Annotated in this window: 88 protein-coding genes and 3 tRNA genes (1 of these 91 running past the window's edge); 45 read left to right on the forward strand and 46 right to left on the reverse strand. The window is 38.6% G+C overall.

The window, feature by feature from the left end:
- Window positions 1–174: 174 nt before the first annotated feature.
- Window positions 175–246, reverse strand: a tRNA-Gln gene (locus IV512_RS14580).
- Between the two features lie 303 nt (window positions 247–549).
- On the opposite strand from IV512_RS14580, the gene IV512_RS14585 reads away from it, so the two are divergent.
- Window positions 550–3,927 (forward strand): DUF2723 domain-containing protein, encoded by a 3,378-nt coding sequence (locus IV512_RS14585; protein WP_209404637.1) that lies wholly within the window; start codon window positions 550–552, stop codon window positions 3,925–3,927.
- Window positions 3,928–4,102: 175 nt separating this feature from the next.
- Here the strand turns inward: IV512_RS14585 and IV512_RS14590 are convergent, their stop codons facing one another.
- The 3 genes from IV512_RS14590 to IV512_RS14600 all read right to left on the reverse strand — a co-directional run bounded on the left by IV512_RS14590 (window position 4,103) and on the right by IV512_RS14600 (window position 6,492).
- Window positions 4,103–4,399, reverse strand: coding sequence for a co-chaperone YbbN (locus tag IV512_RS14590; RefSeq protein ID WP_209404639.1), 297 nt, complete (start codon window positions 4,397–4,399; stop codon window positions 4,103–4,105).
- 92 nt (window positions 4,400–4,491) lie between these two features.
- Entirely contained in the window at window positions 4,492–5,721 is a 1,230-nt protein-coding gene (locus IV512_RS14595) for a metallophosphoesterase (RefSeq protein WP_209404641.1), read from the reverse strand.
- 48 nt (window positions 5,722–5,769) lie between these two features.
- Window positions 5,770–6,492: a copper homeostasis protein CutC gene (locus tag IV512_RS14600; protein WP_209404643.1), complete on the reverse strand. Its 723-nt coding sequence runs from the start codon at window positions 6,490–6,492 to the stop codon at window positions 5,770–5,772.
- Between the two features lie 37 nt (window positions 6,493–6,529).
- Between IV512_RS14600 and IV512_RS14605 the strand changes: the two genes are divergently transcribed.
- The 7 genes from IV512_RS14605 to tsf all read left to right on the forward strand — a co-directional run bounded on the left by IV512_RS14605 (window position 6,530) and on the right by tsf (window position 14,296).
- On the forward strand, window positions 6,530–7,519 hold the full coding sequence (locus tag IV512_RS14605) for an isoaspartyl peptidase/L-asparaginase family protein (RefSeq protein WP_209404645.1): 990 nt from the start codon (window positions 6,530–6,532) through the stop codon (window positions 7,517–7,519).
- 117 nt (window positions 7,520–7,636) lie between these two features.
- Window positions 7,637–10,471, forward strand: a complete 2,835-nt coding sequence (gene polA / locus IV512_RS14610) for a DNA polymerase I (protein WP_209404647.1) — start codon at window positions 7,637–7,639, stop codon at window positions 10,469–10,471.
- Between the two features lie 100 nt (window positions 10,472–10,571).
- Window positions 10,572–10,919 (forward strand): T9SS type A sorting domain-containing protein, encoded by a 348-nt coding sequence (locus IV512_RS14615; RefSeq protein ID WP_209404648.1) that lies wholly within the window; start codon window positions 10,572–10,574, stop codon window positions 10,917–10,919.
- Between the two features lie 212 nt (window positions 10,920–11,131).
- Window positions 11,132–11,587 carry a 50S ribosomal protein L13 gene (gene rplM, locus IV512_RS14620; RefSeq protein WP_100869706.1) on the forward strand — a complete coding sequence of 152 codons (456 nt, stop codon included), beginning with the start codon at window positions 11,132–11,134 and terminating at the stop codon, window positions 11,585–11,587.
- A complete protein-coding gene (gene rpsI, locus IV512_RS14625; RefSeq protein ID WP_209404650.1) occupies window positions 11,587–11,973 on the forward strand; it encodes a 30S ribosomal protein S9 in 387 nt (128 codons plus the stop codon). Before rplM ends, rpsI begins: the two co-directional genes overlap by 1 nt.
- Window positions 11,974–12,237: 264 nt before the next feature.
- Window positions 12,238–13,371: a 30S ribosomal protein S2 gene (gene rpsB / locus IV512_RS14630; RefSeq protein WP_209404652.1), complete on the forward strand. Its 1,134-nt coding sequence runs from the start codon at window positions 12,238–12,240 to the stop codon at window positions 13,369–13,371.
- A gap of 100 nt (window positions 13,372–13,471) precedes the next feature.
- Window positions 13,472–14,296 (forward strand): translation elongation factor Ts, encoded by an 825-nt coding sequence (gene tsf, locus IV512_RS14635; protein ID WP_100869709.1) that lies wholly within the window; start codon window positions 13,472–13,474, stop codon window positions 14,294–14,296.
- A gap of 110 nt (window positions 14,297–14,406) precedes the next feature.
- Here the strand turns inward: tsf and IV512_RS14640 are convergent, their stop codons facing one another.
- On the reverse strand, window positions 14,407–16,272 hold the full coding sequence (locus tag IV512_RS14640; protein WP_209404654.1) for a peptidase M61: 1,866 nt from the start codon (window positions 16,270–16,272) through the stop codon (window positions 14,407–14,409).
- Window positions 16,273–16,445: 173 nt separating this feature from the next.
- On the opposite strand from IV512_RS14640, the gene pyrH reads away from it, so the two are divergent.
- The 6 genes from pyrH to IV512_RS14670 all read left to right on the forward strand — a co-directional run bounded on the left by pyrH (window position 16,446) and on the right by IV512_RS14670 (window position 23,935).
- The gene (pyrH, locus tag IV512_RS14645) at window positions 16,446–17,153 is read left to right on the forward strand and encodes a UMP kinase (RefSeq protein ID WP_100869711.1); all 708 of its coding nucleotides are present in this window, start codon (window positions 16,446–16,448) and stop codon (window positions 17,151–17,153) included.
- 44 nt (window positions 17,154–17,197) lie between these two features.
- Window positions 17,198–17,752 (forward strand): ribosome recycling factor, encoded by a 555-nt coding sequence (gene frr, locus IV512_RS14650; RefSeq protein ID WP_209404656.1) that lies wholly within the window; start codon window positions 17,198–17,200, stop codon window positions 17,750–17,752.
- Between the two features lie 160 nt (window positions 17,753–17,912).
- The gene (locus IV512_RS14655) at window positions 17,913–20,300 is read left to right on the forward strand and encodes an RND family transporter (protein ID WP_209404658.1); all 2,388 of its coding nucleotides are present in this window, start codon (window positions 17,913–17,915) and stop codon (window positions 20,298–20,300) included.
- Window positions 20,301–20,390: 90 nt separating this feature from the next.
- On the forward strand, window positions 20,391–21,824 hold the full coding sequence (gene asnS / locus IV512_RS14660) for an asparagine--tRNA ligase (protein ID WP_209404660.1): 1,434 nt from the start codon (window positions 20,391–20,393) through the stop codon (window positions 21,822–21,824).
- Window positions 21,825–21,869: 45 nt separating this feature from the next.
- Window positions 21,870–23,330 carry an RNA polymerase factor sigma-54 gene (rpoN, locus tag IV512_RS14665; RefSeq protein WP_209404662.1) on the forward strand — a complete coding sequence of 487 codons (1,461 nt, stop codon included), beginning with the start codon at window positions 21,870–21,872 and terminating at the stop codon, window positions 23,328–23,330.
- Window positions 23,330–23,935 carry a hypothetical protein gene (locus tag IV512_RS14670; protein WP_209404664.1) on the forward strand — a complete coding sequence of 202 codons (606 nt, stop codon included), beginning with the start codon at window positions 23,330–23,332 and terminating at the stop codon, window positions 23,933–23,935. The genes rpoN and IV512_RS14670 overlap by 1 nt, the downstream gene beginning before the upstream one ends.
- Here the strand turns inward: IV512_RS14670 and IV512_RS14675 are convergent.
- From IV512_RS14675 to IV512_RS14710, 8 genes are all read right to left on the reverse strand, one after another.
- Complete coding sequence (locus IV512_RS14675; RefSeq protein WP_245224845.1) at window positions 23,930–24,589, reverse strand: porin family protein; 660 nt, start codon at window positions 24,587–24,589, stop codon at window positions 23,930–23,932. The genes IV512_RS14670 and IV512_RS14675 overlap by 6 nt on opposite strands.
- A 113-nt stretch (window positions 24,590–24,702) precedes the next feature.
- Complete coding sequence (locus IV512_RS14680; protein WP_209404668.1) at window positions 24,703–25,185, reverse strand: biopolymer transporter ExbD; 483 nt, start codon at window positions 25,183–25,185, stop codon at window positions 24,703–24,705.
- Between the two features lie 24 nt (window positions 25,186–25,209).
- Window positions 25,210–25,818, reverse strand: coding sequence for a biopolymer transporter ExbD (locus tag IV512_RS14685; RefSeq protein WP_100869719.1), 609 nt, complete (start codon window positions 25,816–25,818; stop codon window positions 25,210–25,212).
- A gap of 15 nt (window positions 25,819–25,833) precedes the next feature.
- Complete coding sequence (locus IV512_RS14690) at window positions 25,834–26,274, reverse strand: hypothetical protein (RefSeq protein ID WP_209404670.1); 441 nt, start codon at window positions 26,272–26,274, stop codon at window positions 25,834–25,836.
- 29 nt (window positions 26,275–26,303) lie between these two features.
- Window positions 26,304–27,050, reverse strand: a complete 747-nt coding sequence (locus IV512_RS14695; RefSeq protein ID WP_100869720.1) for a MotA/TolQ/ExbB proton channel family protein — start codon at window positions 27,048–27,050, stop codon at window positions 26,304–26,306.
- A 245-nt stretch (window positions 27,051–27,295) separates the two neighbouring features.
- Window positions 27,296–27,383 (reverse strand) — tRNA-Ser (locus tag IV512_RS14700).
- Window positions 27,384–27,495: 112 nt separating this feature from the next.
- Window positions 27,496–28,524 carry an asparaginase gene (locus IV512_RS14705; RefSeq protein WP_209404672.1) on the reverse strand — a complete coding sequence of 343 codons (1,029 nt, stop codon included), beginning with the start codon at window positions 28,522–28,524 and terminating at the stop codon, window positions 27,496–27,498.
- A gap of 15 nt (window positions 28,525–28,539) precedes the next feature.
- The gene (locus IV512_RS14710) at window positions 28,540–29,307 is read right to left on the reverse strand and encodes a TatD family hydrolase (RefSeq protein ID WP_209404674.1); all 768 of its coding nucleotides are present in this window, start codon (window positions 29,305–29,307) and stop codon (window positions 28,540–28,542) included.
- 159 nt (window positions 29,308–29,466) lie between these two features.
- Here IV512_RS14710 and IV512_RS14715 point away from each other — a divergent pair, with 159 nt between their 5' ends.
- Window positions 29,467–29,907, forward strand: coding sequence for a TIGR02281 family clan AA aspartic protease (locus IV512_RS14715; protein ID WP_209404676.1), 441 nt, complete (start codon window positions 29,467–29,469; stop codon window positions 29,905–29,907).
- A gap of 90 nt (window positions 29,908–29,997) precedes the next feature.
- On the opposite strand, the gene odhB is transcribed toward IV512_RS14715, so the two are convergent.
- The 5 genes from odhB to IV512_RS14740 all read right to left on the reverse strand — a co-directional run bounded on the left by odhB (window position 29,998) and on the right by IV512_RS14740 (window position 37,152).
- Window positions 29,998–31,272: a 2-oxoglutarate dehydrogenase complex dihydrolipoyllysine-residue succinyltransferase gene (gene odhB, locus IV512_RS14720; RefSeq protein ID WP_209404678.1), complete on the reverse strand. Its 1,275-nt coding sequence runs from the start codon at window positions 31,270–31,272 to the stop codon at window positions 29,998–30,000.
- A gap of 41 nt (window positions 31,273–31,313) precedes the next feature.
- Window positions 31,314–34,139: a 2-oxoglutarate dehydrogenase E1 component gene (locus IV512_RS14725; RefSeq protein WP_209404680.1), complete on the reverse strand. Its 2,826-nt coding sequence runs from the start codon at window positions 34,137–34,139 to the stop codon at window positions 31,314–31,316.
- Window positions 34,140–34,479: 340 nt separating this feature from the next.
- Window positions 34,480–34,830 carry a hypothetical protein gene (locus IV512_RS14730; RefSeq protein WP_371743302.1) on the reverse strand — a complete coding sequence of 117 codons (351 nt, stop codon included), beginning with the start codon at window positions 34,828–34,830 and terminating at the stop codon, window positions 34,480–34,482.
- Window positions 34,831–34,917: 87 nt separating this feature from the next.
- Entirely contained in the window at window positions 34,918–35,940 is a 1,023-nt protein-coding gene (galE, locus tag IV512_RS14735; protein ID WP_209404684.1) for a UDP-glucose 4-epimerase GalE, read from the reverse strand.
- Between the two features lie 60 nt (window positions 35,941–36,000).
- Window positions 36,001–37,152: a DegT/DnrJ/EryC1/StrS aminotransferase family protein gene (locus tag IV512_RS14740; protein WP_209404686.1), complete on the reverse strand. Its 1,152-nt coding sequence runs from the start codon at window positions 37,150–37,152 to the stop codon at window positions 36,001–36,003.
- Between the two features lie 91 nt (window positions 37,153–37,243).
- Between IV512_RS14740 and IV512_RS14745 the strand changes: the two genes are divergently transcribed.
- From IV512_RS14745 to IV512_RS14775, 8 genes are all read left to right on the forward strand, one after another.
- Window positions 37,244–38,482, forward strand: a complete 1,239-nt coding sequence (locus IV512_RS14745; protein ID WP_209404688.1) for a glycosyltransferase N-terminal domain-containing protein — start codon at window positions 37,244–37,246, stop codon at window positions 38,480–38,482.
- A gap of 82 nt (window positions 38,483–38,564) precedes the next feature.
- Complete coding sequence (locus IV512_RS14750; RefSeq protein ID WP_209404690.1) at window positions 38,565–39,908, forward strand: sugar porter family MFS transporter; 1,344 nt, start codon at window positions 38,565–38,567, stop codon at window positions 39,906–39,908.
- Between the two features lie 97 nt (window positions 39,909–40,005).
- Window positions 40,006–40,137 (forward strand): hypothetical protein, encoded by a 132-nt coding sequence (locus IV512_RS19980; protein ID WP_256439323.1) that lies wholly within the window; start codon window positions 40,006–40,008, stop codon window positions 40,135–40,137.
- Between the two features lie 197 nt (window positions 40,138–40,334).
- On the forward strand, window positions 40,335–41,387 hold the full coding sequence (locus tag IV512_RS14755; RefSeq protein WP_209404692.1) for a peptidoglycan bridge formation glycyltransferase FemA/FemB family protein: 1,053 nt from the start codon (window positions 40,335–40,337) through the stop codon (window positions 41,385–41,387).
- A gap of 4 nt (window positions 41,388–41,391) precedes the next feature.
- Window positions 41,392–42,630 carry a GNAT family N-acetyltransferase gene (locus IV512_RS14760; RefSeq protein WP_209404694.1) on the forward strand — a complete coding sequence of 413 codons (1,239 nt, stop codon included), beginning with the start codon at window positions 41,392–41,394 and terminating at the stop codon, window positions 42,628–42,630.
- A gap of 123 nt (window positions 42,631–42,753) precedes the next feature.
- Window positions 42,754–44,109, forward strand: a complete 1,356-nt coding sequence (locus IV512_RS14765) for an MBOAT family protein (RefSeq protein WP_371743303.1) — start codon at window positions 42,754–42,756, stop codon at window positions 44,107–44,109.
- 2 nt (window positions 44,110–44,111) lie between these two features.
- Window positions 44,112–45,077, forward strand: a complete 966-nt coding sequence (locus IV512_RS14770; protein WP_209404698.1) for a hypothetical protein — start codon at window positions 44,112–44,114, stop codon at window positions 45,075–45,077.
- Window positions 45,067–46,032: a GNAT family N-acetyltransferase gene (locus IV512_RS14775; protein WP_209404700.1), complete on the forward strand. Its 966-nt coding sequence runs from the start codon at window positions 45,067–45,069 to the stop codon at window positions 46,030–46,032. The genes IV512_RS14770 and IV512_RS14775 overlap by 11 nt, the downstream gene beginning before the upstream one ends.
- Before the next feature lie 71 nt (window positions 46,033–46,103).
- Here the strand turns inward: IV512_RS14775 and IV512_RS14780 are convergent, their stop codons facing one another.
- From IV512_RS14780 to IV512_RS14800, 5 genes are all read right to left on the reverse strand, one after another.
- Window positions 46,104–47,447 (reverse strand): Gfo/Idh/MocA family protein, encoded by a 1,344-nt coding sequence (locus IV512_RS14780; protein WP_209404702.1) that lies wholly within the window; start codon window positions 47,445–47,447, stop codon window positions 46,104–46,106.
- 103 nt (window positions 47,448–47,550) lie between these two features.
- The gene (locus IV512_RS14785) at window positions 47,551–48,948 is read right to left on the reverse strand and encodes a DUF1080 domain-containing protein (RefSeq protein WP_209404704.1); all 1,398 of its coding nucleotides are present in this window, start codon (window positions 48,946–48,948) and stop codon (window positions 47,551–47,553) included.
- 159 nt (window positions 48,949–49,107) lie between these two features.
- Entirely contained in the window at window positions 49,108–50,778 is a 1,671-nt protein-coding gene (locus tag IV512_RS14790) for a RagB/SusD family nutrient uptake outer membrane protein (RefSeq protein WP_209404706.1), read from the reverse strand.
- 35 nt (window positions 50,779–50,813) lie between these two features.
- Window positions 50,814–53,978, reverse strand: coding sequence for a TonB-dependent receptor (locus IV512_RS14795; RefSeq protein WP_209404708.1), 3,165 nt, complete (start codon window positions 53,976–53,978; stop codon window positions 50,814–50,816).
- A gap of 587 nt (window positions 53,979–54,565) precedes the next feature.
- Complete coding sequence (locus IV512_RS14800) at window positions 54,566–55,144, reverse strand: bifunctional precorrin-2 dehydrogenase/sirohydrochlorin ferrochelatase (RefSeq protein WP_209404710.1); 579 nt, start codon at window positions 55,142–55,144, stop codon at window positions 54,566–54,568.
- A 164-nt stretch (window positions 55,145–55,308) separates the two neighbouring features.
- On the opposite strand from IV512_RS14800, the gene IV512_RS14805 reads away from it, so the two are divergent.
- A complete protein-coding gene (locus IV512_RS14805; protein WP_209404712.1) occupies window positions 55,309–56,922 on the forward strand; it encodes a carboxylesterase/lipase family protein in 1,614 nt (537 codons plus the stop codon).
- 76 nt (window positions 56,923–56,998) lie between these two features.
- Here the strand turns inward: IV512_RS14805 and IV512_RS14810 are convergent, their stop codons facing one another.
- Complete coding sequence (locus tag IV512_RS14810) at window positions 56,999–57,541, reverse strand: RNA polymerase sigma-70 factor (protein ID WP_209404714.1); 543 nt, start codon at window positions 57,539–57,541, stop codon at window positions 56,999–57,001.
- 181 nt (window positions 57,542–57,722) lie between these two features.
- On the opposite strand from IV512_RS14810, the gene IV512_RS14815 reads away from it, so the two are divergent.
- From IV512_RS14815 to IV512_RS14865, 11 genes are all read left to right on the forward strand, one after another.
- Entirely contained in the window at window positions 57,723–58,862 is a 1,140-nt protein-coding gene (locus IV512_RS14815; RefSeq protein WP_209404716.1) for a FecR family protein, read from the forward strand.
- Between the two features lie 107 nt (window positions 58,863–58,969).
- Complete coding sequence (locus IV512_RS14820) at window positions 58,970–62,368, forward strand: TonB-dependent receptor (RefSeq protein ID WP_209404718.1); 3,399 nt, start codon at window positions 58,970–58,972, stop codon at window positions 62,366–62,368.
- A gap of 17 nt (window positions 62,369–62,385) precedes the next feature.
- Window positions 62,386–63,957 carry a RagB/SusD family nutrient uptake outer membrane protein gene (locus tag IV512_RS14825; RefSeq protein ID WP_209404720.1) on the forward strand — a complete coding sequence of 524 codons (1,572 nt, stop codon included), beginning with the start codon at window positions 62,386–62,388 and terminating at the stop codon, window positions 63,955–63,957.
- A 7-nt stretch (window positions 63,958–63,964) separates the two neighbouring features.
- On the forward strand, window positions 63,965–65,269 hold the full coding sequence (locus IV512_RS14830; protein WP_209404721.1) for a Gfo/Idh/MocA family protein: 1,305 nt from the start codon (window positions 63,965–63,967) through the stop codon (window positions 65,267–65,269).
- A gap of 153 nt (window positions 65,270–65,422) precedes the next feature.
- A complete protein-coding gene (locus IV512_RS14835; protein WP_209404723.1) occupies window positions 65,423–66,187 on the forward strand; it encodes a DUF1080 domain-containing protein in 765 nt (254 codons plus the stop codon).
- Between the two features lie 101 nt (window positions 66,188–66,288).
- Window positions 66,289–67,299: an SUMF1/EgtB/PvdO family nonheme iron enzyme gene (locus tag IV512_RS14840; protein ID WP_209404725.1), complete on the forward strand. Its 1,011-nt coding sequence runs from the start codon at window positions 66,289–66,291 to the stop codon at window positions 67,297–67,299.
- 32 nt (window positions 67,300–67,331) lie between these two features.
- Window positions 67,332–67,946, forward strand: a complete 615-nt coding sequence (locus IV512_RS14845) for a DUF1080 domain-containing protein (protein ID WP_209404727.1) — start codon at window positions 67,332–67,334, stop codon at window positions 67,944–67,946.
- A gap of 46 nt (window positions 67,947–67,992) precedes the next feature.
- On the forward strand, window positions 67,993–69,549 hold the full coding sequence (locus IV512_RS14850) for a M81 family metallopeptidase (protein ID WP_209404729.1): 1,557 nt from the start codon (window positions 67,993–67,995) through the stop codon (window positions 69,547–69,549).
- Window positions 69,550–69,597: 48 nt separating this feature from the next.
- Entirely contained in the window at window positions 69,598–70,797 is a 1,200-nt protein-coding gene (locus IV512_RS14855) for a nucleoside permease (protein WP_209404730.1), read from the forward strand.
- 54 nt (window positions 70,798–70,851) lie between these two features.
- Window positions 70,852–71,934, forward strand: coding sequence for a Gfo/Idh/MocA family protein (locus tag IV512_RS14860; RefSeq protein WP_209404732.1), 1,083 nt, complete (start codon window positions 70,852–70,854; stop codon window positions 71,932–71,934).
- A 307-nt stretch (window positions 71,935–72,241) separates the two neighbouring features.
- Complete coding sequence (locus tag IV512_RS14865) at window positions 72,242–73,465, forward strand: site-specific integrase (RefSeq protein WP_209404734.1); 1,224 nt, start codon at window positions 72,242–72,244, stop codon at window positions 73,463–73,465.
- 329 nt (window positions 73,466–73,794) lie between these two features.
- Here IV512_RS14865 and IV512_RS14870 read toward each other — a convergent pair whose 3' ends face one another.
- Window positions 73,795–76,086: a relaxase/mobilization nuclease domain-containing protein gene (locus tag IV512_RS14870; protein ID WP_209404736.1), complete on the reverse strand. Its 2,292-nt coding sequence runs from the start codon at window positions 76,084–76,086 to the stop codon at window positions 73,795–73,797.
- The gene (locus tag IV512_RS14875; RefSeq protein WP_209404738.1) at window positions 76,083–76,472 is read right to left on the reverse strand and encodes a plasmid mobilization relaxosome protein MobC; all 390 of its coding nucleotides are present in this window, start codon (window positions 76,470–76,472) and stop codon (window positions 76,083–76,085) included. The genes IV512_RS14870 and IV512_RS14875 overlap by 4 nt, the downstream gene beginning before the upstream one ends.
- Before the next feature lie 676 nt (window positions 76,473–77,148).
- Between IV512_RS14875 and IV512_RS14880 the strand changes: the two genes are divergently transcribed.
- The gene (locus IV512_RS14880) at window positions 77,149–82,038 is read left to right on the forward strand and encodes an FG-GAP-like repeat-containing protein (protein ID WP_209404740.1); all 4,890 of its coding nucleotides are present in this window, start codon (window positions 77,149–77,151) and stop codon (window positions 82,036–82,038) included.
- Between the two features lie 20 nt (window positions 82,039–82,058).
- On the opposite strand, the gene IV512_RS14885 is transcribed toward IV512_RS14880, so the two are convergent.
- Window positions 82,059–82,277: a hypothetical protein gene (locus IV512_RS14885; RefSeq protein WP_209404742.1), complete on the reverse strand. Its 219-nt coding sequence runs from the start codon at window positions 82,275–82,277 to the stop codon at window positions 82,059–82,061.
- A gap of 458 nt (window positions 82,278–82,735) precedes the next feature.
- Between IV512_RS14885 and IV512_RS14890 the strand changes: the two genes are divergently transcribed.
- Genes IV512_RS14890 through IV512_RS14905 form a run of 4 tightly spaced genes read left to right on the forward strand, consistent with a single transcriptional unit; the run spans window position 82,736 to window position 91,649 of the window.
- Window positions 82,736–83,734: a type IV toxin-antitoxin system AbiEi family antitoxin gene (locus IV512_RS14890; protein WP_209404744.1), complete on the forward strand. Its 999-nt coding sequence runs from the start codon at window positions 82,736–82,738 to the stop codon at window positions 83,732–83,734.
- Window positions 83,709–84,554: a nucleotidyl transferase AbiEii/AbiGii toxin family protein gene (locus IV512_RS14895; protein WP_209404745.1), complete on the forward strand. Its 846-nt coding sequence runs from the start codon at window positions 83,709–83,711 to the stop codon at window positions 84,552–84,554. Before IV512_RS14890 ends, IV512_RS14895 begins: the two co-directional genes overlap by 26 nt.
- Window positions 84,554–91,033 (forward strand): ATP-binding protein, encoded by a 6,480-nt coding sequence (locus tag IV512_RS14900; protein ID WP_209404747.1) that lies wholly within the window; start codon window positions 84,554–84,556, stop codon window positions 91,031–91,033. The genes IV512_RS14895 and IV512_RS14900 overlap by 1 nt, the downstream gene beginning before the upstream one ends.
- Window positions 90,960–91,649, forward strand: a complete 690-nt coding sequence (locus tag IV512_RS14905) for a hypothetical protein (protein WP_209404750.1) — start codon at window positions 90,960–90,962, stop codon at window positions 91,647–91,649. The genes IV512_RS14900 and IV512_RS14905 overlap by 74 nt, the downstream gene beginning before the upstream one ends.
- Here the strand turns inward: IV512_RS14905 and IV512_RS14910 are convergent.
- The 3 genes from IV512_RS14910 to IV512_RS14920 form a co-directional block, all read right to left on the reverse strand.
- Window positions 91,646–92,821 (reverse strand): hypothetical protein, encoded by a 1,176-nt coding sequence (locus IV512_RS14910; RefSeq protein ID WP_209404753.1) that lies wholly within the window; start codon window positions 92,819–92,821, stop codon window positions 91,646–91,648. The genes IV512_RS14905 and IV512_RS14910 overlap by 4 nt on opposite strands.
- A 20-nt stretch (window positions 92,822–92,841) precedes the next feature.
- Window positions 92,842–94,527 (reverse strand): hypothetical protein, encoded by a 1,686-nt coding sequence (locus IV512_RS14915; RefSeq protein WP_209404755.1) that lies wholly within the window; start codon window positions 94,525–94,527, stop codon window positions 92,842–92,844.
- Window positions 94,528–94,692: 165 nt separating this feature from the next.
- Window positions 94,693–94,774, reverse strand: a tRNA-Leu gene (locus tag IV512_RS14920).
- Window positions 94,775–94,888: 114 nt separating this feature from the next.
- On the opposite strand from IV512_RS14920, the gene IV512_RS14925 reads away from it, so the two are divergent.
- On the forward strand, window positions 94,889–96,274 hold the full coding sequence (locus tag IV512_RS14925; RefSeq protein ID WP_209404759.1) for a dipeptidase: 1,386 nt from the start codon (window positions 94,889–94,891) through the stop codon (window positions 96,272–96,274).
- Window positions 96,275–96,740: 466 nt separating this feature from the next.
- Here the strand turns inward: IV512_RS14925 and IV512_RS14930 are convergent, their stop codons facing one another.
- Window positions 96,741–97,319 (reverse strand): alkylphosphonate utilization protein, encoded by a 579-nt coding sequence (locus tag IV512_RS14930; RefSeq protein WP_209404940.1) that lies wholly within the window; start codon window positions 97,317–97,319, stop codon window positions 96,741–96,743.
- Window positions 97,320–97,454: 135 nt separating this feature from the next.
- Between IV512_RS14930 and IV512_RS14935 the strand changes: the two genes are divergently transcribed.
- The 4 genes from IV512_RS14935 to IV512_RS14950 all read left to right on the forward strand — a co-directional run bounded on the left by IV512_RS14935 (window position 97,455) and on the right by IV512_RS14950 (window position 101,978).
- On the forward strand, window positions 97,455–97,745 hold the full coding sequence (locus IV512_RS14935) for a hypothetical protein (protein ID WP_209404761.1): 291 nt from the start codon (window positions 97,455–97,457) through the stop codon (window positions 97,743–97,745).
- An 81-nt stretch (window positions 97,746–97,826) separates the two neighbouring features.
- On the forward strand, window positions 97,827–98,192 hold the full coding sequence (locus tag IV512_RS14940) for a BlaI/MecI/CopY family transcriptional regulator (RefSeq protein WP_209404763.1): 366 nt from the start codon (window positions 97,827–97,829) through the stop codon (window positions 98,190–98,192).
- Window positions 98,193–98,194: 2 nt separating this feature from the next.
- Window positions 98,195–100,711, forward strand: coding sequence for a M56 family metallopeptidase (locus tag IV512_RS14945; RefSeq protein ID WP_209404765.1), 2,517 nt, complete (start codon window positions 98,195–98,197; stop codon window positions 100,709–100,711).
- Window positions 100,712–100,877: 166 nt separating this feature from the next.
- Complete coding sequence (locus tag IV512_RS14950; protein WP_209404767.1) at window positions 100,878–101,978, forward strand: DUF4407 domain-containing protein; 1,101 nt, start codon at window positions 100,878–100,880, stop codon at window positions 101,976–101,978.
- Between the two features lie 6 nt (window positions 101,979–101,984).
- Here IV512_RS14950 and IV512_RS14955 read toward each other — a convergent pair whose 3' ends face one another.
- The 15 genes from IV512_RS14955 to IV512_RS15025 form a co-directional block, all read right to left on the reverse strand.
- Window positions 101,985–102,329: a histidine kinase gene (locus IV512_RS14955; protein WP_100869750.1), complete on the reverse strand. Its 345-nt coding sequence runs from the start codon at window positions 102,327–102,329 to the stop codon at window positions 101,985–101,987.
- Between the two features lie 342 nt (window positions 102,330–102,671).
- A complete protein-coding gene (locus tag IV512_RS14960; protein ID WP_209404770.1) occupies window positions 102,672–103,673 on the reverse strand; it encodes a metal-dependent hydrolase in 1,002 nt (333 codons plus the stop codon).
- Between the two features lie 16 nt (window positions 103,674–103,689).
- Entirely contained in the window at window positions 103,690–105,462 is a 1,773-nt protein-coding gene (locus tag IV512_RS14965; RefSeq protein ID WP_209404772.1) for a DNA mismatch repair protein MutS, read from the reverse strand.
- Between the two features lie 195 nt (window positions 105,463–105,657).
- On the reverse strand, window positions 105,658–106,020 hold the full coding sequence (locus IV512_RS14970; protein ID WP_209404774.1) for an MmcQ/YjbR family DNA-binding protein: 363 nt from the start codon (window positions 106,018–106,020) through the stop codon (window positions 105,658–105,660).
- Window positions 106,017–106,568, reverse strand: a complete 552-nt coding sequence (locus tag IV512_RS14975) for a GNAT family N-acetyltransferase (protein WP_209404777.1) — start codon at window positions 106,566–106,568, stop codon at window positions 106,017–106,019. Before IV512_RS14975 ends, IV512_RS14970 begins: the two co-directional genes overlap by 4 nt.
- 3 nt (window positions 106,569–106,571) lie before the next feature.
- Window positions 106,572–106,973: a Dabb family protein gene (locus tag IV512_RS14980; protein WP_209404780.1), complete on the reverse strand. Its 402-nt coding sequence runs from the start codon at window positions 106,971–106,973 to the stop codon at window positions 106,572–106,574.
- Between the two features lie 14 nt (window positions 106,974–106,987).
- Window positions 106,988–107,611, reverse strand: coding sequence for a DUF4230 domain-containing protein (locus IV512_RS14985; RefSeq protein WP_100869756.1), 624 nt, complete (start codon window positions 107,609–107,611; stop codon window positions 106,988–106,990).
- A gap of 3 nt (window positions 107,612–107,614) precedes the next feature.
- Window positions 107,615–107,965 carry a DUF4260 domain-containing protein gene (locus tag IV512_RS14990; RefSeq protein ID WP_209404782.1) on the reverse strand — a complete coding sequence of 117 codons (351 nt, stop codon included), beginning with the start codon at window positions 107,963–107,965 and terminating at the stop codon, window positions 107,615–107,617.
- Window positions 107,962–108,717, reverse strand: a complete 756-nt coding sequence (locus IV512_RS14995; RefSeq protein WP_371743304.1) for a cyclase family protein — start codon at window positions 108,715–108,717, stop codon at window positions 107,962–107,964. Before IV512_RS14995 ends, IV512_RS14990 begins: the two co-directional genes overlap by 4 nt.
- Window positions 108,718–108,744: 27 nt before the next feature.
- Complete coding sequence (gene hemW / locus IV512_RS15000; RefSeq protein WP_209404785.1) at window positions 108,745–109,878, reverse strand: radical SAM family heme chaperone HemW; 1,134 nt, start codon at window positions 109,876–109,878, stop codon at window positions 108,745–108,747.
- A gap of 522 nt (window positions 109,879–110,400) precedes the next feature.
- Window positions 110,401–110,958 carry a crossover junction endodeoxyribonuclease RuvC gene (gene ruvC / locus IV512_RS15005; RefSeq protein ID WP_209404786.1) on the reverse strand — a complete coding sequence of 186 codons (558 nt, stop codon included), beginning with the start codon at window positions 110,956–110,958 and terminating at the stop codon, window positions 110,401–110,403.
- 54 nt (window positions 110,959–111,012) lie between these two features.
- Window positions 111,013–111,489, reverse strand: a complete 477-nt coding sequence (locus IV512_RS15010) for a hypothetical protein (protein ID WP_209404789.1) — start codon at window positions 111,487–111,489, stop codon at window positions 111,013–111,015.
- A gap of 128 nt (window positions 111,490–111,617) precedes the next feature.
- Complete coding sequence (locus IV512_RS15015) at window positions 111,618–112,802, reverse strand: tetratricopeptide repeat protein (RefSeq protein ID WP_209404791.1); 1,185 nt, start codon at window positions 112,800–112,802, stop codon at window positions 111,618–111,620.
- A 16-nt stretch (window positions 112,803–112,818) separates the two neighbouring features.
- Window positions 112,819–115,083, reverse strand: coding sequence for a S41 family peptidase (locus IV512_RS15020; RefSeq protein ID WP_209404793.1), 2,265 nt, complete (start codon window positions 115,081–115,083; stop codon window positions 112,819–112,821).
- A gap of 99 nt (window positions 115,084–115,182) precedes the next feature.
- Window positions 115,183–115,343: the end of a M56 family metallopeptidase gene (locus tag IV512_RS15025; RefSeq protein ID WP_209404795.1), read on the reverse strand. It continues 1,774 nt past the right edge of the window; the window shows 161 of its 1,935 coding nt (coding positions 1,775–1,935); its start codon lies beyond the right edge, outside the window; its stop codon occupies window positions 115,183–115,185.

A 115,343-nucleotide genomic window follows, 5' to 3' on the forward strand; every position in this document is an offset into this window, starting at 1 on the left:
AAGCATTTAGGGCGCAGTTCAGAGGTGTGAAAAATGTAGAATTCTTCCTATTTAGACTAACAACAATTTTTGCATAAACACAACAATTGTTCCTGATCCCATATTTGTTGTACCTATGTTGTACCCAAGAAATAAAAAATCCCCTGATTTCAATGAAAACAGGGGATTAGCAAGTTGGCCTACTAGGACTCGAACCTAGAACGACTGGACCAAAACCAGCTGTGTTGCCAATTACACCATAGGCCAATACCAATCTCTAAATGGAAACCAGTTCCGTATTAGAGCGTGCAAATTTAAAACAAAGTTTGGTTTGCACAAATATTTTAGGCCACAATAATCACAAACATGGTGAATATAATTTTGAAAGCCTATTCAAACTTATTGATTTTCAAATTGAAAATAAAAAATTAGCTCCATCATTTTTAACGACTATTCTGCATTGACACCACCTAACCATCAAGCGACCCAGCTGTTAAACGTTTATAAAAAATGGAACAACATGTCTATTTAAATTAGTAAATTCGCCGCACTGGTTAAACCGCTAAGTACATGTTTGCAAAGAACTTCCAAAAATGGGACACCCTTATCGGGTGGGCCGTATTCTTCATAGCCCTAATCACCTATGCAATTACCGTCGAACCCACTAATAGTTTTTGGGATGCCGGCGAGTATATAGCAACTTCTGCCAAACTACAGGTAGGCCACCCTCCGGGAGCTCCGCTACTTCAAATGATCGGTGCCTTTTTCGCCATGTTCGCTTTTGAGCCAGACCAAGTGGCCCGTATGGTCAACTATGTATCTGGAGTGTCAAGCGCATTTACCATTCTTTTTATGTTCTGGACGATTACCAACTTGGCCCAGAAATTGGTATACAAGAAAGACGAGATCATGACCAATAGCAAAGCTATAGCCGTATTGGGCAGTGGCTTGGTAGGTTCGTTGGCCTTTACCTATTCTGACAGTTTTTGGTTCAATGCGGTTGAAACCGAGGTTTATGCAACGGCAAGTTTGATTATGGCCCTTCAGCTTTGGCTGGGTCTAAAATGGACGGACAACCTTCACCAACCGCGCGGAAATCGCTGGCTTATACTTATTTCGTTTGTAATCGGCCTCACCTTCGGGGTTCAGTTTATGGGCTTCTTGGCCATACCATCCATTGGCCTGCTTTATTACTTTAAAAACTATAAGACGACCACGGTCAAAAACTTTCTATTGGCCAATATTGCCGTAATAGCGGTCTTAATGCTAGTATATAAGTTTTCACTCACCTATGTACTCGAGCTTTTTGGATGGAGCGAAGTTTTCTTTATCAATAGTATCGGCCTCCCCTTCAACTCGGGATCCATTATCATGGGGCTTCTATTCATAGCGGCTTTTTACTTTGGTCTGAACTATACCCGAAAAAACAACTACCTAACGGCCAATACTATAGTATTGTGCCTGATGTTTCTTTTCTTTGGTTTCTCCACTTGGCTCATATTGCCCATACGTGCCAACGCCCGTGTGGTGATTAACGAGAACAATCCCGAAGATGCTAGGGCGCTTTTAGCTTATTACAACAGAGAACAATATCCCGGGGTAGACAGCCCTGTGTACGGCACTTATTTTTCCAACACTTTCGGTAATGCGGGCGAAGACAAAGATGAGGCGCCGAAATATGAAAAAGACGAAGAACTGGGTAAATATGTCATCGTAAACCACTACAAGGGAGCGGTGCCCGGTGATGACCCGAAGCATGTTGGCTTACTACCAAGAATGTGGAGCGGGCAACACGCCGAAAATTATATGCGGTATTTTGGCCCATTGGATTTCAAGATGAAGCAGTCTAACGAAGAATTGCGAAGGGCTGTAAAACAAGTAAAAGAAGGCTATGCTAATGGCGACATTGATGCAGAACAATATATTAGTTTTTTAAGAAGGTTTAGTGACTATATCGAGGTAGAACCCCCATCGGTATGGCAGAATATCAAATACATGGCGCAGTTTCAGTTTGGTTACATGTATTGGCGTTATTTTATGTGGAATTTCACAGGAAAGAACAACGATGTACAGGGCCGTTATAATGGCAATGGTGAGTGGTTGAGCGGTATTGGCTTCATCGACAGCCTGCGTCTGGGCAGTCAAGACAACCTACCCGACGAAGTGAAAGATAACAAAGCGCGAAATACTTATTTTTTCTTCCCACTTATTTTAGGAATTATCGGTATTCTATTTCAGATTTCAAAGAACCCAAAGCAATTTTGGGTGCTTTTAGTCTTCTTCTTATTTACAGGCCTGGCGATTCAATTCTACACCAACCCCTACATATTTCAACCTAGGGAAAGAGATTATTCATTGGTGGGCTCGTTCTATATATTCGCTATATGGATCGGGTTAGGCGTTTACGGACTCTTTGAAGAGTTCAAAAAATTTCTGACTCCGAAAATATTGGCTCCTCTGGTAACCGTAGTCTGCTTCTTGACAGTACCGACCATAATGGCATTTCAAAATTGGGATGATCACGATCGATCCAACCGATTTACGGCAAATTCATCTGCAAAAGCCTATCTCGATTCTTGCCAAGAAGATGCTGGCGCCATTCTGTTCACTATCGGCGATAACGACACCTTTCCCTTATGGTACGCCCAAGAGATCGAAGGTTATAGAACAGACGTACGTATTATTTGCACCAGCCTTTTCGAAACGGATTGGTATATTGACCAAATGAAGCGAAAGGCCTACGAATCCGAAGCTATACCCTCTCAGATAGAACATGACAAATACCGCTGGGGATCACGCGATGTACTCTACTATCAAACGGTAGATCCGCTTTTCAACAAAAAAATATCGGAGAGCAGATGGTCGATTCAAGATTTCATCAAATGGGTAGATAGTGATGAGCCACAGACCAAACTCAAATACATTCTTGAAAGACAGGAGAATATTGATATGGAAGCTTATTCGGAAAGCAGCCAGAATATAGTTTATTACCCCACCAACAAAATCCGTATTCCTGTAAATAAAAAGAATGCTCTGGAAAGTGGACTGGTGAAAGCCAAAGATTCGGCAAAAATCGTTGATTATATCGATATCGACCTACCAAAAAGTGCCATTACCAAGAAAAGCATGATGATGCTCGATATTTTGGCGAATAACGATTGGAAACGTCCGATTTATTTTTCTGGAGGAAGTTTCGATGATGCAGAATTTATTTGGATGAAAGAATACCTACAGTTAGACGGAATGGCCTATAAATTGGTACCTATCAGAACCGAGCGTAAAAGTTCTTATGAAATGGGAAGAATAGATTCCGATTTGATGTACGATGTTGTTACCAATTGGTACTGGGGCAATTCAGGAAGCCCTGATATCTACCATGACCCCCAGACTAGAATTCAAGGTTTATCGTATCGAAGCAATTTAGCCCGATTGGTCGAGACACTGCTTGAAGAAGATAAAATCGAAAAGGCCAAAGATATCATAGACCTTACCATGAAAAACATTCCTGTTGAGTATTTTGAGTACTACACTTTTGTAGAACCATTCGTTGACGGGTATTATAAGGTGGGTGAGACCAACAAGGCAAGAGAGCTCTTTGAAAAACTCAAATATATTTATCAAGACCGACTTGAGTATTATGCCGGCATACCATTGGAAGAGCAATATGATAATATTGATGAGATTATTGCGGATATGGAAGGTTACCGAAGAAATATCGACATCCTTATTGGCAATAACGATCGTGAAAGGGCAGAAAAAGAAACATTGATATTCAATGAGTACATTGAAAAATTCGAACACTTCTACCGTGACAACCTATTGGACGAAGAACCTCCGATACCAGGGCAAGACCCAGATCTATCTGACACCGTGCCGATTTCAGATTCGACTGTTATAGACGCTACCACCACTAAAGATGACGTTTTAGATAGCGTACCCGTGCAATAAAAAATTTAAATCATAAAATATGGCCTGTTCCGAAAGCACTTTCGAAATAGGCCATATTTTTATTTTACATGCTTATATACCGAGGCGTCATAAGCGAACGCTATCAGCTCTAAAAGTTAAAAATTAATATAGTAATCAACCGAGCTTTAGAAGTAATTTCAGCTCGAAATAGTCACTAAACGTATTCGTTAAGAATGCCGATTAAGGTATTGGCGTCTTGTTCACCACTTTGGCGCCAGACCATTTCACCTTTTTTGTAAATCATGAGAGTTGGTAATCCTTTAACCCTTAAAGCCTGAGACAGCTCTTTATTCTTGTCCACATCAATTTTGATTACCTTCCCCTTATCTCCAAGAGCTGCAGCAACATCTTTGAGAACAGGGTGCATAGCAGTAGATTGCTCGTTCCATTCGGCATAGAAATCCAATAAAACAGGAATTTTCAAATCTATTAGCTCACCAAACTTTGACATACGTAATTCATTGGGTTAAAGGCCAAATGTAGTAAAAAATGTTAAACCTCTATACCGCCCCACAATTTATTGGGAACACCACTGCGTTAAAATCATGTTAAGGGCTTTCGCTTCAAGGTGATAACACTGATTTCGGGCCAAATACCAACCCTGCCCGGGTAGCCCAAAAAACCAAAACCGCGATTGACATTGATGTACTGCCCCAACTCTTTATAAATACCCGCCCAGTACCTATAACGCCACTTCACAGGACTCCATTTTACCCAACCGGGTATCTCGATACCGAATTGCATACCATGGGTATGTCCGCTTAACGTCAAATGGTAATGGTAATCGTCTTTCAAAACCACATCTTCCCAATGAGAAGGGTCATGGCTCATTAAAATCTTAAACTCATCTTTTGATACTTGAGAGGCCGCACGTTTCAAATCTCCAGCCTTTTTGAAGCCGCCCCTACCCCAGTTTTCTACTCCGACCAAAGCAATTTTATCACTTCCTTTTTGCAGGTATCGATTTTCGTTCAATAACAAATCAAAGCCCATTTGTCGTTGTAAATTTTTGAGATCTTCTAAGTTCTGGTGTTTAAGTTCTTCAGTATCCCACTCAATATAGTCTCCATAGTCATGGTTGCCCAAGACTGAAAATTTACCGTCTTTCGCTTCAAGGGTCGAAAAGAGTTCTGCCCAAGGCAACATCTCTTCCGTTTTGTTGTTGACCATATCGCCCGTAAAGAGAATTACATCGCTTTTTTGTTGGTTGACCAAATCTATGGCATACTCAATCTTCTTTCTATCGTCGAAGCTTCCACTGTGTACATCAGAAATTTGTGTGATTTGATAACCATCAAAGGCCTCGGGCAAATCATCGAACTCAAGATCATACTTTAAGACCTTAAAGTTGTATTTACCTTTATACATTCCATATAATAGGGCCCCGAAGGGTATGGCTGCAATACCCAAACCCAATAAACTCATGAACCTGCGCCGCTCGGGCAAGGTAAATGTTTTATCGTTTCCTGAAACCTTTTGGTACAGCCCTGAAAACAACCGGAAAACATCTTCAGAAAATAAAAATAGAATCGTTATAATCTGAAAGGCCAAAACGGTCAATAGCAGGCCGAAAGCATAACTTTTTGGCCTACTCAGAACCCTACCCTGCGCCTCTCCCAAGGTAAACTGATAGATGAAATTACCCAAAACCAAAATAGCAATTGTGATAAATAGATAATACACCCAAGGGTATCTGGTAACCGTTTTTAAAGCTTGAAGTGTATATAGCCCCAAGGCTATATAAATGATAATGAAGACAATCCAACGTAGCATAGCCACAAAGATATTTGTTAATAGTAATGCGCTTGCCCCTTTTACATTTTATTTAACCACTTTCACAATTTGTCGAATGCTGTCTAAATCGGAAATAGCGATTTCATCATCCTTTAAAAATGAAGAAGAATTCATCGAGACCTTAGGCGGGCTAGGCAATGTCTTCGAAAATTTAGCACCTGATAAATGAGCGGCCGAAAATCCCGCTTTTTTGAACACTTTTATATTATTGTTTCGAATTCCGCCACCAGGCATGATGGTAACGCTAGTACTTTTTTCGCTTAACACCTTTAAAAGCTCTATGCCTTCTAAAGCTGAATTTTGCTGACCCGAGCTTAAGATGGTATCGACTCCGATAGCTTCCAGTTCGGGTAAAACCTCCACGGGGTTTACTACCCAATCAAATGCACGATGAAAGGTAAAATGTAAGTTTCCCGCAGACTTAATCAGTTGCTGGGTTCTTTTCAAATCTACCCTAAAATCAGAAAATAATACGCCAGAAACAATTCCATCGAAACCCAAATCGACGCATAGCTCAATATTCTGCAGCATCATTTTAATTTCTTCCTCGGAATAGGTAAAATCACCACTTCTTGGTCGAATTAAGACATGAATCGGTATTGAAACTTTCTGTCTTACTGCCTTCAAAAGACCGTAAGACGGCGTTATACCCCCAACGGCAAGTTCTGAGCAGAGCTCAATACGATTCGCCCCTGCTTCTTGTGCATTTATGGCGGATTGCAGTGAATTGGCGCACACTTCTACAAGCATATTATTATCTTTAGCGCACTAAATTAAACAACCACAAATGAAAAGGAGAAAATTCTTAAGAAATTCGAGTCTTACTGCTGCCGGTGCGATTTCGGCCCCCATTCTTGCCTCTTACCATGACCAAATAGAGCCTGAAATCAAAACTAACACACCCGTCAAACCAATTACAGTATGCACCTGGAATTTCAAAAATGCCACTGCCAAATCATGGGAAGTACTAAAAGATGGAGGCTCAGCTCTTGATGCCGTAGAACAGGGCGTACGTGTAGAAGAAGCCGATGTAAAAAACGAAACCGTGGGTAAAGGCGGAAGACCTGACAGAGATGGCAATGTAACCTTGGATGCTTGCATAATGGATAAGGATGGAAATTGCGGTTCGGTAGTTTATCTACAGAACATTGCCCACCCCGTTTCGGTGGCAAGAAAAGTAATGGAGGAGACCCCACATATCATCCTGGCCGGCAAGGGTGCTGAACAATTCGCCTATGAACAGGGCTTTAAGAAAGAAGATTTATTTACCGAGAGCACGAGAAGGCAATACGAAGAATGGAAAAAAACCTCAAAATATGAGACTACTATCAATATAGAGAATCATGACACGATAGGTATGCTTGCCATCGATAAAAATGGGGATATCGCAGGTGCCTGTACTACTAGCGGTATGGCCTATAAAGTTGGAGGCCGTGTTGGAGACAGCCCGATTATCGGAGCCGGACTCTTTATCGATAATGAAGTCGGTGGAGCAACTGCCACAGGAGTAGGCGAAGAAGTTATTCGTACCGTAGGCAGTTTCTTGATAGTGGAATTAATGCGACAAGGTAAAAGTCCGCAAGAAGCCTGCGAAGAAGGGGTAAAACGTATCATGAAAAAGAATGAGGGCAGAAAAGACTTTCAAATCGGGTTTTTAGCCATTAACAAGCTGGGCGAAACAGGCGGCTATTGTGTGCACCCCGGTTTTACTTATAGTCAATTCACTGAAAAAGGACAGAAAAATGTACCGGTGGACAGTTTTTATCAAAAACAATAATCTATATAATGAGCGGGCAGTGCCCGCTCTTTTGGTTTTTCTTTATAAGAAGTACAGTATTTTTTTGAAGGTTTTCCTATTTTGTATTTCTAACTTCGTATTTCAAACACAGAACAAATGTCCGATCAAAAAAGACTTTTCCTTTTAGATGCTTACGCCCTTATTTTCCGAGGCTATTATGCACTCATTAAAAACCCTCGAATTAATTCAAAGGGAATGGACACCTCTGCCATCATGGGTTTCATGAATTCATTGTTCGATGTGATCAAACGTGAAAAACCCGACCATTTGGCCGTATGTTTTGACAAAGGCGGAAGTGCCGAACGTACCGAGTTATTTCCTGAGTATAAAGCCAATAGAGACGAAACGCCCGACGCCATACAGGTAGCCGTGCCATATATACAAGATATTTTAAAGGCCATGCACATCCCATCCGTAGTTTTAGAAGGCTGGGAAGCCGATGACATTATCGGCACCTTGTCAAAGCAGGCCGAAAAAGAAGGGTACAAAGTGTATATGGTTACTCCCGATAAAGATTTTGGCCAACTCGTTTCTGAGAACATTTTTATGTACCGCCCCGCAAGAATGGGTAACGGTATCGAAATATGGGGTATTCCTGAGATACAAAAACGATTCGGTGTCGAACGCCCTGAACAGGTAATCGATTATTTGGGCATGATGGGTGACGCTAGTGACAACATACCCGGTCTACCGGGTGTTGGAGACAAGACAGCCAAGAAATTTATAGAGCAATTCGGCTCGATGGAAGGCCTACTTGAGAATACCGACCAGTTGAAAGGCAAAATGAAAGAGAAAGTAGAAGCCAATAAAGAACTTGGCCTTTTATCTAAAAAATTGGCCACAATCTGTATCGATTGTGATGTGACCTTCAACGCTGAAGATTATGAACTTTCTAGGCCCAATAGTGAAAAAGTTCAAGAAATTTTTGAAGAACTGGAGTTCAGACGACTTAATGATCAATTTATAAAGATCTTTTCAGGGGAAATTGATGATAATCAGACCCAGGTCAGCAGTACTGAAACTGCAAAAAAACAGGCACAACCTGCAGGCAGCGGTCAATTTTCTTTATTCGGAGGAGGGGATGCGTCACCAGCAACCATCAAAGACAGTTCAAGCAGAAAGACGATTAAAGATGTGCCCCATGTATACCAAAGTGTTGCACAGGGCATGGCCATGAAATTGTTTTTGCAAAATTTGATGAAGCAAAAATCGGTCTGTTTCGATACGGAAACGACTTCTTTGAATCCGTTGGAGGCCCAACTGGTCGGTATCGCATTTTCGTGGGAAGCTACCAAGGGCTATTATATTCCTTTTCCAGAGGATAAAAATGAGGCTCAAGAACTGATCGAACAACTTCGACCATTCTTTGAATCGGAAGCGATTGAAAAAATCGGTCAAAACCTGAAGTATGATATTAAGGTATTGAACAAATATAATGTTCAGGTAAACGGAAAGCTCTTTGATACAATGCTCGCCCATTATCTTATCAACCCTGATATGCGCCATAATATGGATGTGCTTTCGGAAACATACCTGAACTACACCCCTATTTCTATTACCGAGCTCATCGGAAAGAAAGGGAAAAACCAATTGAACATGCGTGACGTTCCCTTGGAAAAGCAAACGGAGTACGCAGTGGAAGATGCAGATATTACATTTCAGTTGTCTCAACAGTTTCGACCCGAATTATCGGAAGCAAAAACAGAAGACCTGTTCAACGATATAGAAGTGCCGTTGTTACGGGTTTTATCCGACATGGAATTGGAAGGTATTAATCTCGATAAAGCCTTCTTGAATTCGCTTTCCGAAGATTTGACCAACGATATAAAAACTTTGGAAGAGAAAATTTACTCCAAAGCGGGTGAAGAATTCAATATAGGATCTCCCAAGCAATTAGGTGAAATACTCTTTAATAAAATGAAGTTGGTCGATAAGCCTAAGAAAACCAAAACGGGTCAATATTCGACTTCTGAAGATGTATTATCCTACCTAGCAAAAGACCATGAAATAATTCAACATGTATTGGATTACCGCGGGCTTACCAAATTAAAAAGCACCTATGTCGATGCACTACCTGAACAGGTGCAACCGGCGACCGGCAGGGTGCACACTGATTATATGCAAACCGTTGCGGCAACGGGTCGCTTGAGCAGCAACAACCCCAATCTTCAAAATATTCCCATACGAACAGAGCGAGGCAGACAGGTACGTAAAGCCTTTATTCCCAAAAATGAAAACTACACCTTACTCGCTGCGGATTATTCACAGATTGAATTGAGAATTATTGCGGCCTTAAGTGAGGAGACCACCATGATCGAGGCTTTTAAAAACGGAGAAGACATTCATGCTTCTACAGCTTCGAAAGTCTTTAATGTACCAATTGATGAAGTAACCCGTGAACAACGAAGCAATGCTAAAACAGTCAACTTCGGTATTATTTATGGGGTTTCGGCATTCGGTCTAAGCAACCAGACCGATCTTTCTCGTTCAGAGGCCAAAGAACTTATCGATACCTACTACAAGACGTATCCAAAGCTACGTAACTACATGAGCGAACTGGTAGATTTCGCACGTGATAATGGTTATGTTCAGACCGTATTGGGCCGCCGCCGATATCTAAAAGATATCAATGGCAGTAATGCTGTTGTTCGCGGAGCTGCAGAGCGCAACGCTATCAATGCTCCTATTCAAGGTAGCGCTGCTGACATTATTAAAATCGCTATGATCAATATTCATAAAAAGTTTACAGAGGGCGAATACAAGAGTAAAATGTTATTGCAGGTTCATGATGAATTGGTTTTTGATATCTATAAACCTGAATTGGAAATATTGAAACCCTTGATCAAATCTGAAATGGAAAATGCCTTCAAACTCGCTGTTCCCCTGGATGTCGAACTAGGATTAGGCGAAAATTGGCTAGTAGCACATTAACACACAAATACCGAGTATTCACAACATTTATTCGCAACCAAGCGATTCTTAGGTTAAATTTGGGCATACTATTTGTTAAAATAGAATTATTGTCTCGCAAATGAAGGCTTATTATATAATTTTCGCGTTGGTTTTCACGGTATGTTCTACACATGCCCAGTCATCGGGCACAACTTTTTCAAGCGATATTTCCAAAATAAAAGTTGAACAGAAAATAAAAGTCTTCCCCAACCCAGCAACTAGCGTGGTCAATATTTTAGGACTAAAAAACAGTTCGAAAGCAGAAATATCAATCTTCGACATTTATGGCAATGTGGTATTGTCGCGTAAATGGGAGATTCGAAGAAATGCAGTAAACATCCCTATTTCATCCCTGACAACAGGAGCCTATATTATCACTATTCATTCAGACGAGCAGCACGTACGCACCAAATTCTACAAAAAGTAGAAGAATTACTTCTTTCTTTCTATTAACAATCTATCTTTGCCGCCCATTTGATTATCAAAATCATAGGAATAAATTTGTGCAATCATTACTCGTTTATCAATGTCTATTAAAAAGAAAAATATTCTTTAATAACCATTTGTAATTCAAGAGAATTAGTGTACATTTGCAGCCCGTTTATCGGGAGTGAAGTGTTTAATTAAAAAGTAACCGTAGTGGATACATTAAGTTATAAGACCGTTTCGGCCAATAAATCAACTGTAGAAAAACAGTGGTTATTGGTTGATGCCGAAGGGGAGACTTTGGGCCGTATGGCTTCAAAAGTGGCCAAAATGCTAAGGGGAAAACATAAGCCAAGCTTTACACCGCACGTTGATTGTGGTGACAACGTTATTATCATCAATGCCGAAAAGGTAGAGATGAGCGGTAACAAATGGCAAGATAAAGTTTATTTGAGATACACAGGTTATCCTGGTGGACAGCGTTCCACTTCTGCAACGGAGCTTTTAGCCAAAAACCCAGCTCAAATTGTTGAGAAAGCGGTTAAGGGAATGCTTCCTAAAAACAGATTGGGCGCCGAACTTTTCAGAAACCTTAAGGTTTATGTAGGTGCTGAGCACAATCAAGAAGCACAAAAGCCAACGGTAATCAACTTAAAAGAATTCAAGTAATGGATACTATTCACAAAATCGGAAGAAGAAAAACGGCTGTTGCCCGTGTTTACGTTTCCTCAGGAAAAGGAAACATTACCGTGAACCAAAGGGATTTGAACGATTACTTCCCTACAGCTACACTTCAATACAAAGTAAAGCAACCTTTTGCCCTAACTAGCACTGAAGACACTTACGACGTAAAAGTAAACGTATACGGTGGCGGCATTACAGGTCAGGCCGAAGCTATTCGTTTGGCCCTATCAAGAGCGATGTGCGAGGTAGACGAAGAAAACCGTTTGACTCTTAAGCCGGAAGGTCTTCTTACTCGTGATCCCAGAATGGTCGAACGTAAGAAATTCGGACAGAAGAAAGCCCGTAAGAAATTCCAGTTCTCTAAACGTTAACAAGAACAATATCTGGCATCTTCCTCTTTTGGGAGATGCCAATTTTTATATTTTTAACCTAAGTTCATTGAAAGTTCGCCACTCGGCGAATAAATTAAAAACTATACTCTTTAAAGAAGATAGTTCATCGGGAGACCCAAAAGACACTCAGTTGGACGGGCACCGTTAGTTTAGCATCTAAATGCAAGAGGCTCTTCAATTATTTTAAATAATTGGGGTACCACTCTTACATTGCCTATTCAACAGAACGTAAACTAAATTAAAATGGCGAAAGTCGAAGTAAAACAATTATTGGAAGCTGGTGTGCATTTCGGACACCTTACACGAAAGTGGAACCCTAACATGGCGCCCTACATCTACATGGAGCGTAACGGTATTCACGTAATCAACCTTTACAAAACAGTTGCAAAATTAGAGGAGTCTAAAGAGGCCCTTAAAAAAATTGCTGCATCTGGGCGAAAAATTCTTTTCGTTGCCACAAAAAAACAAGCAAAAGACATTGTTGCCGATAAGGTTTCTAATGTAAACATGCCTTACATCACTGAAAGATGGCCTGGTGGTATGTTGACCAATTTCGTTACTATCAGAAAGGCGGTTAAGAAAATGGCCTCGATCGATCGTATGAAAAAAGACGGTACTTTCAATACCTTATCTAAAAAAGAGCGTCTTCAAGTTGACCGTTTGCGTGCAAAATTAGAGAAAAACTTAGGTTCTATTTCAGATATGACACGTTTACCTGGTGCTTTATTTATTGTTGACACCATGCGTGAGCACATTGCCGTGAAAGAAGCTCAGAAATTGAACATTCCTATTTTCGCAATGGTAGATACCAACTCTGACCCAAGAGATGTTGATTATTTGATACCATCTAACGATGATGCCTCTAAATCTATCGACATTATCATGTCTGAGGTTACCGGTGCTATTGCCGATGGTTTGGCAGAGAGAAAATCTGAAAAACAATCAGATAAAGAAGGTTCAGATGCACCTAAGAAAGAGTCGAAAGAAAAGGCAGCCAAACCAGCTCCAACTCCTGAAACAGTAGAAACTAAAGCTCCTCCGGTTGTCGCTAAAACTCCAAAACCTGAAGTTGATGTTGAGGCCACTAAAGAAGCTGTAGAAGCCGATAAAAAATCAGAGGCTAATGCCGATGACTTGACCAAAATCGAAGGTGTTGGCCCTAAAGCCGCAGAAGCTTTGGTGAAAGCAGGTTTGGCTTCTTATGCTGACATAGCTAAAGGAGACCCGGAAAACATTAAAGAGATTTTGACCGAGGCCAGTTCAAGAATGGCTCATTTAGACCCTACTTCTTGGCCTAAGCAAGCACAGATGGCAGCTGATGGCAAATGGGACGAGCTTAAGGAATGGCAAGATAGCGTTAAAGGCGGTGTAGAATAAACTATACTTTCTTAGAAAATTAAATATAACATAACATTTGCTTGAAGACGTAATGTGAAAGCGTTCATATCTTCAAGCAAATTGCAAAACAGCATATAAAATGGCAAAAATTACAGCCGCAGAAGTTAATAAACTTAGAAAAACTACAGGCGCAGGTATGATGGACTGCAAAAAAGCCTTGGTAGAAGCCGAAGGTGATTTCGATAAAGCAATCGAAATTCTTCGTAAAAAAGGACAAAAAGTTGCCGCTAAGAGAGCCGACAGAGATTCTTCTGAAGGTGCAGCTATCGCCAAGGTGAATTCTGACAGCAATGAAGGTGTCATTATCTCATTGAATTGCGAAACCGACTTCGTAGCCAAAAACGATACTTTTGTAACATTGGCCAATGAATTGGCAGACCTTGCATTAGGCTTTGAAAACAAAGATGCTTTTCTAGCTGCAGATTTTAAAGGAATGACCGTTCAAGAAAAATTGACCGAACAAACCGGTGTTATCGGTGAAAAGATTGAAATCGGTGGTTTTGAAAAACTAAGCGCTCCTTTCGTAGGAAGTTATATTCACGCCGGCAACAAAATTGCAGTTCTTACAGGTCTTTCAGCAAATGTTGATGGTGCCGAAACTGCAGCAAAAGATGTTGCTATGCAAGCGGCAGCAATGAACCCTGTGGCATTGAACGAAGAAGGTGTTGATCAAACGGTTATCGACAAAGAAATCGAGATTGCGAAAGATCAATTACGTCAAGAAGGCAAGCCAGAAGAAATGTTGGATAACATTGCTAAAGGTAAATTAAAGCGTTTCTTCAAAGACAACACCTTAATCAATCAAGCTTTCATTAAAGACAGCAAGTTAAGTGTTTCTCAATACTTGAAATCTGTAGATTCTAATCTAGAGGTTATCGGATTTAAAAGAGTTGCTTTAGGCTAATTCTTTTAAAATAGAAATAACAAAAAACCCGCAACATGAGTTGCGGGTTTTTTTATTCTCAATGAGCATCAGTACTTGCGATCTTAAGATATTAAGAGCGAATTCACTGATTAACCTTTAAGCCAATTCTCTCTCAATTGAGCTTCTTTAGCACTTACGCCTTCTACAGGAACAATCGTATCGACCTGCAATGTCGGGGTGCCAGCCTCCCCTTCTAAAAACATTTTTTCACCGTCTCTAACAATTTTCATGGTGACTTGTTTATCAGGAGACCAACTGAAACTCTGACCTATAATATTTCTAATGGCTTCTAAATCAATCTCAGTACCATTTATAGCTTTTAGCACATCTCCACCTTCTATACCAAGTCCTTCGAAGAAACTACTAAGCTGAATGCCCTTTCTTATATATATCTCGTTACTTTCATTTACATCTATAAAAGGATTTTCCCCATCTAGAAAATATCCTGTTCGCTTTTCCACAGCTTTCCTTTGAAGACCAACCTTCGAAAGGTATTCTTCATAGTCAACAGGAGTATTACCAATTACATGTGTATCGAAAAAATTTCTGATTTCGGGGTATGTCATTGCCACAATTTCATCTATCAAATCAGCATCTTCAAAAGGTGTATCTTTCCCGTACTTTTTTGAAAGCTCTTTCATAAGCCATAACACGCCTTTTTCACCATTACTTAATTTTCTAAGTTCAATATCCAAAGCCATATTAATCAAAGCCCCCTTCTCATACACATTAGCGTAATTCTTCTCATAGGGTTCTTTCAATATATTTTTACTCATGGTAGTAAAAGACATATTGTCGTCATAAGCCTTGGCATTATTAATTTTATCGACGATTCGGGTGTAGAATTCCTCTTCGTCGATTAAGCCTTGTTGAATCTGAAAAAGATTGGCAAAATATTCCGTAGTTCCTTCATACATCCACAAATGCTGAGACATTTTTGGGTCATTGAAATCAAAATATTGAACCTCCTTTGAGTGTACGCTCAAAGGTGTTACAATGTGAAAAAACTCATGGGAGACCACATCAACCATGGCCTGCTCTAAGCGCTCTTTAGGCAACGCCTCCGGCAATACGACTACTGTTGAAGTGTGATGTTCCAATGCTCCAAAACCTGATGCATCATTCGGCTCATAAGTCGATAAATATAGAAGAATATTGTACTCTTTTGTAGCGTCAATTGGCCCTAAAAAGGCCTTTTGTGCCCCCATCATCTTCTCCATTCGTTCTTTAAGGCTCGTTGCAGTATAGACTCCGTTCGGTGAATATACATTTATGGCAACCTTAATATCTTTAATTTGAAATGTTTCCGTATTGGGTTCGGCATATTGAATCGGGTTATCGATGACCTCAAAATATCGGTTTGCCAGAAACACATCGGCAGTATCATTCTTGACCTCTAAAACCTTATTTTGCAAAGATGTTGTTGCTTTTAAATCGGTCGGATGCGAAACGGTAATTTCATAGGGCACCTCCTTTAAACCTTTAAAATACCCGACAAAACCATGCAGGTTCAACATGAAGTTTTCCCCAGCTAAAATATTCGTCCCTGATGGTGAAAACACCTTGTCATCAACTTCGCTTTCGGTATCGTAGGTATCATTGACCAAATAGGTGACTTTATCCAGTTGTTTGCCATTTGCAATTTTCCAGGTATTATCATCTTCCTTCGAAAAATCAAGCTCTTTGCCATCGTAATCAAAAGCCTTAAAGCCTTCGATATATTTACCATAGTTATCTTCACTATAAGTACCAGGCACCGTCTTAGGAATATAAAAGAGCACTTCATCAGTTGTAAAAGAACCCGGATCAATAGCAACCTTGACTTTATCATCAATCACATTGTTTAAATCTAAAGAAGCAAGTATTGGAGTTTTATCGGCAGTAAGCAATGCCCTAGTCGAACCGCAACCGTAAAGCACGGCAATTGTCAAAATGCAGACATATAATCTCTTCATAAATATATATTTATAATTTAGATGGATGTTCTTATACAAAATGTTGCAAGAATATAAAATTTAACAGAATTGCCCATCATTATTAGGAAATAATTAAGGTTGATACTATCTGCAACATCGCTATCACACCCTAACATTTTTTGATTATTTTTGCCTCAACGAAATTGTAACCGATGCAATATAAAAGGATTCTTCTCAAGCTTAGCGGCGAGGCCCTAATGGGTAAAAAACAATATGGTATTGACCCTGATCGCCTAGCGGAATATGCCGAGGAAATCAAAAAAGTTTCTGAAAAAGGTGTTGAAATCGCCATAGTTATTGGTGGCGGAAACATTTTTAGAGGTTTAACCGGAGCAGCTATGGGAATGGATAGAGTTCAGGGAGACCATATGGGCATGTTGGCCACGGTTATTAACGGTTTGGCCTTACAAAGTGCTCTAGAGACCCACGGAGTTCAAACACGGTTACAATCTGCCATTCACATTAACGAAGTTGCCGAACCTTTTATTCGAAGAAGGGCAATGCGACATCTTGAAAAAGGGAGGGTCGTTATCTTTGGAGGCGGTACCGGAAACCCATATTTCACAACAGATTCCGCAGCTGTTTTAAGGGCTATAGAAATTGAGGCCGATGTGATCTTAAAAGGAACTCGTGTTGACGGAATTTATACTTCCGACCCTGAAAAAGATAAAAATGCCACCAAATTCGATACTATTTCGTTTGCCGATGTATTATTGAAAGGATTAAAGGTTATGGACACTACCGCCTTTACCTTGAGCCAAGAAAATGAATTGCCTATTGTTGTTTTTGATATGAACAAAAAAGGTAATTTAATGAAGCTCGTAGAAGGAGAGAACATAGGCACCGTTGTAAACCTCTAGTAGGGCACTATTTTTGTGATATACGCTTAAACAATATTTGAATTATGAACGAAGAGGTACAGTTTATACTCGATTCCGCCAAGGAAAGCATGGATGCTGCAATGAAGCATTTAGAGAAAGAATTCGTTAAAATACGTGCAGGCAAGGCTAGTCCGGCTATGTTATCCTCCGTTATGGTAGAATATTATGGCTCGCAGACCCCACTTTCACAGGTTGCGAATATTAATACGCCCGATGGCAGAACGATTTCGGTACAACCTTGGGAAAAAAACATGTTGCATGAAATTGAAAAAGCGATCATGAATTCCAACTTGGGCTTTAACCCAATGAATAATGGTGATTTCGTGATTATAAATGTTCCTCCCCTTACTGAGGAACGGCGAATTCAGTTAACCAAACAGGCCAAAGCGGAAGCTGAAGACTGCAAGGTTAGTATTCGAAGTGCGCGGCAAGATAGCAATAGGGAAATTAGGGAAATGGATGCCTCGGAAGATTTGCAAAAAAATGCCGAAGTAGACGTTCAAGAGCTCACTGACAAGTACATCAAAAAAACAGATGCTTTCTTAGCATTAAAGGAAAAAGAAATTATGACGGTATAGCATCGTACCTATTAGATAAAATTAAGAGCGGCCCGAATGGTCGCTTTTTTATTTTAGATGAGTTCGGATTGAGCTAAGATACCCAGCCCTACATTTCAGTTAATCAACTTTAGGAACACACCTTATCATTCTTTACCTTTGCCGTCGGTAAAAATCTACCATGACAGCTAAATTCACAAAAGGTTTCTGGGAAAAAACGGCTCGTATCATTCTCCGAAATAGAATATTGATACTTTGCCTTATAGCCGCTTTCACTGTTTTTCTCGGCATGCAGTGGGAGAACATGCGGTTTAGTAGTTCTCAGGCCAACCTACTGCCAGACGACCACCCGGTAAACGTAGAGTACCGTTCTTTTTTGAAGACCTTCGGCGAAGAAGGCAATGCCGTGGTATTCGCAATTCGTGATTCTGCGCTTTTTACCCCTGAAAAAATAAATCGTTGGAATAAGTTCAGCAAACAACTTGTTGCTTTCCCAGAGGTAGACTTCGTTCTTTCTTTAGATAATCTACAAGAGTTAAAAAAAGATAGTACGAATCAAGAGTTCACCTTACAACCACTGATTAATGGAGAACTCTCAACTAAAAAAGAGGTCGATAGTATTAAAAACCATCTTTTTAACGACCTGCCCTTCTACGACAAGCTATTGTTCAATAAAGAAAGTTCTACTATTCGAACCATAGTCAATCTCGATAAAGACATCGTAAACACCTCGGTTAGAAAAGACTTTGTTTTAAAAGACCTGAATAATCTTGTAGAAAACTTTGAGGAAGAAACCGGATTAAATGTGCATGTTTCGGGTATGCCCTACATCCGTACGATGAACTCTCAAAATATAATCGACGAAATCGGCAAGTTCATATTGGCGGCACTTGGGGTTACCTCACTCATTTTTTTCTTGTTCTTTAGAAGTTTCCGTGCCACTCTAATTTCAATGTGTATCGTGATTATTGGGGTTATGTGGGCGTTCGGCATTTTGGGCCTTTTGCAATATGAGATTACGGTTTTAACCGCTTTGATTCCTCCCCTTATTATTGTAATCGGAATTCCGAACTGTATTTTTCTCATCAATAAATATCAACAGGAGGTCAAAAAACATGGCAATCAGGCGCTATCGCTTCAGCGGGTAATTTCGAAAATCGGAAATGCAACCCTGATGACCAATATGACAACGGCTTCCGGTTTTGCAACCTTTATCATCACTGATAGTAAACTACTGAAAGAGTTCGGCATTGTAGCCTCTATAAATATCATTGGCATATTTATTTTATCGCTTCTGATCATACCCATTATTTACAGCTTTCTATCGTTACCAAAAACAAGGCATCTTAAACACTTGAACCAACGCTGGATCGATGGTTTTGTGAATTGGATGGAACGTATAGTACGTGAGCGAAGAATTACCGTTTACATTGTTTCATTAGTACTTTTGGTCACGAGCATTATCGGTATTTACCAAATCGAAATTTCAGGAAGCCCCATTGAGGATATGCCTAAAAATGCAGAATTCTTTGAAGATATCCGCTTCTTTGAAAAAGAGTTTGACGGCATTATGCCCGTTGAAATTGTGGTCGATACCAAAAGACCTAAGGGAGTTTTAAAACCTGCCAACCTAAAAAGAATCGATCAATTAAGCGAAGTTATCGCAGAAATACCCGAGCTTTCAAAGCCACTATCCGTAGTTAATCTAGTCAAATACTCAAAACAGGCTTTTTATAACGGTATTCCCAAATACTATCAACTGCCGACCACCCAAGAGAATAACTTTATAATGAAGGTTGCGCAGAAGTCGTCTGGAAATGAAAACCTACTCAAAAATTTTGTGGACAGCACAGGTCAGAAAGCGAGGATTACCACCTTTATGCAAGACGTGAAAACGGATCGCATGGAGCAAATTGAGGAAAGACTCCTAGAAAATGTCGCTAAGTTCTTTCCTGCTGACCAATTTGATGTATACATGACCGGCAGTGCACTTATCTTCTTGAAGGGCACAAAGTATTTGGTCAAAAACCTCATTCTATCCTTAGCTTTTGCCATATTTCTTATTGCCTTGTTCATGGCCTATCTGTTTCGCTCGTTCAGAATGATTATAATCTCGCTCATACCCAATCTACTACCGTTGGTAATCACAGCTGGGGTCATGGGCTATGTGGGTGTACCCATAAAACCTTCGACTATTCTAGTATTCAGTATCGCTTTTGGTATTTCTGTCGATGATACGATTCACTTTTTGGCCAAATACCGGCAAGAACTTATTGCTAACAGATGGCAAATCAAAAAATCGGTATATGCGGCTTTAAGGGAGACCGGCGTAAGCATGTTTTATACGTCTATCGTATTATTCTTTGGGTTCTCTGTATTCGTTATCTCTAATTTCGGCGGTACGGTAGCCTTGGGTGCTTTGGTTTCGGCAACTTTAATGTTCGCCATGTTGGCCAACCTTATTTTATTGCCTTCGCTTTTGCTCTCTCTTGAAAGAAACATTGCCAGCAAAAAAATACTAAAGAAACCACAAATCGACATTTTACCGAAAAAAGACGAAGACAATTAAGCTAAAAACTTCACTGATTTAACTCGTCTCTAGTCCGTTTGTTTTTGAGCAAAAAGTTATCTTTGCCCTTCAATTTTCAAGTGATTTAACATGAAATCTTATAGCGTAAAAGAACTACTCAAAGGAAATCTTCTATTACAGGAAGTAACCATAAACGGATGGGTCAAAACATTTAGAAGCAATCGTTTTATTGCTTTAAACGATGGTTCTACCTTAGGTAATATTCAGTGTGTAGTAGACTTTGAAAATTTTGAGGAAAATCTTCTTAAACGAATTAATACCGGAGCAGCTCTCAAAGTGGTGGGCACTTTGGTCGAAAGTCAAGGAAGAGGTCAAAACGTTGAGATTCAAGTTAAAGAAATTTTAGTGCATGGTGAGGCAGACCCAGAGGTCTACCCTATACAACCCAAAAAACACTCCTTAGAATTTTTACGTGAGAAAGCACATTTACGAGTTCGAACCAATACGTTCGCCGCAGTAATGCGTGTACGTTCGGCCTTATCATTTGCCATTCACCAATATTTTCGGGAAAACGGATTCTATTATTTTCACGCCCCAATTATTACGGGGTCCGATGCCGAAGGTGCTGGAGAAATGTTTAGGGTCACCACCTTAGATGACAAGAGTCCTAAATTGACCGATGACGGCGGTGTCGACTATAAAGAAGATTTCTTCGGAAAAGAAACTAACCTTACCGTATCGGGTCAACTTGAGGCAGAAGCTTATGCCATGGCATTGGGCAAAGTTTACACCTTTGGACCCACTTTTCGTGCCGAAAATTCGAATACTTCAAGGCACTTGGCCGAATTTTGGATGATAGAACCCGAGATGGCGTTTTTTGATCTTGATGCCAATATGGATCTGGCAGAAGATTTTATCAAAGGTGTTATCAGCTATGTTCTTGAACACTGTGAAGAAGACCTACAGTTCTTAGAAAAGCGATTACTTGATGAAGAAAAGACGAAACCGCAAGCTGAACGTAGTGAAATGGCACTCATAGAAAAACTAAAATTTGTTGCAGAAAACAGTTTTAAAAGAGTTAGCTATACCGAGGCAATAGACATTCTTAGAAATAGTAAACCCAATAAAAAGAAAAAGTTTCAGTACCCAATCGATGAATGGGGAGCCGATCTACAGAGCGAGCATGAGCGTTTCTTGGTCGAAAAACATTTTAAATGCCCCGTAATTCTCTTTGATTACCCTGCAAAAATAAAGGCGTTTTACATGCGCTTGAACGAAGATGGAAAAACGGTTCGTGCCATGGACATACTTTTTCCTGGAATAGGAGAAATAGTCGGAGGTTCGCAAAGAGAAGAGCGTTTAGATGTTCTTAAAGAAAAGATGGCTGCATTGAATATTCCTGAAGAAGAACTTTGGTGGTATTTAGACCTTAGAAAATTTGGCTCTGCGGTACATAGTGGTTTTGGACTTGGTTTTGAAAGACTGGTGCTTTTTGCTACTGGAATGGGCAATATAAGAGATGTGATTCCGTTTCCAAGAACACCTCAAAACGCTGAGTTTTAACAAGAATTCGTTAACTTTATAAAGCTAGTTCTCTAAAAAACGTCAATGCTTAAACAACACTTACAGTTTAAATTATCGCAGAAGCTATCGCCTCAGCAGATACAGTTGATGAAGTTGATTCAACTGCCCACACAGGCATTTGAACAACGACTGAAACAAGAATTGGAAGAAAATCCGGCATTGGAAGGTGGTAAGGAAGAACAAGATAATTTTGAAGATGAATTTGCCGACCCCTACGAAACCCAAGAGGGCGAAAATGAAACAATAAACACTGAAGACATCAACATCGACGATTATCTCAGTGATGACGAAATACCCGATTATCGTACAAAAGCCAATAATTATAGTGCCGATGACGATGAAAAAAGTGTGCCTTACGCTGCCGGAACTTCATTCAATCAACATCTACTAAATCAGCTCAACACAGTTTATTTGAGTGATGAAGAATGGAATATTGCTGAATTTCTTGTAGGCAGTGTCGATGAAAGCGGTTATATTAGAAGACCTCTGAGCGATATTCTAGACGACCTTGCTTTTACCCAAAATATTTATACCGACGAAGATACGATTGAAAAGGTATTAAAAATAGTGCAGAAACTTGATCCCTCGGGCGTAGCTGCACGTTCTCTTGAAGAATGCTTAATTATCCAACTAAAACGAAAAGAAGCTTCTCCTTCCGTAGAACTCGCAATTACTATTCTAGAAAAGTCTTTCGAACAGTTCACGAAAAAGCACTACAAGAAACTCTTACAAAAGCATAATATTACCGAAGAACAGCTTAAGGATGCTATTTCCGAAATCGAAAAATTGAATCCTAAACCTGGCGGCTCATATTCTGGCAATAACAGAATGGTAGAGCATGTAGTACCCGATTTTTCGATTCGTATCGTCGAAGGCGAGCTCGAACTTTCCTTAAACGGTAGAAATGCACCTGAACTTCATGTTTCCAAAGAGTACAGCAATATGCTGAAGGGTTATAAAGATGCCAAAACCAAATCAAAATCTCAAAAAAATACCATTCTCTTCATTAAGCAAAAGCTTGATGCGGCTAAGTGGTTTATCGATGCGATTCGTCAAAGGCAACAGACTTTGTTTATCACCATGAACTCCATTATGAATTATCAAAAGGAGTATTTCTTGACAGGTGACGAAAGAAACTTACGGCCAATGATACTCAAAGATATTGCCGATGAAATAGATATGGATGTATCTACGGTATCTAGAGTAGCGAACAGCAAGTATGTCGACACTCCTTATGGCACTAAATTGATTAAGGAATACTTTTCGGAGTCGATGAAGAACGATCAGGGTGAAGATGTATCGACGAAGGAAATCAAGAAAATTCTTGAAACGGTAATTGGAGAGGAGTCAAAGAAAAAACCACTAACAGACGATAAATTAGCTTCTATTTTAAAGGAAAAGGGGTACCCTATAGCGCGCCGTACGGTAGCTAAATATCGGGAACAGTTAGATATACCTGTTGCCAGATTGCGCAAGAAAATTTAATGAGGGTTTTTCTAAAACTTATATCCTACATTTTTCATCCGCTATTCGTTCCTATAGCTGGTTCGATTGCCTACTTTCAGATTACCCCAAAGTATAGTCCAGAAGAAATTCGCAACGCAATTCTGCTTCCGATATTCATTCTAACCGTTATAATACCTATCATCACTTATCTTATCCTCAAGAATTTAGGGTTGATAAGCACAATTTTTGCTCCCTCCATCAAAGAGCGAAAGTACCCCATGTATATTAATCTCTTATTATTACTTTTGGTAGTATATAAAGTAATACCCAACAATTTTATTGCCGAACTACATTTCTATTTCTTAGGTCTCATTGTCGCATCGATGACAACTCTTTTACTATTATTGTTTAAACTTAAAGTAAGCCTGCATTTATTGGGGATGGGAAGCCTTTTTATGTTTTTAGTCTGCCTAAGTATTCATTTTGAAATAAACATAACCATTGCAGTAAGCATACTTACCCTATTTACCGGCTTAGTAACTACGTCAAGACTTTATCTGGAGGCCCATTCGAAACCTGAGTTATTAATAGGTTTTCTCATCGGTTTGGTATCTCAACTAATGCTAGTAAGATTTTGGTTATAAAATATAGAAAATCAGACCCAAACGAAGCGGTTTGATATCTATTGTAGAGCCGTCTAAATTTACATTATCAACGAAAAGGCTACTAAGGGCATAATAGGCATGAAGATTAAACGTATTATATCCAAAATTAAAAGTCAGACCATACTGTAACCTTTTTATATCGGTATTATAAAAAGATTGCTTTCTACCTTCAACAGGAACATATTTAGACCGACCACCCGCTACATACCCCAATTTAAAGCCCGTATAAATTCTCCAAAATTTATAGGAAACAGCATTAGAGTTTCGCCAACGAAACTCAAACGGCATTTCTAGCATATGTGTTTCTATCTTATTTCTTTTATAATCGTTATCGTCATTCAAAATTGAATACCCATATCCATCTTCAATCTCTGTAGCCCTTAGATTAGAATAATAAGAATACACACCATAGCCCAAACCTAAACCCACTGCTACAGTTCTTGATTCATTAAGTGGTATGTCTTTTATAAAACCACCTTGTAAGCCGTAAGATAGATTTCGTTGATTGACAACATCAGGCTTTTGTAAGAGAAAATTATAGGTAAGCCCAAAGTAAAATTGGTCCTCTAAGTAATGGGCATCTATTGCAGTCGAATCAGTGACAAGCTGCGCTACACCAAATCTAAATGACAATAAAAAAAGAATTATAAGGCTTCTCTTCATCACAGCAAAAATAACCAAATAAAAAACGCCCCGAACACAAGGTTCAGAGCGTTTTACTATTTATAACAAAATGCTATTACAATCTATTGCAGGTTGTTAAAAGCATCACCATCGTACGTGGTGTAATTTACTTTCAAGGCATTAACCTTTCTAAGCTCTTGCTTGATATCTGAAATAAGACCCATATTAGCATCTTTGTCTACCTTTAAAGCAGTCGTTAATACATTTTGCAATTCTTGAGCCTTCTTAGCTCTTTCTTGTAAAATATAATCACCAACTGAAGATGGATCGGCAAACTTATCGTTCAACTGAATTTTCGGTTCATTACCAAATTGAGAAGAGTACTGAGAAGTAGGCGCCCCAACATAGATATAGATTACCCTATCTTTCTTTTCAAGCTTCTTAATTTCACTCGCATTTGGTAGTGTATTCTCAACCTTGAGCGAGCTATCTTTCATTACCGTAACCGTCATAAAGAAGAATAACAGCATGAATACAATGTCCGGAAGCGAAGCTGTATTTACAGCTGGCAACCCTGCATCTTTTTTCTTTGCAAACTTTGACATAAAATCTAGTTTTATTTGATTACGTTAATTTGTTGAACTTGTCTCAGCTTCCGAAAGCTTTTGAGGAAATAGGTCTTGAATACGTTTGACTTTTTCTTTCAAATCATCCTTTCTACTTGCGTCAGTTTCAGGATTGAGATATTCCGATTCCATATCGGTAAAATCCCTATTGAACAAACGTTGCGCTTCACGATTACGTAAATCGTTATAAGCACCTACCAATTCATTCTGAACCGTGATATAGGTACTGTACTTGGTTTCCCTATCATTTTTCAGAGATATAATAGCCTTTGTAGGATTATCTGAAGACTCGGCATTTTTTTGACCTTTACAATAGGTACAAGTACCATCGCCTCCATTGTCCAAGAAACCAATCGCTCTTTCTCTAAGGTCTTTAATCTCTATCAAACCATCTTCGACCAATAGTTGACCATTTTTGTTGATACTTACCTCAAAAATATTCTTTTGCTTAATAACAACATCATTTTCAGGCGGCTCAATCGGTGGTAACATACGATCTAAACCTGCATCAGTTTCGATGGTTGTTGTAACCAAGAAAAATATTAGTAGCAAGAATGCTATATCTGCCATTGATCCGGCGTTGACCTCTGCTGGCCCTCCTCTTCTAGACATAATTCAGTTCTTTATTTATTTAGTCATTTTTCTCACACCACCCCATAACATAGCTCCAACAGCTATAAGAGTAAGTATGAAGAACACATTGATTCCTGCTCCGATTTGTTTTACAGTGCTTTCATCAGTAGTTATACCTCTATCGGCCATTTCTTCAATGCTAACATCGGTACCATCAGCCATTACAAAACCAATACCTACGACCAAAAGGAAGCCCACAATCACGAACAAACTCTTTTTGAGATTCGCCGGATTGGAAAAAAGGTTTTTCAATGCAAAAACAAGACTGAAAACAATAGCTATACCCAATAGAATATAGGTTATCAAAAACATGGTATTAAGTGCACCACTACTGGCAGCCTGTGCAACCGGCATTTCTGATTCAGGTAACATGAACCAAAGAACGGCACCTATCAAACCAATAACTACAAGTGCAATTTTTATAATTTTATGCATAATTCTTAGGGTTTAAAAAGGTGTGCGACTTATTTTTTGTGGTCAACCAACATATCTATCAATACGATAGAAGAATCTTCCATGTCGTTAACTATGCTGTCAATTTTAGCAATGATGTAGTTATAGAAGATTTGGAGGATAATCGCAGTAATAAGACCAAATACCGTGGTCAATAATGCCACCTGAATATCACCTGCAATAAGAGATGCACTCAAATTACCCACTGCACTAATTTTCTGGAAGGCCTGAATCATACCGATTACAGTACCCATGAAACCAAGCATCGGTGCTATTGCGATAAATAGAGACAACCAAGATACATTCTTCTCCAACTGACCCATTTGAACGCCACCGTAAGCCACAACAGCTTTCTCGGCAGAATCAATACTTTCGCCAGACCTATCCAATCCTTGATAATAGATAGAAGCAACTGGGCCTTTTGTATTTCTACAAACCTCTTTTGCAGCTTCAACACCACCAGAAGCCAAAGCATCTTCCACTTGTTGTCTTAATTTAGTTGTATTGGTAGTAGCCATATTTAAATAGATGATTCTCTCGATAGCTACAGCCAAACCTAGAATCAAACACAATAGTACAATACCCATAAAGCTGGCACCACCTTGTATAAACATTTCTTTCAATACCTGGGTGAAACCTTTTTCTGCCTCAGCGGGTGCGTCTTGCAACATAGTCGCGGCAGTCGCCATAGCATTAACTGTATTTGTGCTCAATACAAACAACCCGCCCATGGCTAGGATAGAGGATAATTTTTTCATTTTTTCAAACTTAGATTAGTTATTTAATAGGGTTAAAGATAAAAAAAAATCGTAACAAAAAAAGTAAAACTTCAATGCCCGCAAGTTACTCTCGGCTAGGTACCCACGATGTTTGACCGTCTATTTTGTCGACAAAAACATCATTTGAAACCAAAATCAAAAGACAACTTTTGACATATAGAAACTAAACTTACAAATATTTCCAATCTAATATTAATTATACCGGAAAATCTTTTTTGTACTCGCAGAGAGGAAGGGATTCGAACCCTCGATACACTTTTGGTGTATACACACTTTCCAGGCGTGCGCCTTCGACCACTCGGCCACCTCTCTAAATCTTAATCGCCCCGCATCTTCATTTCATCAAGACGAGAACAGGCTCACCTTTTTAAGGGTGGGCCAAATAACAAAAAAAATATTAGTTGATGAAATTAAACCACCATTTTTATTGCATTTCGCCCCGTAAAGAAGTTTCAAAAACTGTTTTAAACAATTTTGGTGAAATATTACATCCTAAGAGATACATCAGCTTGGTAATGGCGGCCTCGGTAGTTATATCTTTACCATTGATAATATTAAGTCTTTCCAAATGCTTACTGGTCTCATACCTCCCCATTACAACACTACCACCAGAACACTGGGTTACGTTTATAATATGAATACCTTTATCTAAAGCTTCTTGCAATAAATTCATCAACCAAGACTCGGTCGGTGCGTTGCCGGAACCGTACGTCTCCAATATAAACCCTTTCAATTCAGATGTATTTAGAACACTGCGCAGTAAAGACTCATTTATACCTGGAAACAACTTTAAAATGGCCACGTTACCGTCCATATTTTTGTGCACCTTAAACTTCTTTTTTGATGGGGTACGCCAAACATTTTCTTCAAACACCCTTAAATGCACTCCTGACTCAACCAATGGTGGGTAATTTAAAGAAGCAAAGGCTTGAAAATGCTCCGCATTTATTTTGGTCGTTCGGTTTGCGCGATACAATTTGTACTCAAAATAAAGACCGACCTCTTGAATTACCGGAATTGCATTTTCTTGTAAAGCGGCAATCTGAACCGAGGTAATCAGGTTTTCTTTTGCATCGGTACGCAAATCGCCAATAGGCAATTGCGACCCCGTAAAAATTACGGGCTTACCCAGATTCTCAAGCATAAAACTAAGTGCGGAAGCCGTATAACTCATCGTGTCGCTACCATGCAGCACTACAAAACCATCATAGGAATTGTAATTACTTTCGATCAATTCGGCAATACTGACCCAGTGCCCGGTATTCATGTTGGAAGAATCAATAGGAATTTTAAAAGAAATACTATCTATGGCACAATCTAATTGTTTCAGCTCAGGGATTCTTTTTAACAATTCACTAAAATCAAAGGCTTTTAAGGCTCCGGATTTGTAATCTTTTACCATACCGATGGTACCGCCCGTATAAATAAGCAAAATGTTCGTTTTATTTTTCATTTCTAAAGCCTACAATTAAATTCCGAAAATCTGTTTAGAATTCTCGGTGGTTATTCTTGCAATCACTTTCTCATCCATACGATAAACTTCAGACAAACGTTGCAAAATATTAACCAGATAAGCACTTTCGTTTCGCTTGCCTCGATACGGGGTCGGAGCCAAATAAGGCGAATCGGTTTCAAGCACAATATTTTCAATCGGCACCTGATTTAAAAACCTATCTATTTTACCATTCTTAAAAGTTACCACCCCACCAATACCTAGCTTCATATTATAGGACATAGCCTTTTTAGCTTGCTCCAATGTTCCAGTGAAACAATGAAAAATACCGAAAAGTCCTTCTCCCTTTTCCCTTTCCAAAACCTCAAAAACCTCATCGAATGCATCTCTACAATGAATAACAATGGGCAGATTATATTTTTTCGCCAATTGAATTTGAAAACGAAAAGCCTCTTGCTGTTCCTTTAAAAAGCTCTTATCCCAATACAGATCGATCCCTATCTCACCAACAGCATAAAATTTTCGCTTTGCAAGCATCTCTTCAACATGTTGCAACTCATTTAGATAATTTTCTTTGACATGGGTGGGATGCAGACCCATCATTAGAAAAATACGTTCAGGATTATTGGTCTCGAGCTCGAGCATAGCCTTGGTATACGTGGAATCGATTGCTGGTATAAAAAACCTTTCGATTCCCTCAGCCACGGCGCGCTCAATTACCAACTGCCTATCTTCATCAAACGCTTCACTATATAAATGGGTATGGGTATCAGTTAAAATCATGCGGCAAAAATAACCTTAACTTCTAGGATATCGAAACTAAAGACCAACAATCAAAAACTATAGATTTACAAACTGGTTTACCTATCTTTACTTTTCCTTACAATCTCCACAAATAACCACTCACCACCTCAACGACTAACACAAATCAGACAAAAACCCATGTCATCCCTTAAAACATTTTTATACAAAAAGAAGTATCATCGAATTCCCCTAACTGCCACAGAAACCGATCACTTTGAAGTTGGCGCAAAAATTAATGGGATTAGTGGCAGGTTTATTTTAGATACCGGAGCTTCGAACACCTGTATAGGCTTCGATAAGGCAGAACAGTTCAAACTCATCTCGGAAGAATCTGAAATCAAAGCAGCTGGAGCTGGCGGCACGAACCTGGAAACACTTATTTCTTTAAAAAACAAAATTGAAATAGGAGACTGGAAAAAGAAAAAAATCAAAATCGTTCTGTTTGATTTAGTGCACGTAAATGAGGCGCTTGTCGCGCACAACGTCTCACCTGTTGATGGTATTATCGGCGCAGATATTCTTAAAAAATCTAAAGCCATTATAGATTATGATAAATCGTGCATTTACCTAAAAAAATAAAGACTTCATTAAAAGAGTTACACAGAAATTGGAGCATAAAAAACCCTGAAATTCAAAAATTTCAGGGTTTTTTCTTCTTTACGAAAAGAACTAAAGCTCCAAAGCTCTTTCAACATTACCGTTCATCAATAGCTCTTCAGGACTTTCCAAGGCTTCTTTAATGGCAACCAAGAACCCAACTGATTCTTTACCATCGATAATTCTATGGTCATATGAAAGTGCTACATACATAATCGGTGCAATTGCAATTGCCCCATCACGTACAATAGGTCTTTCGACAATATTATGCATACCTAAAATCGCACTTTGTGGCGGATTTATGATCGGTGTCGACAACATGGAACCAAACACACCACCATTGGTGATGGTGAATGTACCTCCAGTCATTTCATCAACGGTAATTTCACCTTCTCTAGCACGAATGGCCAAACGTTTTACTTCAGATTCAACACCTCTGAAACTAAGATTCTCTGCATTTCGAATAACAGGTACCATAAGCCCCTTCGGACCGGATACCGCAATACTGATATCACAGAAATCGTAAGAAATCATTTCTTTACCATCGATCATTGAATTCACCGAAGGATATTCTTTAAGCGCCTTCACCACAGCTAAAGTGAAAAACGACATAAAACCGAGACCTACCCCGTGTTTCGACTTAAAGTCTTCCTTATATTTTTTTCGTAATTCGAAAATCGGCGTCATATCGACCTCATTGAAAGTGGTCAACATTGCCGTTTCGTTTTTCACGGAAACCAGACGCTCAGCGACCTTTCTTCTTAACATCGATAATTTTGAACGACTTTCCCCACGACCTGCATTACCGGGCGTACCCATAGAAGGCACTGCTTTCACCGCATCCTCTTTAGTAATTCGGCCATCTTTGCCCGTTCCTTTTACAGAAGAAGTCTCAATACCCTTTTCACTTAAGATTTTCTTAGCTGCAGGAGAAGCTACACCTGAAGCATAAGTTTCTTTAGCCTGATTCGGCTGAGGGGCCTTTGCATTATTATCATCCGAAGCTTTGGCCTCCTCTTTTTTCAAATCTTTTTCAGCATTTCCATCTCCGCCTTCATCACCACTTCCCATGGTTGATTCGGCACCGTCACTAGCGCCATCTGGCTTAGCTCCTTCAGTGTCTATCAAACAAACCACTTCACCAACTGCAACTGCATCACCCACCTCTGCTTTCAAGGTAATCACTCCGCTTTCTTCAGCTGGGAGCTCTAGGGTAGCTTTATCTGAATCTACCTCGGCTATGGCTTGGTCTTTTTCTACATAATCTCCATCTTCGACCAACCACTCCGCTATTTCCACTTCGGTAATTGACTCTCCCGGGGACGGAACCTTCATTTCTAATATCATGCTTTACTTATTTGCTGTTTTATTTTACTTTTTAAAATATTCTAGCCCTTTTCCCCTGCCTTTTGTGGCTTCGGTATGGGTTTAGACATGTTATCCTTTTCTTTATCGAATACATAATCAATAACCTGCTGATGCCTCATTTTTGAACGTACGGCACTACCTGCAGCAGGGGAAGCGTAAAATCTTCTCGAGGCTACGCGAAATTTTTGAGATTCTGAAAAATGCATCATCATATGGCTCCAGGCCCCCATGTTTCTTGGCTCTTCTTGAGCCCAAACAATATCATCTGCATTCTCATATTTATTTATCAGCCCACTCATTTGTTCTGCCGGCACAGGAAACAACTGTTCCACACGCACAAGTGCCACATCATCTCGAGAGTGTTCTTCTTTAGCAGCCAAGAGATCATAGTAAAACTTACCGGTGCAAAAAACCAGGCTTTTCACCTTTTTCACATCGGCCGTCTCATCATCGATAACCTCTTTAAAAACTCCATCGACCAACTCAGACACCGAAGAAACCGCTTTCGGGTGTCTCAATAAACTCTTCGGAGTGAAGATAATCAACGGCTTTCTAAAGTTAACTTTCATCTGCCTGCGAAGAATATGAAACATTTGAGCAGGAGTCGTTACATCGGCGATATACATATTGTCACGGGCGCACAACTGCAAGTATCTTTCCATTCTAGCGGAAGAATGCTCGGCCCCCTGACCTTCATAACCATGAGGAAGCAGCATTACCAAACCATTCTGCAACTTCCATTTGTCTTCAGCAGCAGAGATGTACTGATCGATCATGATTTGAGCACCGTTGCTAAAATCACCGAATTGAGCTTCCCAGATTGTGAGCGTATTAGGGCTTGCCATGGCATAACCATAATCAAAACCTACCACCCCGTACTCCGAAAGAAGTGAGTTATATATTTGAAAACGACCTTGGTCGTCTGAAATTCGATTAAGGAGCAGCACTTCTTCTTCACTCTCTTCGACCTTCATTACCGCATGCCTATGGGAAAACGTACCCCGCTCAACATCTTGACCCGACATACGAACTCCGTACCCTTCAGATAGCAAAGTACCATAAGCCAATAATTCTCCCATGGCCCAATCAAGCTTGTCGGTTTCAAAAAACATTTTCTTCCTGTCCCTTACCAGCTTTTCAACTTTTCTCAAAAACTTTTTGTCCGAGGGCAATTCTGTAATAACCTTTGCTATTTCGGTAAGTTTCTTTTTATCATAGGTCGTATCGACCTTATCCATCATTTCCCACTCTCGCACATTCGAAAAACCTTTCCACTCATCAGCCATAAATGGCGTAATTTCGGTTTTGTCTTCTTTACGTGAGTCGACCAACTCTTCTTCCAGAGAAGCCTTATACTCCTCTTCAAGCTTTTTTACATAACCTTCTTCTATCACCCCTTCTTGCAGCAACTTTTCTGCATAGATATCCCTAGGGTTAGAATGCTTCGCTATAGCCTTATACAACTTAGGTTGCGTAAATCTTGGCTCATCACCTTCATTATGACCATATTTTCTATATCCCAATAAATCAAGGAAAACATCACGGTTAAATCTCATGCGATATTCCAAGGCAAACAATGATGCATGTACTACAGCCTCAGCGTCATCTGCGTTAACATGCAAGACGGGGCTCAAAGTCACTTTTCCTACATCTGTACAATAGGTTGACGTTCTCGCATCAAGATAGTTTGTAGTAAAACCGATTTGATTATTAACAACAATATGAATCGTACCATTTGTTTTATAGCCATCAAGCGCGGCCATCTGAACCACTTCATAAACCAGACCTTGGCCAGCTATCGCCGCATCACCATGAACCACAATAGGCAATACCTTTGAAAAATCTTCTGGAAAATGCGTATCTTGTTTGGCTCTGGCTATACCTTCAACTACTGCACCAACCGTCTCTAAATGCGAAGGATTTGGTGCAATATTCATTTTTATTCTTTTACCATTATCGGTTTTTCTCTCAGAGGTCCAACCTAAATGGTATTTAACATCACCATCAAAAATCTCTTGCTCGTAGTCTTTACCATCGAATTCGCTGAAAATATCTTTAGCGGCCTTACCAAAAATATTTGTGAGCACATTTAACCTGCCCCTATGCGCCATTCCCATAACGAACTGCTCAACGCCAAGTTCGGCGGCGCGTTCGACAACAGCATCTAAAGCAGGAATCAAAGATTCATTACCTTCTAAAGAAAACCGCTTTTGCCCAACATATTTGGTATGCAAAAAGCCCTCAAAAGATACGGCCTGATTTAATTTTCTTAGAATGCGTTTTTTATGTTCTACATCGAATTTCGGGTGATTGTCATTTACGTTCAACCACTTTTGAATCCATTCGATACGTTCCGGCTTACGTATGTACATATACTCCACCCCAATGGCATCGCAATAGATACGTTGTAGGTGCTCAATGATATCTTTCAAAGAACTTGCACCAATTCCGATGATTTCACCTGCATTGAAAACAGTCTCTAAATCACCCTGCTCCAAGCCAAAATTTTCGATTTCAAGTGTTGGAACATATTTTCTACGCTCACGAACCGGGTTAGTCTTAGTAAACAAATGGCCCCGGCTTCTATAGCCGTCAATAAGACGTATGACCTGAAACTCCTTTTGCAACGATTGAGGTATCTCTACCCCTTGGCCGGTTTGAGAAGCAGAACCGTTCGCCAATTCATCGACATCAATTTCATCGAGGGCGAGTTCCGACCCAAAGTCATACCCTTGGAAAAAGGCTCGCCAACTCGGCTCTATGCTATCTGGGGATTTAAGGTATTTGTCGTATAGGTCCGCAAAAAAAGTAGTATGAGCGGCATTTAGAAAGGAATACTTATCCATAAAAGGTTATCTGTCGTACAAATAAAATTAAAACTCGTCCTCAATTTTCCGATTCAAGCTATTTTGACAAAATTAGAAATCGACCATTCGCCCTTATTTCTTTTACGAAATTGACTGAAAGTCTTGATTCATGGGAAATTGTCAAAATCTCGGCCATCAAGAAAACCAAAGATAAGTTCATACAAAAATACAATATTTCAGAAATCTGAGAGATATCTGAGCCTGCAATAATCAAAAATTAAAGATAACACTCAAAAAAGCGATTCAATGTTTAAAACGTAAAAATTTTGACCGAGAAGAATAATCGACCAAAACTATCTTCACGTTCATATCTTGACCGTTACCCGCTGTATTTTTTCTTAAACCAAACCTTCTGCATTTCTCGAATGAGCACTAAGAAAGATACCTGCTCGGCCACCTCGACCACATCTGTGACCTGTATTTTCTTAAACTCCCTTTCGGGTACATCTATCACATAGAGCAAATTTAAATACTCAGAAAAGCGCTCCATTATTAAAAAGTAGATTTTCTCACGAAGAGAACCGATCAAGGTATTCGGCATTACCGAATCCGGAATATCAATATGTATATTGGCCAGTCCAAAATCTTTGCGGATTTGAAAGACCAATTTATCGTATAGAAAATTTTCTTGGGCGTTCTGAAGTAGTGATGCACTATCTGGAAAATTCATTACCATACCTTATTTACGGCTCAAAGACTTATTTTAGTCGACTACCCTAATTTATTATTTAAGACAGATTGCGTTATAATCTATCTATTAGGATTGCGAACGAATCTTTTGCTCCCAATCCCAAGCTGATTTCATGGCCTCATCAAGACTGTACTGCGCTTTCCACCCAAGCACTTCGTTCGCTTTTGTAGTATCTGCGTATGCCTCGGTAATATCACCTGCCCTCCGATCCACAATCTTATAGTTCAACTTTTCACCGGAAACGTTCTCGAAACTATGTATCACTTCCAACACAGAACTTCCTTTGCCCGTACCTAAATTGAATACTTCATAGTTCTCTGAATTCTTTCTTTCTAGCAGGCGCTGCAAAGCCTGAACATGAGCTTTAGCCAAGTCTACAACATAAATATAATCTCGCACACAAGTACCGTCAGATGTAGGGTAATCATCACCAAAAACCGATAGTTCTTGACGAAGACCGACCCCTGTCTGGGTTATAAAAGGTACTAAATTTTGAGGAACACCAATAGGGAGCTCGCCAATTTCAGCACTGGGGTGTGCCCCCATGGGGTTAAAATACCTCAGCGCTATGGCATTTAATCCATCAGTAACCTTACAGGTTTCCCTAATTATCTCTTCCCCTATTTGTTTCGTATTACCGTATGGAGATTCAGCAGGTTTTACCGGGGCATCTTCTGTAATGGGCATTTTATCAGCCTGACCATAAACGGTACATGAAGAGCTAAAAATAAAATTGGAATTGTCTTTATTTGAGAGCTCCTTTAAAAGATAGACCAATGTAGCGATATTGTTTTCGTAATAAAGCAAAGGCTTTTCTACACTCTCACCTACAGCTTTCGAGGCCGCAAAATGAATTACGCCTTGAATATCATCATGTCGCTTAAAAAAATCGGAAACACTCTCTTTTTCTTTAAGGTCAATTTTCTCAAAAATCGGTGTCTTACCGCTAATTGCCGTAATGCCTTTTAAGACCTCTTCCGACGAATTCGAACAATCATCGATTATCACTACTTCAAAGCCCTCATTTTGTAATTCGACCACAGTATGTGAACCAATAAAACCCAATCCACCGGTAACAAGTATTTTCATATTCTTAAACGTGTATATTCAATTTAAAATGCAACTCTTAATTATTAATTGCAGTCAGTATTATTCGGCAACGAATTCTATAACGGCACGAGTTATATAATCAATCTGCTCGTCATCAAGCTCGGTATGCATAGGCAGTGAAATCACCTCTTTCACCAATTGATTGGTTACCGTAAAATCATCTTCATTATACCTTTCGTCGGCATAGGCCTTTTGACTGTGCAATGGAATCGGATAATATATTCCGAACGGAATCTGCCTTTCTGCCAAGTGCTTTGCAAGCGCATCTCTTTTTCCATTAGTTATACGTAATGTATATTGATGAAACACATGATCATCATAAGAATCACCAGAGCCATTATTGGATATTACCTTTGGCACTTTAATGCTTTCAACCGCCTTAAAGGCAGCAGAATACTTGCGAGCATCTTCCCTTCTTCTGGCACAATATTGGTCTAACTTGGGCAGCTTAGCTCTCAAAACAGCGGCCTGAATCGAATCGAGTCTTGAATTTACCCCGACAACATCATGGTGATATCTTTCATACATACCATGATTAACAATTCCACGTAAAATATGTGCAAGCCCATCATCATTTGTGAAAATTGCACCCCCATCACCATAGGCTCCTAAATTTTTAGACGGAAAAAAAGAGGTAGCACCTACGTGGCCGATTGTACCTGCCTTTTGGGTTTTTCCGTTTTTAAAAGTATAATCGGCACCAATAGCCTGAGCATTATCTTCTATTACGAAAAGGTTATGTTTCTCGGCCAAAGACATAATTGCATCCATATTGGCGCACTGACCAAAAAGATGAACCGGCACAATGGCCTTGGTCTTGGGCGTAATTGATTTCTCAATGGCGGCCACGTCTATATTGAAAGTATCAGGACATACATCTACCAAAACCGGAGTTAGTTGCAAAAGGGCTATTACCTCAACTGTCGCAGCAAATGTAAAATCAGCCGTAATCACCTCATCACCAGGCTTTAAACCCAAGCCCATCATTGCTATCTGTAGGGCATCGGTGCCATTGGCACAAGGTATCACGTGCTTTACTCCCAGATAGTTTTCAAGTTCTTCACGAAACGATTGTACTTCCGGTCCGTTTATAAAGGCAGAAGTCTCAAGAATTTGAGAAATAGCGGTATTCACTTGATCTTTTACCCCTTCATATTGGCCACTCAAGTCGACCATTTGAATTTTTTTCATGTATATCTATAATAAATACTCAAGCAAAAATACGAAACGGAGACTTAACATATTCTCTAAAGAACCGTAATTTAGCCCAAAACAAACGCACGTGTATTTCATCTATAATTTGATTGTCAAGATTTCGTGGTTCATTCTAAGAATCGTGGCGGTGTTCAATTCAAAAATCAAATTGTTCGTAGAAGGAAGAAAAGAATCTTTCAACATCATAGAAAGGAAAATCAGTAAAATCGAGAAAACGATTTGGGTGCATGCTGCCTCATTGGGCGAGTTCGAACAAGGCCTCCCGATTATTGAAAAACTAAAAGAAAAGTATGCGGATTGCAAAATCGTAGTCACCTTCTTTTCCCCATCAGGGTACGAGGTCAAAAAAAACACCCCAATTGCTGATGTCGTCTGCTACCTTCCTATAGATACTCGTAGAAATGCTCGAGAATTTATACAAAAGATAAATCCGAAAATTGCAATCTTCATTAAATATGAAATATGGCCCAACTACCTGAAAGCCTTAGCCGACCAAAATATACCGGCACTACTGGTATCTGCCATATTCAATAAGGATCAAATCTATTTTAAATGGTATGGTTCATTTATGCGAAACGCCTTAAAAAGATTTTCACATTATTTTGTTCAAGATTCAAAATCGGAGTCATTGCTAGAGTCGATCAAAATTCAAAATGTTTCCATAAGTGGCGATACACGATTAGACCGGGTATCAAAAATACTTGACCAAGACAACTCTTTAGATTTTATGGAAAGCTTTAAAAGCAACAAGCTTTGTTTTATTGCAGGTAGCACTTGGCCCGAAGATGAAGAGATACTGATCGATTATATCAACAATACACCGAAAAACCTGAAATATGTATTGGCACCACACACCATCAAGAAAGATAAGATTTTAGGTTTGGCCGGGTCATTAACAAAAAAGACGGTTCTTTATTCAAATAGAGCGGAACGAGACCTTAATGATTTTGATGTTCTAATCATTGACCATATTGGCCTTTTGACCAAAATTTATAGCTACGCCGATATCGCTTACGTAGGTGGCGGTTTCGCAACAGGGTTGCACAATACACTCGAACCAGCTGTGTTCGGCATACCTGTAATAATAGGGCCCAATTACAAAGGCTTTAACGAAGCAGAAGACCTCGTTGCACAAAAAGGCATTTTACCTATTCACGATAAATGGTCTTTTAGTGAACTTATGAAAAAATTGATCAAAAATGAAGATTCACGACATCGAACGGGAAGCATAAATTCAATCTATATATCGAAGAATAGAGGAGCGACCGATAGAATTACGAATTATATTGAAAACAACTTTCAATAAATTTTCGGGACCCAGATTATCAAATTGATAATTTCGTATGGCTTATTTTTGCTAGATTTACCTCCACCAACAAAACTTAAATATGAATTCCAAGCTTTTCAAAATTTCCCTTACCGCAGCATTGTCCGGGTTTCTATTCGGGTTTGATACCGTAGTTATCAGCGGCGCCAACCTACCTATTAAAGAACTTTGGAACACCTCCCCTTGGTTTCACGGTACTTTTATAATGTCTATGGCCCTTTGGGGAACGGTTATTGGCTCTTTATTCGGAGGTATACCTTGCGATAAGTTCGGTAGAAAAAAAACCCTTTTCTGGATCGGTATTTTATATGCAGCTTCAGCTTTTGGTTCGGCTATTGCACCCGACCCCTATCTATTTTCGTTCTTTCGCTTTATTGGAGGATTAGGAGTAGGCGCTTCTTCGGTTGCGGCCCCTATCTATATTTCTGAGATATCCTCCCCAAATAACCGAGGTAAACTTGGGGCGCTTTATCAATTCAATCTGGTTCTAGGTATTTTGATCGCTTTTATTTCCAACTTTTTATTGAAAGGGTTTGACGGAGCTAATGATTGGAGATGGATGCTTGGGGTAGAAGCAATTCCTGCATTGGCCTATACGCTAATGGTCATTAAAATTCCGAACAGCCCGAGATGGTTAGCCCTCAAAAAAAACGATTTTGATGGTGCCCTGAACACTTTACGGTTACTCCTTACCGAAGAAGAGGCAAAGTCAAAACTTGAAGAAATTAAAACCCAGAACCCTAAGACCGAAAAATCGGAAGGCCTATTTTCCGGGCGTTATAAAACTCCTTTGATTTTAGCTTTCTTGATTGCTTTTTTCAATCAACTTTCTGGTATCAACTTTGTACTCTATTATGCTCCCGAAATCTTGGAAAGAGCAGGTTTAGCCGCCCAAGAATCGCTCTTCAGCTCCATATCCATCGGAATAGTAAACTTGATATTCACCTTTGTCGGCGTTTGGCTGATAGACAGACTTGGAAGGAAGCAGTTGATGAAAATTGGTTCTATGGGATACATTATAAGCTTGAGCATGGTCGGATGGTGCTTCTACAGTGGTGCCGATTCCGCCTTATTATTAACTTTTATATTAATATTCATCGCCTCACATGCGGTAGGTCAAGGAGCCGTAATATGGGTTTTTATTTCGGAGATATTCCCAAATAAAGTTAGGGCATTCGGCCAATCATGGGGCACGGGCACACACTGGGTATTCGCGGCCTTAATAACACTGATCACCCCAATATTTTTAGATGCGGATAATGGTATTTTCAAAGATAACCCTTGGCCGATTTTCATATTCTTTGCCGGCATGATGATGCTACAACTACTTTTCGTACTGTTTATGATGCCCGAAACCAAAGGGGTATCTCTTGAAGAATTGAGCAAGAGCCTAAGTAAAAAATAGGCACATTAGGCATTTTCTAAGAGCGAACCAGCAAATAACTACCTAAAATTCAGTTTTGTACATATATTTTTCTTAATTTTAAGTAAACGTTAAGAAAATGGAACAAGAACTTCCCATCGGTGTTAAAATGCTCAATTTATTTCTTCGAATAATGGTTTGGTGTTTGGTACTAATTTTAGCGGCCGTACCCGTAGCCCTAATTCTAGATGTAATCGGCTTTTTTGATTAACTTAATTCTACATTAATTTTTTTTTATAAAAAAGCCCTTTTAAAAGGGCTTTCTTTTTTGATATCAAATAATCACTGAAATTTTAATCTGCTTTAAAAATTTTAACTCACTTTTTAAATCCAGCTTTGTAACATTTACGTTAAATGCTTCGTACAAGTCTTAACTAATTATCCTTTATTAGGAAATTTCATACCCGAATGATTCAAGTAATTAGAGAAAAGCAAGAATGGAAGAGATGTATTAAATCTTTTCCTCATCATGACTTTTACCATACTTTTAGTTACCATGAGCTCTCTAAGAAAGAGGGTGAAGAACCCATTTTATTATCATATGAAGACGCTAACGGTTTATTGGCACTACCCTTAATGCTAAGAACCATTAAAGGAACCTCATATAACGATGCCACTTCTGTATATGGCTATGCCGGCCCCTTGGTCTATAAATTTAAATCAGGGTACGATAATTCAAAATTCAAAATAGAATTTCAGAAGTTTCTCAAGGAACAGAACATTATCTCTATATTCTCAAGATTACATCCCTTTATAGAATATCAAGAAAATGCTTTAAAAGGGTTGGGAGATATCACCAACCCGGGGTCTATTGTCAATATAGATTTAACCCAATCACTTGACCAACAAAGACAGGCTTATGGCAGTAGACTAAAGACCTACCTTAATAAAGCCAGAAAGACCTGCAGTGTTTACAAGGGTACCACTGCCGACGATATTCAAGAGTTTATATCTATTTATCATGAAAATATGAACCGCGTACATGCCAATGAGAGTTACTTCTTTGACGAGCGCTATTTTTATCGATTGCTCTTGAGTTCTGAATACGAAACCGAGCTGCTGCTATGTAAATTGAATGAAACGAACGAGGTCATTGCCGGTGCGATTTTCATCCTTACAGATGACATCGTACAATATCATTTATCAGGAGTGAAAACAGAATTTCTAGACCTTGGGGGCATTAAACTCGTTATAGATGAGATGCGGCTAAGAGCGAATGAAGGGGACTTTAAATTTTTTAATCTTGGAGGGGGAAGAGCCAATCAACAAGATTCTCTCTTTGCTTTTAAATCCGGCTTTTCGAAAAACGTAGTTCCTTTTAAACTTTGGAAATATATCGTTGACCAAGAGATTTACGACAAATTAATAGAGCAAGAACTAAAAAGATTACGGAGTTCTATGACCGACGAAGAACTTGAATTCTTTCCTGCATATAGAAACATACATAAAAAAAGTTCATAATCAAATGGTTGAAGAAAATCCATTTTTATCAGGTGAATTTACAAGTATTTGGAAAAAACACTTTTATCAAGATAAAAAAATCATAACGCCGAATTTCATATCACCCATATCGTTCATAAACCATCCCGTACTTCCCTTAAAACAAAATGTGGGGAGCACACTAACCAAGGGAATGAGCTATCAAATCAACGATGATGAGACCGATAATATTAATGATACTTTTTTAATTTATGATGTTCCGACTTATTTTAATACACAATCGGCGATTACCGATAAATTAGGGCATCTTACAAGCAAACAATATCCTGGCTATTTAGTTGAATTGCACACTTTTGCCAATTTTCAAGATTATATGCAAAAGACGTTTAGTAAAAGTAGTCGGTATAAACTCAACAAATATAAAAAACGACTTGAAGAGTGCTTTGATATAACATACAGAATGTATGGGAGCGAGACATCCAAATCAGAGTATGAAACTCTTTTCGCTAGCTTCAAAACTTTATTACAAAAGAGATTTGATGACAAGGAAGTTTATAATAACAACTTGGATACAGCAGAATGGAATTTCTACAAAGAAGTCGCATACCCTTTACTTTTAGTGAGAAAGGCCGCACTATTCGTGGTTTACGATGAAGAAAAGCCCATTGGCATAACATTGAATTATTTTTCCGATGATATCATTTTTGATGCCATAACAGTGTTCGATATCGACTACACCAAATTTCATCTAGGCTCAGTGACCATAATGAAGTTGATAGAATGGGGCATTGAGCATCAATACAAGATTCTTGATTTCTCTAAAGGTCATTTTGAATACAAGACCCGGTGGGCAACAAACAAATATGATTTTGAATATCATATTTATTACAATAAAAAATCTATACTGTCTAGTGCAACTGCCAAAACAATAAAATTTTATTTTGATTTTAAACAGAGCCTGCGAGAAAAAAATCTGAATGAGAAGTTGCACAAATTCAATTACGGCCTTAAAAATCAAAAGAAAGAAAGACACTCTCAGCTTAGCTATTCATTCACGGAAGTGCATAATCAAATTGCGATTGAGAAACTCCAACCTATTTTTCTAAAGAGCGCAGAATATGAACATTTACAGAAAATCGCTTTTGAATTTTTGTACTTAAATAACGAGCGCATGAAAAATCTTAAAATCTATCGTTCCCATCAAAGTGAAATAGATTATTTGTTTGTCGGTGATCAAAAACTAAAAGGCGTTAAGTTACATTGACCATAAATCACATTAAAAACTCCAGCATTGCTCTTTAACTCAATAGAATTTCTGATTTTTCTACCGCTGGTATTCATTTTGTATTGGACAGTTTTTAAGAGAAATCTAAAAGTCCAGAACATTTTGATTATCGTAGCCAGCTATATATTTTATGGTTGGTGGGATTGGCGTTTCCTTATACTAATCATCTTAAGTACTTTGGTCGATTTTTACGTTGGGCAGAAAATCTATAAAAACTTAGGGCAAAAAAAGGCTAGGTATTGGCTTTGGGCAAGCATGGCCTTTAATTTAAGCCTATTAGGTTTTTTTAAATACTTCAACTTTTTTGTTGATTCTTTTATTGACATGTGGTCGTTATTTGGCTACAATATGAAAAGTACTTGGACACTTAGGGTAATTCTACCTGTAGGTATTTCCTTTTACACCTTTCAAACCATGTCCTACTCCTTTGACGTTTACTATAAAAAACTAAAACCCACTAAAGACCTAGTCGCTTTTACCGCATTCGTTGCATTCTTTCCTCAGTTGGTCGCTGGACCCATCGAAAGAGCATCAAATTTACTTCATCAAATTTCGACCAAAAGGGTATTCAGTTATGAACAAGCTTCGAGCGGTATCAAACTTATACTCTGGGGTTTTTTTAAGAAACTGGTCATAGCCGATGCGCTGGCACCTATTGTTGACGATATTTTCCAGAATTATAATGATTATTCTGCCTCAACCCTAATATTAGGGGTCTGTCTATTTAGTTTTCAGGTCTATGGTGATTTTAGCGGTTATACTGATATTGCCTTAGGAACCGCGAAACTTATGGGCGTAGAGCTTATGTCAAATTTTAAGTTCCCGAATTTCTCCCGTAATGTAGCCGAATATTGGCAGCGCTGGCACATTTCGTTATCAACTTGGTTTAGGCATTATCTATATATTCCGTTAGGTGGTAACCGAGTTGGAAAACTATTATCAATTAGAAACATTATAATCATTTTTGTGGTTAGCGGTTTTTGGCATGGTGCCAATTGGACATTTATATTTTGGGGCGGTCTTCATGCCCTATTTTACATACCCATATTTCTAATGGGCAGAAACCGAATTTATTCCGATAATATTATCGCAGAAAACAGTTGGTTCCCATCTTTGAAGGAAATTGGTCAAGTAGCGCTAACATTTATTCTGGTTACATTCTCTAGAATTTTCTTTAGGTCTCCTACACTGAACGATTCATTTGCCTATATTGATAGAATTGTTTCAGATTTCAGTTATTCGCCCTACGTTCACCCCATGGGTTATAGAATGATAGATTTTTATCTACTTATAGGTTTATTCACCTTTTACGAGTACATCATACGAAAAGATGAAAGAAATCCATTCAAATTCAAATCAAGATATATTAGGTTTTGTATCTATTCCATCCTTATTCTATTGATGCTATTATTCTATGATGATGGAGTCAACAGATCGTTCATATATTTTCAATTCTAGTTATGAAGAAATTTATATTGAAAAGTTTACTTTATGTTTTCCTCATACTTTTGGCTTTAGAAGGTTTGGTAAGGGTATTGCATTTGTACACAGAAGATCCGCCGAGATATATTGATGAGTATGGTGTAGAAAAACGTGTGCCCGGTAGTACAGGTTATTCTGTAACAGGAAATAGAAATCAAAATTTATCAAAATTTAGAATTAATAAAGATGGCTTTAATTCTAAAAATGAATTCAATCCAACAGAAAAGGGCTACGAAGTGGCTCTAATCGGCGATTCTTTTATCGAAGGCTTTCATCAAGATTATCATATATCTACAGGTGAGAAAATCGAAGAAAGAACGAATCATATAAGAGTATATGAATACGGTTACGCCGGTTACGATCTTGCCAATCAAATGCATTTGATAAATGCTTACAAAGACCAATTCTCGCTTATAGACAAGATAATTATTTACCTCAATTACGAAAGCGATCTTTCAAGAGGGGAATATAGGCCTAATCACGATAGAATCAGAATGTTGAACTCTACCATTTTCAAGATAAGAGATAACATTAAGCTTCTGGCATACGGTTCAAAAATTGGCGTACTTGAATCCTTTAAAAGATTAGCACAGGGCAAAGCATTTAATGAACCTAAAAAAGGTTATCAGGAAAACGATGTTAAACTATCGCAAGAAGAAATAAACAACCAAGACAGAAATCGGCTCGATAACTTTAAAAACCTTATCTCGTTATATGGCTTTGATAAAAACAAGACAGCTATTCTCTTAGACTCAAGAAAAACAAGTGAAAACTTTCTGAAGTATTGTAAAAACGAAAGTATTGAGGTAATAGATTTTGCCCCTGCCTTTAAGGCCTCCACAAAATCCACTACCTTGATCTATGACCACCATTGGAACGAACATGGCAGGAATCTAATAGCCGACACCGTGGCAAACTACCTAAAAAATAACCGTGCAGATTGAATCAAAATATCGGTTTTTCTTTGATCTTTTCATGAAAGGTGAGGTTTCACCGTTTTTTGAGAATCAAGTTCACAACCAGATTACCGACAAGCCTTTGTTCAATGGCGAAGAGCAAGTCACTAACCTTGGGAACATTAATTTCTCTATAGTTTGGGATGTTCCGGAGTATTTATCGCTAACCCTGAAAAAAGTCGTTAATAAAATAAGTGTCAAGAAAATTAGACAATACAAAGGTTTTTTATTAGACCTTTCAGCTTGTGCCAATGTTGACCAATATCTTTCGACGCAACTTAGTTCTAGAAATCGAAAAAAACTACGTTCAAAAAAGAGAAAGTTAGAGGTAGAACATGAAATTCGCTATTCCTTTTACTACGGAAATATTGAAAAGGAGTTATACGATTTACTTTTCTCAGAATTTCGACTCTTACTCGAAAGAAGGTTTGATGAAAAAAAAGTCTATAACAACAACTTAAACAGCTGGAACTATTACTACGAATTGGTATACCCCTTAATCTTAGAAAAAAAGGCATCGATGTTCGCAATTTATGATGGAGACCGACCAATTACCATCTCGCTACATTTTCATTTGACCGATACCGTATTCAGCTATATTCAGACATACGATATACAGTATTCTCAGTATAATATGGGTGATATAAGTATGTTTAAAAGGTTGGAATATTTTATGTCTGAAGGATGTAAAGTAGTCGATTTATCAATGGGCGAAACGGACTATAAGATGAAATGGTGCAACAATCACTACTCTATTTACTTTTATATATTTTACAACCATAGGTCACTTAAGTCGAGTTTAAAAGCCATAACCGAAGCTAAAAAATTGCAATTAAAACAGTTCTTGAGAGATAAAGACATTTTGGGCAAAATGATTCGTTTAGATAAACTAAAATATCGATTCCGTGAATTGACCAACAAAACGACCCCGTCTGAGCCATGAACCATTTTAAATACGTAAACAAAAAAGCCCTTTAAGAGTTCTTAAAGGGCCAAATGATTTATTTATAAAATTTAAAGTTTAGGCTCCCAACCTGCTGCGTACTCACGTTTCCACCAGTCTTTCATTACTTTTTCGTTATTCAAGACTTTACCGGTGACATTGTCTACCTTAATAGTTTCACCTGCATCTTGAGCCATATTGCCCAAATGGCAAAGCATGGTAGAGATACTCGCATCCTTAATATCAGAATTCAAAGATTTGTCCTCGCGAATGGCTGCGAAAAAGTTGCTTACATGGTTCACATCTAAAACACCTTCTCCACGTGTATTGGTTCCTGTACTTTGATTACCATCTTCTTTAACTTCTTTTATTTGATTACCATCCAAATCATACAGCTGATAACCTCCACGGCTAAGGGTAATAATTCCTTTGCTACCGTAAATACTTATACCCCTACCGGGCTGGTTGGGCAATATTTTTCCTCTACTGTGCCCTGTCCAAGTAATAAACTTATCATCTCCAAACTTATAAGTCACTTGCTGATTATCGACAAATTCCCAATCGTCATCAAATGTATATTTACCCCCATAAGACGTAACACTATCAGGTAAGTCTACCCCGAGCGCCCATCTACAGATATCAATTTCGTGAGTACCGTTATTATGCACCTCACCTGTACCCCAGTTTCTGAACCAATGCCAGTTGTATGGGTGTATATTATCTCTAAAATCTTCACGAACTGCAGGGCCTTGCCACATTTCCCAGTCCAAGGTAGAAGGAACCGCTACTTTCTTTCCAGTACCTATCGAGCCACGGTTATTCGAATAATAGGCTTCTCCCTTATAAACATCACCGATAATTCCTTCTCCAATTTCTTTTACCGCAAGAGCAGAGCTTTTTGCAGAACGTTGTTGATTACCCATTTGAACTTTCTTGCCGTACTTTTTCTGTGCTTCAACCAGCAATGTATTCTCATAGGGGTTATGACTACAAGGCTTTTCTACATACACATGCTTACCGGCCTGCAAAGCCATTATCGCCATAGGTGCGTGCCAATGTTCGGGAGTAGCGATAAAAACCGCGTCTACTTTTTTATCTTCAAGAACCTTTCTAAAATCTTTTTCGACTTTGGGTATATAACCGATATTTTCTTGACACCATGTATTATGCTCTTCAATTATTTGATCATCTACATCACAACTATATATAATTTTGGCATTGGCATCGTTATGAATAGCCTTTATATGGGCCTTGGCCCTACTTCTCACGCCGATAATAGCACAATTAATTTTATCGTTTGCCCCTAAAACACGGGCATAACTATTTACCGACATGGCATTAATGCTGCCCGAAAAGGCAACACCTGCGGCACCTACCGAAGCCTTTTTAATAAAGTTTCTTCTGTTTGAACTCATTTTCTTTAGTTTAGTTTAAGTTTGATAAATTTTTCGGCTTGCAGCTCACTCTCCAAAACACCCTAAAAACAAGAACGGATTTAGATTTGCTTACTGCATAAGCTTACTTTTCTTCACTGAAGTCTCTAATTTTAATGTTTCTAAAAGAAACGAGATCACCGTGATCTTGCAATAATATATGACCCTTATCGCCTTCTCCAAAATTAGGCCATTTAGTGTACTTGCTCTCGGAAACCAACTTTTTGTAGTTATCACTTTTTCGTTCATACTCCAGAACTTTTACCCCGTTCAGCCAATGCTCTACATGATTATCTTTCGAAATAATATGGGCCGTGTTCCATTCGCCAATGGGGTTGATAGGCTTGTTCTCATCAGCTTTAATCAAATCGTATAGTGAAGCTACGGTACGGCTACCTTCATGGTTTCCGAGTTTGGCATCTGGATGCCTCTCATCATCTAGGATTTGGTACTCTAAACCTATCGAAGAGCCAGGGCCTTTATTAATATCGGTATTGACAAAATATTTAATGCCACTATTCGCACCTTCGGTAAGCTTGAAATCGACGGTAAGTTCAAAATTGCCATACAAATCTTTGGTAACGATATCTCCGCCGGCCGCCGATTCTTCACCACCGGAAGAAAGCACGCTCAATATACCATCTTCGATTTTCCAACCTTTATCTGGAAATTCATCCAATTTTGCTCCACGCCAGCCATCGGTGGTTTCGCCATCCCATAACAATTTCCAACCATTTTCTTTTTCTGCTTTGGTCAACGTATTTTTGGTAACGATAGGCTTAACAGGTGTAGATTTGTTGTATTTCGAAAGACTATCTGTCAAGATTTTGATATTACGCCACATAATTTCAGTGCCTTCTTTATTTTCCTTCGGAATACTATGCACTTGAAGGCCAATAAAACCACTAGATGTTTTATCATCGATAAGGTGGGCTGCTGGTACCCCATTGATCCATGTTTGCAATGTATCGCCAATCGCCTCTATTCGATAGTGATTCCAATCGTTCTGCTTAAATGCCTTTTGCGCATCAGGGTTTTCAGGCAATGGATTCAACCAACCTCGTCTGGCTTCATCGTAAATACCCGCACTCCATGCTCGGTCAGACGGATCAATTTCTATTTGATACCCATGCACTCTACCATCTTTGTAATGTGGCAAACTATTACTTCTAATTTGAATACCCGAATTCATGGTAGAATCTACTTTGTATTCAAGTTCTAATATAAAATCATCATACATTTTATCTGAGGTCATAAATGAGTTTGGCGTACCATGAACCGTACTACCTACTATCATACCATCACGCACCTCATAATTCGCTTCACCTCCTTTTTGCGACCAACCTTTCAAAGTTGTACCGTCAAAAATCTCAACCCACGGGGTATCGTCTTTTTCTGTTTCACCACAAGCACCTATTAAAATCAGGGCCAGCAAGGCTAGACCATTCATAAGTTTAGGCCTCATAAATTCAATAATCTTCATATTTCTTATTGGTTTTTTTGGATTTTGCCTCAAGATATGAATTTTTACAAAGCTTTTAAGCAGCTCATCATTTTTTCGAAAATTGTGACATTTAAAATATAAAAACGAAAAGGCCAGTACTTCATAGGTACTGGCCTTTTCTATAAAACTAAATTAACTCTATTGTGGATAACCTGGGTTCTGTGGGTAACCGCCCAAAGTTCTATCAATTTGATCCTGTGGGATAGGTCTAACCGTATGATAATCTTCAATATTTGGTGCACCTTGAGGGTTAAAATCTTTAACACGCTCTACCAGTTTACCTGTTCGGGCCAAATCCCACCAGCGATAACCTTCACCAGCTAATTCACGTGCCCTTTCATCCAACAAGAAATCGATATCAACATCTCCCGCATTAACTTGAAGTGCAGCTTCTTGACCTGGCCACGCAGCCCTTGTTCTAATCACGTTGATATCTTCGGCAGCACCTGCTGCATCATTCTGCTGAAGTCTTGCTTCTGCACGCAATAAATAAGCGTCTCCTAAACGCATAAGGATAAAGTCTCTCTGACCCTGCTCTTTTTGGCGGTCTGGCCTAGTATCATCTATCCATTTGTTCATAGGAGGAAATAATCTCTCTGTATATTCTTCATCAGTAATCACGATATAGGGCACCCCATCTTGTCGCGATTGTGGCCATAAATCATTACGCATGGGCCCTGGTATAAAAATAGCTGTATCACCAACGGACAAAGCAGCTCTAGCCGGCTCTCCTGTGTCCGGATTGGCCTCTATTGCAGGTTCGTCCTTGTTAGCAAAAAACACATGCTTAAACGATTTGTCGTAACGTGAATCAACATCTCTATCCCATAAAGACAACATAAATTCTGTAGGTCTATGTCTTTTCCAAGGTCTACCGTTAGCGATATCTCTAGTCATACCTCTGCGCACATCGTACTCCATCAAGAAATACAGGTGCCATTTATGTCCATTTTCATCAATACCACTATCAACTTGTGCTTTAGAATTAGGTATAGCGTAAATCACTTCACTATTCTCTTGGTTTGCAATATCCCATAACGCTGCGTAATCATCTAGAAGGGCAAAACCATAATCGTTAATAACGGTGGAAAACAGAGTCTCGGCCCTCGAGGCATCAGTTCCTTCAGAAAAACCAGTATAACTTCTGGTCAATAACACTTTGGCCAGCAGAAATTCTGCAGCGGGTTTTGTAGCTCGACCATAATTACCTTTATAGGGCTCCTCGCCCAAGTTGGCAATTGCGAACTCCAAATCTGGTATAATCGCTTGGGCATAGATTTCAGACTGTGGCGTTTTATTTGCCTCAATTTCAATATCAGTTGTTTCTTCCAAGCTTATGTGTGCATCACCATAAGTGGTAACAATATTAAAATAATACAATGCCCTTAAAAAACGAACCTCGGCCAAGAGCGTTGTCTTTTCACCCTCGTCCATTTCAACTTCCGCAGAACGGTTAATTACTCCATTTGCCTGATTAATGCCCCGATACCAAATGTTCCATGCATCCCTGATATAAGATGATGCAGGGTTTAAACTCGTATCGTAAAAATTAAAGTATTTATGCCCACCATCTGCTCCATTGGTCCAAATATCCGTACCAAAGGTGGTCATTGCCGCACCCATCTCTTGTCCGTAGAACTGTTTTAAAAGTCCGTAGTTAGCGGTAACCGCATCTTGCAAACCATCTTCCGTGGTATAATAAGAAGCTGCAGATACATCTGTAACCAACTCCTCTTCTAGATAGTCATCACACGCATTGATTGCAAAGCCAAGGGCCAGTAACCAAACTGTATATATTGTTCTTTTCATAATATCCATATTATTTTTTTTATAGGTCTCCATGATTAAAATGTAGCACTTAATGTTAAGGAATACATCTTATTACTAGGAACTATCCCTGATCCCAAAGAGCTAGCTCCATTTTGCTCCTCTGGAAGGTTTATCCTAAAAGGACCGGCGTTATCATCTGTCTCTCCCACCTCAGGATCAAATGTCTCATAATCGGTAATAAACCAAAGGTTCTGACCTGAAAGCGTAAACTTCAAGCTTTCCATACCTAACTTATCCGTAATGGAGTTAGGCAAAGCATACGAAAGTGAGATATTTCTAAGTTTAATAAAACTACCATCAAAATAGGTAAGGGTAGATCCATTTCTAGGGCTCTCTTGATTCTCGTTCGGTCTTGGATTGGCATTGGTAGGGTTGTCAATCGTCCAATAATCAACATCTAAGTTGTTATATCGAGCAAATAGCGAATTGTTACCAGCATGAAAACCAGACTCAATAGTCTGCCCCTGACGGAAATAGAAGAATAATCCTAATTCTACACCTTTATATGAAAATCTATTGGTTAAACCTCCATAATAATCTGGAGTGTCCGTACCTAAAATTTGCCTATCTCCTGGATCAATATCACCGCTATTATTGGTATCTTGAAGTTTGATCTCACCAGGCACTTTTTGCTCCATAGCATTCGCCAGGTCTACCTCATTTGCCTGGTAGATTCCTATTTTCTTATAATCATAAAAAACTTGAATCGGCTCACCAATAAACCAAGAGTTACCCACATCATCTATTGGGTTTCCATCCTCATCTTTTAGAGCTAACTCTGTAATTTGTTCACGATAACCAGCTATATTAAAATCCAATTTCCAAGAGAACGCTTCTGGGTTATCAAAAATCTTGGTACTAACTGCAAATTCTAGACCTTGTGTACGGGTCGACCCTATGTTCTGCAGTATACTTGGATACCCTGAGGTTGCAGGTAAACTTCTATCCAAAAGAATATCTTCCGTATTGGTACGGAACCAATCTACAGTACCACTTACGCGGCCATTGAAAAGTCCAAAATCCAATCCAATATCCACAGTTTTAGAAACCTCCCATCCCAAATTGGCGTTAGGTATTTCCGATAAGCCAAAACCAAGCACACCCTCTTCGCCATAAGCATAAGGAATTACTCCAAGCCTACCGGCTGTCTGGTATGGGTTAACTGAAGTATTACCGACCTCACCATAAGAAGCCCTCAGCATCAATTGCGAAACAGAACTGTCTTCTAAAAAGGCTTCTTCTGAAAGTCTCCAACCAACGGAACCACCTGGGAAGTAATTCCATTTATTTCCCTCAGCCAGTCTAGAAGAACCATCCGCCCTAAGTGAAGCTTGAAAGAGGTACTTACCACCAATATCATAATTTAGACGTCCCATAAAGGAGGCCAATGTCCACTCAGTCAATCTCGAGGCTACATTTCTATTGGCTGCAGATCCTAAATTATAGAATTGCTGTGACTCATAAGGAATTCCAGTGGTTTCCGCCTCGGCGATTTCCGTACGTGAACTCTGAACACTCTGCAACAAAGTAACTTTCAAATTTTGATCGGTAAAAAGCTCCTTATCGTAAGTCAGAATGTTTTCAATCGTATAGGCATAGTTATCTGAGTGGGTAATAGTAGCATCACCTGGTCCTCCACGGTTATCATTGGTCAAACTACCTCTAAACTGACCTCTTCGACCCAAGCGAATATCCGGGCCAAAAAGAGTCTTCCATTGCAGACCATCGGTTATGTTGATATCCAAAGCTATTGGCGCAAAGATGCGCGTCCATTTCCGTTCATCAATATAGGCACCGTCGACCAATTCATTTAACGGATTGGTACGAATACCATCATTGGTTGGCAAAAACCTCAACTCTCCCTCTGCATCATAGGGCACACCTAACGGGTTGTTGGCCAAGGCTTCACCCATTGTAGCATTGGAGCCCCAGTTTTGAATGGAATGTGAAATTAAAAACGAGGCACTTATCTTAAAGATATCATTGATTTTATGATCCAAATTCAACCTGCCGGAAAAACGTTCGTAATCTTGATTACTAATAATACCTTGTTCTTTAAAATAACCAACGGAAGAATTAAAATTAGTATTCTCTGATCCACCGCTCACCCCAACTTGATGATTCGTCTGGTAACCAGAGCCCAAAACCAAATCAAGATAATCTGTTGACCTACCTTGTTCCAATGATTCCAACTCTATAGGATCAAAGAACACCTCACTATCAGCAGGTATAGTACCGTTCCAATTAGGATCTGCATCGGTAGCACCCGTTCTTCTTGCCTCCCTTTTCATAGCCGCATATTCTTCACCGTTCATCATATCTACAAGACGTGATGCAGAAGTAATACCGTACTGGCTACTATACTTGACCTGCGTTTTCCCTACTCTACCGCGGTTGGTGGTCACTAAAATAACACCGTTCGCACCACGGGACCCATATACAGCCGTAGCAGCCGCATCTTTAAGAATCTGCATAGAGGCAATATCTTGCGGGTTAATATCAGACATCGATTCAGAACCATCGATTAAAGGAATACCATCGACAACATATAAAGGATCGTTCGAAGCGGTTACGGATCTTCTACCTCTAATACGAACGGTAGAGGTTTGACCGGGTCTACCACCCCCAGCTTGAATATCTACCCCTGAAATCTGCCCCTTAACGGCATCAATGGAACTTGAGGTCTGTACGATACCTATTTGCTCTGCATCAACAGAGGCAATTGCCGCGGTTACTTCACCTTTTTTCTGGGTACCGTAACCTACAACTACCACCTCATCTAAAAGAGCAGAATCTTCTTCTAAAGTAATCGATAGGTTTGATTGATTGTTAATAGCTACTTCTTTCGTTTTATAACCGATATAGCTCACCCCTAAAGCGGCCGAACCTTCGGCAGCAATAGAAAAATTACCGTCGAAATCGGTTGTGGTACCACGAGTAGTACCCTTTACAATAACGCTTGCACCTGCTAACGGAACTCCGTTAGTATCAGTTACCGTACCCGTGACCGTCGCTTGGTCAGGTACCTCATTTGTAAGAGCATTAAGGTCAGCAACTGCGTAATCGTTTGCATGACCGGAAATAATGGGAACAACAAGTAAAACAGTGAATAAAGCCCTGAAAATCAGATTAGAGAGCGCATCACAACTTGTACCCACTATACGTGTAGTGATTTTCATGTTGTAGTTAGTTAAAATGTTAGTTACTTAAAATTTAGATTGGGAAGAGTTTAATCGCCAATAATTGACGAAATCGATTTAGTTTAGATCATCTCATAGACTCATTTTTTTAGTTCTTAGAATTTGTTTTTTATTCTGGTTGCCTCAGAAATAACTTAAAGCAAGTAGTGAAAAAATCACACTCGCTACTAACGAAAATAGGTTTACGTTTTCATTTACACAAATAAAAGTTAAAAAATATAAGCCCTAAATTATCAACTCTCCACCCTAACTTTTCAAATATTGCCACATCAACAATTATTTACCTAAAAGCCATGTTCTATTTGGATTTTACTAAAACTCAAAAATTAGACTTGATTTTTTTTTCAATAGAAAAATTGCAAACAGCCGACCAGTAGGGGTCTATGAGAGGACGATGAAAATAATGTTAAAGAAAATATAAATCTTACCAGATGTACTTGCGGATTAACACATCGTGCAACCGATTACATTTTTAATTTTCAATTGTAACAAAAAACAATTGTTTTGTGGAGGTCAAAAAAAAATTAAAAAGTGGCTGGTAAATAAGAATTGTCTTGTTAATTCTTTTATTTCTTTTGAACCAAACCTTTGGTGAACTCATTCAAAGTTTCAACCTTTTGCTCAAAATCACCTTTGATTGTCTTACGATATTCGTTCAAATTTTTGACCAGGTCATCTATATTCTCAGGAATGACATCTTCAAAAAATTGACGAAGCCGTTTCGCGGTAGTAGGTGATTTTCCATTGGTTGAAATTGCGATTTTAACATTCCCTTTCGTCACTATACCCCCCATGTAAAAATCACATAAGGGCGGGTTGTCGGCCACATTAACCATAATACTTCTAGTTCTACAATCATTATAAACAAGTTCATTCACCTCTGGCCTATCAGTTGTAGCAATTACAATATGCTTTTTATCCAAATAAGAGCTATCATAAGAAGCCCTATGCATTACAATATCATATTCATTCGCTAAAGCAATAGTGTCTTCCCTATACATCGGTGCTACCATATCCACTTTGGCATTAGGGCTCGATTTCAATAAAAAAGTCAACTTCTCTAATGCGACATTGCCGCCCCCGACAATCAATACCTTAAGTTCTGAAACTTTTAAAAAAACGGGGTATAGTTCGTTACGCTCCATAGCATTCTAATTTTTCTAGAATGTAAGTTACGATACATAACTGAAAACCCTTTAAAAATCCTAGTAAAGACTTTCTATTGTCTCTATTTGTAACAATAATATTTGCATTTTGAGCTCAATTGCACTTTATTTGATGAAACAACACTACAACTCACTCAACTATTATGAAAAAAATTCAGATCTTTCTTTACCTTCAGCTATTTCTCCTCTCCACGAGCATTAGTGCACAAGAGCTTATTACTGGCAAAAATATCGCCGTGACCAATACTGAATCAGGAAAAGTTAGAGGTTATATTCATAATGGTACTTTTATATATAAGGGCATACCTTATGCAAAAGCTAATCGGTTTGAGGCCGCCACCAAACCAGATTCTTGGGAAGGCATTAGAAGTTCGACTACTTACGGCCCGGTAGCACCCTTAATGACCCCCACAACCTCAGTAAATGATGAGCCCGAGTTTGTCTTCGACCATGATTGGGGCTACCCAAATGAAGATTGCTTACGAATCAACATATGGACACCCGAAATCGACGATAATAAAAAACGGCCCGTTCTGTTTTGGATTCATGGTGGAGGTTTCACCGCAGGATCAAGTCAAGAATTACCATCGTATGATGGTGAAAACTTGAGTAAGCGAGGTGATGTTGTTGTCGTTTCTATTAACCATCGACTAAACGTACTGGGATTCTTAGACCTTTCTGCCTACGGAGATAAATTTAAACACTCGGCCAATAACAGCATTTTAGATATGGTGGCCGCCTTGAATTGGGTGAGAGTGAATATCGAAAATTTCGGCGGAGACCCCAATAACGTAACTATTTTTGGCCAGTCTGGTGGTGGTGCTAAAGTCAATACTTTAATGGCAATGCCAAAAGCCAAAGGGTTATTTCACAAGGCCGTGAACCAAAGCGGCTCGTTCAGAACCAACATCTTAGATAAGGAAGAAACACAGGCTATCGGGGCAGAAGTTCTATCTATACTAGACCTTAACACTGACCAAGTAGACAGTCTGCAAACCATACCTTTTGAACAACTTAGCAAGGCTGGTACACAAGCCTTAAAAAATGTGGCTGAAAAAATGAAGGCGGAAGGTAAACCTGCTATTGGCTTCGGACTTAATTGGGGCCCTAGCAAAGATGGTATCGACCTTCCCTATTCGCTATTTTCTCCAGAAGCTTTTGAACTATCTAAAGATATTCCTCTTTTATTGGGCACCACCAAGAATGAATTTGCACCATTTGCCAATATGAGGTTTGTTGATGCATCGGATGAAGAAATTATGGCACACATAAAAAAAGAATGGAAAGATAAATCGGATGATTATATCAAAGCTGTAAAAAAAGCATATCCTGATGATACAGAAGCAAAAGATTTATTGGATGTAGATACCATGTTTAGACCTGGGGCCGTAGTTCAGGCCAATGGAAAATCAGCATTGAAAAATGGTGCCCCCGTTTATATGTATTTGTTTACTTGGCAATCGCCTGTATTTAACGGCAAATACAAATCACTTCATTGCATGGAACTACCTTTCGTATTCGATAATATTGAAAGGGCCAAGAATATGACCGGTGGAGGAGATGCCGCTCATCGACTTGCTGAAAAAATGAGCCTAGCGTGGATCAACTTTGCAAAAACCGGTGACCCTAACCACTCAGGCCTACCAAAATGGCCTAAATATAACAGCCAAAACACGGCAACTATGCACTTTGATACAATCTCTGAGGTCAAACCTCAATTAGATAAGGAATTGTTCAAATTATTTGAGCAAAAGTGATGATTTATGACCAAGTTCAGGATAAAGGTTCTGAAAATTATTTAAAAAGTACGATTTGAACTTCTCAAAAGAACTACTACATAAAATGTACGGGAGAAGAAAGCATTAAAAAATATAACATATCGGGCTTTGCTTCAGACCTTAGAAACCTATAAGCTCTCTTCATCTGCGTTTTAACGGTATTCACTGAAATGCCATTGTTTTCTGCTATTTCGGCATAACTCTGCCCGTAAATCACGTATGAAATAAATATATTTCTGCGATTTTCAGGCAGTTTTGTCAATAACTCTTGTAACTTCTTTCTATTTCCGGTCTTTTCGAAAGGCTTTAATTCATAAGTATCTGTATGGCCCAATTCTTTTATAAGAGACTCTTCCTTTTTGTTTTCTCTCAAATATTGAATACTTAAATTCTTTATGGCCTTTACGGCGTAAGCCTTAAACGATGTAGAAATTCTAATAGAGTTCCGTCTTTCCCAAAATGAAATAAAAAAGTCTTGAACCACATCTTTGGCAACTTCGTGGTCTTTAACAATAGTCAAAGATACCAAGCACAAATAAGTGTGATTGTCTTTAAAAAATAACTCTAATTCGTCTACATCTAAGGGTCGTGACTGCATTTTCTATGGAACTTGAAGTACTCGAACTTAATAAAAAATTCAAAGATATTCGTCTTTCTTTATTCAATAGTATTCATTTTCGCGCATCTAGAGAAGGTTTAAAAAGTTTTTTGTTAAAAAGATAAATATCTGTCACCCTAATTTAGAATTTCAACAACATTATAAAAACAAACCATAGCAAATGGCAAACAGCGAAAAATTCAAGCTGGCTTTAAAGCACATCAAGAAAACAGGTAAACTCGATACTCAAAACTTGAAAAACCTGTCTAATGATGAGAGACAGATAATATACACGCTATACAACAAAGGTTTGTTGGACGAGTCATCAAGATTGATTGAGAGTCTAGATTCTGATAAGGATTGGAATGCTATAAAAAAAGAATTGCCGGCTAGTGAAAAGCAGGTTATGCCTATTTGGAAATCTGTTTTGAAGTATGCAGCAATTTTTGTCGGATTAGCGACTACTTTCTTTTTGATTCAACAGGAAGAGAATATAGCTGAACCTGCCCCTCTATTTGAAAAAGCTATTACCCTTAAAATAGGTGAGAAGAGTTTAAAGGTCATAAATGAAAACGATAGCCAAAATATCATTTCTTCTAATGGTGAAGTTATCGGAACACAAAAGGGCAACACATTAAGTTATAATACCAACTCTAAAATAGATGAGCTAACCTATAATGAACTTGAAGTGCCTCTCGGTAAAATTTTTAATGTTGAACTATCAGATGGTACATTGGTTCATTTAAATTCAGGAACTAAAATTAAATACCCCATTAAGTTTCTTCAAGGTGACAATAGAGAAGTGTTCATTCAGGGCGAAGCATATTTCAAGGTAGCAAAAGACACCCGGCACCCCTTTATCGTCAATGCAGATGCAGTTGCAGTTGAAGTTTTGGGAACGGAATTCAATATAACTTCCTATCCTGAAGATCATGTAATCAAAACTGTTTTAGTCGAAGGTTCTGTAGATATGACAAACAGCTATGCACCGAACGAAAACACTATTCTCAAACCTGGCAACAAAGGCAGTTGGCACAAAGTAAACCGCAAAACCAAAATTGAAGAAGTTGATGTTGAAATGTACACAGGCTGGATTACCGGAGAGTTAATATTCAGAAATTTATCCTTCGAAGAAATATCGACAAAGCTAGAGCGTAGATACAATATTATAATAGAAAACAACAATGCTCAACTCGCCTCTAAAATCTTGACCGCTAGGTTTAATGTCAATGTGGAAAACATTGAAGATATTTTAAAATCTCTAAAACAAATTACACCCTTTAATTATCAAATTATTGATAGAAAAATTTTAATCGATTAATAACCCATAAAAATCTGTTGCCTATGAGATAAAGCATTCACTAGGTCGTCTTACACACTAACCGGCCAATATTTATGAGAAAACTAAATAACCTAAACAAACTAACAATGAGAAAAAACCTTCTGAACCATTCGCTAACTCGGTTCTCCTTCAAATTCTCAATAAAATTGATACTTTCAATTCTATTGACCCTAACCCCATTATATGAGGCAAGTGCAAACTCTTACAGTCAAAATACCGATTTAAGTCTCGATTTTGATGATGTAACCATACGAGAAGTCTTTAATGAAATAGAGGCTACCACAGAATTTAGGTTCATGTACGAAAGTGGTCAAATTGACCTTCAAAGAAAAATTACTATTCATGTTGAGAAAATAAAAATTGACCAGGTGCTAAACCATTTATTCGGTGGCACCAACATCAAATATCGTACGGTCAATCGGCAGGTTATCTTGACAAAAAACAAAGAGGTACCTGAACCAAGCGAATCAGGTGCAATTATTAATAAGACACCTATCAAAAACAAAGTACAGCAAGAAGTCACGGGTATAGTTCTAGATATGGATGGCCAACCCCTACCTGGAGCCAATATTCTTGAGAAAGGAACTACGAATGGTACACAGACCGACTTTGATGGAAACTTTACGATTTCTGTTGGCGATGATGCCATATTAGTGTTTTCATACATTGGTTTTTCAACCAAAGAAGTACCGGTCGATGGGCAGACCAATCTTTCCGTTAGTATGTCGGAGAATGCTGCCAGTCTCGAAGAAGTGGTATTGGTTGGTTATGGAACTCAAAGCAGGGCCAAAGTTACAGGAGCGATCAGTTCCGTTGACGGAGAAGGACTGACCCAGCGACCCGTTACCAGTGCCGCCACAGCATTACAAGGTCAGTCGCCAGGTCTTACCATTCAAAACAATGGTGGTGCACCAGGTGTCGAAGATGTAGGTATCAGAATAAGGGGTATCGGAACTCTGAACAATTCAAACCCATTGGTATTGATAGATGGTATCGAACAATCGCTTAGTTCTGTAGAACCCCAAAACATCGAATCCATATCTATTTTAAAAGATGCGGCCTCGGCTGCAATTTACGGGTCTAGGGCCGCAAATGGTGTAATTCTAGTAACTACAAAAAGAGGAGCTTCTAAGGGTACTACCTTAACCTACGATGCCTTTGTAGGTGTTCAAAACCCAAGTTTTTTTCCTGAGAAAGCCGACACCGAGTCGTGGTTAAGGCTAGAGAATGAAGCCCAAGTAAATGCAGGTGGTACGCCTACATATTCTGAAGAGTATATTCAAAATGCAGTTGCGGGTACGAACCCGTACGAATTTCCATGGGCCAATTGGGAAGATGGCATATTCAACGAAAGTGCCCTAATGCAACAGCATGCCTTTTCAATTTCAAGTGGTGGCGAGAGAGGTAAAATATTCGCCTCGTTGAATTATAATGATTCCGATGGTATTCTTCAAAATTTCAATAACAAAAGAACCACCATGCTCATCAACGCTGATATGTATGCCAGCGATAAATTAACTTTTAAAATGGGGCTTATGTACAGAAATGGTAATTTCTCTGGCCCGGGCCATGCCATAAATTCATCAGGTGTTGCAGGTCAACAAATTGTACAAGGTCTTCTTCATATCAATCGTAACGTCGTAATGGCATACCCAGATGGCACTTATGATTTGGTATCAGGGTATTGGAACCCACATGCGATGGCCAATGAAGGAGAAACAAGCATGATTTCCGATGATGTTGTTGCCCAAGGCGGTTTCGAGTATCAGGTGACCGAAGATCTCTCATTACAAGGTAATGTCACCTATAAATTAGATAACGAATCGACCTCTCGGTTTATGAACAGTTTAGCTGGTATGACCAACTATGTAACTGGCGACCCGGTTGCGGTATCGGGTTGGTTTGCCACAAACGAACTAACAGAAACCAAAAATACTACTAGAGAACTTAGTCAAAGGTTATACCTTAACTACTCCAAAAGATTTGATGTTCACGATGTCGAAGCATTGGTGGGTTACGAAGAAATTCATAACAAGTTCAAGAATGTTAGTGCAAGCCGACAAAACTTTTTCAATAATGACCTAAGAGACTTGAATGCAGGTGCCGTAGACAATCAAAATATCAGCGGCTACAATCAAGAGTGGAGGTTACGCTCATTTTTTGGCCGATTAAATTATTCTTTCGATGATAAATATTTGATTCAGGGTAACCTTAGGTATGATGGATCTTCAAGATTTGGCGATGGCAACAGATGGGGGCTCTTCCCGTCGATTTCCGCTGGATGGAATTTAACCAATGAAGAATTTATGCAAAATCTTGTAGAAGATTCTTTTGTGAGCGGCATTAAACTGAGAGCTTCTTGGGGTCAACTCGGTAACCAAAATATCGGTCTAAACCGATTCAGTAGCACCTACAACTTAGATCAAGGTTATCAATTTGGTGGTAACGTGGTTTCTGGTTCGGCCATTCGAAATGCGGGTAATCCGAATATTACCTGGGAAACCTCCACCATGACCAACCTAGGTCTTGATGCAACATTTTTGAATAATAGACTCTCATTGGTAGCCGAATACTTCTGGAAGTATACCGATGATATTCTACTTGATTTACCTATATCATCTACGATCGGTGTTAACCCTCCAGTACAAAATGCCGCCGCCGTTTCGAACAACGGCTATGAAATAGGAATTAACTACCAAGGAGCTTATAAACCAGAAGACGGGTTCAACTATTCGATAGGTCTGAATTTTACCGATGTAATCAACAAAATTGAAGACTTGAATGGTGCCGGTCCGTTTTTTCCTGACAATTTTTCAATCTGGACAGAGGGTCATTCTATCAACACTTTACGAGGTCTTACCTCTCCCGGCCTATATAGAAGCAATGAAGATTTGGCCGAATACCCAGCTACCATACACCCAAGTGTAGGTATCGGAGACATTATTTATGAGGATGTAAACGGCGACGGTCAAATCACCCAATCTATCGCCCCTGGTGGAGATCAAGTTATAATCGGCAACGAAGATCCGCGTTACGAATTCGGGTTCAGATTTGATGCTTCCTATAAAGGTTTCGATTTCTCCATGTTTTGGCAAGGTGTCTTGCAGAAGCAGCATTTACTTGATGGTGCCATACCTGAAGGCCCTGCGTTTCAGAATTTCATTCACAAAGAAATGGCTGAACGCTCTTACCACCCTGAAAGAAACCCTAATGGTGATTGGCCATTGGTCACTTCAGGCAACTCATGGAACATCGTAAAATCAGATTTTTGGCTAATTGACAGCAAATATGCCCGACTCAAGAACTTTCAATTGGGCTATACTTTTAAACAGGATATTTTCTCAAAACTCAGACTCTATGTTTCAGGAGAAAATATGCTTACGATCACTTCCCAAAAATTGTTCGATCCTGAAACTCCTAGAGGAAGAAGTCAATTCTTTCCTCATACGAAAACAATGAGTGTTGGTCTAAACGTGGTGTTTTAAGAAATAAAAAAGCTATTATGAAAAACTTAGATATAATTAAAGGATTAGTATTAATGGCCTCAGCACTATTCTTTGGCTGTGCTGACGGCCTAGACGAAGGGCTTGATATAGAACCTACGGGTGCTGTTTCAGAAACTGTTTATTGGAGTTCTGAAAGAGATGCTGTTTTGGCGGTCAATGCAATTTACAATGAACTGGATAATACCCAATCGGTAATAGAATTTGACGGTATAACCGATATAGGCTTTCGTTCGGCATCGAACGTGCCCACGTTTAATGATGTTCGACTGGGTGAAATAGACCCTTCAAATGCAACGATAACTGGAATTTGGGAAAGGTACTATCGAGGTATTCGCAAATCAAACGATGTGCTTGCAAATATTGACCGTGTAGAAGATGGCGACCCAAGCACTATGGCTCGGTTAACGGCCGAAGCTAGGTTTTTAAGAGCCTATTACTATATGCAACTTTCAAGTCTGTGGTGTAATGCGCCACTCATTTTAGAACCTTTAGATGTGAACGATCAACGCCCGACCAATTCTAAAGAAGAATTAGTGAATTTTGTTATAGATGAATTAGACGCTATCATTAATAGTGAAGCTTTGCCCTTAAGCTACAATAATGATAACTTGGGTAGGGTTACGCAAGGGGCTGCACTCGCAACCAAAGCTAGAATAGCTATTCGCAATAATAGATTTGAAGAAGCAAGGGATGCCTCGTTGGCGGTTATGGACCTAGGCATCTATAGTTTGTACCCTGACTATGAAGAACTTTTTCAATCGGCCGGGCAAAACTCTTCAGAAATAATTTTTGATAGACAATATGCAGTTGGGGGAAGCACCTATAACAATTTTGGGTATTCTGCAGCTTCGATCGGAGGCAACTCTACGGTAGAACCGATGATGGGTCTTTTTGAGAAGTACGAATATATCGGACCTGAAAATCCTGATGACCCTTATGAGAATAAAGATCCCCGCTGGGCATACAATGTGTACTATACCGGTCAACCTATAGGTGCCAACACCTATAACTCATGGCCAACAAGTGCTACTCCAGATCGGGTAAGCGGTAGTGAATGGGCTACTTTATACGGCTACAACCTTAAGAAGTGGGTTGACTACGAAACCTTTGTAGAAAACCCGAGTTTGGGAGACGTGAACATGATTTTAATCAGATATGCCGATGTTCTCTTAATGTATGCCGAATCTAAAATAGAGCTCAATGAAATAGATGCATCGGTATATGATGCCATCAACCAAATTAGACAGCGACCTACCGTAGAAATGCCCGCGATTACCGAAGGTAAATCACAAGCTGAACTCAGAGAAATAGTCCGCGATGAACGTGTTAAAGAACTTGCTTTTGAAGGCCTACGTTTGTTCGACCTCAATAGATGGCAACTTGGTGAAGAAAAAGTCGGTCTTCTTCAAGGTATGTTCTATATTAATGAAAGTTCAGGAGAATGGGAAATTCTTGACTATGGTCAAGTGGCAAAATTTAATCCAGATCGTGATTATTGCTGGCCCGTTCCTCAAAAAGAAATGGATATAAACGACGTAATCACACAAAACCCAGGTTACACAAACTAATAAAGTCATGAAAGACGAGAAAACCCTTTCTAAAGAAACCCGAAGAAGATTTCTTAAAAAAGCAGGCGCAGCCGCTGTTTTCAGCGCGGGTTCGTTTCAAATGCCCCTCGGCCTAGCAAACAGCTTTGACCTCAGCAAAAAAAATCAGCTCAAAGTTGGGCTGGTCGGTTGCGGTGGTCGAGGTACAGGTGCTGCGGTACAAGCATTAAATGCTGACCCAGATGTTGTATTGCATGCCATGGCAGATGCCTTTGAAGATAGATTGACAAGTTCTTTGGCCTTATTAAAAAAAGCACATGGTGAGCGCATAAAGGTTGATAAGACAAGGCAATTTGTAGGTTTCGATGCGTGTCAAAAATTGATAGATTCAGGTGTTGACGTGGTACTTCTTGCTAGCCCCCCAGGCTTTCGACCCGACCATTTGACCGCAGCTATAGATGCGGGCAAACATGTCTTCTATGAAAAACCTGTGGCAGTTGATGCCCCTGGTGTTCGCAAAGTATTAGAAGCTGCAAAAAAGGCCAAAACAAAAAATCTTTCTATAGTCTCTGGTTTCTGTTTTCGGTATGACCTTCAAAAACAGGCCCTCTATGGTAAGGTATTGGATGGTGCCATTGGCGAGATCAAATCAATATCGTCTACCCGTAACGGGGGCGAACTTTGGTTTAAAGAAAGACAACCTGAGTGGACAGACATGGAATACCAACTTCGAAATTGGTATTACCAAAATTGGTTTTCGGGTGACTTTATCGTAGAGCAATATGTTCATAGTTTAGATATGATTACTTGGGCACTAGGTGAAAAGCTACCCTCGTCGGCTACGGCCACCGGTGGTAGACAATGGCGTTCCGACCAAAAATACGGAAACATTTATGACCACTTTGCCATAGAATACGACTATGCAGATGGGGTTAAGGGCTACTGCTTTACCAGACAGCAGCGCGGAGGGTCGACCAAAAACGGAGTAGAGATTCAAGGCGTCTTGGGCAATGCCTACTACGAAGGCAGTCGACATGAGATTACCGGTAAAAACCCGTGGAAATATGAGGGAGAGGCAAACAACATGTACCAATCGGAGCACGACGCCCTTTTCAAATCGATTCGTGAAGGCTCAGGTATAAATGATGGCGAATTAAGCGCGAATAGCACCCTTATGGGTATTATGGGCAGAATGGCCGCCTATACAGGGCAAACCATAAGTTGGGACGATGCTATGAACTCCACCGAAACACTTGGCCCCAAAGCTTATGACTGGGATCTGAAGTTTAATGGACCCGAAATAGCCGTACCCGGAAAAACCAAATTTATCTAACCAAATACAAATTTACAATGAAGTAGTTAGTTCATTTAGGGGAGTGCTCAATGATGTGGTTAATCTTTGAGATCCTATACCAAACCATAGGTTGGCTTACCACCCTCTCTCCTAAATGTTTTTACCATTGTAATAATCTTAAGCCAAATGAAAATGAAATATAGAATCAATTTCACCATCGCTATTGTTCTGACCTTTATAAGCGCGACTAAAATTACAGCGCAAACTGAGGATTTTGGTTTTGAATTCGGCACCGTGACAGAAATGGAAAATCTGTATGCTTCCAATTCTGATAAGCCCGAAACCATAAAATGGCATAACGTCAATACTGAAGAGAACACATGGTCTGTACAAGACGATGGCATCTTGGTATGTAAAGGCCTGCCCATTGGTGTCGTACGTTCTGAAAAGCAATATGAAAATTTTATTCTACATGTGGAATGGCGGCATATGGAAGCCGGAGGAAATTCGGGCATATTCGCATGGAGCAATGCCAACCCTGAGGAGGGAAAAAACTTGCCCGACGGTCTTGAAATTCAAATGCTCGAATTAGACTGGGTCAATCTAAACCTTAGAGATGGAAAAAAACCTCCTATTGCCTATGTACATGGAGAACTTTTCGGAGTCGGCGGGGTAACGACCGTACCTGACAACCCTAGAGGCGAAAGAAGTAAATCTATCGAGAATCGTGCAAAAGGTAAAGGTATTTGGAACACCTATGATGTGGTATGTGTTGATGGCGTCACCAAACTTGCGGTTAATGGAAAGTTCGTTAACGGTATTGCCAAATCTTCACAGAAAAAAGGATACCTGTGTTTAGAATCCGAAGGAGCTGAAATACAATTTCGAAATTTAAGGGTTACCGAACTTCCACCAAGTGTAATATCTCCCGATCAAATAGCGCCTGAATTAAAATAGAAAACAAAACACCCAGTTCTTTTGAGCACTAAACAAATAGGTTTCAGCAGCAGAAATCAAGCCTCTATACACCCTACACTTAAACACTAACAAAAATACTAATGCAATATCATAGACAACTTATCGGTTTATTGATGCTATGTTTTTTACTTAGCGGTTCAAGCCGATACACTAGCCTTGTCGATTCTGAATTTCTGCCCTATTCAGAACTAATTCCCAATTCAGAAATTGAGATACAAATGGTTCCCATAAAAGGAGGTTCCTTCCTCATGGGCAGTCCAGACACAGAAAAAGGTCGCAACAGCGACGAAGGTCCACAACGTAATGTTGAGGTCAATTCTTTTTGGATGGGCACCTATGAAATTACTTGGGAGCAATACAGTCAATTTCTTGAAGAAGAGGTTCAAAACATATCGGGTAAAACCATAACCCTAAAAGACGGTTCAAAGATGAAAGTAGATGGCGTCGCTACCGCAACCCCTATGTACATCGATATGAGCTTCGGCATGGGTAAAGAAGGTTTCCCGGCCATCAATATGACACAATATGCTGCCGCCATGTATGCTAAATGGCTATTTGCCAAGACAGGAAATTTCTATAGACTACCAACAGAAGCAGAATGGGAATATGCTTGCCGCTCAGGTTCTGAAACCGCATATTATTTCGGTAATGAAAAAAGTAAACTGAGCGAATATGCTTGGTATGCTACCAATAGCGGAGAAAAGTACCATAAAGTCGGTAGCAAATTACCGAATGCCTATGGCCTATACGATATGCATGGTAATGTGGCCGAATGGACCATGGATGAATACAAATCCGATTATTTTACCAGTCTAAAGGGCAGTTCCGCAAAAAATCCGTTATTCAAACCTACCAAACTCTATCCCCGTTCGGTACGCGGAGGCTCTTGGGCTGATTCTGCCGAAGACCTACGGTCTGCTAATCGGCAAGGTTCTTCTAAAAAATGGAAGCAACGTGACCCGCAAATGCCTAAAAGTATATGGTGGTTGACCGACGCCCCTTTTGTCGGCTTCCGTTTGGTGCGACCTAAAGAAACACCATCAAAAAAGGAAATTGAAAAATACTGGCTTTCGGTAATGGACGATTTTTAAAAAATAACCAACTAACATCTAACACACCTATTATGAAAAAATCACTTATTCTTCTATTTAGCTTGCTCATTTATACTACTGCACATTCGCAAAAAGATAAAAGTATTTTTAATGGTAAAGATTTATCGGGTTGGACGAAGCATGGTACCGAATATTGGTACGTTGAAGATGGTGAACTAATCTGCGAAAGTGGCCCTGAAGAAAAATACGGTTACCTATCTACCAATAAACCGTATAAAAATTTTATTTTAAATCTCGATTTTAAACTAGAGGCAAACGGAAATAGCGGAGTCTTTATACGTTCACATGTTGGTGGTGACGATGGTACTACCATACGCGGTTGGCAGGTGGAAGTAGCACCGCCGGAACTACATACCGGAGGTATTTACGAATCTACCGTTGGTGGTAGGGGTTGGTTGATCAAACCTGACCCGAAAGATGAAAAACACCTTAATCCCACCGACTGGAACCATATACGAATCGAAGCCAAAGACGACAAGATAACCAGTTGGTTAAACGGTGAAAAAATGGTGGAACTAAAAGATCAAAAAATCGGTGAAGGTAGAGGCTCGGTCGCTCTTCAAATTCATAGTGGTGGCGGTATAAAAGTACGCTGGAAGAATATTCGAATTGAAGAACTAGATTAGCTCTTAAGAACCGGAAAATTAATTGCAATCAAAAATACACCAACCTATGAAAACATTTATAACATACATCACCTTATGCTTAGGTCTGTTCACCAATACTATAGTTTGCTCTGCACAAGCGAATAATCTTCCTCGAATCGCTATAGCCGGTATCGCTACCGAATCAAGTACTTTTTCGCCCGCCTTAACCTCACGAGATGAATTCAGAATACGTACCGGTGAAGCTGTTTTAGACACCTATCCGTTCATGGTGCCAGATTCTATGGTGAGAGAGCGTGCTACCTGGTTGCCATCGCTGGTTGCTGCCACTTCACCAGGTGGCGCAGTAACTAGGGAAGCCTATGAATCACTTGTAGCTGAAACGCTGGATTCATTAAAAAAGAATGGACCTTATGACGGTCTCTACTTCGATATACATGGCGCCATGAGTGTCGTTGGTTTAGATGACCCAGAGGGTGACCTTCTAGCAAGAATTCGCGAAGTTATAGGTACAGAAACTTTAGTGTCGACCTCTATGGATCTACACGGCAATGTTTCATGGCGACTTGCGAAAAACACCGATTTGATTACTTGTTTTCGAATGGCTCCTCATGAAGATCGCTACGAAACCAAAAAGAGAGCTATTGTAAATCTTTTGGATAGATTGGAAAACGGTAAAGGAAAACCACTTTACAAAGCTTGGGTACCGGTTCCTATTTTACTGCCTGGGGAAAAAACGAGTACCAGGGTAGAACCTGCCAAAAGCCTTTATGCCAAAATACCTGCGATAGAACAACAACAAGGAGTTATCGATGCTGCCATCTGGATAGGTTATGCATGGGCCGATGAACCCAGAAACCATGCTGTCGTAATGGTCACAGGTGATGATAGAGCACAGGTGAGTGCATCAGCGGAAAAATTGGCAACCGATTTTTGGAATGTAAGGTCACAATTTGATTTCGTTGCCCCCGTAGATTCACTTACTGGCAGTTTGAACAAGGCTTTGGCCAGCAAGAAACATCCTTTCTTTATTAGTGACTCGGGCGACAACCCTACCGCCGGTGGTGCTGGTGACGTTACATGGACCTTGACAAAAATACTGGAGCGTCCAGAATTCAAATCCAAAAATGGTCCATCACTTATATATGCTTCCATACCGGGGCCAGACTTGTTCAAAAAGGCCACGGCCGCAAATGTCGGTGATCAAATAGAAGGTCATGTCGGCGCAAAATTAGATGCTCGCTTCGCCCCTCCACTAAAACTTAACGGTACCATCGAAAGTGTTGGTGAAAATGCCGTGGTTATTAGAGTCGGTAGCGTACGAGTAATAGTTTCTAGCGATAGAAATCGAAAAACAAATTTTTCAGACCTAAATCTTAAGCCTCTAAAAACAGACATTATCGTAGTTAAAATGGGCTATTTAGTACCAGACCTTTACAATATGCGTAAAGATTGGATCATGGCCCTAACACCGGGTGGTGTCGACCAAGATTTAATGAGTTTAGATTATTTTAGAATAAATAGACCTATGTTTCCTTTTGATAATCACCAAACCCAACCCAACCTAGAGGCGAGACTTATACCTGCTTCCGATGAATTTGTTCCTGCACCTTATGGGCAATAAACCAATATAGTATCGATTACCTTGCATGAATAACTCTCAACTCATACTATGAAGAATTCCCTTCGAATAAAATTATCCACTTTAATGCTATTGGAGTATTTTATTTGGGGGGCGTGGTATGTAACCATGGGCACCTATTTATTAAGTTCTTTGGAGGTTGGAGCTACCCAGGTCGGTGCGGCTTACGCCAACTTATCGATTGCCGCCATTCTGTCCCCTTTTTTTATCGGGCTTATTGCCGATCGGTTTTTCTCAGCAAAAAACGTTTTGGCCTTGCTTCATTTATTGGGGGGCATCTCACTCTATTTAATAAGCTTTACAGCTGATTTTCAATCATTTTGGTGGCTGATACTATTATATACGCTTTTATATATGCCGACAATATCACTGGTGAATTCCATATCATTTTCACAGCTGAAAGATCCTGATAAAGAATTTCCGCTCATTAGGGTATTCGGAACTTTAGGCTGGATCGCCGCAGGGCTATTGGTCGGTTTTATGGAGTTGGAAACCTCTCATTTAACTTTTCAAATAGCAGCGACATGCTCTATTTTATTGGCAGTGCTCTGCCTATTCTTGCCCAATACGAAGTCTACCGGCGAACAGAAGAGCCTATCTTCAATTTTAGGCTTAGACGCGCTCGTATTATTTAAAGACCGCTCGTTTGTAATATTCTTTATAAGTTCGATTGTTATATGCATTCCGCTCGCCTTTTACTATAGTTTCGCCAATCCCTTTCTTAACGATATAGGTTTTGAGAACGCCGCTGGAAAAATGACCTTGGGGCAACTCTCTGAATTCTTGTTTTTACTTTTAATGCCATTTGCGTTTCGAAAGTTTGGACTCAAAAAAGTTATGATTGCCGGAATGATGGCTTGGGCGATTCGATATTTGCTCTTTGCTTTCTCCGATGACCTTAACGACCAATGGATGCTCTACACAGCCATTATTTTGCACGGTATATGTTATGATTTCTTTTTTGTATCCGGTCAAATATATATTGATAAGAAAGCTGATAAATCTTTCCGGAATGCGGCACAAGGTTTGATCACCTTTGCTACTTACGGTTTAGGTATGTTGATCGGGTCTTATACTTCTGGCTGGGTCACGCAATGGTTTGCTGCCGATATAGATTCATCAACAAGCTACCAATGGCAATCAGTGTGGTTGGTACCGGCGGCCATAGCATTAATCACAGGGGTTTTGTTTATGATCCTGTTCAAAGTAAAAAATGAAAAAATCAATTAATAGAACTTAGGAAGCATATTTGACCATCACTGCTTCCCCAAAAAGAAAAACTTTATGACAGATTCTAAAAAACCTATTCGGGTCTTGGTAGTCGGCTGTGGCAATATGGGAGCATCCCATGCCATAGCTTATCACAACTTGAAAGAATTCTCTATTTGTGGCTTGGTTTCGACCGGTAAAAGCAAAGAAATATTGAATGAAAAACTAAACAATGAATACCCGTTGTTCAACAATTACGAAGAAGCATTGGCGGTAACCGAACCCGATGCAGTTTGTATATCTACCTACCCTGACACGCATGAAGAGTTTGCCATTATGGCCTTAGATAAAGGTTGTAATGTCTTTATGGAAAAACCGCTTGCAGATACGGTTCAAGGCGCAGAACGCATTGCCAAAAAAGCAATTGAAACCGGTAAAAAGGTGGTTGTCGGTTATATATTAAGACACCACCCTTCATGGCAAAAATTTGTAGAGCTTAGCCAAAAGCTAGGTAAGCCGCTCGTAATGCGCATGAACTTAAATCAGCAAAGTAAGGGGGAAATGTGGAATGTTCACCGAAACTTGATGAAGAGCTTGAGCCCCATTGTTGACTGTGGTGTACATTACATCGATGTCATGTGCCAAATGACAAAATCAAAACCTGTTCAAGTAAATGCTATTGGTGCAAGAATGACAGAAGACATTCCCGAGTGGAACTATAATTACGGGCAATTGCAAATACGTTTTGAAGACGGATCAGTAGGCTGGTATGAAGCCGGATGGGGGCCCATGGTAAGTGAAACCGCATTCTTCATTAAAGATGTCTTTGGCCCTCAAGGTTCGGTATCCATAGTGGCCAAAAATGCATCTTCATCGGGAAAATCAGATTCGGTCGAGGCGCATACCAATACCGAAGCCATCTTATATCACCATGCTGCACTAGATGATAAAAATCATTTTATTAAAGAAGATTCGACAATAAATCTAGAAGATGAACCCGACCATCAGGAGCTCTGCACAAGAGAACAGCAGTATTTTCATAAGGCAATTTCTGAAAATATCGACTTAACGAACCATCTAGAAGATGCAGTAAATAGCTTGCGTATTGCGTTTGCTTGCGATCAATCGATTCGAACGCAAAAATCAGTGAATTTGTAGGCAACCTCTGGAAGGTCTATTTCTTCTGCTAAAGAGTAAAAATATACAGTATAGACTTGCAACAAAAAAAGCCGACTCCTAAAAGTCGGCTTTTCCTTTGTACAGGCGGAGAGACTCGAACTCTCACACCTTGCGGCACTAGATCCTAAGTTTTTTCTAATTTGTACCTATAAATATTAAAACGCCTTATTATCAATTACTTATGAAATTGTATAAATCAAATAATACCATAAAAAGTCATATAAAACCATCATTTGTTGTACCTATGTTGTACCCAGATTTTGTATCTTTATTTAAAATTAAGGCCATGGCAACGATTCAAGCGACACTAAGAAGAAAGAAAAATAACGCAGGGCTTTATCCAATTTCTATCCGCATTACCAAAAATAGGAAATCTACCTATATGTATACAGGACAATACGTTGATGAAAAATATTGGGACTCTGTAAAGAACAAAGTCAAAAAAAATCATCCTAACGCTACACGACTGAACAATCTGATTTCGGCCAAGTTGGCGGAAATCAATAAATCACTTTTGGATATCGAGAGCGATACCAAACCGATCGCTCGAATAGAAGAAATCAAGAATACCATTAAAAACAAGCATAAGAATCATTCGTTTTACACATTTGCCGAAGCTTATTTTGAGGAACTGGAAAAAAACAAGAAGTATTCGCGCATCAATTGTGAACGCCCCTTATTGAATAGGATTAAAGGGTATCCAAGGGCAAAAACGCTGACCTTCGAAGCTATTACCCCTCTTTTCTTGCGAGGCTTTATCTCCTTCCTAAGAAGCACCAAAGATTCCGTTGGGGAAAGAAGTATCGTAAATACGCTGATTTTCATACGCACACTGTACAACAGGGCCTCGCAGCAAAACATTGTATCCAGAGACAGTTATCCTTTTGGGAATACCGATGGAAAGATTAAAATAAGAATTCCAAAATCTATTAAAATCGGTCTTACTTCAGAGGAAATCAAAATCATCGAAGATCTAGACCTTTCCGATAACCCCAAACAACACCACACACGAAATGTATTTCTTTTTAGTTTCTATCTCGCCGGAATGCGAGTTTCCGATGTAGTTCAAATGACTTGGGCAAACGTGCAAGGAGAACGGATATATTATACCATGAATAAGAATCAAAAAAACCTTTCGCTCAAAATACATGGTAAACTTCGGAAAATATTGGATGAGTACCTCCCGACGAAAACCGCGCACACCGATTATATATTTCCTGAATTAAAAGAAGCCGCCAATAATCCGAAAGATATTTTAAGGGTTAGCAAAACAGCAAACAAAAGACTTAATAGATATTTGGCGCAAATTGCCGAAAGAGCGGGAATTACAAAGAAAATCACGATGCACGTTTCCCGTCATTCCTTTGGGAATATATCTGGTGATCGAATTCCATTACAAGTTTTGCAAAAACTCTATAATCATTCCGATATTAAAACAACCATTGACTACCAGCAAAACTTTGTAAATAAGGATTTGGACGATGCTCTTGATAGTGTTATTGGTTTTTGATCAGTATGAATTTTATGACTAATTACATGGATAAAAGCTTTTGAATAATCCGTATTTTTCCTTTTTACTATATAATAAAAAAGCAACCAGGACTATCAAATCTCAAAATCGACAATGGTAGTAACTATTTCATCCCCCCAAATCTTTCCATAACTAACCTGCGCGTGGATTCTGCGGAGTTTCTTTAGCGTTCCGGTAGATAAGCGTTAAGAAGAAACTCCGTAGGGCGCAAACCTACCTTGGCTGGGCACACCATACCTTTTCTCTCCCTATCCACAAAAAAAGCGCCAGTAGGGCGAAAATTCTTCATCAAAACATCTGTTCAAATTCTATAAAGAAGGGCCCATGCCTTTCCTCTTGAATTTTGTAAAATCCGTAAACTCATCCTTGAACCCGTTGAACATTTCTTCTTCTTTGAAACTATTGCCTCCCAACATATTTCCAAGGGCATAAACACCCTTTCGAAGCAGAAGCACCTGTTTTCTATCCACTTGCTTTCGGGAAACAGTACCTAGAGCTTCCTTAAATCCTTTTTCCATATGATGTTCAATGATTGTCAGGGGCAGATTGGGTCTTACCCCATCCAATACGAACAGATAGGCCGCCTTCGTATATTGCCCTCGCTCCATTAAATGCGAAGACCAGAGATTTTTCAAATTGCCCCTCCCATCGGTTGTAATGCTTTCCAAGATTTCTGCTTGGTTATTCAAAACCAGATTCAGGTTCTTTACCGATTCCAGATAGGTCTGTGTTTTTGGAGTAAGTGGAACTTGTACCGGGTACTTGGAATATATAGAAGAGATGCACAACTTTTCTTCCTTTCGCTCAAAATAGAAGCCTTTGGCATTGAAAAATGCCATATAATCCCTTGGAGATTTCTCGAAGGATATCTGCATGCGTTCGGCGAATTTATGATAAGACTTCAGGCTAAAAAGTTCGAATCGCTGCCTATATTTTTGGGTCATGGCCGCATAGAGGTTCGGGAACATCAATGGCAGGAATATCGCCGTCGGACGTAGGTCGATTTCTTTTTCGGTCTTGTCGTTCAGGAGACCGTCCAAGACCGTTTCGTTTTCCCTGATGAAGCTAGGGGAAGCATAAAATTCGATTTGTTCCGGATACGGCACCTTACCTATATCCAGTTTTGATCGATGCTGATAGGAATTTGCATAGATAAGGTTGTCCTTATCATATCTTGTACCAAGACTGTGTATAAACTCAAAAAGAACCCGCTTTTGTTTTGGTGCTTCGAATAGTTGCTTGCCAATGGCCTGCTTTATTAGTTCGGCCTTAGAATTCAGTTCCTTTTCTTCCTTGACCAATTCCGTGATGTATTGCTTTTCCTTTACAATAGTGAATTGCTCTTGTATCATCCTGCTTAAACTCCGGTTGTCAGTGCGCGGATATTTTTTAAAAAATAGAAAACGTTCCGATTTGGTCATTTCCATGACTATGGCCTTTATCGGCATCCTTTCGATATGTTCGGAAAAAAGAAACTTTTTCCCCGAATTCCGGTAGGTGCTTTCATAGGCTTCCTTGATGGACTTTTGAATTTCCAGTTTTAGTTGCTTGCTTTCCGCATCTATCTGGGTGTATTCATTATTGAATTTTTCGGGGTTCTTTCGGATTGCGATATGGGGTGCTATTTCTTTGGATTTGAGAACATATCCCGATTTTTCATAGATGGTAAAATCCACGGGGGTTTCTTGCTCGTCATATTCTATTTTGCAATCTAGATTTTGATAGGAGTCTAGGATGTCGGGAAGATGATCGGGATTTATGTTCTTGAAAAGTCCGTAGGTGGTATCCAGTTGTTTTTCCAATCGCTTTTTGACCATCGGCAACAGTTTAGAGCTTTTATTTTGTTCAAAGACTTTTTGCAGTTTTGGTCCGCTCAATTGGGGATGCACTGTATAGCCGTTGATAAATCTCGATTTGTAGCCATCTTTTACGGCAACTCCAAAAGACACTCCTATCCTGCCATTTCGCTCGACCGTCCTTAGCTCGATGTGGTGGTCTTTGAGGTGTCCGGCCAGTTCCTTAAAGCTCCGCACCTTGTACTTTTGCAAAGCGATATTCACGATGTCCTGTATATAGAACCTGACCCCATTAATGTCACGGTTCCGGAATTCTGGCATTTCATATATCGGAAGTTCCTTCGTCTGTTTTGTATCGGGCGACGGGGAAAGTCCGAATTCTTTTTCCAAATATTTCTGGGTCGCTATGCTCCTTCTGATATCGTTGGAGAGGTTTATCTGTAAACAATCTTCCTTGATGGTGGACGAGACGATATGTACGTGCTCATGTTTGGTGTCATGATGTCTTATAACAACATAGGGCTGTTCGCCATAGCCCATATGGTTCATATAGTTTTTGGAAAGTTCGAAAAAGTCAGTATCGTTCAAGTACTCGCCACGTGGAAGGTTAAGCGAGATATGCGCATACCTTTTTTCCGAGTCATGGCGATTGCCAAGATGGTAAAGCACGCGTCCGAAAAACTTCATATCGGTATTGGTATCGGAATACGTATTCTGAAAGCCTAGAATCGTGCTTTGCGATTTGCCCATTACATAATTCAATACGCCCTGAACATTTTCTCGATAAAGAATCCTTGCTATCATTTTTGGGTTTTATCGTTCATCGTTTCAATGAGTTCGAGCATCAGTTCGTTGGCCTTTTCCAATTCCCTTTCAAGGTTGGAATTTGGACTTCTCATGTTCTTGTAGTTAGCCACTTTTACAAGTTGGTTGATGTTGGTGCCTATCTTATTGATTTGATAACTGAGGTTGGAGATACCATCAGGAATCTGTTTTTCCTTCGTAGTTTTTTTGTTCAAAATGAGCTTTCTCAAGAACGGGCCGACCGTTCCCCTTTTCCCGAAATCAAGGTTGTATGATTGCAGGATGGACTTTACTTTTTCCAGTTCCGTTCCGTTGAACCTGAGCGTTATGGCATGCTCCCTTTTCCTGTCTCCGAGACGTTTTCTTCCACCTTTATTGCCAGCCATTTTTTAAACCGATTTTATCGTTTTTCACTTCGTCAGAAGTAGGCGTTTTTGCGATGCGCAAAACATCACTTGCTATCCACCTTCGTGGATAAATATATGTAATAGATTTTAAATATAACTAACTTATAATCAGTATTTTAACTCTATAAATCATATCAAACCATATTAGATTATATGGAACCAATCCACAGTTTTATCTGGTCTAATATGGTGTTCAAAAAATTAGTGAAATATGAAAATATTCAAGTTTGTTGTGGGTAGGGAGAAGAAAGGGCAAGCGGTTTTTTCCACCGCTTGTTCTTTTGCGCGGCTCCGAGGGGGTATGGCAAAACTGGAACGAAAAGACGGCCGTGCGGATAAGCGAAGCGTGTCCGCACGAAAGGATTGGAGAGGAAGAGTTGCCAGACTTCCGCAGGGGCTTTGAAACAAAAATTAAATCAATTGTATCATCCAAACAATCTCATTTATGAACAGAAATACTCAACTTATATTTGAACAAAAAGTTTATTTCGTCCCTTTAACTAAAAATGACTACGTAGAACTTAATTTTTTCTAAAATAAATGTTTTTTATCTACGTTTGATAAGTTCAATCTAACCAACGACATGCCCTTCAAATCTCAGTACCCCCGTCAAAGTACTTTTTATTGTATTTTTTCCTTGGTAACATTGCTATTGATGGGCCTTACTTCCAGAGCGCAAGATTCATATCAGGTTTCCGTAAATACTTTGAATAATTCCGATTGCAGTACCAATGATGGCAGAATAGCAATAGGTGTATTGACAGATAATGCTATCTGTCAAGAAGTAGTAACGAAAAAGCGGATAGCATTTTCAGATAGCGAGATTTTAGATTTTGTAATCGCGGATTTCCACAATGACAATTTAGATGATGTAGTTTATAGCAATGGAAATTCCCTGATATTACTCAAAAATGAGGGTGCAGAGATTTTCGTTGAAAACATTTTAGATGACTCGATTACCAATATCAATACTCTTGCCTTTGGCGACATTGATTCTGACGGTAATAAAGACCTAATTGCACGCAGCAGCACTAAATTATTTTGGTTCAAAAATAATGGAGTTTCATTTGAAAAAATCGAAATACTGCCTTCCAACGCATATACCTACTTTTCTATATCAGATTATGACGGCGATGGCATAACCGATATTCTTGCGGCATCCAACTCTAGTGTAAGGTTGCTTGTAAACGATGGGAATGAAAATTTCACAAATACTGCTTTGGCTTCAATCTCTGACAATATTGAGTCCATCGACTGGAATGGAGATGGATTTTTAGACTTTCTCGAATATGGCGATGAAACCGTGGAGATACATCAAAATGATGGCAATGGCAACTTTACGAAGAGTGAGTTATATGATACTTTCGTTTACGATGTCAAGGACATTGCGGTTACAGACCATGAAGGTGATGGCGATATGGATTTCTTTACTTTGAACGAGGCGAGCAATTATAGTTCCAATGGCATAAGTTTGATTTTGAACAATGGCAATGGAACATTTAGCAGAACATTTGTTTATGAAGAAAGATGGAATTTTCTTGATAAATTGATCCCGGGCGACATTAACAATGATGGATCTATGGACGTTATTGCAGGTGCTACGCCCACGAATACCAAGTATATCAATGATGGAAATGGCACTTTCACACGTTCTTTACTATTAGATCATGATGAAACTACACAAGAGTTCAAGTTGTTGGATATCGACAATGCTCTGAAAAACGTTCCACTTTATAGATCGGAGAACGAACTCTTTTGGTTCAAAAGCGAATGCCTAGTGGAAAACCAAAATTCAAAATTTGAGTATTCGATTAATGGTGGTGCCACTTTTCAAGATGACGGATTATTTTCGGGCTTACCAACAGGCTCCTATAACATTAGGGTACGTAATTTAGTGAATTCGGAAGTACAGGATTATTCCGGAAACCCTGTTCTGATAGAAGCCTCGAAAATTGTTATTAATGAGGTTGACACAACTGACTCAAGATACTGTGATAATGGAACCGGGTCAATCAACATAAGTGCGGAGTTTCCATTAAGAAAAGACAATGTCTTTGGTGAAAAGGTCAAAATCGGGAACTTTGCTTCATATTACGTAGATCTTGATTTTGACGGCAATATAGATGTGTTAGGCATTGACAATGGTGCGAATGTGAATAGCCAGATATTTTGGTATAAGAATCACGGTACTGGCGGATTTACCAAACAAAGAATTTACAGTCGAGGAACACAGGATGAAATTAACCACCTGTATACCGTTGATATTGACAATGACAATGACCTTGACATCATAATCGATGTTGAGGGCGGTGATGATGAGAACATATTGATCAATGATGGCAATCAAACATTTACTCGGTACAATTTAGAAATCATAGGTTTTTATGACAGATTAACACCAATCTCCGCTGATATGGATGGTGATGGAGATATTGATTTGCTGGCACGTTCAACGGGTTATCAACAAATGGCATGGCATGAAAACACTGGTGATCGAGGCTCGGGTGGTTCGTATGCGTTCACTAGACATCAAATTTTCGACATCATTGGAGAAATTACTCAAATACATCCTGAGGATATGGATGGCGATGGGGATATTGATTTAATAGTTTCTACTAAATACAATGGTAGTTGGGATGTTGTCGGGGGCCTTTTCTTCTTTGAAAATGACGGCAATCAAAACTTTACCGAAAACATCATTTTCACTGGGGCTAATGTAGAAGAGATAACAATTGATGATTTTGATTTTGATTCTGATCTTGACATCGTCTATACCAGTTCGGGTAAAAACGAGATTAATGTGGCCCTTAATGACGGAAACGAGAATTTCACTGATCAGCTTGTAAGCGGGCAAGCTGGTTACGGGCTTTTTGTGCGTGATATCGACTTGGATGGAAACAAGGATATTATTACGGTTCAGAGAGGGAGTGCTTTCCAAGAACCAAACAAAATAAAATGGTTTAAGAATAATGGTATTGGTAGCTATGAACAAAATACAATTTATGAAGGAGCAACATATCTAGAAACCTTTTTAATTGCGAATGATATTGATAAGGATGGTGATATAGATATCCTTAAAAACGGTGACTACTATTTGAACGAGACCACTTTCGAATTGAATAGCTCTCCTTTGACTTATTCTATTGACGATGGAATAACTTTTAATGCTGGGGCTTCATTTCAAAATTTGAATCCCGGCGAATATAATATTCAAGTCAAATACAAAGACTGCATAGAAGTTTATCCTGATAATCCTATTTCGATCTCAGGCAGATATCCAATAAGTATCGAAGATGTGCAATCAACGGCACCAACGAGTCCGAATGTAAATGATGGTACGATTACGATTACTTCGAGTGCCGAAGACGTGGAGTATTGCGGCGAATTTGATGACGAAGAACTTCTAAATATTGACCAACTGATACCATCCTTGAAATCCTCGATTATTGATTATGATAATGACGGTCTTTTAGATGTTATTGCTTCTCAGAATCAAGAGGTGGTCTGGTTTAAAAAATATGATAATGGCCTTTTTTACAAAAGAAATGTAACAGGTGAAAGAGTTTATGATTATGCCATTGCTGACTTTAATAATGACAATAGGCTTGATGTAGTGGCGAGGCCTTATAATGATTCTGGAATTTCATGGTATGAAAATGTTGGGGAGTCCAACCATCGAAAAACTCTACTTCGAGATGGAATCGGCTTATCTAGATTATATGTCGCCGATTTGAATAAAGATGGCAATATGGATGTAGTTGCCGTTTATCAAAACAACTTTCAGTTATTGATAAATGATGGCAATGGAAATTTTGATTTACGAACAAGCCGTATTGGCAACCGAGATACCATAACCAATATTGCTTTTGATGACATAAATTCGGATGGAGATTTAGATATTATTGCATCATCCGGAAGTTGGATCGCAACCTATTTAAATGATGGAAGCCTAAATTTCGTTGAAGAAACCAAAATTTTGAACTATACTAATAATCAGAAGTTATTTATCGAGGATATTGACGGGGATGGTTTTTTAGATATTTTTTCTCAAAATGAAAACAACACGGACTGGTATCAGAATGACGGCCAAGGCGGATTTGTCCGAATTAATGGCAATACAGCACAATTTGCATACAGAAATGCTCAAATGATTGATATTGATACCGATGGTTCAGTTGATATTCTTTTAGATTATTCGGAAAACGGAATCGATGAACGACGCTGGATAAAAAATCAAGGGCAGGGTTCTTTTGAAGAGCCTGTTACTATTCATCAACATGACGAAGGTTTAGACAATTCCATTTTGTATGATTTCGATGGAGATTCTGATATTGATATTCTTTCGATAAATGCCAATACTCTTAAGTTCTATAAAAATAAATGCAACGAAGACGTTACAACGCTTTTATCCTATTCAATCGATGGGGGTGCTACTTTCCAAGACAGTAATATCTTTTCAAATTTATCACATAACATTGAATACAACGTGGTCGTGAAAGGGGACAACAATGATTGTCAATTGGTTGAATATGGCGAAAATCCGATTCTTTTTTTGAATTCAGATGATAAAGATGGTGATGGTATTAAAGATGATGTGGATAATTGCCCAGACTTAGCTAATCCTAATCAAGAAGATGAAGACGGAAATGGCGTTGGAGATATTTGTGAACCGATTCAGGTTAGTTCTACCTTGACTTCCATCTCTTGCAGCGGAATGACGGACGCTATCATTGAATTAACCGCCGAAGGTGGTTTGGCTCCATATACTTATCAGCTCCTAGATTCCAACAATGCCATAATACGGTCACAACAGGAAACAATGTTCAATAATTTACCCGCGGGTATATTCATTACGAAAGTCGTAGATACTAATTCACAAGAGGCATTTGGAGACACGATAACGATTGTTGAACCAGAGTTCCTAGCGTTGGAGATAATTAAGACTGATGTGTCATGTAAGGGTTCGAATGATGGTCAAGTACAACTTACGGCAACTGGCGGAACTGCTCCATATGAATTTAGTATCGATGGCTCTACCTATGTCACGAACAACTCCTTCTCTTCTCTAATTCCATCTACGATAGAAGTTTTTGTCCGTGATGCAAATGGATGCACCCAGCTAAGCAGTATTACCATAGCCGAACCCGACACACCGGATTTTGATAATGATGGCCTTGGAGATTCTTGTGATCCGGATATTGATGGAGATGGAATCGACAATGATGATGATATTTGCTCAGAAACTCCGGCGGAAAGTTCCGTTGGAACGGATGGATGTATCCCCGAACCTGATGTAGATAGCAATGTTCTGGTTTACCCGAATCCAATTGATATAGGTAATATTACTATTCAAATCCCGGAGTCCTATACAGGTAATGCACAATTATTTCTTTTTTCTAACATAGGTTCACTAGCGAGTAGTCAATCTCTTGAAGTAGCAAATGGCATAATAGAATTCAACATGGACGGATGGGCGTCTGGCGTTTACTCAATAAAAGTTGAAACACCCGAGAATTCATACAATCAACGTATTATCAAGAAATAAAATAATTCGGTATCAACAGACTAATCGGTTGCAATGCCCGCTTGTACAATGAATTCTTCGTTTAGAACAGTATAGTCTAAACTTAGGGCTATTTCATTCTCGCCTTTCGGCAAGGGAATCTTATGGGTGTGGTAGTTCAAATATTCTTCTATTATTACTTGATCTGGTGTAGTAATGCCAAACGACCTATTCATGGCAATAGATGCAGAAGAAATAAGCAAACCGCAAACTAAATTCACAAATACCCTGATTTATATTCCACCTCTTTCAAACCATTTAATCAATTTGATTGTTTATGGATCAATATCCGGGTACGGACTATCGACTTTAATCCGTTTTTCCAAAACACGTTGGAAGTCAATTTTATCTTGACTTTTCCACAAAGACTTTTTTTCTAGCTAATCAACGGAATAGAGAAACCGCAAGAAATTGTTATATCTCGTGGAATAGCTTCTAAATTCCAAGTAAGGTGATTTAACCAATCTATGGATATATAAACCTTCAAACTCATCAGCGGTTTTCGTATTGAAGTACCTAGTATTGTTCCTAATGTCAAATCATGACACAACAAGCTAGCGCATACTTGAATGGAATAAACGTAGTAGGATTCTTATATTTTTATTATATTTGTTCACATTTTAATTATGTTCACGAATAATGAACAATATAAAAACGTGAACAATTACAAATAAGCGTAATGAAGGAGGAGGAAATAATACATAAAGCCTTTGACAGGTTAGATAAGAATGTAATCGTTTTTTTGAATTGGGAAACTAAGGAACAAAGAAATGATATGAATATCGATGGACTTTTAAATTTCTTGGTTAACGACCACAAACTTAAGTTTAATGTTGAAATCAAGAAAGATGTCAAGAATCATCAACTATATAACCTGATTGAAAATAAAAATCATTTCAAAGATTTTCTTTTGGTTGCTGAGAAACTGTACCCAAAAACTAAAAAAGAACTAAGAGAAAATGACATAAATTATCTCGAGGCCAATGGCAATGCTTATATAAACCAGAACAATGTATATCTATTCATTGATACGAACAAACCTCTAAAAACCCGAAAAGAAAAAGGGAATAGGGCCTTCACTAAAACTGGATTGAAAGTAGTGTTTCATTTTTTGATAGACCCACAACTAATAAACCGGACACAAAGGGAAATTGCAGACTTGACCAATGTCGGACTTGGTAATATTCCTCAAGTGATTAATGGCCTATGGGAAACTGATTACCTATTGAAACTGAATACCAAAGAATATGTAATCAATGGTTACGAAGAATTATTGGATAAGTGGATAGCTGAATTTGACCAAACATTAAGACCTACATTATTTAAACAAAGGTTTCGATTTCAAAATAGAGATTTAAACTGGAGAGAAATTGATTTAAATACAAATAAGACTTTGTGGGGAGGGGAACCAGCAGGCGACTTATTGACCAACTATTTGCGTCCGGAAGAATTCACTTTGTACACCACCGAAACAAATAAGGATTTAATGATTAACTATAGATTAGTACCGGATGAAGATGGAGAAATATTCGTGTATGAAATGTTTTGGAATACCAAATTTAATAACAAAACCGTCCCAAAGGAATTAGTCTACGCAGATTTAATGATAACAAACAACCAAAGATGTAGGGAAACTGCAAAAATGATTTTTGATGAACGTATCAAACCAAACATATAAAGAGCTATCCATTCCATATTTCAAAGAAGTCTTTGATTGTATCGACGGAGTAATGAAAAAATTAAATGTCCCCTATTACTTAATAGGTGCCAGTGCAATTGCATTAGAACTGTTAAAAGACGGTATCAAACCGAGTAGAGGAACAAAGGATATTGACTTCGCCATAATGATTTCATCCATCCAAGAATTTGAGGCCGTTGTAAGTGAATTGGCAGAACATGGGTTTAACAAAGTTGAAGCTCCTTGGACTTTATACAATCCCAAATTCAATATTGTAATCGACCTATTGCCTTTTGGGGAAATCGAGGAAAAGTTCACGGTTAACTTTAACGAGCGTCATACTGATCTACACGTACTCGGGTTTAGTGAAGTCCTTGAAGCATCAACTAGCGTCCAAATAGAGGAAAAATCCATCAACATACCTTCTCTACCTGGCATGGTAATTTTGAAGCTAATTGCTTGGAGCGATAGGCCGGAAGAAAGAGACAATGACTTATACGATATCCTAAGAATAATCGAGCACTACTTTGATTACAACTATGACGAAATAGTGGAACATCATAATGATACCTTTCCAGAGAATGACGAACTCGACCAACTCAAAGTTTCTGCAAGGGTATTGGGAAGAAATGCGAGCAAGTTTTTAACTATTTCCGAACCAATTAACGAACGAATACTAGCAACTATAAATAAGAATATCATTGATGCTAAAGAATCATCCATTGCCAAGCAATGGGTCAAAAATAAGGATTGGGATTTGGAGTATGCCGTGGAACTTTTGGAGGAGTTTAAGGAGGGTTTAACAGAAGTGAATTTATAATGGCTAAGTACACAACTATCCCCGATGCCGACTTATCAAGTGCAGGTGATGATTTCCATATTCTTTGGGCAATTAAAAAATCACTTGATCTATTAAACTTCGATGAAAATGGTCTGAAAGCTTTAGGTATAGAGGGGGTTGAACAATCGCTATCCAACAAAATTGACCCTCATGGCGAGAAATTACTAGGTATTGATTTGATTGAATATTATGGGGGAGAACATTTCTTAGAAGCGAAAAGGGTAGTAATCTCCCAACTAAAATACAGTACTCGAAGAGCTCTAGAAAACTGGACATTCTATCAACTTTATAAGGGAAAAAAAGGCAAGTCAAACAAAGGTTCAATAGTTCACAGACTTGCCAGTATATACAAAGTTCTGTTGACTGAGTTCGGCAGAGATTTAGTATTACAAAAGGTCAAAATAAAGTTTGTAAGTAATAGGAATATGAACCCCGACCATTTAAAATCACTAATCGATGTTCAGGGTAAACTATCTTCGTCCATCAAAAAGAAAACAAGCTTTAATAAAATACTGAACAATCTCCCCAAACATCGGAATAGCTTAAAGAAGTTATTTGAAGCATCGGAGCTGAAGTTAACCGAATTCTCTGATTTTGTCAGTTTACTTGATTTTGAAGATTGTGGAGCTAACTCTAGAGATTTACTAGAAAAGGAGCTAGTAGTAGCAATCAGCAATACAAGTGTCTCTTCCAAGCATCAATTTAATGGCTTCTCAAGATTGATTTGGAAAAAAATGATGCCTGAGTCCAAATCAAATACAAGAATTACATTAATAAATGTTATTGCGAACCTTGGATTCAATAACGGTAGTTTAGAAAATCTTTTTCCGGTTCCTCAGAGATTTGAGAAATTAAAAAAATCAATCAAACGAGAGCAATTAGATGATATAATAAGCACAATCGAGAGTTCAAAAGACATCCCTATTTGCCTTCATGGAGGAGCAGGAATAGGCAAATCAACAATTGTTCAGCAAATAAAAGGACATATTCCAGATTATTGTGAATGTGTTATCTATGATTGCTATGGCAATGGATCATATTTAGATTCTTCTGACCGTAGACATTTGCATAGAAATGCATTAGTACAAGTCACAAATGAAATTGCAGAAAAGACAGGCGTAGATTTTTTAATCTCGAAAAATGAATCTGATGAAACTTATGTCAAAGAGTTCAAAAGAAGACTAAATGATGCCTTAAACATTTTAAAACAAAGAAATAAAAATGCTTATTTAGTTATTATCATTGATGCTGCTGACAATAATGTTACGGCGGCAAAGAAGAGGGAAGAGAGTTCTTTTGTCCATGATATGCTAGAAGAAACATTACCCATAGAATGTAAACTTATTGTCACATGTAGAACTCACAGAAAAAACACACTTAAACTACCTCATAAATATTGTGACATACAAATATCTCCCTTTACCAATGACGAGACCGAAATTCACATAAAATACTTTTTACCTGATAGTTCGGATGAAGAAGTCTCCGATTTTCATGAGCTAACTAAAGGTATTCCAAGAGTCCAATCTTATTCTATAGGCTTAAAACAGCAAGGAATTAGTGAAATCATCAATTATCTACGGCCAAATGGCAAAGTAGTTGAAGATATTATTGAGGAAAGAATAAATGAGGCTATCAAAAAAATTGGATCTAACGGTCGAGAATTAATAGATAATTTCTTTGTTAACCTAATTACCCTTCCAAGGCCGGTACCTGTAGAATATATATCTAGACTCCTTGATGAACCCGTAGAGCTCTTTAATGATTTAGCATCTGATATATGGCATGGTCTAGTATTGGACAACGATAAATTTAGTTTTAGAGATGAGGACTTTGAAAATTACGTCCGGGGAGTTTACATTGTAGGCGATTCTAATCTAAATAAAATTGCTAACCTGTTTATTGAAAAGTCAGATGAGGATGAATATGCTTCTATTAATCTTGGAAATATTTTATTTGAAGCAGGGCTTAAAGAGGATTTGAAGAATATAGTTCTTGAAGAAAAATTTCGCTCACTACCAATCGACCCTGTTCGAAATAAAGAAACCTATATAGGTAGAACAAAGTTAGCATTAAAGGTTTCGGATAGTGACACAGATAACATTACTTTTTTTAAGCTACTTTTTATTGCTGCTGAAGAATCAAAAAATGATAAGGCACTAACGAACCTTTTAATAAATAATCCAGATCTGGTAATCCAGTTTGGCGATGATTCTTCATTATTGAAATTAAGTAATAATTCGGAAGGCAAGGCTTGGGGTGGCTCTTTCCATCTTAAGTTAGCTGGTATCTATTCTAGAATTCCAAGCAAAAAAGAAATCAGCAAAAATCATTTACAGACCGCCCATAAATGGTTGAATTGGAAGTACACTTCTTTAACTGAAGATGAACGACACGAGTATCCAGTAAGTCTTCAAGACATTGCTTTTGAAACGGAGTCAATACTAAGAACCTATGGAACAAAAAAAGCATTTGATTCATTATGTAGATGGATACCAAAGTCAATCCACGTAGCGAGCGGCGATTTATTTTTGGAAAACACCCTATTCAATTCTAAGGAAAAGGAAATAAAAGAATGGACAAATAACTTGGAGCTACCTTTTTTGGCTAAAATCTTTTTAATCAATAAACTCTTCAAGTTTAATAGGTCAATCGGTCATTTCGATTTTGAACTTATTGTTGAGTTTTTGAAAAAAGTTCTGAACAAAAAGATAGATTTTGAAAATTCATTTTATGCCGCAATAGTTGACTTTTGTGAAATATTAATCTCTGCAACAGATGTTTCTCAAGAAGAAATATCAAAGATTTTGGATTCCATTACCTACAAAATTCCAAACCGCGTTCCTCATTTCTCAACTACCTATGACCACTACAAAGATTCGCAATTGGAGTTTGAAATCAGTCTCAAACTAGAGACTTTGAAATCCTCATTGAGCAAAAAGGCTACTCTTCTTGATGACTTATATCCTATAAAATTTAAGGACATTGATAAAATTAAAGATTATGAAAAAAGAAGAAGTCTTGAAAATGACAAAAATGATTTCACAAGTTTCTTCAAACATGCTATCCCTATTTTCCAGCTTAAGGCAGACAAGTTAACCGGTCGATTAAATACAAAAGAGTGTGTTTCAAAATTCTCTCAAATTTGTAGTAACATAAGAGATGATTGGAAGTTTAGACATTATTCTCATTGGGCTAACGACAGGCTTAATTATTTAGCCGGTTCTCTATTGGAGTTTGTTGTCTTATTAGATAAAAATGAAGGGTACATAGAACAAATCATTAGCTCATTTTTGAATGATAAATCAAATCAGATACGATTAAGACTTAACGTGCTTGAAAAAATATTGCATCAGTCTATTCTTCACAAACTATCCCTTAAGATTTTAGATGAACTAGACCAAATCATTTCCAATAAGACAATGTCGGCAACAGAAGCGACAGACTTGTTTATTGAGTGTTCCATTATAGCATCTAAAATTGATGCTACCGTGGGCAAATACTATTTTGACAAAGCTATTGAGGCAGTTTCAGATGTTGACTATGAAGCATTTTATCAGATTAGATGTCTATATGGATTAACCGAAAATGGGATACTAAGTCGCAATTCAAAACTTGCGTATGATTTTGCTCGTTATATTGAATATGCAGATGAAAAATTGGGCTACTATGACAAGAAACACTTTCCATTTAGCGAAGGTATAAAGGGTATTTTCAACCTCGACCCTAGCTCTGCCTTCTCAACAGTTAGCCGATGGCATCATAGAAATGTTATTGAATTAAACCGTTACATTATACCTATAATCAATACATCATTAAAGAACAGAATCATAAGCCATAATATAGCTGGAGCTCTCCTACCCCTAAACACTCATTATTATCATGATGAGATAATTGAAATCTATAAAAAGGTCATCTCCCAATATAAGCTGAATACTGATGATAAAAACCTAACGAACTTCACAAAGACAATATTTAGAAACTTAAAGCTAGATAAGAACTTGGCTTTGATTGAAGCATTGTATAATGAAGTAAAGGATAGTAAAAGGCTGTTTCCAAATCTAGTTCAAGAAATTGAAGAATATAAGGAATTCAGAAACGACCTTAAGAATGAGAAAAAATCCGAATATGGAAATAATTATAAGAAAGAAGAACATGAGCATCCTATAGATTTAGCTAAAATTGACATCTTGTCCACACAAGACCTTGAGAAAGCAATTATGGAGATAGACCAAGCCGGGAATGATTATGGCACCAGATTGATAGTTGAGAATTTTTTGGCCGAAGTTAAAGAAAATTGTACCCCAAAAAATTATGTAAAACATCTTGATGCTTTGATAAACATATCTTCAGAATTATTAAACTTATATGCTTTTGAGAATGCTTTAAAAGGGTGTCTTAACGAATGGAGTATTCATCCTTCAGTGAGAAAATGGAAAAAGGAAAGATTTAAATATGTCCTATCAAAATGGTTTAGCGAGTTCAATAAGGATGATTATTTATTATTATCCCATATTAACTCCTTTGCAAAATTATTTTCTCTCGAAGATTCCGATCTTGCAGTGACAATGAGAAACCTACTTCCAGAAAAAATAGAAAACCTTTCAGATGAGTCTATTTACGGTTCGTTTTCATTAATGAACAAAACACTCGATAAAACTGAAAATGAAAAAACAATAACATGGGTTCTTAATCGCTGGACAGCTAAAATAGATAGAAAGATAGCCGATGGTGAATGGAACGAAGACCTGTCGCCCCCAGCTAGCTCTGACCTAGCCGTTTCTGGAATATTACGATTTGTTTTAGGAAATCCAGACAAGAGATTGAGATGGAGGGCCGTTCATGCGATAAGAAGGCTCATTAATGTCGGGGAAGTTGGAATTCTCGACAATTTGTTGAATGCACAGAATAAAACTACCTGCTATCCATTTCAAAACAAGGAATATACCTATTACTGGATGTCAGCCAAACTTTACTTGTGGATTGCAATTGAAAGAGTCAGCAACGAAAATCCAAAAGTCTTAATCCATTTAAAAGATTGTTTTTATAAGGAGTTGATGAATGATAAATTACCACATACCTTAATACAGTTCTTTATCAAAAAAACTTGTCTGCAACTATATGAGCTTGACGACTCCATTTATTCTTCTATGGAACTCACGAATATTAGTAATACTTTGACTAGCAAGCTTCCTAAGATAAGCGAAGAAAAATCTGGAAAGCATAAAAGAAAGGCAAAATCGTCTTCTGAAAAGGAATGGAAATTTGACTTTGATATAATGGATACCCTGCCCTATTCTTTTAATAGACTAGGAGAATTTTTTAATGTTTCAGAATATGAAGTAGCTGATATTTGCGACAACATAATAACAGACATTTGGGGTTATAAAGGAAATGTAAATAATGACGATTATGTCAGAAATCAGACCGATCAGCGTGATTTCCCACTTTTGAGTAAACGTCATAGTAACCATCCAACAATCGAAGATTTACAAACCTATCATGAGTATCACGCGATGTTCTGTGCCGCAACTGAACTGCTGAGTAAATACTCTCTTATTAAAAGTGATTGGAACTGGGAAAATTGGGAATCTTGGTTGCCATCTAAAGCCAATACATGGGATAATTATTGGTTATCTGATTCGCGAGACCCATTGCCTTTGGAAAAAAAATATTGGCATATCGAGTATAGTAAGTTTGATAAAGGATGGAGAGACAATATTGATGAAAAAAAATATGATTTTGAGGTAGGGTTCAATCATTACTTTGGAAAAGATCAGATAACTGCTTTTTCGGGAGGCACAAGACATTATGGAGAAAACTATGAAGCTGTATCAATACGGTCAGCCCTAGTTTCCAATAAAGGTTCTGATGCCCTTTTGAGAGCTTTTCAATCAGCAACAAATAGTCACGATTATTGGATACCTTTCGAAGAAGATGAAGATAGGTTCGAAATAAATGAATGTGGGTTTGAATATTTTGGATGGTTAAGCAACCCAAGGTCAGAAGTGGATGGTTTAGACAAACACGACCCTTTGGCTGCGGACATTGCAAAAGACTATATTACGTTCGGAAAAATAGTACGAGATTCTTTTGATATCACTTTACAAAAATCCTATAAGAAAACTTTTTTGAAAAACAAGCTTATAGCTGAATATCAACATTGGAGTGAAATAACAGAATATAAACATCACGGTCAAGTTGAAAGCGACGGAGTGCTCTTTAGGGTAGACATTAATTTTCTTCTAGATTTCCTCAATAAAGTTGATAGATGCATGATTATTAAGTGCGAAATAGATAGACAATTAAAAGAACGAATCTATGGGCGGGATAGATGGGAATTGAAATTAAAGAACAACGTGAAAATTTATTTAATAAAACCAAATGGCATCGTCAAAACACTCGGAGGAAGAGATTTTAAAATTAGGAAAAAAGCTAATTCAGGAACTGAAGCTTGAGTATTCGGTAAATACGTTAGCAAGATGGTTAGTTCATTACCTCGCCGAACTGATAGATAATATTGAAAATTGTAAGTCTCCGAAAAGAAAGAAGCAATTACAGAAAGAATGTTGCGAACTAATCCTCAAACTTTGGAGTAATAAAGAATTTCTCCCTATAACTAAACCCCTACAGAGTTTACAGCCAATACTAGAAATCCTTGAAGTTTTCAAAGAACGAGACTATTTAATTTCCCCTAGATGGCTTGAATATCGGCCATTACCAAGAGATAATGCTTGGGCAAACTTTATTGATGTAGTCAAAAATAATACTGAAAATATTTTCAATAAATCAATAGAACTACATTTGAATAGCGATTTGATGTTCAAGGATGAACAATGGTTAAATGAACATAAAGAATTTTTAACCAAAACGGAAAGAGAACTCCTTACCCAATTGGATACGATGATAGCGATGAAAGGAAGCAGTTCAATAGACTTTGACAAGGTCAAAACAAGTTCTATTGAGGAAAGGTTCAATCACATCTTCGATGACTTAGAAGAGCTCATTGAGGGACAGAAAAAGGAATTGTTAAGATTGAAAGAATCTGTTAGACAGACATTATCTAAAAATTAGTTATCGTCATCTATTATTTCTATAAAATCCTCAATTACTACTCTTTTTCGTTCATCTAAAAGAAATGGGGAATCATCTGCCACTTTGACTCTTCTATAATCAAATTTAGGCTCAATATTCATTTTTAGAATGCCTTCTTCCTTGAAGTTCTTTGAAACTAATTTCCAGGGAATTTCAATTGTTCTTTCTTCAGCTATTGGCTTAACAAAAATTGGTTTAGATCGAAAGCTGTCATCTCCTACCAAAATTTTCTTTCGCGGTTCTATTTCCACTAGATGGTTCTCTGTGTCAATATAAGTATCGTGATTTATAGTTCGATATGATGGAATAATAAAATTTCCTTTTCTTTCTTTGTTTTCATCTGACAATTCAACAATTTCCTCTGGATAGTGTATGGTAAGCTTCCAGTGTTCTAAAGGTTCTGTACCGTCATTTACTAACAGTATCTTGCTTTCAATAAAACTCCTATTTAATTCGGTACGATTAGCTGTTGAGAATCCACCGAAATCCAGAACACCATAATTCTTCCACATTTTCTCCTGCCACTTCAGTTGATTTTTTAAAATTGGAGATAGAAACCTTTCGGCATTCCTTTCCATTTCATCATACTTGCTTGCAGAAATATGTGATTTTTTTATAAATTTTGGGTACCGTGTTATTTCCGATTCACCGTTTTCAAAGGAAACAATTATGGATTGGCGTTTCTTAAAGGTTTGACTATTTAAGTAATAATCGTAGGTGGATTTATTTTCAAAGATTAAATCGACAATATCCTCCCAAGAATAGATATGTACTTCAAACAAACTAATCTGTAAATGTTCAATATTTTTTTTCCTAATAATGGCCTCTACCCTACTATCTTTGAGAGCCGTAGTAGCAAAATACATTTTCTTCAATTTTGGCTCGAAGCGTTTTGCCTTTTCAATTTCTGTTACAATTTCCTTTTTTGTCAGCTGATTATCGTTGTATTCGCTTTTACCTTTACATTGAATTCCGTAGTAGCCATTCTCGCCGACAGGCATACCAACAATATCAATTCCTAATTGATTTTGACCAGAGCGTCCATTTTTCTTTATTTCGGGACAATTCCATATTTCTCCCCATAGTTTTTTGCAAAGGCTTTCAAAATCTTGCCAATTTTCTGGCTTCGGTAACGATTGGGATGCTTTCATATTATTTCAGGGCTATATAGCTAGTCTTTTAAAACATCACGGAATTTTTCCACCATCAGCTTTCTTGGAAAACGGTATTTTTCAAAACGATTGCTAATTGGAGAAAGATTATGATGAAAGTACATGTTAGCTTCCTCATGGGCTTTCTTTAAATCTGGAGTATTGATTTTCTTTTGAAAATTCATACCTCGGTGATGTTCTTCAATTATTTTTCTGAGATTACCGTCTTTTGTTTTTAAATGAGGTAACCAATAGATCAAAGTATCCATATCAATAAAGGTTAAATCCCTAATGAGATTACGATTGTATTTGTCGGCAAGTTTTTCTTTTACCAGTTCCAAGTACCATTGATTTAAAATGTAATTCATACCTGGAATTTCAAAAATTCTATCGCTAACTAAAAGTATTGGATAAATAGTCAGATTCTTTTTTTGATTGACATAATCATCATAGGGGAATTTATTTTCTACAATTTGCTCAATGGATTTGATCAATTGACCGATTCCTACAGCCCGAGTATCATCCTTCAAAAACTTTTTTTTCAAAAGCTTCTTTATTTCAGCTATGTCGGAAGAACTTTTGATGCCGGCTGCAACAAGGATGTCCTTGTTTTCGAAAAGATAAATCTTATTACCATGTCGCACGTAGTAGTCTGGTTCATTATCTCTTGTATCAGCAATTTGTCTCTTGACCATATACTTCCAATGGAAAACTTCGTCGAGGACTTTCTTCATCAAAAACTCTTCCGAAAACTCGGTGTTATAAAAGCCAAAAAACGAACCATCCTTCGGCCCTAATTTATGATACTTATTGTAAGCGTCCTTCATTATAAAACGGACACTCTTAAAAAACTTATCTACTGCAAAGAAATAATCGATGATAGAAAATGTGTTTTCATCTATTTCATAGATGGGATAATTTTTAAGGTTTGTAAAATCCGCTGATTCCTCGATTTCTGCCGATGCTAAGCTTTTCAGGAACTTTAAGTTATCTGGATCTTCCAAACTGAATTTATAACTATTATTAAGTTTCAATCTCAACAACATGGCAAAGAGAAGCTTGACCTGTTTTCTCAATTCTTCGATGTCACTTACCTTAAAAGTGATACATAATGCATTCTGCAAGTAATCATATTCGGTTTTTGATGCCAAAAACGCTAACAAATACTCGAACTTAGTCAAAGTAGCATACACCAATTTTCCAAATTCCAAATCGGTATGAGAATAAATGCCAATATCCGCAGAAGAAAATGACATGGTAATAAGCATTTCGGCCATTCTGTCAATGTTATCTTGTGCATCGCCAAAGTTTTGCTTCTCATTTACCTCTTTGTTAATAATTAAGAATGCTTTTAGAATGTTGAGCTCATCATCTGTTACATGATTATTAGTATTACCATCCAATAAATCGGTACGATTGGCTAATATAATTTCAGCTAGTCTTAAACTAGCCTCTCTAGAGATGACTTCTGGTTTTTCAGGAATTTCATTTTCCTTACCATATTTTGTAACCCTCTGAATGATATCCCAACTTACATCGGGGTCAGTAATAAAATTATCGAAATTAGGCTGCGGATCTGTTGTCGTAAAACCAATTACTCCTAGCAATGTTGAAGAAGAAACTTTGCTTAAATAATAAGTAGCATCTTTCGGTTCTTCATCAGGAAAAATATTCTCAAATTCAAGTCTTTGAACAGTTCTAATCATATGAGAATTATGAATTCTATTACCGAATAACCTATTATATAGTCTTTGCAAGCAACGCATATCATCTGATGTTAATTTAAATTAAGTATAAGAAAAAACAAAATGTTGTACCTATGTTGTACCCAAATAAAAAAAGCCGACTCCTAAAAGTCGGCTTTTCCTTTGTACAGGCGGAGAGACTCGAACTCTCACACCTTGCGGCACTAGATCCTAAGTCTAGCGTGTCTACCAATTCCACCACGCCTGCATTTCCCAAAATCAAATTGGGATGCAAATATAAAGCAAATTTTGAAATCTCTAAATTTTAAAACTACTAAAACGATCTTTTTTGTATTTTTAAAAACTACCCTAATTTCGTACCATGCAAAATGTACAGAAATACCTTGCTCAAAACAAGGATCGATTTTTAGAAGAACTTATCGAATTACTTAAAATACCGTCAATTAGTGCCGACTCTGCCTTCTCGCAAGATGTTATAGATACTTCGGAAGCAGTAAAGGCTGCTCTAGAAAAAGCAGGTTGTGATCTGGTCGAAATTTGTGAGACCGATGGCTACCCCATCGTTTATGGGGAAAAAATCATTAATCCTGATTTACCGACCGTTCTGGTTTACGGGCATTATGATGTTCAACCGCCCGATCCGGTAGATTTATGGAACTCTCCCCCATTCGAACCTGTAATCAAAGAAACCCCCATACACCCTGAGGGTGCCATTTTTGCCAGAGGGGCCTGTGATGACAAAGGGCAGATGTACATGCACGTGAAGGCCTTGGAGTTTATGGTGAAGACCGACCAACTGCCGTGCAACGTTAAATTCATGATCGAAGGCGAAGAAGAGGTCGGCAGCAATAATCTGGGAGTTTTCGTTGCGGCCAACAAAGAAAAATTGGCCAACGACGTAATCTTAATCTCAGATACGGGAATGATCGCCAACGATGTACCTTCGATTACTACCGGACTAAGGGGGCTAAGCTATGTAGAGGTTGAAGTAACCGGACCCAATAGAGACCTGCACTCGGGACTTTACGGCGGGGCCGTGGCCAACCCCATTAACATTTTGGCCAAGATGATCGCTTCCCTACACGATGAGAACAACCATATCACCATTCCGGGGTTTTACGATAAGGTAGATGAACTTTCTGAGCAAGAGCGTGCCGAAATGGCCAAAGCTCCGTTCAGTCTAGAAAAATATAAAAAATCATTACAAATAAATGCCGTACATGGTGAAGAGGGGTATTCGACCAACGAAAGAAACTCGATTCGCCCAACTTTAGATGTAAATGGTATTTGGGGCGGTTACATCGGTGAAGGAGCCAAAACGGTAATTGCCAGCAAGGCCTACGCAAAAATATCTATGCGACTGGTTCCCCATCAAGATTGGCAAGAAATTACAGAACTCTTCAAGACCCATTTTGAAAAAATAGCCCCAAAGAGTGTAACTGTAAAAGTTAAGCCTCACCATGGTGGACAGGGATACGTTACCCCAATTGATAACACGGCGTATCAAGCAGCGGCCAAAGCCTATGAAACCACTTTCGGAAAAACTCCGGTACCGCAGCGAAGTGGTGGCAGCATCCCCATTGTTTCGCTGTTTGAAAAAGAGTTAAAAAGTAAAACCATTCTTATGGGGTTTGGGTTGGATAGTGACGCCATACACTCCCCTAATGAACATTTTGGGGTCTGGAACTATCTCAAAGGCATCGAAACCATACCGTATTTCTATAAATACTTTACGGAGATGAGTTAAGTTTTCAAGATGGTTGATGGTTGAAAAACAAATTTTGATTAAATAACTCGTAGAGCTGCAGAAATGACCATAAAATTTATCGACTTAGTACAAACTAATAGAGGCAAATCAAGAATCGAATTTCTTCAAATTGAGGTTTTTGACATTCTTGCTAATCGATTTAATTTTCGCGTTATTAACTTTAATGGAAAAGAGTTATTTCTTGAAAGGATTAATGACCACTATCAAATAGTGCCTTTTCAAAAACTAAAGGATAAGTTTTTAGATTATCTCCGTAATAATATTGAAATAGAAAAGTTACCAAGAAATATTAGCCACAAAAACTTGATAAATAACTACTACAAAAAGAATCCAATAACTAAAAGTTACGCAAGAAATTATTTCAAATACAAATTACCGTTAAATGAAAAGGACTATGTTTTAAAAAATTCATTCCTCCATCCTATTTCCTAAGTCCTGTGAAAAACTAACTCTTCTTCACATACTTAGTGATAATCACGATTTGCTGGCCGTCTACTTTACCCTCAATGTACTCGGCATTCTCACGATCTAAAGAAATCCGACGTACGGCCGTCCCCTGTTTGGCCACCATACTTGAGCCCTTAACTTTCAAATCTTTGATAAGAACAACATTATCTCCGTTTTCAAGAATTACTCCGTTAGCATCTCGGTGAATAATTTTTTCGCTATCTGAAAGTCCCTCACCGGTGGCTTTGGCCCAATTCAGCACCTCATCCTCCAAATACATCATATCCAACAAATCTTTTGGCCAGCCTTCATTTTTAAGTCGTGAAAGCATGCGCCACGCTACCACCTTTACCGCTTCATGTTCGCTCCACATACTATCGTTCAGACATCGCCAATGATTGGCATTCATCGTATCGGCATTTTCAATTTGGTTCTTGCAGGTCGCACAGACCAATATGCTGCCATCAAGTCCTCCAGTCGAGACTGGCGGTACTTCATATATTTCTAACGACAAATCACTCGCACATAATTCACAAACCGAACCGCTTCTTTCTTTCAATTCATCTAAGAGACCCATCAACGTGTTTTTTTTAAGTTGCGGCAAACTTAGGTTATTTTAACGCTATTCGACATCATTTAGAAATGATAAGATCATTCTTTAATTAGTTTAATATCAGTAAAATTTTGTAAATTACTATGAAACCTAATTGATATGAGCGGGCATATTATTGACATGGTAAATCGCATTAAGCAGAACAAGATTCCGAAAAGGAAGAAGTTTCAAGGCGACAATCGGAGCTTGCTCTCTTTAGAAAGCTCAACGGGTATAACACATTATAATTTTCCTTCGGTAAGTACTCAGAAATTAGAAGAAATAAAGAGCAATATAAGACAAGAGGCGGTTATTCGAAGAAGAAATTCATATCTCTTACTTGGCTTCTGTATTTTAATTACCATCGTCTTAGGACTGATTTTCTTAGATTCTTATAAATATCACTTTTAGTTATTGGTCAAATTTTTTAACTCTACGTTTGTAGAATATAAAATTTTACTCTATATTTGTAGAACATAAATATAGAGTGCCATGCAATTGTCTAAAGCGGAAGAAGAGTTAATGAATATATTGTGGAAGCAAAAAAAGGCTTTTATGAAAGACCTTTTAGAGGCTTACCCCGAGCCTAAACCTGCCACGACAACTATTGCCACCCTGCTCAAGCGAATGCAAGATAAAGGTTTCGTAGCCTACAATTTAGAAGGGCGCTCTAGAAAATATCACCCCTTAGTCAAGAAAAAGGACTACTTCTCGAAACATGTAAACGGACTTATTCGCAACTTTTTTAATGATAGTCCGGGGCAATTTGCTTCCTTCTTCACGGAAACCACCGATTTAAGCAAAGAAGAATTGGAAGATTTACGTAAACTGATAGACAACGAAATCAAAAAGCGCTGATTATGTTACTCTACCTTTTAAAATCGGCAGCGTGTTTGGCCGCATTTATGGCCCTCTACAAATTGCTTTTGGAGCGGGAACCCATGCACCAAATAAAAAGGTTCTATTTATTGGCCGCAATAGTGCTATCGTTTGCCATACCGCAAATCATTTTCGTAGAATATGTAGAAATGCCGGCAAACTCCGTTGGCAGCGATTACTTAGTACAGGCAACTGAACTTGGCCCGACCATCGAATATGCCGAAGAAGAGCCGTGGGATTGGTGGCAATTAGTACTGCCCATTTATTTATTGGGATTTGTCTTTTTTACGATTCGTTTTGTCGTCCATCTTAGTTCACTCGTAAAAAATATTAGGAACAACCCTAAAGTAAAAACAAGGTCTTGGGTCAATGTTTTGCTGGAAGACTTTACCCCACCCTATACCTTTCTCCATTACATCTTTTTGAACAAAAAGAGATTTGAGAACAAGGCAATACCCGAAGAGGTATTACGTCATGAAGCGGCCCACGTAAATCAAAAACATAGTTTAGATGTACTGTTCATAGAGCTTCTACAAATTATCTTTTGGTTCAATCCGTTAATTTTCATTCTAAAAAAATGGATCAAACTGAATCACGAATTTTTAGCGGACCAAGCTGTTCTAAAGCAAGGAACGCCCACAAATGAATATCAACATACCCTTTTAAAGTTTGCCTCATCAGCAACCAACAATCATCAGTTAAACAGAGTTTATTCATCAATCGGTGCAGAGGGAATCCAAAGCATCAAAAAACGATTCATCATCATGAAAAAAAAATCATCAAAAAAATCACTTGTCTTACGAAGTTCCCTAGTGCTCCCGCTTACCACATTTCTTCTATTTGCGCTTAGTACCGTTAAAGAGGTTTATATACCCCTTGAAACTTCGGAAGATAGCACAGAATACTATGCAAGAAGCTTGAGTATAGAAATTCTAGGAAATGATAACTACTCAGTAGAAGGAATAAACGTAGATAAGAACAATTTCTTAGAAATTGTCAATGAGTTCAACACGGATATTAATACTGAAATACGAAACAAAATTTTAAATATTCACCTGTCCTCGTCAAAGGATATTCCAAAAAGCGAGGTATGGTTTATATATAATTCTTTATTTAAATATGGTTTTTATCGCATTGTCGGCCCGAATCAAGAGATAATCAGAGAAAAAGGAAATACACCTATTTCTATTGAAAATAATTATCTCTCGGGAAAGGAAGTTGAAAACTATAATGTAATGGCAACCAAGTACAACGCTATACCTCTTCGTGAACGTAAAATACCATTAAACGACTTGCGCACGCTTGAAGTCATTTACAAAAAAATGTCTGCAAGCCAAAAGGAGGAAGCGCAACCGTTCCCTGAATGTTACAAAGGAAACAATCAACAGCAACAAACTATAGACCTCATTGAAATCGCTGTTAACAAGGAGGGAAAGTTGCTTGTAATCGATAAACTTATACAACTAGAAAATCTAAAAAAACATCTGGAGGAACTGAACACGGCCGATACCTTTAAAGAAAGAGAAAAAAGCCTAAGAGTAATTATTACTGCGGATTCAAATGCCCCTAAGGAGGTATTAGAACAAATCGACTCCATTATTTCCGATTTTGGGGCTACAACGGTGAATATCATGCAACATCGAGCCTTTGACCAGGAATCAAGTATAACTAAAAACGAGCTGAAGGAATACAATTCTTTGGCAAAGAAGTACAATAGGATGTTGGAAAAAAAGGGGAGCATACGCATTCTAAAAAGGGATGTGGACCGAATGGAATATCTCTTCAGCAACATGTCCGAAGAACAGCGGGCAAATGCTGAGCCTTTTCCAAATTTTCCTGAACCGCCGGCACCACCTACACCCCCTTCGCCTCCAGAAGAAGCTATTGAGATTCAGCAAGAAGTAGAACTAGCAACGGAAATCAATGAAAATGTGGTGGAAGAGATTCTTATAAAAGAGAATGCTTCAGACACCCAATATGCCAACTATCACATAGAAAAAATAATCGAAACCCAAGACCCTTACGATAATGTACACCAGAATGCATATAACCTAAATACAAATCATCAAAAAAATGACTTAAATACCACTTGGAGTTTTGACATGCAGGATGAAAACGTAAATATTTATCTCAACGGTACAAAAATTAGTTATCACGAATTTGTTCGAATGCAAGAGGAAGGTGAGATTAAAAGTATAACCGTAACCAAAAATCCAAAAGGCGAAAACAGCATTAACATTATAGAATTGAACAATTCTGATTCGAAGTCTATCAAACCGGCTGCACCTACCGCACCGCCAAAACCACTTACCCCTATTGAACATGTTCAACAAATGGCAAAAAAAGGAGCCACATTCATATTCAAAGGAAAAGAAATCAGCTCTGAAAAGGCTATAAGCCTTTTGAAGAAAAACAAAAGTATAAACATAGATTCCCGCAATAAAAAAGGAGAAAAACCAGTACTAAGACTTAGCGAAGAACCTATTCGCATCGACTAAGGGTCCAGTTCTTGTAAATATGTTAAAGCCTTCATCTTGAAGGCTTTTTTTGTAACAAATTGCAACTGTAACATACTAATCGTCACCAAAAGTCAGTTACCCTATTGAGGCCCAATCTGTATTGAGCTAGGCTTCACAACAATTCATCAATCAAAATCATCACATCATGTTACAACGATTCTTCATTCTCTGTTCAGGAGCAGATACCGATATTCTTAAAACCTGTTCCAAAGGCGAACAAAACAAATATGCAGGTATCGGCGCCACTGTTTTCTTTACGGCCGTAATGGCCTTTATTGCCTGTAGTTATGCCCTCTATACGGTTTTTGACAATATATACTCCGCCATCTTCTTCGGGATTATTTGGGGGCTCTTAATTTTCAATTTAGACCGTTTTATAGTTTCCACTATCAAGAAAAGAAAAAGCTTCGGCAGTGAGCTGCTTCAGGCCACTCCACGAATTATTTTGGCGGTTATTATTGCCATTGTAATTTCAAAACCTTTGGAAATGAAAATTTTCGAGAAGGAAATTAACCAAGTTTTACTTAAAGAGAAAAATGAAATGACTTTGGCCAACAAACAGCAGCTGGCGCAACAATATACACCCACTGTTGAAAAACTCAATCAAGATATTGCCCAATTAAAAGCGGAAATAACCGCCAAAGAAGCCTCGACCGATGCACTATACGATGTTTACATTTCAGAAGCGGAGGGTACTGCTGGTACCGGTTTGCTCGGCAAAGGCCCTGTCTATAGCGAAAAACGTAATAAACATGACGCTTCATTGGCTGAATTGAACGATTTAAAAGAATCTAATGCCCAAAAGATTGTGTCCATTGAGAATCAAATAACACAACTGAATGATGCGTATGCCGAAACCGTACAGAACACACAACCCATCATTGATGGTTTTGATGGACTAATGGCTCGTAATAATGCCTTGGAAAAACTACCTTGGTTACCTTCCTTTTTTATATTTCTGCTATTCATGGCCATAGAAACATCGCCCATAATAGCAAAGCTGCTAGCACCAAAGGGAGAGTATGATCTAAAGCTCGAAGATGAAGAAACCACCCTTCGAACTTGGGTAACCCAAAAGGTTTTACAACGTGAAAAGATTCTAGCTACCGATACAGAACTTAATGAAAAAATCTATGGTGAAATTGCTGAGGAAGAAGCGGTATATACTTATAAGAAAGAAAAAGCCGAAGTACTTTTAAAACGACAAGCAGATGCTTTTCAAGAGACCCAGCTTAAAAGTCTATAAACCGAACTAAGCGGTTTCTAAAAATGTAGATACCGTCTTTAATATGGTCTTGAAATTCTCATCGTAACTAGAATCTCCGACCTCTAATTTTGCTTTGTGCTCTTCGGCAAATTCGAACGTTTTTTTCATGCCCAAAACACTGAACTTGTATTTAAGCTTATGTACGATTTCTGCCGCTGCGCGAGGTTCATCTATTTTTATGTGGTAGAGATATCTGCCCAGATCCCAAGTGAACTCGGTACGCATAATAGCAACGAACTTCTTTCTAAATTCGAAATCTTGAGTACCTACCAAATCTACCACATAGTCTAAATTTGGTATTTCTCGCAAATATTGTTCTTGTACATCCATAGCTAAAAGAGCCTATACTCAGATAAAATGTTGCAATACATCTTACAAACGATTCAAAGGTAAGAATTTTACTACTTAAAATTGAGTTTTGTTGTCAAATTAGTCATTATGGTAGGTGTTCTTAGGGGTTATTGTGGTTTGTTAACTGACCTATAAATAACGGACATATCGCCCCTCTAGTATTCACCGACTATAACCCATATGTTTTTCGAATAGTAAGATACTAAGAAATTGATCTTTAAATTGAGATATTTTTGGGTTTGTTAAAGTAGGAACACATCCCATCAGAAGGCCTAAATCAATAGGCGATGATGCCTAATCCATAAATAAACTTCACAGATTTCAATTGCCCCAGATACGACCCCAAAGTGCTTTTAATAGTCGTTTTGCATCTTCAGTTTTCCTTGGAGTTTTGATAACATTGACACCTTCTGTTGTTTTTTCTAATTTGTAGCTAAATGCAAATTGGGTCTCGTTGGGATCAAGACTGACCAGGCCGAAACGAAGATCATTAAAAAAAAGACCGTCCTCTGTTTTTGATATCGTATACCACCCTTCTGCAATCGCTATAAGACGATTGATTTTACTGTTTGTGGCTAGGCTATCTAAATAGTCATGGTTTTTAGGATACCTCTTAAAAGATATTCGCTCCGTATCAAAAAATGAATAGTTACCGATGAGATAGGCATCGCCCACATCAATATTGGCCATCCATAAAATGCTATTAAAAGGTGACGGCCGAGTATCTATTTTATAATATGTTATATTTTGCTCGTCAAGAGCTTTTAGAAACTGATTATAGCCAAGACCTTTCAAAATCAAGGTCAATATCAAATAGAACGCGCTAATGAACAATCCTAACCTATTGTACTTTTTTCGTTTTTGCGATGTTCTTTTTTGAAACATCGCCAGAATCACAAAGACCAGAAATGGCAGCGTATAAAGCGGATCTATGACGAAGATGTTCTGAAAGGCCAACCGAACATCAAAAGGCCAGAAAAGTTGGGTTCCCCAAGTTGTAAAAGCATCGAGAATCGGGTGCGTGAACAGCCCCCAGAACATAAGCCAAGCCCATTCTCTCCAACTTGCCTCTCTTTTTCGCTCCAATTTTGAGATGACCCAGCCGAAAACGGGGGCGAAAACTATTGAAAAAAAAACGGAATGACTGAAACCTCTATGCACCTCTGTAGCTGTAACCGTATCGAAAAAGTAATTGGCAAGAACATCTAAGTCAGGTATTGTACCGGCAATAGCCCCATAAAGCATAGCCTTATTGCCCACTTTTTTGCCCAACACCGCTTCACCTACGGCGGCACCAAGAACGATTTGGGTCAGCGAATCCATATATCATGAAGTTTAGTTAGTCGACTATTTCCATTTTCTTCAACAAGAACGAGGCATTCATATTTTGACAGACCCCTTCTTTAAATTTGTAATCAAAATGAAGTTCATTATCTATTATTTCCGCATCAAAATAATGGTTCTCAACTTGCGGTAATTCATCAGCAACCTCGCAAAGACTAAGATCATGTGTAGCAATGATTCCTGTGGACTTTGAACTGACCAAACGCTCTACAAATTTACGACTGCCTTTCGCCTTATCTGTGCTGTTGGTACCTTTCAAGATTTCATCAAGTACAATAAAATAGCGGTCGGTCTGAATTTCATCGACTATAAACTTTAACCTTTTCAATTCAGAGAAAAAATAAGACTCGTCGTCTGTCAACGAATCGGTAGTTCGCATGCTGGTAATTAATTTGATCGGATTGTAATTCACTTCTTTCGCACAGACCGGAAGACCCAGATTGGCCATTACAATTTCAAGGGAAACAGTACGTAGAAAGGTACTTTTGCCTGCCATGTTCGCTCCTGTGACAATGAAAAACTGTTCATTATCTATCTTGAAATCATTTAAAACGCTCTGTTCCGGATTCAATAAAGGGTGCCCGGTACTTATGGAGTTTAAGACCGAACCTTCGGTCTGGATTTTGGGGAATGTATAAGAGGGGTGGTTAAAGGCAAAATTGCCCATACTATTATAAGCATCGAAAAAAGCGATAGCCTGAAACCATTTTTCGGTATATGATCCATATTTTTGTATCCACTCTTCTATCTGGTAGCAGTGGCTAATGGTACGTAAGAATAACCCATTACCGAAAATAAAGTAAACCATGTTGCCCACTTTATCTAAGTTGTACAATAGTTTTGAAAAACGCTCGGTAACTTCAGAAACCTTGAACTTCTCAGAAGTGATATTCAATTTTTGAGATTTTAATATCTCAGAATCGAAATTCTCTTTTTCTATAAGCACCAATAACTTATTGTACTGCTGAAATACACTTTGCACCTTGGATGCACTTTCCGCTAAAAAAATAATTTTTTTAATATAAATACCGGTAATTCCCATCCCTATGGCCCACCATATTATCAATACGGTTTCCGGAATAAAATCCATAAAATAAAGTATGAACCAACCTATACTGAGAACCGAAAAAATATACGGAAGAACCTTCATTACTTTTGGCACGAACTGTTTATGGTTTTCAAGCCAATTTATAATACTTTCTGTATGGGTCGTGGTCTTTGCCAAGGTAGCTATGGCCGAAAATTTTTGACGCCATTCGTGCAGTTGTGAAAGCTCTTTAACGGCCTCTTGTTTCTTCTCTATTGCTACAACATCGTTTGATTTGAGCAGTCTTGCAAAAATCTCACTCCCCTGTTTAAGGGCTGTACGATTGACATATTGATAGAATGAACCTCTGCCGAACAGATCAATATCTTGGCTAAAATAGTGTGTTGGGTCTTTAAACTCATTTCCTTCCGGTAGGTCATGAAAGTTACGCGCCAAGACCTTCATCTCGGTTTTATTAATATTGATGAGCGATTTTAGTAAATCGCTTTGGTATTGCAAGTTACTATGCCTTGTCACCAAAAAAAGAAATAATGCTACGGTTACCAGTAAAACGATCAATATCAATTTCGCCTGCGGAGCCACAAAGTAAACAACAACTATTGCTATACAAAAAATGGCCAATCGCAACATACTGGAAGCATACAGGCGCTTTTTCACACTAGCCAATTGATGTTCATATTTTTCTATTTCGGCCGTGTAAAAAGAAGACAGTTCGTTCATGTAGTCTCTGCGTTTTTTATTGCCGATAAAGATAAGCCTTCTCTATCAGTCTAGGGAAAGCCAAACCGCTTAACCGAAGAATAAGTCAAATTGTTTTGAACTAAATGATGGTATCATCAGATAGATACCGCCCAGTCTCGCAACGTCATACTACTAATATTAGAACGTACTAAACAATTTAGTTATCGCCAGACTTTACTTATCGAGATGATCATATTCCGATTTAAGTTTCTTTGTAAATTTAGAAACTACGAGCTCGTAAGAATGATCGATAAGTTCAGAAATCAATTTTGGGGGCACTTCGTTCAGTATTATAGTATTCCAGTGTACTTTGCTCAAGTGGTAGCCCGATAAAATTGCTCCGTCATATTCTTCACGAAGTGCGATTGCCCGTTCTGGATCGCATTTCAGATTTACTTGAGGTGGCAGTCTTTCCAAACCGGTCAGGGCAAACATTTTGCCCATCACTTTAAAGACCAAAGTATCGGGACCAAACGGCAATTCTTCGGTCACTCCCTTTTTGGTTAAACAATAATCACGAAATAGCTCAATGTTCATGACTTTAAAGATTTTGACTTGACCCTATCTAAAAGAGGTTGTACGCTCGACCAATGATATCGGGTTTTTATGATTTGACGGTCGCCAATGTCATTTCCGGGTATGGTCTCTACCACTTCTCCGCCTAAAGATTTGTAAAAATGGTGAGCAGCTGTATTCTGTTCAAGCACCCAAAGGTACATGCCCGAATCGGTATGATTAACTTTAATTTCTTTGGCAATCATAGCGATCAACTGGCTACCGACCCCCATTCCCTTGAGTTCAGAAGATACGTGTAGATTATCGACCAATGTTCCATACTTTTCACTATCATCAAAGTAAGCGCAGATAAAACCGACCAAAGAACTTTGATGAATCGCCAACAACACTTGTTGATTGGCTTTTGGGTTGTTCAAGCGTTCTGACCAAACTTTTATTCGGTCTTCACGGGCAAGATTATCTAAATACTCATCACTAAAGGCTCCACGGTAGTTCTGTTGCCAACTTCTGGCGTGCAACTCGGCTATTGCTTTACTATCTTTTATTGTGGCCTTTCTGAACTCCAACATGGTTTAATCTTGAACTCCCATAGAATCGTAAACGATAACCTTCGTCCATAAATCTGCTGATTCTTCAATAAACAGTTTATGGGGCGGTTCATCTTGATAGTTTTGTTGTGCTTCGGCCGATTCAAAAGTGACAATTAAAGAGTAAGTGAACGAACCATCGACAACATCACGGCTCGCCCTAGGTGGTTTACCTATAAAGTTGGTCTTGGCATAGGCTGAGTTATCTAGAAACTTTTGCAATGAAGTCTCAAAAGCCTTTCGGTCTTCTTGGCTGTCAGGGTTCTTTAACCAGAAAAAAACGGTATGGGTAAAATTAGGGTCAAATTCTCTCATTTCATCTGTTGTTTGGCCATAGGTGACTATAGCAAGGGTTAAAAATAAAATAGTAGTTGTAATTTTTTTCATAGCTCAATAATACTTTATTTCTCTAGTAGTTCTTTTTGTTTTTCCGAAACTTCAATACTGGAGTAATCTAACTTCCATCCAATGGTTTCCACAATTTTTTCAATTAACAAAACGGCTTGAATGGCTTCTTTTCGAGCGGTTTCCATTAATCCGCTTTCAGGGATTTTTTCTCGTATATGTTGCTTGGCCTCTTTGTTCAATAGCGTCAGATCATCAGGGGAGAAGAAATTGAACATTCCGCTTTGAATGTCATAAAACTGAATATCGGGCTCGATAGAAAGTATTTCAGGTTCCGGAAAGTTCGTCATGATAATTCTCTTGTTCGCATTATCGGCCCGAATTTCGATTTTCTTTAGGTCATAACCGATTTGAGCTTTGGCATTAATGACCATCAACGCCTTTTTCTTGCTGGTCACCAAGCTCATAAAATGTTCTTTGATGTTTTCGTAGCGATAGATTTCGGCAAAATCACCCTCTACCGATACCAACTTACAAACCGTTCGAATCTTTTCGAGCAATACCTCAGATTGGTGTTCCGTTGCCTCTTTGCTCTTCTTCTTGTTAAAAAAAGAGAACACCCAATACATAAGAATGGCCCCGAGTATGAGCCCTAAAAAAGAATCGAAGATAGTATCCATTTTTTATTTTCCTATTTCACCCAAATGGGTAAACTTAAAGCCTTTGTTATATTTTAATCCGTACCCGAAAACACGATCCATGGCCGAATGCGAAAATAAGATAATACCGACCAATTGCCATTCGGGTTGTGAAAGATAACTTGCTAAAACATAAATTGCAATGGCCACCCCCTTATGATGAAAAAGATTGTACACCAGAGCACCTACTTTATCATTAAATAAATAGCCCAGCATACCGATATCAGGTATTAATAAAAGCACTAAAAACCACCACCATTGATACGGCAGCATACCGAACAAATATATGCCAAGCGCGAACATGGCCAACTCCTCTAATTTAAGGATACCTTTCATGACTCTTCTATTTCGTAAAGTACCGGCCGACTGGGGCACGCATCATTCTCAAAAGCGGCCATTTGAAGGTTCAAGAAATATAGACCGTCTTTTATACCGTCGGGCACATAAATAAACTCTGTAATCGTAGCCTGTTTACGCAACTGACCGTCAAAAGCCCAAAAGGTTTTGTGGGCCTGTAAAAGTCCATCATCTTTTTCTTTGTCTACCGAAGGTAGGTCAATCAATAAATGGTTTACTCCTTTCTCCAATACTAATTCTACGGCCTCTTGTAGAAGAAACGGCGGATTGGTATGTGAATACTGCTTCGACAACTTAATACGTTCATTCGGCACCGTTCGAATAATCAGAGCTTCTACAGATTCACTCTCAATGGCCAAATCAAGTATATGCCTAGAAATCACCCAATCGTCACCTTGAAGTTCAGGAACCACCGTAACCAATTCGGCCAAATAGAAATAGGTGTTCAAGTTTTGATTGACCGAATGAAACTCGGCGGTAATATGCCCAACACACTCGGTGTGGGTACCGTGGGCATGCGGATTGAACCAAATATCATTAAAATTGGTAGAGCTACCTTCGGAAACCTTTCCTATAAATTCATCCTCTCTGTGCGGCTCTATTTTTGGATGGTCTATATACCATGCATTTACATTTTGCGCGTCGCCCCGAATAGATATGGAAATATCGAGCGGTCGTGCCAAATCAATCGTGTATTTTTTCTTATCGAGTTCTATGGATGCCTTCATCATTTACAAATCTTCTATTTGAAACTATATTCACGATAAATTAAGCATAAATAAATCTGCAGCGATTCCATCGGCTAAAAATTTTCCTTTTTTGGTCGTTAACAGGATGTCGCCATCCAAATAAAGCAAATGCTCTTCAATATGCTTTTTCGATTGGTTGAGTGCATACTCCTTATATTTTTCTCCGTATTCGGAAGCTATCCTACCCATCGATACGCCCCAAACCGTGCGTAGACCGGTCATTACGTATTCATTGTACCGATCAGTAGTTGATAGAATTTCAGTTTCAATAGGTAATTCACCTTTTTCAATAGCTCTTAAGTATTTCGGATTGTTATTGACGTTCCAACCTCTTCGAACTCCATCGAAAGAATGTGCCGAGGGGCCAATACCTAGGTACTTTTTCTGCTGCCAATAGGCCGTATTGTTCTTTGACAAATAATCGGGTTTGCCGAAATTCGATATTTCATAGTTTTCAAATCCGGCAGCTTGTAAAGTCTCTACCAGAATATGAAATTGGGCTTGCGCTACCTCATCATCTACATTTTTGACCACCCCTTTTTTGATAAATGTGGCCAAGGCGGTATGGGGTTCGACCGTAAGAGCATAACTCGAGATATGTGGAATGTCAAAAGAAAGTGCTTTATCTATATTTTGTTTCCAGCGCTCATTGCCCATATCTGGCATGCCGTAAATCAGGTCGATAGAAATATTATCAAAAAAACGCTTTGCAGTCGCTAACGATTTCACGGCTTCTTCCGCAGAATGGGCCCGGTTCATCAACTTTAAATCTTCCTCAAAAAAAGACTGTATACCGATACTCAGTCGATTAATTGGACTTTCAGCTAGCGCGATTATTTTTGCTTCGGATAAATCATCGGGGTTGGCCTCTAAAGTTATTTCCGGATTTTCGCATACCTCATAGTGACTATATACCGAATCGATAATGGACTGTATTTCTGCCGTTTTTAAAACGCTCGGCGTGCCACCACCAAAATAAATGGTCTCGACCACAACATTCGAAAATTCATCTTTTCTAAGAAGCAATTCTTTCCTCAATGCCTCGACCATTGCCTCCTTCTTTCCCATAGACGTAGAGAAATGAAAATCACAATAGTGACAAGCTTGTTTGCAAAAAGGAATATGAATATAAATGCCGCTCATTTTTTTTTATTTGCTGATGGTTATTAGTTTTAAGTTTATAGTTAGTAGCCCATGATATTATAATAAAGGCAACCCATTATACATCACAACCCATATAAAAAGGGCACCTAATGAGATACCAAGCATGAAACCTGTAAAACCAACAATTTTCTGACAATCTTATATTCAACCAACTTGGGCTTAAAGGTGAGCAAAAGAATAAAATACATTGTAATAAGAATTACACAAATTATAGCACCTAAAGAAAATGACAAAATGATATTTATTGATTTATAATCAATATCGATAAAATAGTAATTACAAACCCGAACAAGGCAATTTGAACACCATGCACAAAATAAATTAACTTCAATATCCTATCTATATTGAAACCTTCATTTTCGTCCAGACACTACAGATTAAAAAACATCTCACGACACTTCACATTTAAATTATACTTTTATCGATTCACTTAATCTAATACGCACTACGAGCTTCTATTCAACACAACTCATAACTTAAAACTTAAAACTCGTAACTAAGTCACCCCCTTTTCACCCTTTTTGCATTCTGTTTTACAAAAGCTTCCCAACCTGTATAATTTTTACCGACATCGACTCTGCCCTCATTATAAAAATGACAAACGGCAGCTGCCAGACCATCGGTACTATCCAAATTTTTGGGTAAGGTCTTTAGCCCCAATGTACTCTGTAACATTCTTGCTACCTGCTCTTTGCTCGCATTACCATTGCCCGTTATCGCCATTTTAATTTTCTTGGGAAGATATTCCGTGATAGGTATTTGCCTCGACAAACCGGCAGCCATGGCAACCCCCTGAGCCCTGCCCAACTTGAGCATCGATTGCACGTTTTTACCAAAAAATGGTGCTTCGATGGCAATTTCATCAGGGTGGTAGGTATCTATCAGTTCAATAGTACGTTCGAAAATCAATTTTAATTTGGTATAGGGGTCATCGTATTTCTTTAGCAAGAGCTCGTTCATTTGAATGAATTCCATTTTTTTGCCCACCACTTTTATGAGTCCGAAACCCATGATGGTCGTACCGGGATCAATACCTAATATGATTTTTTCTTTCGTCAAATTTTAATGGTTAATAAGGTAAAAAATGAGTTTGCAAGACATTACAGACCTTGATTATTGCGGACTTAAAACTATGGGAATACGAAACTTGGCCTTTACCGGAATACCTCTTTTGAGGGCCGGTTTTATTGACGGTAGGCTGTCGAGACCTTGTTGAATATGACCTTTAAATTCAGGTATGAGTTCATTAATATTATCAGGACCATGAACGGCCACAAGACTTACTGAACCACTCGCTTCCATCAAAAAATCGACATAAACGGTATCGTTAACTTCCCCCTCTAGAACCAGTTCAGTTTCTTGCAAGGTATTCGATAAATAATCAAGAAAGGTTTCAGTGAAGCAGGCTCTTTGTTCCGTTTTGGCAACAGTTTCGTCACAAGCTTCGAAGAGTGGGTATTTGTCTACATCTTCCCAGTTGATACTAAGAATTTCTTCATTGACCAATTCACGGGTCTTCTTTTCGCGTGAGGCGGTCCAGTTGCACCCTGTCAAAAAACAAAGAAGTAATAATGTTATAAGGTATCGCATTGCCCAGAATTCTAAGACGCCTTTTATTAAATGCCCCTTTTACCTAGTTCTACTTCAAAAATAGCATAATAAAATTCTAATCTCTCATTTAGGAAAGTTCTGTTACTTAAATTAAGGCTTTAGGTATTTCAATTCGCCAAAAAATGAATCTCCTGCTTTAATTGAGAAATACGTTTGGCCACCATCTGACCCATATAATCATCTCTTTTAGCAAAACGCCCGACGAACTTCTCGTAAAACTGCAATTTGGTCTTCGGATCTTCGTAGAGTTTATCGGCAACCGTACAAACATTGTAGTAAATAAAGGCATCATCTGGATCTTCTTGATGGGCTAATTTATAATATTCGAAAGCTGACTTGATGTTATCTTTGTTTCTGGCAATACCCGCTAAAGCCACATATTCCTCAGCCAAAAATGGTTTTTGAACCGCGATTGATTCTTGAATGTAATACTGGGCACTATCAATTTGACGGTCTTTCAAGAACACTTGGCCTAAATTGAAATAGGCCTCCGAGTTTTCATCGTTCAGGTGTATTACCGTTTTGTATGCACTTTTTGCCTTTTCAAACTCCCAATTCTTAAAATAACAATATGCTAATTTTTCGTAGATAAACTCTTTCTCTTCACCAAGTTCGACCAATCGTTCAAAAAGAGGCAATGCTTTCTGGTATTCGTCATTATTGTAATAAGCCAAGGCCTGTAAATTGATGAGCGAAACATCATCAGGGTATACCGTAAGCCCTTGGTTTAAATAGGTAAGGGCAGTTTCCTTTTCTCGCTTGGTGACAAAGTATTTACCCAGTTGAAACAAACTTCTCAAATGTGTGCTATCTTTCTCGATTGCCCTTTTATATGAATTTAAACTACTTGCGGGTTGCTCTAGCTCGCTGAAAATTTTACCTAAATAAAAATGGTATTCAGGGTTTTCATCATTCTCAGCTATCAATTTTGAGAACAATTTACGCCCTTCTTCGTAGGCGTTGGTTTTCAAGTATAATTTACCTAACTCAAAACCTGCAACCTGTGCTTCAGGGTTCTTGACAACTATATCTTCGTATTGGGCAATGGCCTTGTCGAACCTACCCAAAGCACTGTAGGACCGTGCAATTTGAAGGCTTGCATTTTGCTCGTTCGACTGTACGTAATTATTAATGGCCTGCGTATAATTACCTAGAGCATATAGACTGTCGGCAATGGTAAAATTAGCACGCTTTTGATTAGAAGAAAGTGATTGCCCCTCTACTTCAAATGCAAGGGTTACTGTGATAGACATTATAAAAACCCGCAAGTCCGTCATCTTTACGATTTTCATTTTTCAAATAAATGTACTATTGCCTGGTTAAATCTATCGCCTTGCTCAAGAACTCATCTTCTCCTGATTTAACTCCTTCAATTGTCTTAGAGAGATAGATATCGGGAAGAACACCAATGGCATGATGCTGTGAACCATCATGTTTCACTACTTTCATACCCGTCCAACTAATTCGATATCCGCCAGGAAGTTCAAAAGAATTTACATTGCCATTCGTTCCGGCTGTTGGTTGACCAATAATAGTGGCTAAATCGTAACCTTCGATATAACCCATAAAGCTCTCGGCATAACTAATGGCCCTACCATCTGTAATAAAGATAATTTGCTTATCACCCAAATAAGGTTCTTTAGCTTTCATTTTCCAGTTCAACTCTTCATATTCTGTCAAGTTCTTTTGGTCAGGAAAACTTATTTTCGGTACCTGCATCCAAGACTCGGTGGTATCATTGGACTTCAATAAATGGCTAATAAAATCATGGTTACCATTGGGATAACCCCGCATATCACATATAATCGATTTGTAGTTTTTTATCTGTGGTAATAACTCATTGATTTTATCCATCGGAAGGAGGTCTAAATTCAAATAGAACACACTATCGTTAATCACTTGGTAGGACTCTTTTTTTGGAAGAGCGGAACGTCTCTCTCTATAAAAATCTTTATCTCTGTTGAGTTCAATTTCCTTTCCATTAACTCTCAGGGTAATTTTACTACCCTTAGGGCCAAATAGACTTATATCTTTAGATCTATATTCTAACCAGCCCTTCGTACCTGCTGATATTCTTGAATCGACTTCTTTGAAATAGTCTTGGGAATTCTGTTTATTAATATGGGTAACTTCATCTCCTATCTCAAGCTCTGAAGATTCTTCGAACAGATGTGTGATGATTAGTTTGTCTTCTACCCACTCCCAAGTAATGGGAGGAGTAAAAAATTCGACTAAATCGTGCCTAACACCAACGTGTCCATCTTTCAGCAGCGCAGTAAATTTTTCTAGGGTAATCAAATGGTCTTCGTCGGTTTCATCTGTAAAGGACCTTTTTAGCGCCTCTTCTAAAGCGGCTTCCCAATCGACATCGACCACATCAAAATAGGGAAAGAAATGTTGTAATACATTGAAGGTGTTAATTACATTCCCTAATCGAACGGAAAGTTGAGTTGGGTCGACAGCACTATCTTCAACTTCCTTTTTTAATGACTTTAATTTTATATTATTTCCCAGCGGAAAAGTATGGTCCTTATTGGCATAAAGTACAAGAGGAATTTGGCAGAACAGGTTCTTTCCGATTTCTTCTTCTATCAACTCTCCAAATCGTGGTTGATAATCAAAAACCGGTGTTCCCTTTTCTTCTTTTACATCCCCCAAAAATTCAATTACGGCTGCTTTTTCCCCTTCATATTTAACTGTTGTACCTGTTTCAAAAGCATAACCATTACCCGCTCTTGTCCATTGAACACCGTCCGTTTTACTACCTAATTTTTCACTTTCAAAATCACTGTTCTTTATGGGAATGTTTACCCAATCGTCTCCCTCTTTATATTCAAGCCTGACATTATCAAAATATAGCATCCCTTTCCCCTGAAGAAAACACCCTAGAAAAAGTGATTGCGCCAAGGAGTCAACTTGCCCTGTAATCTCATACTGGCGCCATTCAGTGCCTTTTATCGGCCTAGCCCCCATATTATCGAAGAAACCCATTGAACCATCTGAATTATCGACCCTGAACCACAAGTTTCCTGTTCCGGTAGAACCCTCTTCCATTTTGACCCAAGCAGAATATCTAAATTCCTTTTTCTTGTACTTATCCGCTCCTATTACAGTCATCACATTGCCAAACCGATCAGCATTTTCAGTTTCAAACATGCGGTTGACGCGTACACTTATATAGGGCCTTCCCTTGGTCATCATACCCGTACTTACACCTTTGTGTTGCCAATATGCCAATTCATAATTCTCGGGATTTTGAGGTTTTATAATAGACACATCGAATTTTGAAGGCTGTTTGCCGATTTCAAAATTTGCGGAAGGTGCTATAGGACCGAACAACTCTTTTAACGTTGTCAGCATTTGGTCTTTAGAATCGCACTTTTCGATTTGTGATGCCCCATAAATGGAAAACCTATTCCAATCAAAATCTGAAGCTTCATCACTCGGATGAAAATACTTGATGTAACCGTACGTTTTCGCAAACGTTTTGAGGTTATTGATTTGTTGCTCACTCTGTGAAGAAACGGTCAAGCTACATAAAACCATCACCGCTATTAAAAGAATATTTCTCATGGCTTGTATTAAATTTCTTATAAATTAAATTTTATAGCCATTGAATTAAAAAATTTAACTTCAATTTCACGTATTTTCTAATGGGCTTGAGATGAGATTTTACTGTAATTTAAATGTTATAGGTACCGAATACGCTACCGCCACACTTTCCCCACTGTTCTTAGCCGGTTGCATTTGCGGTAATTTCTTAATGATTCTTAAGGCTTCTTGCTCTAAAGAAGGATCCGGGCCTCGATAGCGAATGCCTTGAATGCTTCCAT

The organism is Pseudozobellia sp. WGM2 (assembly GCF_017810075.1).
Taxonomy (GTDB): domain Bacteria; phylum Bacteroidota; class Bacteroidia; order Flavobacteriales; family Flavobacteriaceae; genus JADNYK01.

What these genes read in the sequence shown, in the direction of transcription:
- IV512_RS14585 (WP_209404637.1), top strand. Translation starts at nt 550, where the DNA reads ATGTTTGCAAAGAACTTCCAAAAATGGGACACCCTTATCGGGTGGGCC.
- IV512_RS14590 (WP_209404639.1), bottom strand. Translation starts at nt 4,399, where the DNA reads ATGTCAAAGTTTGGTGAGCTAATAGATTTGAAAATTCCTGTTTTATTG.
- IV512_RS14595 (WP_209404641.1), bottom strand. Translation starts at nt 5,721, where the DNA reads ATGCTACGTTGGATTGTCTTCATTATCATTTATATAGCCTTGGGGCTA.
- IV512_RS14600 (WP_209404643.1), bottom strand. Translation starts at nt 6,492, where the DNA reads ATGCTTGTAGAAGTGTGCGCCAATTCACTGCAATCCGCCATAAATGCA.
- IV512_RS14605 (WP_209404645.1), top strand. Translation starts at nt 6,530, where the DNA reads ATGAAAAGGAGAAAATTCTTAAGAAATTCGAGTCTTACTGCTGCCGGT.
- polA (WP_209404647.1), top strand. Translation starts at nt 7,637, where the DNA reads ATGTCCGATCAAAAAAGACTTTTCCTTTTAGATGCTTACGCCCTTATT.
- IV512_RS14615 (WP_209404648.1), top strand. Translation starts at nt 10,572, where the DNA reads ATGAAGGCTTATTATATAATTTTCGCGTTGGTTTTCACGGTATGTTCT.
- rpsI (WP_209404650.1), top strand. Translation starts at nt 11,587, where the DNA reads ATGGATACTATTCACAAAATCGGAAGAAGAAAAACGGCTGTTGCCCGT.
- rpsB (WP_209404652.1), top strand. Translation starts at nt 12,238, where the DNA reads ATGGCGAAAGTCGAAGTAAAACAATTATTGGAAGCTGGTGTGCATTTC.
- tsf (WP_100869709.1), top strand. Translation starts at nt 13,472, where the DNA reads ATGGCAAAAATTACAGCCGCAGAAGTTAATAAACTTAGAAAAACTACA.
- IV512_RS14640 (WP_209404654.1), bottom strand. Translation starts at nt 16,272, where the DNA reads ATGAAGAGATTATATGTCTGCATTTTGACAATTGCCGTGCTTTACGGT.
- pyrH (WP_100869711.1), top strand. Translation starts at nt 16,446, where the DNA reads ATGCAATATAAAAGGATTCTTCTCAAGCTTAGCGGCGAGGCCCTAATG.
- frr (WP_209404656.1), top strand. Translation starts at nt 17,198, where the DNA reads ATGAACGAAGAGGTACAGTTTATACTCGATTCCGCCAAGGAAAGCATG.
- IV512_RS14655 (WP_209404658.1), top strand. Translation starts at nt 17,913, where the DNA reads ATGACAGCTAAATTCACAAAAGGTTTCTGGGAAAAAACGGCTCGTATC.
- asnS (WP_209404660.1), top strand. Translation starts at nt 20,391, where the DNA reads ATGAAATCTTATAGCGTAAAAGAACTACTCAAAGGAAATCTTCTATTA.
- rpoN (WP_209404662.1), top strand. Translation starts at nt 21,870, where the DNA reads ATGCTTAAACAACACTTACAGTTTAAATTATCGCAGAAGCTATCGCCT.
- IV512_RS14670 (WP_209404664.1), top strand. Translation starts at nt 23,330, where the DNA reads ATGAGGGTTTTTCTAAAACTTATATCCTACATTTTTCATCCGCTATTC.
- IV512_RS14680 (WP_209404668.1), bottom strand. Translation starts at nt 25,185, where the DNA reads ATGTCAAAGTTTGCAAAGAAAAAAGATGCAGGGTTGCCAGCTGTAAAT.
- IV512_RS14685 (WP_100869719.1), bottom strand. Translation starts at nt 25,818, where the DNA reads ATGTCTAGAAGAGGAGGGCCAGCAGAGGTCAACGCCGGATCAATGGCA.
- IV512_RS14690 (WP_209404670.1), bottom strand. Translation starts at nt 26,274, where the DNA reads ATGCATAAAATTATAAAAATTGCACTTGTAGTTATTGGTTTGATAGGT.
- IV512_RS14695 (WP_100869720.1), bottom strand. Translation starts at nt 27,050, where the DNA reads ATGAAAAAATTATCCTCTATCCTAGCCATGGGCGGGTTGTTTGTATTG.
- IV512_RS14705 (WP_209404672.1), bottom strand. Translation starts at nt 28,524, where the DNA reads ATGAAAAATAAAACGAACATTTTGCTTATTTATACGGGCGGTACCATC.
- IV512_RS14710 (WP_209404674.1), bottom strand. Translation starts at nt 29,307, where the DNA reads ATGATTTTAACTGATACCCATACCCATTTATATAGTGAAGCGTTTGAT.
- IV512_RS14715 (WP_209404676.1), top strand. Translation starts at nt 29,467, where the DNA reads ATGTCATCCCTTAAAACATTTTTATACAAAAAGAAGTATCATCGAATT.
- odhB (WP_209404678.1), bottom strand. Translation starts at nt 31,272, where the DNA reads ATGATATTAGAAATGAAGGTTCCGTCCCCGGGAGAGTCAATTACCGAA.
- IV512_RS14725 (WP_209404680.1), bottom strand. Translation starts at nt 34,139, where the DNA reads ATGGATAAGTATTCCTTTCTAAATGCCGCTCATACTACTTTTTTTGCG.
- IV512_RS14730 (WP_371743302.1), bottom strand. Translation starts at nt 34,830, where the DNA reads ATGAATTTTCCAGATAGTGCATCACTACTTCAGAACGCCCAAGAAAAT.
- galE (WP_209404684.1), bottom strand. Translation starts at nt 35,940, where the DNA reads ATGAAAATACTTGTTACCGGTGGATTGGGTTTTATTGGTTCACATACT.
- IV512_RS14740 (WP_209404686.1), bottom strand. Translation starts at nt 37,152, where the DNA reads ATGAAAAAAATTCAAATGGTCGACTTGAGTGGCCAATATGAAGGGGTA.
- IV512_RS14750 (WP_209404690.1), top strand. Translation starts at nt 38,565, where the DNA reads ATGAATTCCAAGCTTTTCAAAATTTCCCTTACCGCAGCATTGTCCGGG.
- IV512_RS19980 (WP_256439323.1), top strand. Translation starts at nt 40,006, where the DNA reads ATGGAACAAGAACTTCCCATCGGTGTTAAAATGCTCAATTTATTTCTT.
- IV512_RS14755 (WP_209404692.1), top strand. Translation starts at nt 40,335, where the DNA reads ATGATTCAAGTAATTAGAGAAAAGCAAGAATGGAAGAGATGTATTAAA.
- IV512_RS14760 (WP_209404694.1), top strand. Translation starts at nt 41,392, where the DNA reads ATGGTTGAAGAAAATCCATTTTTATCAGGTGAATTTACAAGTATTTGG.
- IV512_RS14770 (WP_209404698.1), top strand. Translation starts at nt 44,112, where the DNA reads ATGAAGAAATTTATATTGAAAAGTTTACTTTATGTTTTCCTCATACTT.
- IV512_RS14780 (WP_209404702.1), bottom strand. Translation starts at nt 47,447, where the DNA reads ATGAGTTCAAACAGAAGAAACTTTATTAAAAAGGCTTCGGTAGGTGCC.
- IV512_RS14785 (WP_209404704.1), bottom strand. Translation starts at nt 48,948, where the DNA reads ATGAAGATTATTGAATTTATGAGGCCTAAACTTATGAATGGTCTAGCC.
- IV512_RS14790 (WP_209404706.1), bottom strand. Translation starts at nt 50,778, where the DNA reads ATGAAAAGAACAATATATACAGTTTGGTTACTGGCCCTTGGCTTTGCA.
- IV512_RS14795 (WP_209404708.1), bottom strand. Translation starts at nt 53,978, where the DNA reads ATGAAAATCACTACACGTATAGTGGGTACAAGTTGTGATGCGCTCTCT.
- IV512_RS14800 (WP_209404710.1), bottom strand. Translation starts at nt 55,144, where the DNA reads ATGGAGCGTAACGAACTATACCCCGTTTTTTTAAAAGTTTCAGAACTT.
- IV512_RS14805 (WP_209404712.1), top strand. Translation starts at nt 55,309, where the DNA reads ATGAAAAAAATTCAGATCTTTCTTTACCTTCAGCTATTTCTCCTCTCC.
- IV512_RS14810 (WP_209404714.1), bottom strand. Translation starts at nt 57,541, where the DNA reads ATGCAGTCACGACCCTTAGATGTAGACGAATTAGAGTTATTTTTTAAA.
- IV512_RS14815 (WP_209404716.1), top strand. Translation starts at nt 57,723, where the DNA reads ATGGCAAACAGCGAAAAATTCAAGCTGGCTTTAAAGCACATCAAGAAA.
- IV512_RS14820 (WP_209404718.1), top strand. Translation starts at nt 58,970, where the DNA reads ATGAGAAAAAACCTTCTGAACCATTCGCTAACTCGGTTCTCCTTCAAA.
- IV512_RS14825 (WP_209404720.1), top strand. Translation starts at nt 62,386, where the DNA reads ATGAAAAACTTAGATATAATTAAAGGATTAGTATTAATGGCCTCAGCA.
- IV512_RS14830 (WP_209404721.1), top strand. Translation starts at nt 63,965, where the DNA reads ATGAAAGACGAGAAAACCCTTTCTAAAGAAACCCGAAGAAGATTTCTT.
- IV512_RS14835 (WP_209404723.1), top strand. Translation starts at nt 65,423, where the DNA reads ATGAAATATAGAATCAATTTCACCATCGCTATTGTTCTGACCTTTATA.
- IV512_RS14840 (WP_209404725.1), top strand. Translation starts at nt 66,289, where the DNA reads ATGCAATATCATAGACAACTTATCGGTTTATTGATGCTATGTTTTTTA.
- IV512_RS14845 (WP_209404727.1), top strand. Translation starts at nt 67,332, where the DNA reads ATGAAAAAATCACTTATTCTTCTATTTAGCTTGCTCATTTATACTACT.
- IV512_RS14850 (WP_209404729.1), top strand. Translation starts at nt 67,993, where the DNA reads ATGAAAACATTTATAACATACATCACCTTATGCTTAGGTCTGTTCACC.
- IV512_RS14855 (WP_209404730.1), top strand. Translation starts at nt 69,598, where the DNA reads ATGAAGAATTCCCTTCGAATAAAATTATCCACTTTAATGCTATTGGAG.
- IV512_RS14860 (WP_209404732.1), top strand. Translation starts at nt 70,852, where the DNA reads ATGACAGATTCTAAAAAACCTATTCGGGTCTTGGTAGTCGGCTGTGGC.
- IV512_RS14865 (WP_209404734.1), top strand. Translation starts at nt 72,242, where the DNA reads ATGGCAACGATTCAAGCGACACTAAGAAGAAAGAAAAATAACGCAGGG.
- IV512_RS14870 (WP_209404736.1), bottom strand. Translation starts at nt 76,086, where the DNA reads ATGATAGCAAGGATTCTTTATCGAGAAAATGTTCAGGGCGTATTGAAT.
- IV512_RS14875 (WP_209404738.1), bottom strand. Translation starts at nt 76,472, where the DNA reads ATGGCTGGCAATAAAGGTGGAAGAAAACGTCTCGGAGACAGGAAAAGG.
- IV512_RS14880 (WP_209404740.1), top strand. Translation starts at nt 77,149, where the DNA reads ATGGGCCTTACTTCCAGAGCGCAAGATTCATATCAGGTTTCCGTAAAT.
- IV512_RS14890 (WP_209404744.1), top strand. Translation starts at nt 82,736, where the DNA reads ATGAAGGAGGAGGAAATAATACATAAAGCCTTTGACAGGTTAGATAAG.
- IV512_RS14895 (WP_209404745.1), top strand. Translation starts at nt 83,709, where the DNA reads ATGAACGTATCAAACCAAACATATAAAGAGCTATCCATTCCATATTTC.
- IV512_RS14900 (WP_209404747.1), top strand. Translation starts at nt 84,554, where the DNA reads ATGGCTAAGTACACAACTATCCCCGATGCCGACTTATCAAGTGCAGGT.
- IV512_RS14905 (WP_209404750.1), top strand. Translation starts at nt 90,960, where the DNA reads ATGGCATCGTCAAAACACTCGGAGGAAGAGATTTTAAAATTAGGAAAA.
- IV512_RS14910 (WP_209404753.1), bottom strand. Translation starts at nt 92,821, where the DNA reads ATGAAAGCATCCCAATCGTTACCGAAGCCAGAAAATTGGCAAGATTTT.
- IV512_RS14915 (WP_209404755.1), bottom strand. Translation starts at nt 94,527, where the DNA reads ATGATTAGAACTGTTCAAAGACTTGAATTTGAGAATATTTTTCCTGAT.
- IV512_RS14925 (WP_209404759.1), top strand. Translation starts at nt 94,889, where the DNA reads ATGCAAAATGTACAGAAATACCTTGCTCAAAACAAGGATCGATTTTTA.
- IV512_RS14930 (WP_209404940.1), bottom strand. Translation starts at nt 97,319, where the DNA reads ATGGGTCTCTTAGATGAATTGAAAGAAAGAAGCGGTTCGGTTTGTGAA.
- IV512_RS14935 (WP_209404761.1), top strand. Translation starts at nt 97,455, where the DNA reads ATGAGCGGGCATATTATTGACATGGTAAATCGCATTAAGCAGAACAAG.
- IV512_RS14940 (WP_209404763.1), top strand. Translation starts at nt 97,827, where the DNA reads ATGCAATTGTCTAAAGCGGAAGAAGAGTTAATGAATATATTGTGGAAG.
- IV512_RS14945 (WP_209404765.1), top strand. Translation starts at nt 98,195, where the DNA reads ATGTTACTCTACCTTTTAAAATCGGCAGCGTGTTTGGCCGCATTTATG.
- IV512_RS14950 (WP_209404767.1), top strand. Translation starts at nt 100,878, where the DNA reads ATGTTACAACGATTCTTCATTCTCTGTTCAGGAGCAGATACCGATATT.
- IV512_RS14955 (WP_100869750.1), bottom strand. Translation starts at nt 102,329, where the DNA reads ATGGATGTACAAGAACAATATTTGCGAGAAATACCAAATTTAGACTAT.
- IV512_RS14960 (WP_209404770.1), bottom strand. Translation starts at nt 103,673, where the DNA reads ATGGATTCGCTGACCCAAATCGTTCTTGGTGCCGCCGTAGGTGAAGCG.
- IV512_RS14965 (WP_209404772.1), bottom strand. Translation starts at nt 105,462, where the DNA reads ATGAACGAACTGTCTTCTTTTTACACGGCCGAAATAGAAAAATATGAA.
- IV512_RS14970 (WP_209404774.1), bottom strand. Translation starts at nt 106,020, where the DNA reads ATGAACATTGAGCTATTTCGTGATTATTGTTTAACCAAAAAGGGAGTG.
- IV512_RS14975 (WP_209404777.1), bottom strand. Translation starts at nt 106,568, where the DNA reads ATGTTGGAGTTCAGAAAGGCCACAATAAAAGATAGTAAAGCAATAGCC.
- IV512_RS14980 (WP_209404780.1), bottom strand. Translation starts at nt 106,973, where the DNA reads ATGAAAAAAATTACAACTACTATTTTATTTTTAACCCTTGCTATAGTC.
- IV512_RS14985 (WP_100869756.1), bottom strand. Translation starts at nt 107,611, where the DNA reads ATGGATACTATCTTCGATTCTTTTTTAGGGCTCATACTCGGGGCCATT.
- IV512_RS14990 (WP_209404782.1), bottom strand. Translation starts at nt 107,965, where the DNA reads ATGAAAGGTATCCTTAAATTAGAGGAGTTGGCCATGTTCGCGCTTGGC.
- IV512_RS14995 (WP_371743304.1), bottom strand. Translation starts at nt 108,717, where the DNA reads ATGATGAAGGCATCCATAGAACTCGATAAGAAAAAATACACGATTGAT.
- hemW (WP_209404785.1), bottom strand. Translation starts at nt 109,878, where the DNA reads ATGAGCGGCATTTATATTCATATTCCTTTTTGCAAACAAGCTTGTCAC.
- IV512_RS15010 (WP_209404789.1), bottom strand. Translation starts at nt 111,489, where the DNA reads ATGCGATACCTTATAACATTATTACTTCTTTGTTTTTTGACAGGGTGC.
- IV512_RS15015 (WP_209404791.1), bottom strand. Translation starts at nt 112,802, where the DNA reads ATGAAAATCGTAAAGATGACGGACTTGCGGGTTTTTATAATGTCTATC.
- IV512_RS15020 (WP_209404793.1), bottom strand. Translation starts at nt 115,083, where the DNA reads ATGAGAAATATTCTTTTAATAGCGGTGATGGTTTTATGTAGCTTGACC.